Source organism: Paenibacillus hodogayensis, from assembly GCF_039536325.1.
Classification (GTDB): domain Bacteria; phylum Bacillota; class Bacilli; order Paenibacillales; family NBRC-103111; genus Paenibacillus_AB; species Paenibacillus_AB hodogayensis.
The window spans coordinates 880,564-995,906 of sequence record NZ_BAAAYO010000001.1; the positions used below are offsets into that span (position 1 = coordinate 880,564).

General features: G+C 56.9%; 86 protein-coding genes and 2 pseudogenes (1 of these 88 running past the window's edge). 40 read left to right on the forward strand and 48 right to left on the reverse strand.

Annotated elements, in window-relative coordinates; all coding sequences use genetic code 11:
* Window positions 1-56: 56 nt before the first annotated feature.
* Together ABD796_RS03535 and ABD796_RS03540 are read right to left on the reverse strand one after the other, a co-directional pair.
* Window positions 57-1,409, reverse strand: coding sequence for an extracellular solute-binding protein (locus tag ABD796_RS03535; protein ID WP_344902907.1), 1,353 nt, complete (start codon window positions 1,407-1,409; stop codon window positions 57-59).
* Window positions 1,410-1,503: 94 nt separating this feature from the next.
* Window positions 1,504-2,571, reverse strand: coding sequence for a GNAT family N-acetyltransferase (locus tag ABD796_RS03540; RefSeq protein WP_344902910.1), 1,068 nt, complete (start codon window positions 2,569-2,571; stop codon window positions 1,504-1,506).
* Between the two features lie 315 nt (window positions 2,572-2,886).
* Here ABD796_RS03540 and alr point away from each other — a divergent pair, with 315 nt between their 5' ends.
* The 4 genes from alr to ABD796_RS03560 all read left to right on the forward strand — a co-directional run bounded on the left by alr (window position 2,887) and on the right by ABD796_RS03560 (window position 7,521).
* Complete coding sequence (gene alr, locus ABD796_RS03545) at window positions 2,887-4,041, forward strand: alanine racemase (protein WP_344902913.1); 1,155 nt, start codon at window positions 2,887-2,889, stop codon at window positions 4,039-4,041.
* A gap of 201 nt (window positions 4,042-4,242) precedes the next feature.
* Window positions 4,243-5,052, forward strand: a complete 810-nt coding sequence (locus tag ABD796_RS03550) for an ABC transporter ATP-binding protein (protein ID WP_344902916.1) — start codon at window positions 4,243-4,245, stop codon at window positions 5,050-5,052.
* Window positions 5,049-6,422, forward strand: a complete 1,374-nt coding sequence (locus ABD796_RS03555; protein WP_344902919.1) for an ABC transporter permease — start codon at window positions 5,049-5,051, stop codon at window positions 6,420-6,422. The genes ABD796_RS03550 and ABD796_RS03555 overlap by 4 nt, the downstream gene beginning before the upstream one ends.
* 16 nt (window positions 6,423-6,438) lie before the next feature.
* On the forward strand, window positions 6,439-7,521 hold the full coding sequence (locus tag ABD796_RS03560) for an efflux RND transporter periplasmic adaptor subunit (protein ID WP_344902922.1): 1,083 nt from the start codon (window positions 6,439-6,441) through the stop codon (window positions 7,519-7,521).
* A 66-nt stretch (window positions 7,522-7,587) separates the two neighbouring features.
* Here ABD796_RS03560 and ABD796_RS03565 read toward each other — a convergent pair whose 3' ends face one another.
* The 4 genes from ABD796_RS03565 to ABD796_RS03580 all read right to left on the reverse strand — a co-directional run bounded on the left by ABD796_RS03565 (window position 7,588) and on the right by ABD796_RS03580 (window position 13,787).
* Window positions 7,588-7,914: an AzlD domain-containing protein gene (locus ABD796_RS03565; protein ID WP_344902925.1), complete on the reverse strand. Its 327-nt coding sequence runs from the start codon at window positions 7,912-7,914 to the stop codon at window positions 7,588-7,590.
* Window positions 7,905-8,639 carry an AzlC family ABC transporter permease gene (locus ABD796_RS03570; protein ID WP_344902928.1) on the reverse strand — a complete coding sequence of 245 codons (735 nt, stop codon included), beginning with the start codon at window positions 8,637-8,639 and terminating at the stop codon, window positions 7,905-7,907. The genes ABD796_RS03565 and ABD796_RS03570 overlap by 10 nt, the downstream gene beginning before the upstream one ends.
* 262 nt (window positions 8,640-8,901) lie before the next feature.
* A complete protein-coding gene (locus tag ABD796_RS03575) occupies window positions 8,902-11,379 on the reverse strand; it encodes an O-antigen ligase family protein (protein WP_344902931.1) in 2,478 nt (825 codons plus the stop codon).
* 182 nt (window positions 11,380-11,561) lie between these two features.
* Window positions 11,562-13,787, reverse strand: a complete 2,226-nt coding sequence (locus ABD796_RS03580; protein ID WP_344902934.1) for an MMPL family transporter — start codon at window positions 13,785-13,787, stop codon at window positions 11,562-11,564.
* Window positions 13,788-14,048: 261 nt separating this feature from the next.
* On the opposite strand from ABD796_RS03580, the gene ABD796_RS03585 reads away from it, so the two are divergent.
* From ABD796_RS03585 to mraY, 5 genes are all read left to right on the forward strand, one after another.
* Window positions 14,049-14,687, forward strand: a complete 639-nt coding sequence (locus ABD796_RS03585) for a TetR/AcrR family transcriptional regulator (RefSeq protein ID WP_344902937.1) — start codon at window positions 14,049-14,051, stop codon at window positions 14,685-14,687.
* Between the two features lie 32 nt (window positions 14,688-14,719).
* A complete protein-coding gene (locus ABD796_RS03590; RefSeq protein ID WP_344902940.1) occupies window positions 14,720-15,649 on the forward strand; it encodes an ABC transporter ATP-binding protein in 930 nt (309 codons plus the stop codon).
* Window positions 15,633-16,409 (forward strand): ABC transporter permease, encoded by a 777-nt coding sequence (locus ABD796_RS03595; protein ID WP_344902943.1) that lies wholly within the window; start codon window positions 15,633-15,635, stop codon window positions 16,407-16,409. Before ABD796_RS03590 ends, ABD796_RS03595 begins: the two co-directional genes overlap by 17 nt.
* Window positions 16,410-16,521: 112 nt before the next feature.
* On the forward strand, window positions 16,522-17,169 hold the full coding sequence (locus ABD796_RS03600) for a nitroreductase family protein (RefSeq protein WP_344902946.1): 648 nt from the start codon (window positions 16,522-16,524) through the stop codon (window positions 17,167-17,169).
* Window positions 17,170-17,501: 332 nt separating this feature from the next.
* On the forward strand, window positions 17,502-18,455 hold the full coding sequence (mraY, locus tag ABD796_RS03605; protein ID WP_344902949.1) for a phospho-N-acetylmuramoyl-pentapeptide-transferase: 954 nt from the start codon (window positions 17,502-17,504) through the stop codon (window positions 18,453-18,455).
* 605 nt (window positions 18,456-19,060) lie between these two features.
* On the opposite strand, the gene ABD796_RS03610 is transcribed toward mraY, so the two are convergent.
* The 9 genes from ABD796_RS03610 to ABD796_RS03650 form a co-directional block, all read right to left on the reverse strand.
* Window positions 19,061-21,244, reverse strand: a complete 2,184-nt coding sequence (locus ABD796_RS03610) for a DNA topoisomerase III (RefSeq protein WP_344904202.1) — start codon at window positions 21,242-21,244, stop codon at window positions 19,061-19,063.
* Window positions 21,245-21,786: 542 nt separating this feature from the next.
* Window positions 21,787-22,953, reverse strand: coding sequence for a hypothetical protein (locus ABD796_RS03615; protein ID WP_344902952.1), 1,167 nt, complete (start codon window positions 22,951-22,953; stop codon window positions 21,787-21,789).
* A gap of 94 nt (window positions 22,954-23,047) precedes the next feature.
* A complete protein-coding gene (locus ABD796_RS03620) occupies window positions 23,048-23,356 on the reverse strand; it encodes a hypothetical protein (protein WP_344902955.1) in 309 nt (102 codons plus the stop codon).
* Window positions 23,357-23,764: 408 nt separating this feature from the next.
* Window positions 23,765-29,251 carry a golvesin C-terminal-like domain-containing protein gene (locus tag ABD796_RS03625; RefSeq protein ID WP_344902958.1) on the reverse strand — a complete coding sequence of 1,829 codons (5,487 nt, stop codon included), beginning with the start codon at window positions 29,249-29,251 and terminating at the stop codon, window positions 23,765-23,767.
* 16 nt (window positions 29,252-29,267) lie between these two features.
* Window positions 29,268-31,283, reverse strand: a complete 2,016-nt coding sequence (locus ABD796_RS03630) for a Sip1-related alpha-galactosidase (protein ID WP_344902961.1) — start codon at window positions 31,281-31,283, stop codon at window positions 29,268-29,270.
* An 80-nt stretch (window positions 31,284-31,363) separates the two neighbouring features.
* On the reverse strand, window positions 31,364-32,926 hold the full coding sequence (locus tag ABD796_RS03635; RefSeq protein ID WP_344902965.1) for an extracellular solute-binding protein: 1,563 nt from the start codon (window positions 32,924-32,926) through the stop codon (window positions 31,364-31,366).
* A 50-nt stretch (window positions 32,927-32,976) separates the two neighbouring features.
* On the reverse strand, window positions 32,977-33,864 hold the full coding sequence (locus tag ABD796_RS03640) for a carbohydrate ABC transporter permease (RefSeq protein ID WP_344902968.1): 888 nt from the start codon (window positions 33,862-33,864) through the stop codon (window positions 32,977-32,979).
* 8 nt (window positions 33,865-33,872) lie between these two features.
* Window positions 33,873-34,835 (reverse strand): ABC transporter permease, encoded by a 963-nt coding sequence (locus ABD796_RS03645; RefSeq protein WP_344902971.1) that lies wholly within the window; start codon window positions 34,833-34,835, stop codon window positions 33,873-33,875.
* A 170-nt stretch (window positions 34,836-35,005) separates the two neighbouring features.
* Window positions 35,006-36,508 carry an extracellular solute-binding protein gene (locus ABD796_RS03650; RefSeq protein WP_344902974.1) on the reverse strand — a complete coding sequence of 501 codons (1,503 nt, stop codon included), beginning with the start codon at window positions 36,506-36,508 and terminating at the stop codon, window positions 35,006-35,008.
* A 206-nt stretch (window positions 36,509-36,714) separates the two neighbouring features.
* Between ABD796_RS03650 and ABD796_RS03655 the strand changes: the two genes are divergently transcribed.
* Window positions 36,715-38,484 (forward strand): sensor histidine kinase, encoded by a 1,770-nt coding sequence (locus tag ABD796_RS03655; protein WP_344902977.1) that lies wholly within the window; start codon window positions 36,715-36,717, stop codon window positions 38,482-38,484.
* Window positions 38,481-40,100, forward strand: coding sequence for a response regulator transcription factor (locus ABD796_RS03660; protein ID WP_344902980.1), 1,620 nt, complete (start codon window positions 38,481-38,483; stop codon window positions 40,098-40,100). The genes ABD796_RS03655 and ABD796_RS03660 overlap by 4 nt, the downstream gene beginning before the upstream one ends.
* A 135-nt stretch (window positions 40,101-40,235) precedes the next feature.
* On the opposite strand, the gene ABD796_RS03665 is transcribed toward ABD796_RS03660, so the two are convergent.
* Entirely contained in the window at window positions 40,236-40,433 is a 198-nt protein-coding gene (locus tag ABD796_RS03665) for a cold shock domain-containing protein (RefSeq protein WP_344902983.1), read from the reverse strand.
* Window positions 40,434-40,533: 100 nt separating this feature from the next.
* Window positions 40,534-41,241, reverse strand: a complete 708-nt coding sequence (locus ABD796_RS03670) for a class I SAM-dependent methyltransferase (RefSeq protein WP_344902986.1) — start codon at window positions 41,239-41,241, stop codon at window positions 40,534-40,536.
* Window positions 41,242-41,483: 242 nt separating this feature from the next.
* Between ABD796_RS03670 and ABD796_RS03675 the strand changes: the two genes are divergently transcribed.
* Together ABD796_RS03675 and ABD796_RS03680 are read left to right on the forward strand one after the other, a co-directional pair.
* Window positions 41,484-42,146: a diguanylate cyclase domain-containing protein gene (locus tag ABD796_RS03675; RefSeq protein ID WP_344902989.1), complete on the forward strand. Its 663-nt coding sequence runs from the start codon at window positions 41,484-41,486 to the stop codon at window positions 42,144-42,146.
* Between the two features lie 121 nt (window positions 42,147-42,267).
* Entirely contained in the window at window positions 42,268-42,501 is a 234-nt protein-coding gene (locus tag ABD796_RS03680) for a hypothetical protein (RefSeq protein ID WP_344902994.1), read from the forward strand.
* A gap of 234 nt (window positions 42,502-42,735) precedes the next feature.
* Here ABD796_RS03680 and ABD796_RS03685 read toward each other — a convergent pair whose 3' ends face one another.
* The gene (locus tag ABD796_RS03685) at window positions 42,736-44,067 is read right to left on the reverse strand and encodes a hemolysin family protein (RefSeq protein WP_344902998.1); all 1,332 of its coding nucleotides are present in this window, start codon (window positions 44,065-44,067) and stop codon (window positions 42,736-42,738) included.
* Between the two features lie 423 nt (window positions 44,068-44,490).
* Between ABD796_RS03685 and ABD796_RS03690 the strand changes: the two genes are divergently transcribed.
* The 3 genes from ABD796_RS03690 to pepF (ABD796_RS03700) all read left to right on the forward strand — a co-directional run bounded on the left by ABD796_RS03690 (window position 44,491) and on the right by pepF (ABD796_RS03700) (window position 48,708).
* Window positions 44,491-44,673 carry a hypothetical protein gene (locus tag ABD796_RS03690; protein WP_344903001.1) on the forward strand — a complete coding sequence of 61 codons (183 nt, stop codon included), beginning with the start codon at window positions 44,491-44,493 and terminating at the stop codon, window positions 44,671-44,673.
* 260 nt (window positions 44,674-44,933) lie between these two features.
* The gene (gene pepF, locus ABD796_RS03695) at window positions 44,934-46,724 is read left to right on the forward strand and encodes an oligoendopeptidase F (protein WP_344903004.1); all 1,791 of its coding nucleotides are present in this window, start codon (window positions 44,934-44,936) and stop codon (window positions 46,722-46,724) included.
* 193 nt (window positions 46,725-46,917) lie between these two features.
* A complete protein-coding gene (gene pepF, locus ABD796_RS03700) occupies window positions 46,918-48,708 on the forward strand; it encodes an oligoendopeptidase F (protein WP_344903009.1) in 1,791 nt (596 codons plus the stop codon).
* A 44-nt stretch (window positions 48,709-48,752) separates the two neighbouring features.
* On the opposite strand, the gene nagA is transcribed toward pepF (ABD796_RS03700), so the two are convergent.
* The 3 genes from nagA to ABD796_RS03715 all read right to left on the reverse strand — a co-directional run bounded on the left by nagA (window position 48,753) and on the right by ABD796_RS03715 (window position 52,256).
* Window positions 48,753-49,916 (reverse strand): N-acetylglucosamine-6-phosphate deacetylase, encoded by a 1,164-nt coding sequence (nagA, locus tag ABD796_RS03705; protein WP_344903013.1) that lies wholly within the window; start codon window positions 49,914-49,916, stop codon window positions 48,753-48,755.
* A gap of 135 nt (window positions 49,917-50,051) precedes the next feature.
* A complete protein-coding gene (locus tag ABD796_RS03710; protein WP_344903017.1) occupies window positions 50,052-50,945 on the reverse strand; it encodes an ABC transporter ATP-binding protein in 894 nt (297 codons plus the stop codon).
* Window positions 50,946-51,203: 258 nt separating this feature from the next.
* Window positions 51,204-52,256: an alpha/beta hydrolase family protein gene (locus tag ABD796_RS03715; protein ID WP_344903020.1), complete on the reverse strand. Its 1,053-nt coding sequence runs from the start codon at window positions 52,254-52,256 to the stop codon at window positions 51,204-51,206.
* Window positions 52,257-52,528: 272 nt separating this feature from the next.
* On the opposite strand from ABD796_RS03715, the gene ABD796_RS03720 reads away from it, so the two are divergent.
* From ABD796_RS03720 to ABD796_RS03770, 11 genes are all read left to right on the forward strand, one after another.
* Window positions 52,529-53,650, forward strand: coding sequence for an ABC transporter ATP-binding protein (locus tag ABD796_RS03720; protein ID WP_344903023.1), 1,122 nt, complete (start codon window positions 52,529-52,531; stop codon window positions 53,648-53,650).
* A 20-nt stretch (window positions 53,651-53,670) separates the two neighbouring features.
* Window positions 53,671-56,694 (forward strand): extracellular solute-binding protein, encoded by a 3,024-nt coding sequence (locus tag ABD796_RS03725; RefSeq protein ID WP_344903026.1) that lies wholly within the window; start codon window positions 53,671-53,673, stop codon window positions 56,692-56,694.
* Between the two features lie 19 nt (window positions 56,695-56,713).
* Entirely contained in the window at window positions 56,714-57,658 is a 945-nt protein-coding gene (locus ABD796_RS03730; RefSeq protein WP_344904204.1) for a carbohydrate ABC transporter permease, read from the forward strand.
* Complete coding sequence (locus ABD796_RS03735; protein ID WP_344903032.1) at window positions 57,658-58,572, forward strand: carbohydrate ABC transporter permease; 915 nt, start codon at window positions 57,658-57,660, stop codon at window positions 58,570-58,572. The genes ABD796_RS03730 and ABD796_RS03735 overlap by 1 nt, the downstream gene beginning before the upstream one ends.
* Before the next feature lie 27 nt (window positions 58,573-58,599).
* Window positions 58,600-60,750, forward strand: a complete 2,151-nt coding sequence (locus ABD796_RS03740) for a YIP1 family protein (protein ID WP_344903036.1) — start codon at window positions 58,600-58,602, stop codon at window positions 60,748-60,750.
* Window positions 60,747-63,020, forward strand: coding sequence for a DUF5696 domain-containing protein (locus ABD796_RS03745; RefSeq protein WP_344903039.1), 2,274 nt, complete (start codon window positions 60,747-60,749; stop codon window positions 63,018-63,020). The genes ABD796_RS03740 and ABD796_RS03745 overlap by 4 nt, the downstream gene beginning before the upstream one ends.
* Complete coding sequence (locus ABD796_RS03750; protein WP_344903043.1) at window positions 63,017-63,892, forward strand: carbohydrate ABC transporter permease; 876 nt, start codon at window positions 63,017-63,019, stop codon at window positions 63,890-63,892. Before ABD796_RS03745 ends, ABD796_RS03750 begins: the two co-directional genes overlap by 4 nt.
* An 80-nt stretch (window positions 63,893-63,972) precedes the next feature.
* The gene (locus ABD796_RS03755; RefSeq protein WP_379118000.1) at window positions 63,973-64,941 is read left to right on the forward strand and encodes a carbohydrate ABC transporter permease; all 969 of its coding nucleotides are present in this window, start codon (window positions 63,973-63,975) and stop codon (window positions 64,939-64,941) included.
* A gap of 99 nt (window positions 64,942-65,040) precedes the next feature.
* The gene (locus tag ABD796_RS03760) at window positions 65,041-65,751 is read left to right on the forward strand and encodes a response regulator (protein WP_344903046.1); all 711 of its coding nucleotides are present in this window, start codon (window positions 65,041-65,043) and stop codon (window positions 65,749-65,751) included.
* The gene (locus ABD796_RS03765; protein WP_344903049.1) at window positions 65,748-67,121 is read left to right on the forward strand and encodes a sensor histidine kinase; all 1,374 of its coding nucleotides are present in this window, start codon (window positions 65,748-65,750) and stop codon (window positions 67,119-67,121) included. Before ABD796_RS03760 ends, ABD796_RS03765 begins: the two co-directional genes overlap by 4 nt.
* A 132-nt stretch (window positions 67,122-67,253) precedes the next feature.
* Window positions 67,254-68,012, forward strand: a complete 759-nt coding sequence (locus ABD796_RS03770; protein ID WP_344903052.1) for an HAD family hydrolase — start codon at window positions 67,254-67,256, stop codon at window positions 68,010-68,012.
* A gap of 721 nt (window positions 68,013-68,733) precedes the next feature.
* Here ABD796_RS03770 and ABD796_RS03775 read toward each other — a convergent pair.
* Together ABD796_RS03775 and ABD796_RS03780 are read right to left on the reverse strand one after the other, a co-directional pair.
* The gene (locus ABD796_RS03775; RefSeq protein WP_344903055.1) at window positions 68,734-69,576 is read right to left on the reverse strand and encodes a DUF92 domain-containing protein; all 843 of its coding nucleotides are present in this window, start codon (window positions 69,574-69,576) and stop codon (window positions 68,734-68,736) included.
* Window positions 69,577-70,000: 424 nt separating this feature from the next.
* Window positions 70,001-70,840, reverse strand: coding sequence for an alpha/beta fold hydrolase (locus ABD796_RS03780; protein WP_344903058.1), 840 nt, complete (start codon window positions 70,838-70,840; stop codon window positions 70,001-70,003).
* A gap of 390 nt (window positions 70,841-71,230) precedes the next feature.
* Here ABD796_RS03780 and ABD796_RS03785 point away from each other — a divergent pair, with 390 nt between their 5' ends.
* The gene (locus ABD796_RS03785) at window positions 71,231-72,388 is read left to right on the forward strand and encodes an HD domain-containing phosphohydrolase (RefSeq protein ID WP_344904210.1); all 1,158 of its coding nucleotides are present in this window, start codon (window positions 71,231-71,233) and stop codon (window positions 72,386-72,388) included.
* 484 nt (window positions 72,389-72,872) lie between these two features.
* On the opposite strand, the gene ABD796_RS03790 is transcribed toward ABD796_RS03785, so the two are convergent.
* From ABD796_RS03790 to ABD796_RS03820, 7 genes are all read right to left on the reverse strand, one after another.
* Window positions 72,873-73,742: a carbohydrate ABC transporter permease gene (locus ABD796_RS03790; RefSeq protein WP_344903061.1), complete on the reverse strand. Its 870-nt coding sequence runs from the start codon at window positions 73,740-73,742 to the stop codon at window positions 72,873-72,875.
* An 18-nt stretch (window positions 73,743-73,760) separates the two neighbouring features.
* A complete protein-coding gene (locus ABD796_RS03795; RefSeq protein ID WP_344903064.1) occupies window positions 73,761-74,663 on the reverse strand; it encodes an ABC transporter permease in 903 nt (300 codons plus the stop codon).
* Between the two features lie 102 nt (window positions 74,664-74,765).
* The gene (locus ABD796_RS03800) at window positions 74,766-76,337 is read right to left on the reverse strand and encodes a type 2 periplasmic-binding domain-containing protein (protein ID WP_344903067.1); all 1,572 of its coding nucleotides are present in this window, start codon (window positions 76,335-76,337) and stop codon (window positions 74,766-74,768) included.
* Between the two features lie 339 nt (window positions 76,338-76,676).
* Window positions 76,677-79,001: a helix-turn-helix domain-containing protein gene (locus ABD796_RS03805; protein ID WP_344903069.1), complete on the reverse strand. Its 2,325-nt coding sequence runs from the start codon at window positions 78,999-79,001 to the stop codon at window positions 76,677-76,679.
* A gap of 290 nt (window positions 79,002-79,291) precedes the next feature.
* Complete coding sequence (locus tag ABD796_RS03810) at window positions 79,292-79,930, reverse strand: fumarylacetoacetate hydrolase family protein (RefSeq protein ID WP_344903071.1); 639 nt, start codon at window positions 79,928-79,930, stop codon at window positions 79,292-79,294.
* A gap of 54 nt (window positions 79,931-79,984) precedes the next feature.
* Window positions 79,985-81,460: a CapA family protein gene (locus ABD796_RS03815; protein WP_344903074.1), complete on the reverse strand. Its 1,476-nt coding sequence runs from the start codon at window positions 81,458-81,460 to the stop codon at window positions 79,985-79,987.
* Window positions 81,461-81,680: 220 nt separating this feature from the next.
* Window positions 81,681-83,528: a DEAD/DEAH box helicase gene (locus tag ABD796_RS03820; RefSeq protein ID WP_344903077.1), complete on the reverse strand. Its 1,848-nt coding sequence runs from the start codon at window positions 83,526-83,528 to the stop codon at window positions 81,681-81,683.
* Window positions 83,529-83,770: 242 nt separating this feature from the next.
* On the opposite strand from ABD796_RS03820, the gene ABD796_RS03825 reads away from it, so the two are divergent.
* The 7 genes from ABD796_RS03825 to ABD796_RS03855 all read left to right on the forward strand — a co-directional run bounded on the left by ABD796_RS03825 (window position 83,771) and on the right by ABD796_RS03855 (window position 91,364).
* A complete protein-coding gene (locus tag ABD796_RS03825) occupies window positions 83,771-84,418 on the forward strand; it encodes a nitroreductase family protein (RefSeq protein ID WP_344903080.1) in 648 nt (215 codons plus the stop codon).
* A 71-nt stretch (window positions 84,419-84,489) separates the two neighbouring features.
* Window positions 84,490-84,939: a MarR family winged helix-turn-helix transcriptional regulator gene (locus tag ABD796_RS03830; protein WP_344903083.1), complete on the forward strand. Its 450-nt coding sequence runs from the start codon at window positions 84,490-84,492 to the stop codon at window positions 84,937-84,939.
* A gap of 55 nt (window positions 84,940-84,994) precedes the next feature.
* Window positions 84,995-85,777, forward strand: coding sequence for a pirin family protein (locus ABD796_RS03835; protein WP_344903085.1), 783 nt, complete (start codon window positions 84,995-84,997; stop codon window positions 85,775-85,777).
* Between the two features lie 358 nt (window positions 85,778-86,135).
* Window positions 86,136-86,873 (forward strand): YwaF family protein, encoded by a 738-nt coding sequence (locus ABD796_RS03840; RefSeq protein ID WP_344903087.1) that lies wholly within the window; start codon window positions 86,136-86,138, stop codon window positions 86,871-86,873.
* Window positions 86,874-86,982: 109 nt separating this feature from the next.
* Window positions 86,983-88,056: a winged helix DNA-binding domain-containing protein gene (locus tag ABD796_RS03845; RefSeq protein ID WP_344903090.1), complete on the forward strand. Its 1,074-nt coding sequence runs from the start codon at window positions 86,983-86,985 to the stop codon at window positions 88,054-88,056.
* Window positions 88,057-88,293: 237 nt separating this feature from the next.
* Window positions 88,294-88,659, forward strand: a complete 366-nt coding sequence (locus tag ABD796_RS03850; protein WP_344903092.1) for an ArsR/SmtB family transcription factor — start codon at window positions 88,294-88,296, stop codon at window positions 88,657-88,659.
* Window positions 88,660-88,853: 194 nt separating this feature from the next.
* Window positions 88,854-91,364, forward strand: a complete 2,511-nt coding sequence (locus tag ABD796_RS03855; protein WP_344903095.1) for a heavy metal translocating P-type ATPase — start codon at window positions 88,854-88,856, stop codon at window positions 91,362-91,364.
* Window positions 91,365-91,477: 113 nt separating this feature from the next.
* Here ABD796_RS03855 and ABD796_RS03860 read toward each other — a convergent pair whose 3' ends face one another.
* The 12 genes and pseudogenes from ABD796_RS03860 to ABD796_RS03915 form a co-directional block, all read right to left on the reverse strand.
* Window positions 91,478-92,422, reverse strand: a complete 945-nt coding sequence (locus ABD796_RS03860; protein WP_344903098.1) for a sugar phosphate isomerase/epimerase family protein — start codon at window positions 92,420-92,422, stop codon at window positions 91,478-91,480.
* Between the two features lie 32 nt (window positions 92,423-92,454).
* Window positions 92,455-93,501: a zinc-dependent alcohol dehydrogenase gene (locus ABD796_RS03865; RefSeq protein WP_344903101.1), complete on the reverse strand. Its 1,047-nt coding sequence runs from the start codon at window positions 93,499-93,501 to the stop codon at window positions 92,455-92,457.
* 49 nt (window positions 93,502-93,550) lie between these two features.
* Window positions 93,551-95,029, reverse strand: a complete 1,479-nt coding sequence (locus ABD796_RS03870) for a CoA-acylating methylmalonate-semialdehyde dehydrogenase (protein ID WP_344903104.1) — start codon at window positions 95,027-95,029, stop codon at window positions 93,551-93,553.
* Between the two features lie 24 nt (window positions 95,030-95,053).
* Window positions 95,054-96,085 carry a zinc-dependent alcohol dehydrogenase gene (locus tag ABD796_RS03875; RefSeq protein WP_344903107.1) on the reverse strand — a complete coding sequence of 344 codons (1,032 nt, stop codon included), beginning with the start codon at window positions 96,083-96,085 and terminating at the stop codon, window positions 95,054-95,056.
* A 30-nt stretch (window positions 96,086-96,115) separates the two neighbouring features.
* Window positions 96,116-96,772, reverse strand: a complete 657-nt coding sequence (locus ABD796_RS03880; protein ID WP_344903110.1) for an orotidine 5'-phosphate decarboxylase / HUMPS family protein — start codon at window positions 96,770-96,772, stop codon at window positions 96,116-96,118.
* A gap of 36 nt (window positions 96,773-96,808) precedes the next feature.
* Entirely contained in the window at window positions 96,809-97,714 is a 906-nt protein-coding gene (locus ABD796_RS03885; protein WP_344903113.1) for a carbohydrate ABC transporter permease, read from the reverse strand.
* Window positions 97,715-97,775: 61 nt separating this feature from the next.
* Window positions 97,776-99,116, reverse strand: coding sequence for an ABC transporter substrate-binding protein (locus ABD796_RS03890; RefSeq protein ID WP_344903116.1), 1,341 nt, complete (start codon window positions 99,114-99,116; stop codon window positions 97,776-97,778).
* A gap of 130 nt (window positions 99,117-99,246) precedes the next feature.
* On the reverse strand, window positions 99,247-100,077 hold the full coding sequence (locus ABD796_RS03895) for a carbohydrate ABC transporter permease (RefSeq protein ID WP_344903118.1): 831 nt from the start codon (window positions 100,075-100,077) through the stop codon (window positions 99,247-99,249).
* Between the two features lie 180 nt (window positions 100,078-100,257).
* Window positions 100,258-101,451: an ROK family transcriptional regulator gene (locus ABD796_RS03900; protein ID WP_344903121.1), complete on the reverse strand. Its 1,194-nt coding sequence runs from the start codon at window positions 101,449-101,451 to the stop codon at window positions 100,258-100,260.
* A gap of 216 nt (window positions 101,452-101,667) precedes the next feature.
* Window positions 101,668-102,084, reverse strand: coding sequence for a hypothetical protein (locus tag ABD796_RS03905; protein WP_344903124.1), 417 nt, complete (start codon window positions 102,082-102,084; stop codon window positions 101,668-101,670).
* A 225-nt stretch (window positions 102,085-102,309) separates the two neighbouring features.
* The gene (locus ABD796_RS03910; protein ID WP_344903127.1) at window positions 102,310-103,611 is read right to left on the reverse strand and encodes a helix-turn-helix domain-containing protein; all 1,302 of its coding nucleotides are present in this window, start codon (window positions 103,609-103,611) and stop codon (window positions 102,310-102,312) included.
* 737 nt (window positions 103,612-104,348) lie between these two features.
* Window positions 104,349-104,877, reverse strand: a pseudogene (locus ABD796_RS03915) (cupin domain-containing protein); the annotation flags it as partial.
* Window positions 104,878-105,136: 259 nt separating this feature from the next.
* On the opposite strand from ABD796_RS03915, the gene ABD796_RS03920 reads away from it, so the two are divergent.
* Both ABD796_RS03920 and ABD796_RS03925 read left to right on the forward strand, forming a co-directional pair.
* Entirely contained in the window at window positions 105,137-106,153 is a 1,017-nt protein-coding gene (locus tag ABD796_RS03920) for a LacI family DNA-binding transcriptional regulator (protein ID WP_344903130.1), read from the forward strand.
* Between the two features lie 131 nt (window positions 106,154-106,284).
* Window positions 106,285-107,121 carry a phytanoyl-CoA dioxygenase family protein gene (locus tag ABD796_RS03925; RefSeq protein ID WP_344903133.1) on the forward strand — a complete coding sequence of 279 codons (837 nt, stop codon included), beginning with the start codon at window positions 106,285-106,287 and terminating at the stop codon, window positions 107,119-107,121.
* A 32-nt stretch (window positions 107,122-107,153) separates the two neighbouring features.
* Here the strand turns inward: ABD796_RS03925 and ABD796_RS03930 are convergent, their stop codons facing one another.
* From ABD796_RS03930 to ABD796_RS03940, 3 genes are read right to left on the reverse strand one after another with little or no spacing between them, the layout of a single operon-like run.
* On the reverse strand, window positions 107,154-108,626 hold the full coding sequence (locus tag ABD796_RS03930) for a serine hydrolase domain-containing protein (protein ID WP_344903135.1): 1,473 nt from the start codon (window positions 108,624-108,626) through the stop codon (window positions 107,154-107,156).
* 47 nt (window positions 108,627-108,673) lie between these two features.
* Entirely contained in the window at window positions 108,674-109,783 is a 1,110-nt protein-coding gene (locus ABD796_RS03935) for a HAMP domain-containing sensor histidine kinase (protein ID WP_344903137.1), read from the reverse strand.
* Window positions 109,768-110,448 (reverse strand): response regulator transcription factor, encoded by a 681-nt coding sequence (locus tag ABD796_RS03940; protein WP_344903140.1) that lies wholly within the window; start codon window positions 110,446-110,448, stop codon window positions 109,768-109,770. Before ABD796_RS03940 ends, ABD796_RS03935 begins: the two co-directional genes overlap by 16 nt.
* A 163-nt stretch (window positions 110,449-110,611) precedes the next feature.
* On the opposite strand from ABD796_RS03940, the gene ABD796_RS03945 reads away from it, so the two are divergent.
* The 3 genes and pseudogenes from ABD796_RS03945 to ABD796_RS03955 form a co-directional block, all read left to right on the forward strand.
* Window positions 110,612-111,169: a MarR family winged helix-turn-helix transcriptional regulator gene (locus tag ABD796_RS03945; RefSeq protein ID WP_344903143.1), complete on the forward strand. Its 558-nt coding sequence runs from the start codon at window positions 110,612-110,614 to the stop codon at window positions 111,167-111,169.
* A 4-nt stretch (window positions 111,170-111,173) separates the two neighbouring features.
* The gene (locus ABD796_RS03950) at window positions 111,174-112,142 is read left to right on the forward strand and encodes an alpha/beta fold hydrolase (RefSeq protein WP_344903145.1); all 969 of its coding nucleotides are present in this window, start codon (window positions 111,174-111,176) and stop codon (window positions 112,140-112,142) included.
* Between the two features lie 21 nt (window positions 112,143-112,163).
* Window positions 112,164-112,639: pseudogene (locus ABD796_RS03955) on the forward strand (TerD family protein); the annotation flags it as partial.
* A gap of 258 nt (window positions 112,640-112,897) precedes the next feature.
* Here ABD796_RS03955 and ABD796_RS03960 read toward each other — a convergent pair.
* The 3 genes from ABD796_RS03960 to ABD796_RS03970 all read right to left on the reverse strand — a co-directional run.
* On the reverse strand, window positions 112,898-113,029 hold the full coding sequence (locus tag ABD796_RS03960) for a hypothetical protein (protein ID WP_344903148.1): 132 nt from the start codon (window positions 113,027-113,029) through the stop codon (window positions 112,898-112,900).
* A gap of 53 nt (window positions 113,030-113,082) precedes the next feature.
* A complete protein-coding gene (locus tag ABD796_RS03965; RefSeq protein ID WP_344903151.1) occupies window positions 113,083-114,393 on the reverse strand; it encodes an extracellular solute-binding protein in 1,311 nt (436 codons plus the stop codon).
* A gap of 196 nt (window positions 114,394-114,589) precedes the next feature.
* Window positions 114,590-115,343, reverse strand: the final stretch of a protein-coding gene (locus ABD796_RS03970; RefSeq protein WP_344903154.1) for a DUF4838 domain-containing protein. 1,763 nt of this gene lie beyond the right edge of the window; the window shows 754 of its 2,517 coding nt (coding positions 1,764-2,517); its start codon lies off the right edge, out of view — the gene reads right to left on this strand; its stop codon occupies window positions 114,590-114,592.

Below are 115,343 nucleotides of genomic sequence, written 5' to 3' on the forward strand. Positions count from 1 at the left end.
ATCGGGATGCTCCTTGTCATGCGAACCCCGCTGGGACATCCCCTCGTTATACGCAATCAAAATCGCTCCGCAATGGTTGAAGCATCCTCCAAGCCGAGCCAAAACAAGCCCATTTCCGCCATTAAGTCCGACTGATCCAGATGCTCGTCAAACAGCTCGTACAAAAAGAAGTTGTTGTCGATCAGATCGTCCCCGATATTGAGCGCCCGCATATAGTCGGGCGGGTGCGTGGCGCGGTTTACGGCCTCTCTGACGGACAGGAAAGGCGTCTTGCCGCTCATCTCCTGCTGCACCTCTTCCTGTAAAGCCATCCTCACGAATTCCATGGACAGGTTCGGGTCGGCGCAATGGTTGGGCACCATCAGCAGGTTCGCCTGCATCAGCGTCGATTTCGTATCCCCGAACGGCAGCGGCGCGATTTTCGGCGCGAAACCGATCCCTCGCTCCTGCCAGGTGGACATTTCGAACAACGTCGTCAGCGTCATCGCCGCTTTTCCGAAAATAAACGGATTGATCAAATTTTTGTTGTCGGTATACACGGTTGCGATCCGTTTCCGGTGAAGCCAGTCTTGGAGTCTGTCGAGCGCTTTCGCGATCATGCTGCGGTTGTCCGCTCCGTTTGGCTTCATTCCGTTTTGCAAGGCGAATACGAGCCATCGGTTAAGGGACGGAAACATGCTGAAGCCAAAGCAATCGATACGCCCGGCGGAATAAGAGGTCAACCGCTGCGCCGCCTCGGCGAAATCGTCGACATTCCAATCCGCACGGGGAGCGGGCACGCCGGCTGCGGCGAACAGCTCGGGGTTGTAGGCGAGACATAACGGCGAGAACGTCACCGGAACGGCCGTCACGGGCGATCCCGAACAGAACGGACGGCGCAGCGCCGGGTATAACGCTCCTATCGTTTCGCCAACGGCTGGCCCAAGGTCGGCGAACAATCGTTTGTCATCGAATTGCGACAACTGGCTTTCGCCGACGAGCACAATGTCCGGGGAAAACCCGAGCCGGTTGCTTTCCAGCAGCGAGTGAGCGAACGTATCGTTCGGCAGGTTGAGCACGTGGATGTCCACATGCGGATATTTGTGCTTGAACGCATCGCACAACAGGGGCAAGCCGTAATCGACGAAGTACGCGGGGAACGGCGCAACGATCCGGAGCTTCTTCCGGTCCCCGTCCTGGATGGCCACATCGGCCGGAACCATCGTGCCGAGTCCGACCTTCTTGACGACCAAACCTTCCTTATGCAGCTCGTCGAGCGCTTTGCGCACGGAATTGCGGCTTAAGCCATAATGCTTGCACAGCTCGTTCTCCGGTATCAAATACTCTCCGGGTTTGATTAAACCGGTTAATATTTGCTCTTTCAACGTTTTGTACAATCTCACATATAGAAAATCGCTCGCTCTGCGCATAGTCGGGGCATGTATCTCCTTTTTTCAATATACTCATCATTCCGTCAAGCTCCTGCAACAAAAGGCCGTCCACTCTCGCGTATCCCCGTCTTCGTCATTCGTCCGAGCCGTCCCTGTCCTCCCCGTATTTGGCCGCGAACGTTTCCGCCAGCTCGATCGCCAGCTCCTTGTTCGCAACCAAACGGTCCAGCTCTTCCTGCTCCATATCCACGATCGCCGCTCCGGAAAAAATAGCGAGGAAATGAACGTACCGAATCGGCTTCGTAAAGCCGATCGCCCTCGAAAACTCCGCCATCTCCCGGGCAAGCCGCGAAAGCGTCACACGGATTCCATTCTGCGCAAACACGCGCTCGTATTCCTCTTCCGGCAGTTCCCGGGGCAAGTCCGGATCGGCTTCGCCGTTCCCCGCCGCCGCGAAGTACAGAGCTTCTTTCTCCTCTATGCCGGCAATATAACTCTCCGACTCAACGGAGCTTAACAAATCCTCATACATCCCGATCCGGTCATATTCCGTTTGGAAGCATCGTTCTTTTCCGATCCAAGCGGCGTAAAGCTGCGAACCCAGCACCCGTTCCATCGCCTGCTGCGGCGTCGCCCCTTCCCGGAGCAGCCCCTTCGCATACTCGTTTATTTCCTGGGAAGCGTCCCAATCGGCGTAAAACTTCGCTTCCTCCTCCGGAGTCATCTCTTTGGCCGCTTCCGGGGGAACGAGCCATTTCGCGTACAGGAAGCGGTCGTCTCCGTCGATTACCCGTCGCTCGTGCATCGTATAACCCGCGCTCTCGTAGAGCCGCCGTGCCGCCGTCTGTTCCTCCGTCGTATCCAGATGCAGCATCGCGCAGCCTTGCTCCCGCGCCCGCTCCTCCAGCTTGTTCAGTAGAAGACGGCCGCAGCCCCCTCTTTGCCGGTCCGGGGTGACGAGCATCCGTTTAATTTCCGCCGTGTCTTCCGACGTTTTGTGGAAAGCACCCGTTGCGATCAGTTCTCCATCCGCCTCACCGACCCAAAACTCGCCGCCTGCCGCCAAATAATTCCCTTCAATATCGCGCAGATCGGCTTCCCTGGAACCGTCTCCCTTGCAGACGCCCGCTTCGCGCAAGGCAAGCTCATGCAGGTTCAGCACCGAATCGCGGTCCGTTTGTCGGTATGGTCGTAATTCCATTCGCGGTTCCTCCTTGCCCGTAGTTAAGTATGTTCTTGAAGATTCATGGAAACAACTAGGCCTAAAATCAAATGATACCTCCATTCTACTCCAAATGGAAGCGATTCGCTTGCTGCGAAAACCGCTCGGAAGTATCCATATTGTGGCGAGTGACAATGGCGGACGTTTCTTTTTGTTCGCTGCAACAATGACAGCCCTCCCGCCTTCGCCTATACTGGAAAAGCTGAACCATACGAACGGTTTGAACATGCGGAGCGCAGCGGGCAAAAAGGGAACATCGCAATCAAACCGGCACGGAGCGGAGTGTAGTGTACTATGAACGAAGACATGAACGGCCTGGAGCCGGCTATCGGTTACCGTCCTACTTGGGCGGAAGTTTATTTGGAAGCGATTGCGTGTAATACGAGGCTGTTCAAATCGAACCTCGGCGAACAAACGCTCATGATGGCCGTCGTCAAAGCGAACGGTTACGGTCATGGGGCCCCGGAGACGGCCAAAGCCGCCTTAAACGCCGGCGCGGACCGGCTGGGCGTCGCGATCGTAGACGAAGCGATCCAGCTTCGCCGCGCCGGTATCGGGCATCCGGTGCTTGTGCTCGGATACACGCCGCCCGAATCCGTACGCGCTGCAGTCGAAAACGACATCGACATAACCGTTTTTACCGACGAAGTGCTAGCCGAGGCCAAGCATTGGGCGGAAACCTTGAACAAGCCCGTCCGGTTTCACTTGAAAGTCGACACCGGCATGAACCGCATCGGCATCTCGAATCCCGAAGAAGCGCTGCGGTTTGCCCGTCAAATCAACACGTCCCGCTACACGGTCCTGGAGGGGTTATTCACCCATTTCGCCGATGCGGACGGACCCGATCCCGGGTATACGCACGAACAATTCGAGGCGTTCCTGAGCATCATTCGCCTGTTGGAGGCAGACGGAATCCACGTTCCGATCAAACATTGCTGCAACAGCGCGGGCGCGATGCGATACCCGCATATGCATCTCGACATGGTCCGCATCGGGATAGCGCTCTACGGGCTGCATCCGTCCGAGCATACACGGCTGCCGGCTTACCCGCTTCTCCCCGCCCTCGGCTTAAAAACAAAAATTGCTTATTTGAAACATACCTTGCCCGGCCAACCCGTCGGGTACGGCTGCACGTTCGTCCCTTCGCGCGACAGCCGGATCGCTACCATACCGATCGGCTATGCGGACGGCTTGTCCCGGCTGCTGTCGGGCAAAGGAACCGCGCTCGTCCATGGAGTACGGACCCCTTACGTCGGCAAGGTGTGCATGGATCAAATGATGCTGGACGTCACGGACATCCCGGATGTCCAGGTTCATGACGAGGTCGTGCTGTATGGATGTACCGGAAACGAGTGCGTCACGGTTGACGAGATCGCTTCCCTGATCGGAACGATCAACTACGAGGTGGTTTGCGCTCTCGGCAGCCGCGTCCCCCGGATCTACTTATAGGCAGCTTCCCCTCCCGACTCTATCATTTTCGTTGTCCTTTCCCCTATCGTTCCTCACAATTCTTAAGAAAAACTTCACTTTTTCTTGAAAAACTGTTAAGTACAATCGTGTATGATAGAGCATGTCGAGGAGCCGTCTGCGGACGGCTTTTGTGTCATGCATGCAGGAACAACAGCAAAAGCCACAATTCGGAGGGGTATCGTGCTAGTCGTGCAACAGCTTTCCCATTCGTTCCTGAACGGAACGGAACCGACGCGGGTGCTCATCGGCATCGACTTTCGCGTCGAGCGCGGCGAGATCGTCGCGCTGCTCGGCAGCTCCGGCTCGGGCAAGTCGACGCTGCTTAACCTGATGGCCGGTTTGATGAAGCCGACCGAAGGGAGCATTCTGATCGCCGACCGGAAGATCGAGAAGATGAACGAGAACGAGCTTGCCGTGTTTCGGCGCACGCATATCGGCTTTATTTTTCAATCGTACGAGTTGATTCCCCACCTGACGGTGCGCGAGAACGTCGAGCTGCCGCTCGTCTTCCAGGGCCTCAAAGCCAAGCTGCGCCGGGAACGGGCCCTTACGCTGCTTACGCGCGTCGGATTGGCCGGCAAAACCGAGCTGTTCCCTTCGCAGCTTTCCGGCGGCCAGCAGCAGCGGGTCAGCATCGCCCGCTCGCTCATTACGGAGCCTGCGGTCGTCTTCGCGGACGAGCCTACAGGCAATTTGGATACGGCTACCGAATCGGAGATTATCGATCTGCTGCTTGAGCTGAACGTCAATCTGGGCATCACGTTCGTCATCGTCACCCACGAGCACGAGGTGGCCAAGCGGACGAAGCGGATTATTCAACTGCGGGACGGCCGACTTGTGGAACCGGGATCGGACCCGGAACCTCTTGCCGCTGAAACGGATGTCGCAGGAGCGGATGCCATGGGGACGGTCGCCGCCGGGCATGCCGGACAGAACGAAGAAGCGGACAGCGGCGCGGACCGGCGATTGCGGGAGGGTGAGAAACGATGAGATTCCGCGATTATATCGCGCTAGGCTGGGATCAGCTGCGCCGCCGCAAAGTCGTTACGCTGCTCTGCGTGATGGGGATCGCCATCGGCTCGGCCTCGATCGTGGTGGCGCTCGCTTTCGGGGAATCGATCTCCCACTACAGCACGAAGCAGATGAGCTACTATTTGAAAACGGATGAAATTACGATCATGAACCAGAACGGGGGATCGGCCGACGGCTCGAATGGAGAATTGAACGAATTCGGCCTGACGAAGCAGAAGCTGAACATGATCAAGGAGCTCCCCCATGTCAAATCGGCGGCAAGCTTTGCGGACGTCGGCTCCATGCCGTTTATCGTCGACGATACGAAAACCGGCATGGTGAGCATCGTAGCCACCGAGCTTAGCACCTTGCCCGATTTCGGCCACGAATTTCAGCAAGGGGTTCCGATCGATCAGGACAACGTTATCGTGCTCAGCTATACGGCGACGGTAGGGCTGCGCGACTGGCAGACGTCGTTGACCGATGGGGGCCGCCGGCAGCAGAGCCAGCTCGAGCAGGATATTATCCAGGGCCGCGAGAAGGCGCCGATCGTCCCTTACCCGCTGTACCGCAAGCAAATTCGGCTGCAAAAGACGATCAACCTGCCGGACGGCACCGTCAAGACGCTGGAGTTTCCGGTTCGGGTCGTCGCTATCGGGAAACGCGAGGAAGGCATGTCGGACCGCGGGGTCTTTTTCTCGCAAAAGCAAGCTTACATATCGCCGGGACTGGCCCAGCAAATTCGCGACGCGGAGGCGGCCGTTACCGGCAAAAACCAAAGAACGGGCAATGCCGAAAACCAGTTCGATACCGTACAGGTGAAAATCGATAATGCCGCCAACGTCGAGAAAACCGACAAGCTGATCCAATCGCTCAAGCTGCGGACGTCGAACAACCTGAGCCGTCAGGAAAGCATGAGCAAGGAATTCGCTATCGTGCGGATCATCTTCGGAGGGGCCGGTCTGTTCATCCTGTTCGTGGCCTCCATCTCGATTGTTGTCGCGATGACGATGTCGACGCACCAGCGGCGGCGGCAAATCGGCATTATGAAGGTGCTGGGAGCGAATCTGAAGCAGATCCGCAATATGTTTGTCGTGGAATCCGCGCTGCTCGGCGTCATGGGAGGGCTGGCCGGCATTTTGTTCGCGTATTGGGTCATCTGGGGCATTAACGTCATCCTGGTCCAAACGAACCCGGCCGGCTCGGCGGAGGCGGAGATTATGTTCATCAGCCTGTGGATTTTGCCGCTCGGGATGTTCTTCGCCATCATGACCGGGGTCATGTCGGGCATCTTCCCGGCAATCAAGGCTTCCAGAACAGACGCGCTAACCGCGATCAAACGAGAGTAGCAAAGGAGCAGCCATCATGAGTAAAAAGAAAATATGGCTATACGGGGTCGTTGCCGTCGCAGTGATCGGCATCAGCGGCCTACTCTATACTCAAAGCCAATCCCGTCCCCAAAAGCCTCCTCCCCCTGCGGCAGGCAGCACGTTGAGCTTCAAGGCGACGCGGGAAAACTTGGCGAACACCGTCGAAGTCAAAGGCAAATCCTCCTATATCAAGGAGACGGTCGTGTACGCTCCCTTCACGGCGAACGTGGAGCAATGGGCGGTCAGCGACGGCGCTCAGGTCGAGCAAGGAAGCCCGCTGTTCAAGATGGAGGACAAGGCGCTGCGCGACGACATCGCCCAGCAGACGGCCAATATCCGCAAAACCGAGCTGGAAGCGAAGCTGCGCACCGTCGAGCAGGCCGCTCAAGCGAAGGCGGGGGAAACGATATCGGCGAGCGAAGGCGAGGCGCTGCAGCGTTTTGCCAAAAATGCCTCCAAAGAAGTGCAGCAGGAGCTGGATCAACTGAACCGGACGCTCGCGGCTACCGATCTGGAGTCGAAGCGGAAAAAGCTGGACAAAGCCCAGATCAACGCGCCGGACAAGGGCATCTTCCTGTTAAGCGGCCAAACGAAGCCGCAGAAGCTGGCGGAAGGCGAAGCGGTCGGCAAAATCGTCGACGTCTCCGGTTTGCAAATGACGACCTCCGTGGGCGAATACGACGTATTTCGCATCCAGCCCGGCATGCCGGTACAGGTGACGATCAACGCCCTGAAGCAGACGAAGCTGACCGGAAAGGTCGAGAAAGTGTCCAAATTCCCGAAAGCCGTCGCCGCCAACGATACCGGCCCGGCCCAATTCGAAGTCGTCATCTCGCTGGACACGCACGACAATTTGGTCGCCGGTCTCACCCTGACCGCTCTGATCGAGACGGACAACAAGCAGGATGTGCTGACTGTGTCGACGATCGCCGTGCAGCGCGACAAGGAGGGCTACTACGTGCTGCTTCAGACGCCTCAAGGGTCCGAGCGGCGGGCTATCAAGGTCGGACTGGAAACCGCCGACAAGACCGAGGTGCTGGAAGGGCTTCAGGAAGGCGACACCGTCGTTCTGCAATAAAGCTTTGGCCCTGTAGGTAGTTTCAAAAATGCCTTCCGAGAAAGCTCTTCGGAAGGCATTTCAGCATTAAAAAACGAAACGCAGCACCATAATCGAAATGATCCCGACCACGACTGTTCCCAGCAAGCTGCGCGTGAATACAGCCGTGAGCCATGTTGGCAATGCTGCCAGCAACTCGATTTTATTACGGGCAAGGGAAAGCTCCCCGTCTGCAACCAACAACTCCTCCCCCACTAAAGCGGCCAAGACGGCAATCGGAACGTAATGCAGCCACCGCATGGCCCAATCCGGTATTCGCATGCGGCTAAGAACCATAAGCGGTATCACTCTGGGAATGAGGGTTGCCAGGGATGCTCCTATAATAATCAATAGAATAGACCATCTTACTTCCATTTTTCCACCACCGTTCCTATGGTCGCCGCAATGATAGTGGCCCCGATAACCGCCATGCTTCCGGATACGACAAGATTCAGTCCTACAAAAGCAACAACGGCGCTAATTGCAACTACCAGATCCTTACGGATTTTTCTTCGGCTGGCCATCTGTAGAACAAGAAGCCCGATAAACATCGCGGGCAATGCAAAATCCAAACCAAACTTTTCGGGATTCGTAATCCATTTGCCAAAAAAAGCTCCTGCTAAAGTGGCCAAGATCCAATTCAGATATGCGGTTATATTAAGTCCATGCATCCATCTTTCACTGATAAGCGTTTTGTTTGCCGGTTGGTTCATTGCAACACCGAATGTCTCGTCCGTGAGCAAAGAGCCTATTCCCATAGCTTTGATGGGAGGAAGATGACGAAAATAAGGCGACAACGCTGCGCTGAGCAACAGATGGCGAAGATTCACAATCCAAACGGTGGCAATGATAGCAGCCGCCGATCCATTAGCCGCAATCATCCCCGCCACGATAAATTGAGCGGAGCCGGCATAAATAAGCGCAGACATTAAAGTGATTTCGGCTACGCTTAATCCGGATGTTTTTCCAACAACTCCAGCAGCAAATCCTATGCTCAAGTAACCCAACAACGTGGGAACGCAGTCTTTCACGCCCTGGAAAAAGCTTTCTCCGGGCTCCTCCACTCTGCTCTCCTTTATGTGAACATTCTCCTCTTGCATCGCATTCGATCCTCCGTTTTTATGGTAATCCTTTTTGTCACTTTTTTATGAAAAAGAAAATAACCGGCATATGCGGCCGGTCTGATTGACTACGAGGTCCACTTCTCATCCGCCGATGACCAGAACTCATCCTCAGGCGGGCAGGGAATAACCTCTCCCCGAAATTGTATCATCATTACAGATGGAAGTGTTATCAAAAATGATGACTTATCGATACAATGCCGGAGTGAGGTTGATACCTGCATTACCCGGAGCCTAATTCTTACAAGACAAAGGATACAATCGATTCGATCTCGTTTTTCTCCTCCGGATATTTGGCCGTAAACCGCTCATATAAAGACTCGTCAGGCTTGCCCGCTTTTTTCAGCGCCGCCAAATACCAGCGCGTTCCGGACTTGCTTATTTCGGCATCCAGCCGTTCGTCAGCGGTCGCAGCCAGCAATTCAGCCGCTTTTCCCGCATCCCCGGAAATATAATAGATTTGTCCGAGCGTAAGCGAGAAACCGGGCGTGATGTCAAATGGACTTCCTGCCATTTGTCCCTTCGGCAACGACTCCAGCTTCTTCTGGCGGGCCAGCACTTCCTGATGAAGCTCGATACCGGCTGTCCAATGCGAATCCGCGACCTTTTTCATACCGGACTGCCTTGCCTTCTCGCCCAGCTGCAAATGCAGCATAGCCGCCCGTTCGTACATTCCGATCACCCACGGGAACCGCCGCAATCCGTCTTCCATCAGGGCCAACGCTTCCTCCTGTTTATTCCCCAGCATGTAATGATTATAACCCGCTTCAAATACGCTGCGGTCGTAAGGCTCGGTTTTTTTGATGGAATCGAGCCACTTGGTCCCTTCCTTGTAATACGCTTCATTCTGGGTCTGCTTGTATACTTGCTCCATGAAGTTGACTCGCGTCAAGGCGTAGTACAGGTTGTTCGGCTGCAGCTCAAGCGCCTTGTCCAGCGGGACAAGCACCTCGTTCAGCGATTTCCCTTCCCCTGCTAGTTGTAGAGCGCGGGCGTACTGCCTGTCCGCACTCCAATGAATGAACGAGGTGATCAGAAACAGCACCGACACGATCCCGAGAAATAAGGGAAACACATATTTGCTCTTCACCCATTTGAATGTTTCGCCTCTTGGTCGAAGCGGTGCGCTGAAACCGGATGCGAGCCCGCCCAAGCTGAGGAAAACGATTGCCGATACGAAGACGTAGCTCATCTCGAAGTCCATTAGACTATGCAATAAAATGGCCACGACGACGGCATAAAACAGCAAATCGCGTTCTCCGTCCGCCTCCGATCGGCCGGCAAAATACCGCTTTGCGAACAAAACCAGGATCGAGCCGATGAAAGCCAGCAAAATGAGGACTCCGACGATGCCCGTCTCCACCATATACTGCAGCAGGAAGCTATGCACCTGACTGACCGTGTACGGATTATTCGCATACTGGGGATACAGGACGGCCCACGCATTGCCGCCCGCTCCGAACAACGGGTAATCCTGCAGCGCCTTGAACGTATCGCGGTACATCGTGAATCGCTCCAAGACACTATGCTGTTGCAAGTTGATGCTTTGTATGCGCGAAGACAGCGCTTCTGGAAGTACATTCACGACAAACGACTTACTGGCGACAAGGAACACTCCCAGCGCCAAGCCAAAGACGATCAAGACCGGGATGTACAGATTGGAAAATTTGGCGCGGGAGAGCCGGCTCAATCCCTTGTCCAGCCAAGGCATCCCAAATCGATGCAGCAGGACAATGACCAAAGCCGCGAGAGTAGACGCTGCAAGTAATGTGCTCCAACCGGCAAACGATAAAGAATCAAAGAAGGAGAGCGTATCCTTCACCTTGAAATCCGGCCCGCGTCGTGCCGCCATCGTGTCCAGCACCTTCGATGCGATATCGCGGATCTTGTCGGTAATGAGAAGGGAAGCCACTCCCCCGATGACCAGATACAGAAAAAAACGAATTTGTTTCGCAAACGCCATAAAAGGCAAAAAGGCAAGCAAAATAAACGGCAGCATGACCAAACCGCCGCGGGACAATGTCAAGAAAAACGACAGCAGTACCGGCACGAGCATCACCGCATGAATGGCCGTGACGTACCATCTCCGGGAGGAAATAATCAAGTGCAAGCAGCACAGCAATGGTATGATCAAAAAACCGGCGAACGCATTCGCATATTGGAAAACCGAGGTCAGGCGCAGCTCTTCCCCTTGTTTCATGACCGCATCATAAAAATAAACGTTTCCGAACACGTTGAGCAGGCAAAACACGACGACAGCGTAAGCGGAGCACACGATGCCGTAGCGGATAGCCGCATGTCCGAACCGATTCCTGGCAAGCCATAGGCCCATGAGGAAAAATACGGCATACATCACATGGAACAGCAGCAGGTTTTCGGCATGGTGCCGAGTAACGGCTGACAATAGCGATAGCAAATAGCCGAGCGGTACGCCCCATACGGCTACGGCGTAAAGATCGCGCTGTTCTTTCCACTGCCACCGGCTATATAGGTAAACGACGAGCAGCAATAAAACGACCGCGGCCCAAACCATCGACGTATAAATAGGGCCCTCGTATTTGGCACTGGAGCCGTAAAACAACGCAGTCTGAAAAGGAGCTATCATTAAAAAGGCCAAAACGAATCCGGTTATGCACCAATACAAAATCGAATGATGCTCCTGCTGCTCGGCTCGTTCGCGGCCGAGCCGGTACACATTTTTGTTCTGAACAGTAACCATTGGCCTCTCCCTATATACCAATTTTTGTATTTTTTAAACTATCATACCATGGCTGAATGAAACGAACCAATCATGTACTCGTATAATGACGTTCGTTGTTAAACATTGGTTACACTTCGATCAAAAAAATAAAGCCTTGCCGTGTTAATCGGCCAAGGCTTAAGAATCGTATTTTTATTTTTTTATGAAGCCCCGCTCTTCTCCTTCCGACCGTCGCGCACCGAGCCTGGCCAGAACGCCGCGCGGCCCAAAACCGTCGTCAGCGCCGGCACCAGAAACGGGCGCACGATGAACGTGTCGAGCAGCACGCCGATGGCGGTAATGACGCCGAATTGCAGCAGCACTTGAATCGGCAGCGTCGCCAGTACGGCGAACGTCCCGGCCAGAATCAGCCCGGCCGACGTAATGACGCCGCCGGTTTCGCTGACGCCCTGGCGAATCGCCTCCTTAAGCGGCATCTCCCGGCTTTTCTTCCAGATGCTCGAGATCATGAAGATATTGTAATCCTCGCCGAGCGCCACCAGGAAGACGAAGGCGTACAGCGGAATCGCTCCAGCGACCGCATCCGCGCCCATCATGTAATGAAGCACGATCCAGCCGAGTCCGAGCGCCGAACCGAACGAAAGCACGACGGTGCCGATCAAATAGAGCATGGCGACGACCGAGCGCAAATAAGCGAGCAGGAGCAGGGCGATCAGCCCGATCACGACCGGGATCACGAGCAGTTCGTCGCGGTCGCCGGCATGCTTCGTGTCGTATTGGGCGGCTGTCTGCCCGCCGATCCAGACGCGATCGCCGGCATCGGACACCCCTGACGCCCGCAGCGCCGCCTCGACCTCGGTCCGCAGCCCGGGTATATGGTCCATCGCTTCGTTATCGTAAGGGTTGACGTTCAGCTGCACGTCGACCGCGACGATATTCGGATTGGCTTTGCCTTTCTGCGGAGCCGATGCGGCATCCACGAACGGCAGCCGGGACAAAGTCCCCTGCACGTCGGCCCCCCTTCCCTCGGTATCGGCCATTACTTTCACCGGGGCGAGACTGCCCGGAGAGTACGACTCCCCGATCAGTTGGAAGCCTTCTCGGGACGGCATGTCTTTCGGAAAGGACGATAGCAAGTCATACGTGTATTTGACGCCGGGCGCGAAAGAAGCGGCGCCTCCCAGCACGAGGACGGTCACGACGATAACGGCCCATGGTCGGGCAATGACCAGATGCGCAAACCGGTCTCCGACCGTTTTCCGCGTTCTCGGCTGCGGGACGGGTACGCCCTTCTTCTCCGCCCGCTGCCGGATCATCTCCGGCGTCCGCGGGATGAGCGGAAAAAACGAAGCACGGCCGAGCACAGCGAGCATGGCCGGCACGAACGTCAGGCTCGCGATCGCCATAATCAGGATGGCGAGGCTAAACGGCACCGCAAACCGCTTCAGCACCCCGTAATCGGCGAGCAGCAGCGCGGCAAGCGACAGCACGACGGTAAAGCCGCTCATCGCGATCGCTCCGGACGCGCCGGATATCGCCCGCTTCAGCGCGGCCCGCTTGTCGCTTTCAACGGTCAGCATCTGCCGGTAGCGGGCGATCAGGAACAGGCAATAATCGGTTCCCGCCCCGAACAGGAGCACGGTCATGATCGAGATGGCCTGGGAATCGACCTCGATCCAGCCGCGCTGCGCCATAAAGCCGAGTATCGGACCGGTAACGGCATAGGCGAAGCCGACCCCGATCAGCGGGATAATCGCCAATATCGGCGAACGGTAAATGGCGAGCAGCAGCACAAGCACAAGCAGCACGGTGCCGATCAACAGCGAGACGTCGGCTTTTTTGAACAACGCGCTGGCGTCGACGGAGATACCCGCCGGACCGGATACCCGGGCGATCAGCTGTCCGGACGCCAGCTCTTCTCCGAACGGATCGTGTCCGGTCAACGCCTTCACCTGGTCCCGGATGGTGGCAAAGTTCTCCTTCAGCTGAGCGGAATCCGCTTCGCCGGAGAACACGATCGGCGTGACAAGCGTTTTCTTATTCTCGGACAGCTGCGCCTTCAAAGCGGGCAGCGGCATCTGGTGATACGGGGGAAGCGCCGTCTGGGCCGGCAAAGGCTTGGCGGTATAAGCTTCGGCCAGCTTCTGCACGATCTGCAGATCGCTGTCCGCAAGCCCTCCCTCGCGATGCCAGACGAGCAGCGCCGGAACCCCGTCGGCGTTCGGGAATTCCCGTTTCGCCACTTCGTCGGCCTGCACGGACGGGAACGACTCCGGCAGGTTGGCAGCGTTGTTGTTCACTTGCGAATTCACGGCGGGCCAAACGGCGCTAAGCGCCCCGGCGATCACGACCCACAGCAGGAGCGTCACCCATTTGCCGCGGGGGCCCGTTACCCCTCTTCCGTATTTCTCCAGCAATTTGCCCATCGTACTGCCTCCTCGGGTTGCAGCGAATCCAGCAATCGGATACCATCAATAGTATAGGCTTATTATATATACCGAACGGTTAATATTGCAACACCGTTTCCAATATATTCACAGCTGCCACCTACACCTACACCATGTCGCAATGCGTGAGCGAATTCTCCCCCGCAAGCGGAAGCCTCAACCGGCCGCTCTTGCAAGCGGTGCGAGGCCGCACGATCGCATATGGCGTACGGGAAATTTCCGACAAAGGAGCATACCCCCTTGAAGCCGTCCCGACCGACTGCACGAAGAAAACCCGGACGTCCCAAGATTGGCGAGCCCTCTAACGTAAAAGAAACATTGCTGCGCACCGCGTCCGCGCTTTTTATGCAATTCGGCTACGATAGCGTCTCGCTGGACCAGATCGGCAAAGCCGCCGGCGTCACGAAAGCGTCGATCTACTACTATTTCCCGAATAAATCGGAGCTGTTCACGGCCGCCGTCGTTCAGATGATGGCCAATATCGCCGGGCTGACGAAGCGGCTGCTTGACGCCCCCGGCTCGTTCCGCGAACGGCTGATCGCCGTTACGTCCGCGCATATGCAGACGTCGCACGTCGATTTCGAAAGCTTGCTGCGTGAAGCCGGCAGCTCGCTGTCCCCCGGCCAAATCGCCGATATCCGGGAAGCCGAGCGTTCGATCCATCTTGTACTGGCCGACGTTTTCCGCGAGCAGATCGGTCTCGGCACGATCCGCCCCGGCGACCCGCTGCTGTACGCCTATGCGTTTTCTTCGATCATGATGCTCGGCGGGCGCCGCGACACGGGGGCGGAAGCGGAGAGGACGCCTTCTCCTTTCGCGCATCTGGGCCCTGGCGATATCGTCGACCTGTTTTGGTACGGAGTCGGACATATGGTATAATCTCCCTACCCACAACTACGGGAGGATGAATCATGTCGCAGCAATCGGTTGTGCAGTTGCGCAACGTTACGAAACGGATAGGCGGCAAGACCATCGTCGATTCGCTGTCGTTCGACGTTCCGAAAGGCGAGGTATTCGGCTTTCTCGGTCCGAACGGCGCCGGCAAGACGACGACGATCCGCATGATGGTCGGGCTTATTTCCATGAGCGCCGGAGAGGTGCTCGTGAACGGCTTAAGCGTAAACAAACAGTTTGAACAAGCAATGCGGCACGTCGGGGCGATTGTGGAAAACCCGGAGCTGTACAAATTTTTGACCGGTTATCAGAATCTAATCCACTTCGCGCGCATGATTCCCGGCGTTACGCGCGAACGTATTGACGAGGTCGTCGCGCTGGTGAAGCTGGAAAACCGCATTCACGACAAAGTCAAGACGTATTCGCTCGGCATGCGCCAGCGTCTCGGCGTCGCCCAGGCAATCTTGCACAAGCCGGACGTGCTCATACTGGACGAGCCGACCAACGGTCTCGATCCGGAAGGCATCCGCGAGCTTCGCGATTATTTGCGTCAGCTGTCCAAGGAGGAAGGAACGGCAATTATCGTCTCCAGCCATCTGCTGTCGGAGATGGAGCTGATGTGCGACCGGGTCGCCGTCATCCAGAACGGCAAGCTCGTCGACGTCAGACCGGTCAAGGATATGGTCGCTCCCGCTTCCGGAGCGCTCGAAGTCGCCTTCGTCGCAGAGCCTGCGGAGCGGGCGGCGCAGGTCGTCGCGCAAGCTTTGCCGGAAGCGTCGGTCTCTTTGCAGCCGGGCGGCTTTACGGCGTTTGTCGGCTACGAGGATATTCCCGGGCTGATCCGCGCGCTCGTCCTTGCCGACATCCGCGTCTACGGAGTCAAAGCCGCCTCCAAAACGTTGGAAGACCAATTCCTGGAGATGACGCGAGGTGGTCAAATTGTCTAATCTGCTGAGCCTCGTCCAGAACGAGAATATGAAAATATACCGCCGCCCGCGGACATGGATCATGGCGGGTATCGTCCTGGTCGCCACGATCGCTCTCGGCCTGCTGCTCCGTTCCTTCTCCGAGGTGAATGAGGTGAACGTCTGGAGCTTTATGAGCACCGCGTCTTCCATGACGTTCTTCGCCTTTATCTTCACCGTGGTAATCGCGGCGGACAGCGTGGCGGGAGAATTTACATGGGGAACGATCAAGCTCCTGCTGATCCGGCCGGTAGGGCGCTCCAAGGTGCTGCTGTCCAAATATATCGCGGTGCTGCTGTTCATGCTGGCGCTTCTGGCGCTGCTTATCGTGTCCTCCTTTATCGTCGGCCTGCTCTTGTTCGGAGCATCCGGCTCCAATGGGGGAGAAGAGCTGCTCGCGCTGCTGCGCAGTTATGGCTTCCGGCTTGTCGGTCTGGTGATGAACGTCACGTTCGCCTTCATGATCTCCACCGTGTTCCGCTCCAGCGCCTTGGCCATTTCGCTGGCTTTCGTGATTATGTTTGCCTCCAATACGGCGATGGCCGCCCTGATTGCTCTGAAAAAGCAATGGGCCAAATACATTCTGTTCGCCAATACCGATTTGAGCATGTACTACAATGGCGGCGTTCCGCCCTTCAAAGGGATGACGCTCGGATTTTCCGTTACGGTGCTGATCGTTTATTACGTGCTCTTTATCGGGCTCACATGGATCATTTTCCGTAAAAGGGACGTTGCAGGGTGACAGGCACGCTGCGATCGGATATAATGAAGAAAGGTTTTAGTACCTGGTCTTAACCACAGGAGCTTTCCTTTTCTTCATTTATACCGACTATGAGATAAAGGCGGAACAGCCCATGAATTATGAAGCGTTCAAGCAAATTGTGCTCGACCGGCGCAGCGTCCGCAAGTTTACGGATCGCGACGTCTCCGTCGAGGATGTCAAAGAATTGATAGAATGTGCTCGGTACGCGCCAAGCGATACGAACTCGCAGACGTGGGAATTCATCGCCATCATGAACCGGGACAAAATCAAGGCGATCGAGCAGATGACTTGGGATGAGCTGCACAAGCGCGGCGAGGAAGCGGAACGGAACGGGCTCGCCCGGGAAGCGCGGCTGCTCGTCAAGTCGTTCGGCCCTTATGCGACGGCGTTCTCTGATGCGCCCGTGCTTCTCGTTCTGCTGGCGACGCCGTACAACTCCAAGTTTCGCGAGCGTATTTTCGACCCGATCGCGCTTGTGGACGATGCGGTATGGGCCGAGGAAGGCATCAAGAGCAGTTGCTTGGCTGCGCAAAACCTGATGCTCGCCGCCCACGCCAAAGGCTTGGCGACTTGTCCGATGACCGGCCCCGTGCTGCTTGCGCAGCATCGATTGCGCGAATACTTGTCGATCGACGAAAGCCGGCAAATCAACATGGTGATCGCCCTCGGCCACCCGTCGGAGCAGCCCGGTCGGCTCGCGCGCAAAGAAGTGGACGATATTCTCACCATCGTGCAATAAAGGGGTACGCGTCTGCCGCATCCATCATGACCGAAACAACAAAAGCTGCCTGAAGTCGTCACGCTTCATGGCAGCTTTTGTTTGGCGCGGAGTCGCATATCGGGTTGATCGGCTTGATCGGCTTGATACGATCGCGCATTTGGAAGGCTTCTGGCATATTTGTCCATCTCGGCGAATTATACTAGTACAAAGCCGGATTCTTTAAAACGCACCGTACCCTCGGGGAACCGTTCCTTGCGCGCATAGGACGGAACCTGCCGGGGACGCAAACCGAACTCCAATTATGTATCCGTACAAAAGCAGGACGTTATTTGGAAAGGAGTCCTCCCTAAATGGACATGACCATGCTTGGCATCTCCGCCGTATCTTTCGCCGCCGTCGCTCTGCTCACCCCGGTGCTGATCCGGGGCTTGCGCACGCTCAATCTGACTCAGCCGATCCGCGCGGAGATGCCCGCCGATCACCAGGCCAAAAAAGGTACGCCACTCATGGCGGGGCTTATCTTCCTGATCGGCGTGCTGATGGTCGGCTTGCTCTCGCCGAGCCCGCTTACGCTGTATTTGTGCGCCGTGTTTGTCTTGTTCGGCATCGTGGGTTTCCTCGACGATTACAAGAAAGCGGCGTTTCAGGACCCGCGCGGAGCAAGCGGCAAGATGAAGCTGGCCTTGCAGTTTCTGTTCACGTTCGCTTTGATTGCCGTTCTGTTCCAGCTTCTCCCGGTCAGTACGGATATCGTCCTGTTCCGCGACGTCCGGCTGGAGCTGCTGCCCGTTGTGTATCTCGCGGTCATGTCGCTGTTCATAGTCGGCTCGGCCAATGCGATCAACTTCACCGACGGCTTGGACGGCCTGCTTATCGTCGTCGCCATCCCGACGTACTTTTTCTTCTTCGTCATCTCCGACCATCCCGAGGTGCGGCTGTTCTGCCTGACGATGATCGCTTGCCTGCTCGGTCTGCTTATCTATAACATTTATCCGGCAAAAGCGTTCATGGGCGACACCGGATCGCTCGCAATCGGCGGTTCTCTGGCGTTCCTCGCGATGATCGAGAAGGTGGAGCTGCTCATTCCGCTGTTGTTTCTGGTCTATTTCGCCGAGCAGCTTTCGGTCATTCTGCAAGTGTGGTACTACAAACGAACGAAGCTGCGCATTTTCCGGATGGCTCCTATTCATTACCACTACAGCCTGAAATACGGCTGGTCGGAAAACCGTATCGTCATCCTGTTCGGTCTCGTCTCCTGGGGCTGCTGCCTCATCTGCTTGCTTTTGTGGAAGCTGCTGTATTGACGAACGAAGGACGGCCGGGTTGAAACCGGCCGGGCCTGGTCAGTGCCGGCAAGATCCGGCCCCAAGCCATTCGCCGGCCCTCCGCTAGTGCTCGAAAGAGCACTATTCTCGCGGATCGGGCCTTTTTGGCGTGGGTTAATGCCAGAAAGAGCACTAAGTCGGCGCAGATTGGCCCTGATCGGCCGTTTCCGGTAGGGTCCAGACTCCGCTAGTGCTCGAAAGAACATTATTCCCGCGGATCGGGCCTTTTTGGCGCGGGTTAATGCCAGAAAGAGCACTAAGTCGGCGCAAATGGCCCTGGACGGCCGTTTCCGGTCGGGTCCAGGCTCCGCTAGTGCTCGAAAGAACACTATTCTCGCGGATCGGGCCTTTTTGGCGCGGGATAACGCCAGAAAGAGCACTAAGTCGGCGCAAATTGGCCCTGGACGGCCGTTTCCGGTCGGGTCCAGGTTCCGCCAGTGCTCGAAAGAGCATTATTCCCGCAGATCGGACCCTTTTGGCGCGGGTTAATGCCAGAAAGAGCACTAGCTAGCAGCGAGAAGAGGCCGCTCGAATCAACGGCCTCCTTTGCAAGCTTGGTTCTTCTTAAATGGCCATCCCAGCCTCTATTGCTGCCCGCGCTCCATAGCAGCCTTCAGCGCATCGCCGAGGCTTGAGCCGAGCGATACGTTGTCGCTAAACTGCTGCGCCAACTGGGCTTGCTGACGGCGACCGGCTTTGCCCCCGCCCCCTTGTCCGTCCAACTTCTCGATGACGTTACACGGACGGCATTGAAAATATTTGCCGGCTTTGCCGTCGTGCATTTCCATTTTTTTGCGGCACTGCGGGCAACGCCGGTTGGTCAATGCCGGTTCGGCGGCGCGGCGGAATCCGCATTCGCGGTTCGGGCAAACGAGCATTTTGCCGCGCTTGCCGTTCGTCTCCATCATCTTCTGCCCGCAATCGGGGCATTTCGTATGGGTCAAGTTATGCGGCTTGTATTCGATCTCACTTGCCTTCACCTCGGCGACCAGCCGTTCGGTTCGGCTGCGGATGTCGGCGATGAACGCCTTCGGATCGCCTTTGCCCTTGGCGATCCGCTCCAGCTCTTGCTCCCAGCGAGCGGTCAAGTCCGGAGAGCGAAGGTCGGCGGCGACGATCTCGATCAGTTGCTTTCCTTTGCCGGTCGGGACGAGCCGGTTTTGCTGGCGTTCGATCGTATCGGTATGTAGCAGCTTCTCGATAATGTCGGCCCGAGTCGCCGGCGTGCCCAGGTTGTGCTTCTCCATCCTCGACAGCAGCGTCGCTTCGGAATGGCGCGCCGGCGGCTTGGTCTGATGATCGCCGATGCGGCAGCCTTTGACGCCGAGCGTTTGGCCGTTTGCCAGCGCCGGCAGCGACTGCGCAGGAGTCAGCCGGTCGCGGCCTTCCGTCTTGTCGTCCCCGGACCGTCCGTCATCCTCCGCATCGTCCTCGTCAAGGTCGTCAGCGAGCGCCTGCGCCCCGCCGTATACATCCTTCCAGCCCGCTTCCTTCTGTACGAAGCCTTTGGCATAAAAGCAGTCATCCCCGACACGTATCGCGAGACTCGTCTCGTCGTACCGGCTGGGCCCGTAAAACAGCGAGATAAACCGTCTCACGATCAGATCGTACAGCCTACGCTCCTCCGGGCTCAAATTTCCGAGCTGTACGAACTGTTCGGTCGGGATGATGGCGTGATGGTCGGTGACCTTCGCATCGTCGACGATCCGCTTCGTCACGTTGAGCGGCTTGCGCAGCAGCGCGCGTGCCAAAGATACATACGGTCCGGTCGCGACGCTTTCCAGCCGGCTTTTAAATGTCGACACCATGTCCGACGTCAAGTAGCGCGAATCCGTACGCGGGTACGTCACCAGCTTATGCTGCTCATACAGCCGCTGCAGCACGTTGGACGTCTGCTTGGCCGAGAAGCCGAGCCGCTTGTTCGCGTCCCGCTGCAGCTCGGTCAAATCGTACGCCAGCGGCTGCGGCTCCGCTCGCTCGACCGTACGCACTTGTTCGACCTTCCCACTCTTCCCCTTCACCCGCGCTGCCAGTGCTTCGGCCTCGGCCTTGTCGGACAGGCGGCCGTCATGACGGTCGTCCTTGCGCCACAAGCCGGTAAAACCGCCGAAATCGGCCGTTACGGTGCAATATGGCACCGGTCGGAAGCCGGCGATTTCCCGCTCTCGATCCATCAGCATCGACAGCGTAGGCGTTTGCACCCGTCCGGCCGCCAATTGCGCGTTGTACTTGCTCGTCAGCGCACGGGTCACATTCAACCCGACCAACCAGTCCGCCTCGGCCCGGCAGACAGCGGACGCATACAGCCGGTCGTATTCCCGGCCCGGCTTCAACTTGTCGAAGCCTTCGCGGATCGCCTTGTCCGTCTGCGACGAAATCCACAGCCGCTTGAACGGCTTGTTCCAACGGACCAATTCCATAATCCAGCGAGCAACCAGTTCGCCTTCCCGCCCGGCGTCAGTCGCGATGACCAGATCGCCGATATCGGAGCGCTTGCACAGCTGCGCGACCGCCTTGTACTGGTGAGACGTCTCGCGGATCACCTTGAGGTTCATTTTCGCGGGAACGATCGGCAAATCTTCGAGCTTCCACGTTTTATACTTGGGATCGTAATCCTCGGGCTCGGCCAGCTCGACCAGATGACCCAGCGCCCACGTGACTACATAGTGGGGACCTTCGTACCAGCTTTTTTGCTTCGTATTCGCCCCCAGCACGCGGGCGATTTCTTTGGCTACGCTCGGCTTTTCGGCCAAAACGAGGCTTTTCATCGGCTTCATCCCTTTCATTCTTGTTTCTATCCGCTTCAAAAAAACAAAGGTCCCGTTTCCGGGACCTTGTGCGCCTCCGCTGCGAGCGGCTTTATCACGCCATACGCTACTTGAGAAAATAGAAAGTGCGGTTTACCGGCATCTGAGCTTCCCGTCACTCCGCGCTAAGTGCACCGACGACGCAATATAAGCGTCAATCTTAGCCAATATCCCCGCACGAACGAGCTTCGGAGTAAACAACTTGCGCTTCCAAAAGGAAGCAGCCTATGATTTTTAACCTCGATTAGAATAAATCGTATTTCGATGCTGCATCTAATATTTTATCACTTTCACCCGCGAACGCAAAATAGCTGAACGATACGACCGACCGCTGTCTCCAATGGGCACGAAAGTAGTTATTTCTTCTCGAGAACGAATGTGAAACGCTATCCACCTTCCATTTCGCGAATCCGCGCCAAGCTTTCATGCTTGTCGGCGTGGAGCGGGCGGCAGGCTCTCAACGGCAGCATGCCAATCCATTCGGTCCGGCATGCGTTCGGGTACTACCCGAACGGTCTTAGAAGATGAAATCCGTACAGCTCCATCTCCTTGTCCGGCGTATCCGGTTCGTGGCATTCGACAAAGTCGGCATCGTCCGCAAATTCGGAGTAGACGGTTTCATGGGCAAAGCACCAGCTTTTCTGCGACTTGCTATAAAATCTGGTGAATCCGTCCTCGCTCCAGCGATCCAGCGACGCCTGATTGAGCGGCATACTGTAGCGGTCAACCCTCGACCACTGATAGCGACTATGGAGCCGGGAATGCTGCTGCGGCTCGTTTCTGGGAAGCTTCGCCCGGTACTTCGGATCCTTCAGCTCCCGAACGCTCTTGCCCTTAAGCGCCTCCAAATCCGGCTTGTACGCTTCGGTCTGCTCCGCTTTCTTGAACTGGGGAGGCAGCTGTGCATCCTCCTCCATTTTCCCTTTATCTACCAGCTTACGCTTCTTCTCCTCCGTCTCGTCTTCCGTGGCCGGCGTCCACATCGATAGATCCGGATCGAGAAGCTCCCCATTCGTTTTTTGGTAATGAATCTTTTCGGCCTCCACCATAAGGCCGAGCAGCTTTTCAAAAAGAATGTCGTCCATCTGCTTGGCTTCGGACTGCTTGAACTCCGTCATCAGCTCGAACATATGCTCGTACAGCTCCGAGCGAGGCGTCATCTGCCCCGACTCGAGCCGGTTGCCGTCAAAGCCGCGGTTGGGGTCCTCCACCCGATTGCCGGAGTTCGGTCCGGCCGTAATATCCGAACCGAGGCTCTTGAACGAATTCGCCCCCGCGTTCGACGTCAAATCGAGCTGCTGCTTCGCGGTAGCAAGCTGGTTGGGAGTCAACGCCCGATAAAAGTCCTCCATCATGCTTTTCGGCACCTTATGATGCCCGGTGTTCATGCCGGGATTGTTTTTGGCGAATTGGGTCAGCGCTTCGTTCAGTTTTCCGGTAGCCCAGCTGCGGCTGCCCTTGCTGTCTTCATCCTGCTCGTTGTCGTTACCTCTTTGCACATAAGCCCCGTCGCGCTGGAGCATCCGCTGAACCGCCCGATTGCCTACCGTGCGGTGAAGATGCTGAATCCAGGACGGGGATGCACGGCCGGAAGCGGCCGGGGAAGACTTCGCCCCGGGGCTTTCCCATGCCGTTCCGGGACGCGGGTGGCGCGCAGATTGTCGTTTCACCGATCTTGTTCTCCTTTAGCCGTTTGGTCCAAAGCAATTCTGCCGAAACAAAGCTGCAAAGATGATGTCAAGACCGTGATGAGCTTTCGCTTTCCTAGCCTTCTGCCACGTCGGCGCCCAGGTCGCCGGCGACTTCCAGCATCTTGGGAATGACGGCATCGTCCGTTCCCGACACGTACAAATCTCCCTGATAGTGGCGAAACGGAATTTCCTTGCCGCCTACGCTCCACAGGAAAAAGTCCCCTTCAATGGACATCGTGGCAGCGCCCTTCACCGTATAAACCCGGGTATAGGCGAAATCCGCCTTGTCCGAAAAATAAAGCTTGCATTCCTCCAGCGTCAACGTTCGCTCTGCGCCTTCCTCCTCCCGCATCGTTCTTGTAATCCGGTACCGTCTGCTCATTCCTCCGCCTCCATGGGGCTTGATATGGGATTGCCAAATTTGTTTTATTTTACTTCACCGGCCGCCCGGGATCAACTGTCGTCTTCCGGCTAGCCCTCGATCGGCACGCAACACGTGCAATCGTTCAAACGGCGAGATATCAATCGTTTAGCCGTAGGGTTGCGGAAGTCTGGGCACCTCCGGAGCGTCAGTTTAGAAGCCAATGGCTGCTAACGCCCGCCGATAGAAGGACCGTCCGGCCCCGGTCCCGAAATCCGTGCATTGAAAGAAGCCTCCGCTCCCCTTCAAAAAAGAAGGGTCAGGGAGGCTTCCTGCATGCCGGTATGCGGAATCTCGACAGGCTTCGTCCGGCTCTCGCGCGGTGTCAACCGCGGGAGCCGGGGCTCGCGGTCGGAACGCGAGCTTCACTCATTCGACGGGAGCGTCGTCAAATTTGACCGCATCCGCACGCGTATACACCTCAAACAAGGGCGGATTCGACGTCGGCGTCGTCCGAAGCAGGCGTACGTACTCGGAGCCGTCCCCGGCAAAATCGAAGGCGCCGAGATTCACCCAACCGGATGTGCCCGAGGCGGCATCGACCGTCACGACGGTTTGACCCGTCCCGTGCTTGATCTCCACCTGTACGGACTCGTCTCCTCCAGACATGCGCACGATGTTGTAGAACGATGCCGTATACCGGCCGGGCGGCAACGTAGCCTTCCAGGTCGCCGTCGCTCCCTGCGTATCCGTATAGCGGGAGCGAACGCTCGGGCTGTAACCGGTAAGTCCGCTCAGCTTCCACGGTCCCGATTCCGCATAGGCCGCCTGATTCGTGCTGTCGACAATGACCGTCAGCGGACGAATCCGGATGGTCAGCGTCGGCGACTGCACGACGTTCGCGCCGTCCGCGACGCTGGCCGTGACGTTCACCTCATCTGTCGATTCGTCCACGCCGATAACCGTCAGCTTGCCGTTTACGTCAATGGACGCGAGATCCGGTCGATCGACCGTATAGGTCACATTCGGACCGTTTACGGAGGCGCTCAGCTCGGTATCCCAGACGGCGACGGCGCGCAACTGCGCGGACTGCGACCGCATCAGCTCGAGGCGGTCGGACGTCAGACGGACCTGCACGAGCGACGGCGAATAGCCGTCCGGCACCCACATGAAGGCGTCCGCGGCAACGACGGAGCCGGCGGAGGCACGGTTCGTCATCTCGACGTACCCGGAGCGGCCCGCGGCAAACGGGTGCTTGCCGAGCAGCGTCCAGTCCCCGTTCGTCGTCTTCTCGTTGATCGCGTAGGTTTGCTCTCCGCCGTCGTAATGAACGGTGACGGCGGCATCGGACGCCCACTCGCTGCGGCCGACGGGCAATTTGTAATACACATTGTACAGTCCTCCGTCAGGCAGCTCGGGCTTCCAGCGCATACGGCTCGTCGGCTGGCCCCCCGCTTTGGCGGTGACGTAGTTGTCTCCGTAATAATCGTTCGCCGCTGTCGCCCGCGACCAGCTTCCGTCCGATTCGCTGTCCGCATTGTCGACGATAACCGACGGACGCGTGCCCGGCTGCGCAGGCTGGGAAGGAGGCACGGAGACGTAGCGCGGCAAGTACAGCGTCCGGGCTTGCGTCCTTCTCCCGTCAGACTCGACGTAATATGTGAACGGGACGGACGGATCGTTCACCGGAATCGACCATTCCATCGGATAGACGTCGTCCGCGCTCGCCGCGTAGGTCGTCCCCCCGTCGAATGAATAGTGCAGCGTGGCGGGACGCGTCGTCTTGGCCTGAACATAGGCGCGGTAGGCGCTTTCGTCCGGTTTGACGAGCAGCATGCCCTTGACCGCATCGATCGGGCTGTACCGGTCGAAAAAGTAGCTTTTGTCCGACGTATCCCGCGAATCCGGCGTCCGATGCAGCGGAACGTCGATATTCATACCCTCCACAATGATCGCGGCCATGCCTTGCGCCGTCAACGTCACTTCAATTTTCCCGTTCGTCATGACGGCTTGTTCCGGCGCTCCGTTATCGCGAATGACCGTGACCGGATACGTGCCGTTCGGGTCAAAGCCGATCAGCTGCGCGTTCAAGGCAACGGAGGTCGTCACCGCCTGGTGCGATTCATTCGACAAGCCGATATAGAACCGGCTGCCGCTTTCCGCCGTAATCCAGTTCAACTGCTTGCTGCCCGGATCGATAATGCCCTTGGGCATCCACAGCCACGCATCGGAATGGCCGTAGAACGTACCCGGCTCGCTGCCGTACACGTGGTATTTGAACCACAGAAAGTCCGATTCGAATACGGAAGGAAACGAGATGCGCCCGGCCGATTTGACCATCTGCTCCGTGACAAGGTAGTCCATCGTCTGTCCCAATTGCGCCGGTACATGATGGTAATAGATCGACGTTCCTTCGGTCGGCCCGAGCAAAGGGAATTCCGGCTGCTGCTGGCTTTCGATCAGCCCGCGGTAATAGTACCCGGGGTAATTCGTATATCTGCCAATGACCGCATTGTGCGCAATGTCCTGCAGTAGACGGTCCCCGGTATAGGCGGCAAGCCGCAGCAGAAACGGCGCTTCCTGCGCGTTCATCCGGTAAGCCGCCGACGTGTCACCCGCCTCGTAGATCAGACCGTTCGGCGAGACGCGCCAGGCGTCCGTCTGTACATTGGCGCCGGGCGCATCTTCGGGCAGACGGCTGCGGCCGTACGGGAATTTGTAGCGGTCGTCCCATAGGAAGGCAATCTCGTAACGAAACGGAGACGGCTGAGGAATGGACACCGTCCCCTGCGGCACGGGACGCGCGACGAACATTGAGGCGTACCGCTTCCCTTCTTTGTAAGCCGCCGCCAAATACTTCGGCTCCTTCGTTTCCTCGTACAGCTCCAGGATTTCGACCCACAGCTTGCCGTAATTGTAGAAGAAATCCCGGCCGTTCATAGCCGCCGTGCTCGGCGTGTCGATCTCTTTCTCGATGTAGGCGTCGGCAGCCGCCATCGCTTCGTTTAAGTAGCGGACGTCGCCCGTCATCCGGTACGTCATCAACGGCTGAATGACCGGGCCGCGCACGAATGGATCCGGGTTGCGGAAGCGGTATTCCTCCTGTCCGACCGCGTACAGGCCGGCGTTCAATCCCCGCGTCATGTCGTAGAAGGCAGCGACCGACGTCACGTCGAACGGCACCGACGCCATTTTCCACAGCGACGTATCGCCGTAAACCGGCGCCATTGTCGGGGACCAGCCCCGTTCGTTGCGGGAAACGCCGTGCTCCAGCATGGGCAGCGCCCGATTCTCGTACAGCTCGTCGTCCCCGGTCATATAGTAGGCGCCGAGCATCACCGGGCCGGCCGCCGTACGGATCGCGTCCGGATTTTCAATATCCATAAAGCCTTTGGCCCGGCTCCACCAGCCGCTGAGCGACGGGACGAAGTCCACGGAGTCGTCTCCCTCCGGATCGATCTTCAGCAGATCGATCATGTTGTACATGGCATCGTTCAGCGAGCCCGCTGCGACATTCTCTCGATAAGCCGAGTAGCCGTAATCCGTACGCAAAATATCCGTGTAGGCGTCATATACAGCCCCCTTCTGGGCATACACGCCGACGGAGGCTCGGTACGTCGTTCCGCCGTTCAGCTGCGAGTACGTGCCGTACTGAGGCGCATACCAGATTGGCTGGACCGCTCCTTCATTATTGATCAGACTCATCCCGAGACGCTGGTTGCCCGCCGTACCGGCCGGCTCGAACACAAGCGGCAGCTGTGCGGACGGTATGTACAGCCCGTACGTGAACGGGTCGCCGGCAGGGGTCTTCTTCTCGACCAGACTCATCGGCGCCGTCAGCTCCCACAAGCCGGTCGATTCGACCGTCCCGGCCATTTTGGCATGGTTGCGCGCCCCGCTCAGCACTTCGCTTACGTCGGACAAGCTTTCGGCCGTGAACGACTGGTAGCCGACGACGTACTGACCGGAGGCGACAGGCGTAAGCGCATATTCGATGAGAGGCCGGGCTCCTGCCAGCGACCAGGTAACGGTCAGCGCATAACGGTCGCTGTGGGACGTATCCGCCAGCACCACGGTTTGCGCGTCCGGCATGCTGAAGCTGTCGAACGCGGTCCAATCGGCATCCATCGTTTCGTAATAGTCCGCTCTGTCTCCCGACGCGCCGCCGAGAACGACCCATTGCTCCTCCAGCCGCTCGTTCTCGTTGTTCATCGGCCTCCAAACTCCGTCTTCCCGATGGTAGACGTCCCGCACGACCGTGCGGCCTCCATTCCAAGCCGCCTCCAGAAATGTCACTTTGTAATCCTCGTTCTCAATCGTGCCTTTCTCGGTGTAGATCACATTCGTCAGCGCCCGGCTGCGCAGCGGCCCTAAGGGGGGCGGCAGACGCTCGATCGTGCCTTCGAATTTGACGGCGCTGGCCCGCGTGTAGATTCCCGATCCGCTGCCCGTGGTCCGCGTCAGCCGCACGTATTCGTTGCCGTCCCCGGTAAAGTCGTACGTGCCGAGGTCGATCCAGCCCTCGCCGGCAGGCGTCAGATTCAGGTAGCGCGTCTCAGTCGAGCCGCCGTGCACGATATCCAATCTGACCTGCGGGTCGGCATTGTCCGGCCAATTCACCTTGTAGAACGATACGGCCGCCCGGCCCGCGGTCATTCGCGGCTTCCACGTCGTAGTCGCTCCCGCGGTTGACGTATAGCGGGTGTTGTTCTTGTTGTAGCCCTTCACCGACGAAGACGTGAACCAGGAGCCGGTTTCGGAATAGCCGCCGTCGCCGTATTGGAGAACGATCGAATTGCTGGGCTTGCGAGTCACTTGCAATGTATACGTTTTCAAAATAGTGCCGTCCGCACTCTCCACCTCGACGTCAATCTCGTTCGCGCCGACAGTAAGAGCAATGTCCGGCGATGGAGAGCCGGCGGCCACGGCGGTGCCGTTGACCTTCACCACGCTCCCGGGCGTCGAGGCCTCCGCCGTGACCCGGACGGACGCCGTGCGCAGCTCCACTTCACTCGCATAGCTCGTCACCTGCGGATCGAACGAGGGGCTGAGCGTACCTTCGCTGAGCGTCAGCCGGGCGAGCGACGCCTCGGGCGGACGGACGGCGGTTACGGTATACGTGCGTGTCTCCGTGCCGTCTGCGGACAGAACGACGATGTCGATCGCCGCTTGCTCGCCGGGAGCCAGTGCTAAGGCGGGCGCGGGCGCGCCGTTTCCGACCGGCGCTCCCCTCACACGCAGCGTAGCCGCCGGGTCGTACGTCAAGGCAGTCACCGTTACCGCGGCCGTCCCCGGAGTCAATTGGTACGTGTATGCCGTCACCGCCGGAGAAAAGGCGGGCGCAGGCTCGCCCCCGTTCACGCTCAAGCTTTGCAACGAGGCGTCCGAGCCTGCCTGCACCCTCTCGAATTTGACGGCGTCCGCGTGGATGAACGTATTCGCCGCCGTCGTCAGCTTGGTCAGCTTGACGTATTCGCCGCCCGAGCCGTCGAACGAAAACGTGCCGAGCTCGACCCAGCCCGACGTTCCCTGCGTGGCGTCAATGTCCCGAAGGTCGGATACCCCTCTATGGAATACCTCGATCCTCATATGCGGGTCGTCCGTGGGCGTCGGCCTTTTTACTTTGAATAGGGAAACTTTGTACGCCCCCTGAAGAGAACCGGCCGCAGGTGTCCATGTCGCAAAAGCTCCGTATCCGCCGGTCACTCGGGTCGAACTGTCGTTGTAGCCTTTCACGCTGCTGCTGCCCCAGCCTGCGCTTTCTTCATAGCCGGGATCGCCGTTGTCGATCAGAATCGCATTTTCCGCCGCTTCGGCCAATCCTCTCCGCGCGCCGCCGGGTACCGATAATGCCGCGAATGCCGTCATCAGCGCGAGCAGCAAAGCAAGACACCTGCGAATCGTCCCATAGTTCACCAGAACGCCCCCTCGATTATTGACGTCGTATGCGTACCGCCAAGTCCGTTTGCCCTGCGGGCAGATCAAAACGCCAGAAGCCATCCCCGATTTCGATCGCCTCCGCCGCTTCGGTTTCCGGCCGTCCGGCCCCGCTCCAGATGGCGAACGGACCGCTTTCCCTCAATCTGACGATCAGCTCCCGCTCAGTCGCCGAGATCGTCTCGACGGCGGCAGCCGACAAAAACTTGTCCGTCCGCCCGATCGCCGACCAGCCTTCGCGAATCGGCGTCAGTTGGAACAGCCGGTTGCCGTAGCCCGGCAGATCGAAGGCGAACGGCGCTTCGAGTCGAACGGCGCGCTGCGCGAGCCAGTCGAACAAGACAAGCCCTTCTCCCGGTACCGTCCATTCTCCGCGATCCGACAGCAGGTTCCCGGCATCCGCGTAATGCGCCGGACGAATGCTCCCCTTCAGCGGAACCTCCGGCTCCGACAAGTTGTAGGCGACGATCGCCACAGCCCCGCCTGCAAGCGGCGCGGACACGACATACGGGCTTGCGCCCTCCAGCGGATTGTCGAACAAGCATTCCCGGATCGGCGCCGCCGGCGCGAGAGGACGAAGCAGCTCTCCGTTCCCGTAACAGAGCGGAAGCACGTTGGCCGCATCGAACGAGGCCGGATTGTCGGACAAGTAGACGGGACCGCCCGACATCGCCTTGGAGATCGCCATCATCTGCCCGCTGTCCTTGTCGCCGGAGTGGAACATGTCGTGATCGCCCCATACCGTTTGCCCGAGCCACGGCATATTGCCGTACGAATTGTGCAGGTGCCGACGCGCCCGGCCAAGATCGCCGACCGCGTAATCTTCGCTGCAGCGCGTCACCGCGCTCAACCTCGTATTGAATGCGCACACGGCGTTGTGCGCCATGCAGTTGATCAAGCCCTTCATATGGCGGGCGCTTGCCGTTTCCAGCGCTTGGGCATTGTGCGCCGCCCTTTCGGTTCCGTTGTCCATGCCGCTGTTCATCTCTACGTTCTTCGCCTGGTTGTCGACCTTGATAAAATCGAAGCCCGCCTCCCGTACGGAGCCGATCATCGCCTCATAGAAAGCCAGCGAGTCGGCGAAGGCGTTTTTCGGCTGCAGCGCTCCGCTCGCGACTGGCTCCAAATGGCGGTTCAGCTCGCCAAGCTCGTTATCCGGGCTAATGCCGCCCCAATAGCCGTTGAAGTTGAGCCACAGCCCCATCCAGCGAATACCGTCCTTCGAACGCCGAGCGAGCAGTCCCTCCCAGCCTTCGGGGAATTTGTCCGCGTCCGGCCGAAAGCTGATCAGCCGGCGCCGGGCATCCGCGTGCAGATGGCCGTCGTCGACAAGCACATAGCGAATCGGCAGTCCAGACGCTTCGATCCGGTCGAACGCCTGCTGCAGCATCGTGCCGTCAATGTCGAACTTGTACTCCTCCCACGTGCACCAGCCCAAGTAGCGGAACGGCTCGGGATACGACTTCTCCTCCCGCAGACGCGTGGAGCCGTTCAGCCGGTTGTCGGCTGCGGCCGTCTCCCAGACGCGGCGGCATGCGCCGTAAGGGTCTTGATCCTCCGCCCAGGCGCAAAGCGGAATCTCGATTCCTTCAACCTTTGTGGTGCCTAATGTGCCGACTGCGAGCAGAAGCTTGCCGTCTTCTCCGGCAAACCATGCGAACGTGCGCTTGCCGACTGCCGCCAGCACTGCCAAATAACGCCCGTTATGCAGCTGAAGCAACAGAAAATGCCCACCCACCGCCAGGTCGGCGAAATTCGTGATCGCAAGCGGCTGAATGCGATTGCAGCCATCCGGCCAAGATTGGGTATGACCGGGAATCGGGTCATATTTCTGGTATGGCGCAAAATACGAGGCCGCCGCAAACGGCGGAACCTCCACCTCGTACGTCAAAATCACGCCCCGATTGTCGGGCGTCCATGTTTCCGCGGGCTGTGTCATAAACCCGGCCGAGCCTTGCTCTGCCGAAAACGTCAGCCGCCTTGTCTTCGTATCGCTTGCGTTGCTTCCCACCTTGTTTTCCTCCTCGCCCTCAGTCGGCCCGCAGCCGCGGTGCTGGCGTTGACACGCCGGCCCCGCGGCTGCAAGGACGTTTATTTCTTCGCGCTTTCGATCTTCTTGATGAAATCGTTCATTTGCTTCACGTAATCTTCGCCGCCGGCTTTATACCAGCCGGAAAGCAGATCGTCGAATTTGGCTACCGGCGTCTGGCCCAGAATGATCTTCATGACGGTTTGATCCCATGCCTTCTGGTAATCCATCAGCTCCGGCTTCTTCGCCGCATCCGGCGTAAAGTCGAGGTCTTTGCCGCGCACGACGGTATCGACCGACTTTTTGAGCCACGGCATAATCATATCGCGGATCTTCTGGTCGGTACCTACGGCAATGAAGAAATCGGTGTCGTTGGCGCGGCGCATCGTGTTTTTGCGGACGAAGCTGGTCGGCGGGTTCGGGATCGCCACTTTCTGCCCGTTTTCCACTTTGTAGTCCGAGCCCTCGAAGCCTTCGCTGACCGTAGGCCACAATTCGTCCGACAAGTACGCGTCGAGGAAATCGACGGCTTGCTGCGGATTTTTGGCCGATTTGGTCAACGCCCAGAAGCCCCACAGCCCGGACGCATAGCCGCCGCCCTTCACTTGCCCCTTCTCGTCCTTCACGAACACGTACGTCAGCTCGACATTCGGGTTCAGCTTGCGCATTTCATCGGTGTGCCAGGTGTAGTGGCCGGCAAAGCCCGGGAATACGCCCGTGATGCCTTTCCAGAAGCGCTCCCGCGCCTTGGTCGCATCGTTCGTCGCAGCGTCGGGGTCCAGCAGTCCCTCCTTGTACAGGTCGTTCGTAAAGGCAAGCGCTTTCTTATAGGCGTCCGACGAAGGGTCGTATTTGGGATCGATATAGTCATACTTGCCTCCTGCCGTCTTCTGCCACCCGGTCAGCCCGAACGGACCTGTCAACACGGGATCGAGCACTTTGCGGCCGTTGACGTTTGCGGCCAGGCCGAACGTATCGTTTTTACCGTTTTTGTCCGGGTCCTCCTTCGTAAATTTACGCAGCATATCGGTAAACTGGTCGATCGTCATTTCGGCGTTGTCGGGCAGCGTAATGCCGACGTTGTTCAACCAGTCCTTGCGCACCCAGAACTGGTCGTTACGGGTTACCGAGGTACGCGGAATCCCGTACATTTTGTCGTCCTGCTTCACCTTGAGCGCATCCCACGACGTATCGTACGTGTGCTTCTGCAAATTTTTGGCATTCTTGATGTAATCGTTCACCGGCAGCAGAATGCCGTCCTTCATGGCGTTCAGAAAGCTCGGGTCGTTCGTGCTCGGGAAGAAGACAAGGTCCGGGTAGTCGCCAGACGCCAGCATCAGCTGCAGCCGCTCGTTATAACCGGTCAGAGGCGGAATTTCGAAGGTTACCTTCGTATTCGTCTTCTTCTCCAGCAGCTCGACCATCTTCTTGTCGGTTTCCGACAAGTTCGCCTGATCGTAGTTCCCCATAATCTTCAACGACACCGGCTGTGCCGGCGTTGCGGGCGACGATCCGCCCTTGTCGTTGCTGTCGCTTGCGTTCGGCCCGCTCTTGCCGCAGGCCGTGCTCGTCAGCAGCAGCGCGGCGGCGAGCAGTGCGAGCATCCCCTTTTGTTTTCCCGACATGTGATTTCCTCCATCGTAAATGGTTTATAGCAAAGGGCGATGCCCTTCGACTATCCTTTGACCGATCCCAGCATGATACCTTTGACAAAATACTTTTGGATGAACGGATAGACGAGCAGGATCGGCAGCATGACAATCGTCAGCGTCGCATACTTGAGCGTCTCCGACGTCACCTGATCGCTTCCCAGCTCCGCGGCATTGCCGCCGGCCGCAATCTGTTTGGCGCTGGCGCCCTCGATAATTTCGCGAAGAAACAGCATCAGCGGCCATTTGTCCACGCTGCGGATGTAGATGACGCCGTTGAAAAAGTTGTTCCAGTACCCGACAGCCGCGAACAACCCCAGGGTGGCGATAATCGGCATCGAGAGCGGTACCAGAATGCGGAACAAAATATACGGATCGGATGCGCCGTCGATGCGCGCCGCCTCCTCCAGCTCCTCGGGCAGTCCCTCATAATAATTTTTCATCAGGATCAGGCTGAAACCCGAGAACAAAGAGGGCAATACGAGAGCGGCGAGCGAATCGAGCAAGCCGAGCGAACGCATCAAGTAGTAGTTGGGGATGAGTCCGCCGCTGAACAGCATAGAGAAGATAACCAGCGTCATCAGCGTGCGCCTTCCCTTCAGCTCCTTCTTGGACAGTGGATACGCCGTAACGATATACATCAGCAGCCCGAGAAAGACGCCGACGACGGTGACGATGATCGTATTCCGGTAGCTCGTCCACAATACCGGATGCCCCACAATCTCCTTGTAGGCGCTGAGATCGAAATCGTGCGGCCACAGCATCAGCGGGTTGGCCACGTACGCGGTATACGAGCTGAACGAGACGGCCAGGACGTTGACGAACGGATACAGCATCAGGACGCACACCAAGACGATCAAGGCGTAATTGACTGTATCGAAAGCATTGAAGCGAAGTCGCAAGTTCTTTTTCATATCGGCACCTACCATACTTGTTTTCCGAACAGCCGCGCCAGACGGTTCGCTCCGAGGATCAGCACGAAGCCGACCAGAGCCTTGAACAGACCGACCGTAGAGGCGAACGAGAGGCGGCCGTCAATGAGACCGATCCGGTACGTATACGTTTCGAATACGTCGCCTACGTCGTAGGTCAGCGGGTTGTACAGCAAAAAGATTTGCTCGAAGCCGTTGTCCAGAATATGACCGACCTGCAAAACCAGCAGCACGATGATCGTCGAGGCGATGCCGGGCAGCGTAATGTGGCGAATTTGCTGGAAGCGGTTGGCACCGTCCATCTTCGCGGATTCGTAAAGTGTCGGGTCGATGGAGGTCATCGCCGCCAGGTAGATAATCGTTCCCCAGCCAACTCCCTTCCATACTTCGGCCGTGACGATAATCGTACGAAAAAATTCGGGCTTCAGCAGGAACGGAATCGGCTCGTGTCCGAACGATTTCAGAATCTCGTTGACGATGCCGGTCGACGGCGACAGGAAGTTCATCACGATGCTCGCCAGCACGACCCATGAAATAAAGTGCGGCAGGTACAATATCGTTTGAGATACCCGCTTGAAGACGATATGCCGCACCTCGTTCAGCATCACTGCCAGGACGATCGGCGCGGGAAACTCGAATACGATCTGATAAAAGCTGAGCACCAGCGAGTTGCGCAGTACCTTGTAAAAATCGGGGGCGTGCAGCAGGTAGGCGAAGTTCTCCAGCCCGACCCATTCGCTGCCGCCGATGCCGCGCACCAGACTGAAATCCTGAAACGCAATGACGATTCCGAACATCGGAATGTATTTGAAGATCAGCAGATAAAGAAAGCCGGGAATCAGAAACAGGTACAGCCATTTGTGGCGGACCATATGTCGGTAAAGCTCCCCCCGCGTCTTCTCCCCCTTCGTGACCGCTTGGGCCGGCGGCGTCTCTTGAACGGTCCATTGCATGGCGTATCTTTCCTTTCCTCTTGAGCATATCGTCATTATAGTCATGGCGAACGAGCGGCAACATCCAAATTCTCACGAAATGATTTGTTATTTCACCATGTGCCAACCAAACAAAAAAACCCCGTCCTTCCCCAAGGGGAATGACGGAGCACGCGCGATTCTCCGCGCCTCTATCGAATCATGCCTAGGCTTTTCAACTGCCGCTCGGCGGCCTGACGATAGGCCTCGTACCGGTATTCCGTATCGAGCGTGGCGAGAAACTCGCCGTAGCTGTCCAGCGGACGTTTGCCGTAGATGAATTTGTACAGTTCTTCCTTGATATATCGTTCCGCATCGGCGGCCGAATAGTCGTCGGGCGGATCGATGAACGAATCGAGCACCTCCAGACGCGGCTGCCGCATAGCAAACGAGAAGTAAGGCTCCTGCTTCGGAAACTTCGTCTTCAAATACGTCAACTCGTCTCGCCCAACTAACTGGTACAAGTACGCATATTTCATTTGCGACATTTGCGCGGTCGGGACGATTTGGTTCCCCGCGACCGTGTAATGCTTGCCCTCAAGTCCGTACATGACGAGCCGGCTTCCTTCGGGGGAAGTCACGTACCGGAGCAGCCGGATGATTTTGTCCAGCTTTGCGGGGGCTCGCTGCAGCGTCTTCGGCATGACGAGCACGCTTGCGGCCCCCGGATCGTAGAAGCTATAGCTGGCCCCGCCCGGCCCCTGCGGGCTCGGCAGTTGGACCCAGCGGGCATTCGGATTGAGCGGCTGCCATTCCTTGACCTTGTTGTCGTTCATCATATTCGGCCAGTTGTAGTAAAATAAACCGACTTGTCCTTGAAAAGCTTTCATCTCGTGCTGGGCGGTTTTGTTGGAGAGCAGATCGGGATCGACGACGCCGGCCTCGATCAGCGATTGGATATAAGCGAGTGCGGGAACCATGCCCGGATCGGTCAAGGAATTGACCAGTTGCCCGTTCTTGCGATAAAAGTGCCCGGGGTACGTCGTACCGAACGCGCCGAATATCGGGCCGAGCGCCTGATCGGGATTGCCGCCGAAGCCGTACGTATCGTTCTTGCCGTTGCCGTCGGGGTCTCCGAACGTGAACGCCCGGGCTGTCCGGGCCAGCTCGTCGAGAGTGGCCGGCGGCTGAAGCCCCAGCTTGTCCAGCCAGTCCTCGCGCACCCAATACGTGAACTGGAAGGCGTTATCGCCGATGGCAAGGCCGTACAGCTTGCCGCCGTTCTCCGGCAGCTCCACTTTCCCGCCGCCGGCGAAATCGATGGCCGGCTGGAGCAGATCGACGTAAGGGGACAGATCGAGCAGCTGATTTTGTTTGACCAGCCGGGCTAGCGTACGCCGGTCTACATAAAACAGATCCGGCGGATTGCCCTCCGCCAGTCTCATGCTCAATTGAGTCTTGCACGCGTCGCCGAGGCAAGGAACGATGCGCAGATCGATATTGAGCTTGGCATCGATCGTTTTCTTGATGTCGTCTTCGAGCGCATCGGGCAGCTCGCTTCCCAGCACGAGCGCTTCGATGACCGGCGCGTCGCCGGTAGCGAACGGGGGCTCATCCGTCGGACGGATCGTCCTCTCGGTACAGGCGGTGCCGGACAGAACGAGAACGGCGGCTACGACGGCGAACCTGCATCTTCCGGCGAATAATCGGCGCATGAAGCTCCACTCCTCCCGCTAGTAGGACCTGTCGTTTTCTTTTCTTCTTATTATAAACCGATGGACGCGGTCCGACTATCGGAGGCGGGTTTCGGTATTTCACGATTTCTTTTGCTTTATCGCTTTTTTATGCCCCTTCCTACCCAGTCCGGCAGCTTTGCTCTTATAATGAAAAGACACACACCTTCCGGAAGGATGGCACCGGCATGAGACGCCCTTTTCCAGACAGCAATCCGCTTCGCTTCAAGCTTTCGACCAAAATGTTTCTCATTACCTTCGGGCTGGTCGAATCGATAATTCTGCTGCTCGGCTTCTCCTATTACCGGTACTCGGCCAATACGCTTCAGCACGCCCAGACAGAGTACGCGAAGCAGATGGTGCAAAAATCCGATCAATATTTGCAGCTGACACTGGCCCATATACGCAGCTTCTTTCTCTCGGTGGCGAACGACAACCGGCTCCGTACGGGGACGGAGTCGGAAATCCGCCATTGGCTGAACGACAATCTGATTTATTTTATGCCGAATGCCAGCAACATTCATGTCATTGCGGACGAGAGTACCATTATCAGTACGGATGCGGGGGGATGGAAGCTCGCGGAAAGCAGCTATCTGATGCAGCAGTTGGCCCTCGTTATTCATCCGGGGGAGCTGTACTGGATCGGTCCTTACTTCTCCCCCGTCTCGGGCTATACGTTCTCCGTCGTCATGACGGCGGCGGACGGGCAAGGGGAGCCGCGCCAGCTGATGGTGGACCTGAATCTGCAAAGCTTGTACACGGCGCTCATTCCCAACGGCAGCTCCCAGCAGCAAGGCTCGCTGCTGCTGCTCGACGCCAAAAACCGTCCGATCTTCGCCAATCCGCCTTATGCGAACTATTCGGTGTTTTCCAAAAGCTTCCGTCTGAACGATATACCGGAGTCGCTGTTCGCCTCGAACTGGAAGCAGTACGAGTTGATGGACGACAGCCGACAGCTGTTCCTGACCCGCAGCCGGACGAACTTCGTGGGCTGGCAGGTCGTCTGGATTATGGACCTGCAAACGCTGCTCAGTCCGCTGCGCAAGCTGCTGGACTATACCGGCCTTCTGATCGGGCTGTCGCTCGTACTGTCGCTCGGTATAGCGATGCTCATCTCGGTGCTGGTCAGCCGACCGATCCGCCGCATCGCCGCGACGATGGTAGAGGTGAGCGACGGCAATCTGGACGTGTCGATCCCCATCAAGCGTACGGACGAGCTCGGCTTGCTTGCCCGGCATTTTAACCTGATGATCGGACGGCTTCGCGGGCTGATCGATGATCTTCGACGTACGGAGGAGGAGCGGAACAAAGCGGACTTCATTGCGCTGCAGGCGCAAATCAAGCCGCACTTTCTGTTCAATACGCTGAATACGATCAGCATGGTCGCCAGGCAAGGGGCGCTGGATAAAGTCGATGAGCTAATCTCCGCGCTGACCGACCAACTGCAATACAGCCTGGATTCGTCCCCCGCCCCCGCCACTCTCCGCGAGGAGCTGCGCTCGCTGGAAAGCTATGTAGAGCTGATGGGCGCCCGGTATGGGGACGCCTTCTCGATTGAGACGGATATCGATCCGGCCGTGCTGGAGCGGCTGCTGCCGAAATTTACACTTCAGCCGATCGTGGAGAACGCGATCTTCCACGGACTCGTGCCGTCGGGCCGACAAGGCACTCTGTTCATCGGAGCGGCCGATCAGGGCGAGCAGTGGGAGCTGATGGTGGAGGACGACGGCATCGGCATGTCCGAAGCGCGGCTGCAGCTGCTGCTGGACAGCTTGGGCGGGACGAGGCAGGCCGAACGAATCGGCATGCTCAATGTACACCGGCGGCTGCGCCTGATGTTCGGCGAACACTACGCGTGCCGGATCGACAGCTCGCCCGGCAACGGAACGCGCCTCATCATGACCTTGCCTGCCGTTCGCAAAGCGGGCACAATTCCCATACAGGAGGACGGACGATGAGAAAAATATTGCTGGTGGACGACGAATCCGCCGCCCGCGACCATATTCGCAATTGCTTCCCCTGGCTGGCTTACGGCTGCGAGATCATTGGCGAAGCCGGCAACGGCGAGGAAGCGCTGGAGCAATGCCGGAGGCTGAACCCGGACATCGCCCTGATCGATATTACCATGCCGGTGATGGATGGAATGGAGCTGCTGGACCGGCTTGAGCGCGATTTTCCGCATATTCGCAGCATCGTGCTGACCGCCCACCGCGACTTCGCCTACGCCCAGCAAGCCATGCTGCACCGTGCCTGCGGATATGTGCTGAAAGCTCCGATCAGCATGGTGGAAATGAAGAAAGCGCTCGACCGGGCGTTCGCGGATTTGGACCGCGACCGGGATTACGACAGGAGCGAGAAATCGCATGCGCAAATGCTGAGAAGCTATCAATATCCGCTGCGGCGCAAGTTTTTCGCCGATATCCGCAACGGAGTGCTGGACGATGATGAGGAGATCGTTCGCGAGGGAAGCAAGCTGGACATCCACCTTACGGCGCCGGAGCATGGGCTCGTCGTCTGCGCCGCGGATAAAATGAACGAATACGTCATGAGGTATCCGGAGCGGGACCGTTCGTTGATCGAATTCAGCATGCTAGAGATCGTTCGCGAGACGCTGAACGATTCGGAACGGTATCCGTTCGAGCTGTTGCCGCTCGAGTTCGGACGGTTTGCCCTCCTGTTCGGCTGCGACAGCGCGGATGCGGAGCCGTACGCGGCGCGGGTGAGCCGCGTCTGCCGCACGATAGCCGTTCCTTTGGAGAACTATTTGCATATGCATCTGTCCGCAACGTTCAGCCGGCCGCTTCGATCGTTGTCTGCCCTTCGCCCGGCGTTCGCGGAGACGATGCGGTTTGCCTCCCTCCGCTTCTATCAGGATCGCCCTACGCCGATCGACGCCGGCGGGTTGCTGCTGTTCCAGCCCGTGCCGGAGAAGCAGTGGGAGACTTGCCGGCTGGAGCTAGCCGACACCCTGCGGGAACAAGACGCGGAGCTTCTGCAACGGTTTGACAAATGGCTTCGGGAAGTCCATTATTTGCTGCGCCGGTTCCAGCCCCGCCCGGATGAGGCGCTTGGCCTGCTCGCCGGGCTGGAACCGGTCGTTGGGGAGCAGTTCCCCGTCCTGCCGGGCCATTCTGCGGACTGGCCGCCGTTCCGTTCGTTCGCCTGCCTGGGCGATGCGCTGGCGGCCTTGCAGCAGCACGTGTACGAGCGGGTCCGCCTTCACTCGAACGTACGCGAGCTTCGCCCGGAAATATCGGCCGCCATCCAGTACATCCGCAGTAACCTGCATGCCGAGCTGACACTCGACACGATCGCTCATTCGGTGCAGCTCAGCGCTTCTTATTTTGGTCATCTGTTCAAGAAGGAAATGGGAGTAACGCTCGTCGATTACATCGTCGAGCAGCGGATCGAGCAGGCCAAAAAATGGCTGGCGGACGGCAAATACCGAAACTACGAGCTTGCGGAAAAAATCGGCTTCTCCAACTATTCGTATTTCTGCACGCTGTTCAAAAAACAAACCGGCATGACGCCGAACGAGTTCAAGAATGTTCACAAGACGAGAACAATCATTTGAACGAAACCGTATGCCAAAAAGACAACATGAAGGCCAGCAGCTTCAACGATAAAAAAGGGTTCCGCAGCGCTCCTAGCGGAGAGCGGCGAAACCCCGATTCTTGATGACCGTACCGTGTAGCGGCCGGCTGGCGATTTACAGCTTGTATACGTTGGCGGCTTGCGGACCGCGCTCCCCGTCTACTTTATCGAATTCCACTTCCTGGCCCTCGTCCAGCGACTTGAAGCCGTCTCCCTGAATGGCCGAGAAGTGAACGAACAAGTCTTCTCCATCATCCGAGCGAATAAATCCGTAGCCTTTTTCCGCGTTGAACCATTTGACTGTACCTTTCAATGCAACAACCTCCATTATACTGTTAACGTTTAACGGCCGTTTGCACGGCTCCACGGCTAGTATACGCAAACAGGCGCACATTTATTCGGCACGTCCGCATTCATTTTTTGTCAATGACCAGCATGTCGGTCGAGCCTGGAATGAAAGGCAGCGCGGATTTGCGCAGCTCGCATGATGCGCCGAGCGTTTCGAGATGTCGCATCAAACGCTCCAGTCCCGGATACGGCTCCCAGCGCAGCGACAATAGCGGGTAAATCCGGACTTCCCCGCCCGGCCGGCATACCCGGAGCAGCTCGGTTACGGCGTCCCGGTGAAAAGCCTCGTCGAATTGATCCCCGTACAGAAATAAGAAGTGGCTGCACAAGACGAGCGAGAAGCGGTCGTCGGCAAACGATAAATTCGGCAATGCGTCGGGCACGTAGCTTTCCCGCGCCTCCGGCCGGTTGAAGTCCTGTATAAATAAATCGAGCGAGCGCAGCCTTCCGGCTTTGTGCCGGGCGCTGTCGCCGTAATAGCTCCAATCGAAGCGTTCGGCGAGCCGCTCCAATTTGTTAGTGGATGTTTCGATCTCGGCGTAGCCTTCCTCGCCGATCTGTAAAGCGGTCATGGCGTATCTCGGATCGGCACACCTTACGTCTGCGCCTTTAGCTTTAGCCTCCGCAGCGAAAGACGATGCTCCTGCGGCGACGTCCAGAATGGCTCCCCGTTCCAACGTCCCGGCGTCCAAACCGAACATCCGCTCATATTCGGCATAGCCCCTGCAAGTCATGGCTACCCCGATTTGTTCATAATGCTGCTGTTCTCCCATTCTTCTCCACTCTCCTCGGCTATTCTCCACTCGTCTGCACTCTGCTCGCCAGCCGTTGCTGCGGCCGCCGCTCAACCCGACCTCGCCGGGTATGGTCAAGATTATAGTATCGGGAAGTGCGGAAAGCAACACTTATTTTTCCGGATTTCTCCAACTTTGCATTTGCGCATTTCTTTAACATATATAATAATATGTATTACAATTATATATTTATAAATTATAATGCATTGGAGCGATACGAAATGAGCAAACATACGGATGCGTTAACCGGCCTGCCTAATCACAAAGCGCTGGAAAAAGCTTTGCAGGAGCGGATTGAACGCGATGAGCCGGTAGCGCTCGCACTGATCGACGTCGATCATTTTCACGAGGTGAACCACCTGCTGGGCAGCGAAGCGGGGGATGAGGTGCTGAAGCGGATCGCCGAAATGCTGTCCGAAGAGGGCGGGGCTTCTGCGTTCCGGGTGTCGGGAGACGAGTTCGCGATTGCGCTCGACGGCGTGTCGCTGGAACAGGCCTTTCTCGGTATGGAGAAGCTGCGTCTAAGGGTGGAAACCGATCAGGGAAGCTTCGCTTTGCCGGACGGACAGACGCTCACGCTAACGATCGGCGTCGCCCAGTACCCTCGCGACGGCAAGACCGAAGGCGCGCTGAGACGTGCGGCCAGCGCCGCCCTCGTCTCGGCCAAGGAAACCGGACGCAACCAGGTTGCGCTGCCTCCCAACGAAGAGATGGTCATGAAATCGTGCTACTATCCGTCGACGAACGTACGCCGCCTGAAATCGCTCGCCGAGCAGCTGAACAAGAAAGAATCCGCCTTGCTGCGCGAAGCGCTGGACGACTTGCTGCGCAAGTACGACCGCGGCGAAATCGCCCGCAAGTCCAGACAAAGCTCAGATTCGTAAACCTCCTCCGCGTCATCCCGCTGCTCGCAAGGTGCACACGGGGTTCCCGGTATTGCTTTCGGCGCCCCGATGCGCTATGATGCAACCATTGGCGACAACGACTGGATTGGAGAACATAGCTATGATCAAAAAACTGCAAATTTTTAAAAGAGACAAATGGAACATGATCAACGCCGAGGTGCACGGTGCGCGCATCGTCGTCCGTGTCATTTCCGATCAATGGGGCGAAGACAACTTCGAATTTCTGAGCCGTCCGGCTTTGATGCATTGGGCGGAAGGCACGTTTACGCAGGATCGGTTCGACGGAACCGAGGAAGAACGGCAGCAAATCCTCGCCGCCTTCAAGGAAGTCTAGCTTTCCCCTGCTTGTCCGGCACGGCATGACACGAACGCCCCGGCGCGCTTTTGGCGCAACGGGGCGTTTTTACGCTCTATCGGTTTGCGTCGGAAGAGGGGCTGGCCTTAGTTGGCGTAAGCGTTCAAAAGCCGGGTTAGCCTTGGCAGCCTCCGGGTCCCACCGACCGAGTTTCCGGGCAATCCATGCAATCAGCCTGCCTGCCGCGTCTCGGACCGTCCGGAGCCGAGCCGTTCAGGAAACCTCCTGCCTGTCAGGAAGCGTATACCGCTCCGGCACTTGCACGAGCAGGCGGGCGATCCGCATCCGGTCGACCTCTTCGATCGTGTACTCGAAGCCGCCGTGACGGAACCGCTGTTCCGGGCGGGGCGGCATCTCCACCTGGGAGCAGAACCAGCCTCCGATCGTGTCGTAATCGTCCGTTTCGATGGCGGTGCCGAAATACCGGTTTACTTCCTCTATCAGGAGCAACCCGTCCACGGAGTAAACGGACGGACATTTTTCCTCGATGCGGGGGCGATCCTCGTCGAACTCGTCGAGAATTTCGCCGACGATCTCCTCCATAATGTCTTCGATGGTAACCAGGCCGGATGTGCCGCCATATTCGTCGATCAGCAGCGCCATCTCCGTCCGCTCGTTCTGCATGCGACCGAGCAGAACGCTGACCGGCATCGAATCCGGCACTGTCATCAAGGGCCGCGTAATCGCCGCGATTTGACCGGCTCCTTCGCGATGCTTGAGCATTTCTTTAATATGAACGAAGCCGATGACGTTGTCTTTGTCCGGATCGCACACCGGATACCGGGTCCGCCGTTCGTCGACGGCGATCCGTCTGTTTTCCTCGTATGACAATTGGGCGTACAAGCAAGCCATCTCGGTGCGGGGGATCATGATATCTCTGGCGTTTTTTTCGCGGAATTGGAATATATGTTCAACCAGGCTCAGTTCGGTATGGCCGATCAGCCCGTTTCGATGGCTTTCCTTCACCAAATGGCGTATTTCCTCTCCGGTATGGACCGATTCCGGAGCTTCCTCCGGCTCCATCCCCGACTTCCGCAGCATCCAGTCGGATACTCCGCTCAGCAGCCGGATAAATGGCTGCATCACCCTATAGAACAGCATCAACGGCGCGGCCGTTCCGAGCGCGATCCGCTCCGGCTTGCGGATGGCGTACGTCTTCGGGAACTGCTCGCCAATCGTAATGTGCAGAGCCGTTATGAGGGTGAATGCGATGACGAATGCGACGGCATGCATGACCGGGGCCGGCAATCCCATGAGGGTCATCACAGGCTCCAGCAGACGGACGATCGCCGGCTCGCCGACCCAGCCGAGACCAAGCGACGTAAGCGTAATGCCGAGCTGGCAAGCCGACAAATAAGCGTTTAGATCGGCCAGGATAACGCGGGCGCGGGCGGCTTGCCGATTGCCCCCCTGCGCCAGGCTGTCGATCCGGCTGGCGCGGATTTTGACGATCGCGAATTCGGCCGCCACGAAAAATCCGTTGGCAAGCACAAGCGCTACGATCAGCGCCGCGCTCCACCCTATCGGTATCGGGTCACCTTCCACTCCTGCTCCTGTCGCCTGCTTGAGGCGGACAGGTACACCTCCTTGACGGCCGTTTGGGCTTCTCTTACACTCCTCGCCTCTATTCTTACTTTATTCGCCGACGATGCCGTTATGCCTGGACTCGCTTTTCCCGATCACGGAAGGCTTGCCGGTGTTCCGCTAACCGTCCGCCCCCCGCTTGCCGGTTCTGTCGCGCTCCTCCGCTCCGTATACTTGCCTATCGCCTTTGTCGGCTTGGCTATGCGCGAGTTGTTTTCTGCAGACTTCGAACGGACTTCTCCAAGGGCCTTGCCGGGGCTTCATCAGCCGGTTCGGCGAGCGGTTTCCGCCATAAGGCCCCCAGAGCAAATTTCGCGGCAAGCAGGGAATTCGCGGCTGTCTGGAGAATACAAGAGAACAGCACAAGCTATGAGGTGAACTGCGTTGAACGACACCGGCTCGATCGTCTTGTTTACGATTCTCGCTTTCTCGCTGGCCGTCATTCTGATCATGACGAAAGATACGATCCAGCCGCAAATGAGACGGATGCTCGCTCTGGTGACGATCGTCCTGGTGGGCTGCTCCTTCTTTATGATCGTATTCAGCTTTTTGCGCGCCGGCAGTTAGCGAGGAAGGAATCGCGGGGTGCTGCCAAACTTTTCATAACAGCCCGCCGGAACGGCCATAATAGGGAGAGTCGACTTTGCTCCGCAAAGCTCGGTCCATGCTTTCGAAGCGAACTTTGCTTTGCAAAGTTCTGAGGAGGTTTTTCCCCCACCATGAAGCTGATTCCGCTGCTTGCTTCCGTATGCCTGGCCGCTATGGCGGCAGCGCCCGCGTACGCCAATGACGACGCCAAACCGTCAAAAACCGATAGGAGGGTACCTATGAGTCAATTGTTGAAACGTACCGAAGTTCCGGCCGAAAACCGCTGGAAGCTGGAACATATGTTCGCCGATCAGCAAGCTTGGGATAACGAATACGCCGAGTTGAAAAAGCAGCTCAAGGACATCGCCGCATTCGAAGGTAAGCTGAACGCGGCAAAGCCGATCCTGGACTGCTTCACCCTGGAGGACGACATTTCCCTGCATATCGAACGGCTGTACGTGTATGCGAATATGCGCCATCACGAAGATATGGCCGATCCCGCCTACCAGGCGTTATCCGAAAAAGCGAAAAAGCTGAATGTCGAGGTCAGCGAAGCGCTGTCCTATATTACCCCGGAAATATTGAGCCTTCCGGATAAGAAATTGCAAGAGCTGGTGGCCGATCCGCTGCTCGTCAAGTATAAAAAAACGCTGGAGGATATGCTCCGCCAAAAACCTCATACGCTGTCCAAAGCCGAGGAGGCGCTGCTCGCCCAGGTCGGCAACCTGTCACAGGCTCCGGAAACGATTTTCGGCATGCTCAACAACGCCGACATGAAATTTCCGAAGGTAAAAGACGAAAACGGCAAGGAAATCGAGCTGACCCACGGCCGTTATATCCAATTTTTGGAAAGCGAAAATCGCGAGGTGCGCAAAAACGCCTTCGAAGCGATGTACGGCACGTACGGCAAGCTGCGCAACACGCTGGCTGCGACGCTCGGCGCCAACTTGACGAAAAATATCTTTTACTCCAAAGCGAGAAAATATCCTTCGACTCTAGAATCGTCGCTCTATGGCGACAAAATTCCGGTTGACGTTTACAACAGCCTGATCTCGACCATTCATGAAAGCTTGCCGCTGCTCCACCGGTATATGGACTTGCGCAAAAAGCTGCTGAACGTCGACGAGCTGCATATGTACGACCTGTTCGCCCCTCTGGTCGACGAATACAAGATGGACATTACATACGAAGAAGCGAAGAAAACGGTTTTGGAGAGCCTGAAGCCGCTCGGCGAGCCGTACGGCAATATTCTCAAGGAAGGTTTCGACGGAGGCTGGATCGACGTCTACGAGAACGAAGGCAAGCGGAGCGGGGCGTACCAATGGGGAGCATTCGGCACTCATCCTTTCGTGCTGCTCAATCATAAGGATAACCTGAACAGCATGTTTACGCTCACGCACGAAATGGGTCACGCCTTGCACTCTTATTTGTCCGACTCGCACCAGGAGTACCGCGACGCCCAATATACGATATTCTTGGCCGAGGTTGCCTCTACGCTCAACGAGGCGCTGCTGATGAACTACCTGCTGGAGAAGTCGACCGATCCGAAGCAAAAAATGTTCTTGCTCACTTACTACGCCGACCAGTTCCGGACCACCGTCTTCCGGCAGACGATGTTCGCGGAATTCGAGAAAATCATTTACGACAAGGCGGAGAAGGGCGAGTCGCTGACGCACCAGGATCTGTGCAGCATTTATTACGACCTGAACTTGCAATATCACGGCTCCTCCATGACCGTGGACAAAGATATCGAGATGGAATGGGCGCGCATTCCTCATTTCTACAATAGCTTCTATGTGTTCAAATATGCGACCGGCTTCTCGGCGGCTACCAGCTTCGCCAAGCAGATTCTCGACAATGGCGAGCCGGCCGTCGACCGCTACCTCGGCTTCCTGCAAAGCGGCGGCAGCGACTATTCGATCGAGATTTTGAAACGGGCCGGCGTCGATATGTCCACGCCTCAGCCCGTTCGTGAAGCCATGAGCGTGTTCGAGAGCCTGATCGAGCAAATGGAAGAACTGACGAAGTAATCGGCGGAGGGCGATCGCCTCCGCTTCAACCGAACGGCTGGCCGACATGGACGCCCGCCCGGACCGGCATACGGGTCCCGGCACCACAGGGATGACCGTGAGCCGCTGCATGCAAAGTCCCCGGCTGCGAATGGCCGGGGCTTTTCTTTTCCGCTTTTTCTATAAAATCCCGTCTTTCAAGGAGGCCTATACGATGGAAGCAGTATGGAAACGTTCCGAGGTGCCTGCCGGCTACCGCTGGCGGCTAGAGGATTTGTTCGCCGATCAGGCGGCGTGGGACAGACAGTACGACGAGGTGAAGCGGCTTCTCGGCGATATCGGCCGACTAGAGGGCAAGCTGAAGGACGCCGAAGCGATCCGGCAATGCTTCGAGCTGGAGGATGAGCTGTCGCTGCGGACAGAGCAGTTGTATGTGTACGCCAGCAACCGCCATAACGAAAACACGGCCGATCCGGTGTTCCAAGCGCTGCTCGACAAAGCGAAGAAGCTGGCTGTCGAAGCGAACGGCGCGATGTCGTTCATTACCCCGGATATTCTGGAGCTGCCCGAAGAGCAGCTGGAGGCGCTGTTGAACGAGCCGAGTCTGATCCGCTACCGGAAGACGCTGACCGACATGCTCCGGCAGAAGCCGCATATTTTGTCCAAGCCGGAGGAAGCGCTGCTTGCGCGGGTCGGCAACGTCTCCCAGGCGCCCGGTACCATATTCGGCATGCTGAACAATGCGGATATGAAGTTCCCTTTGGTCCAAAACGAGGACGGCGCCAAGGTCGAGCTGACGCACGGCCGCTACATCCAATTTCTCGAAAGCCGCGACCGCGACGTGCGCAAAGGCGCTTTCGAAGCGATGTACGCCACGTACGGCAAGCTGCGCAATACGCTGGCCGCCACGCTCGGCGCCAATGTGACGAAAAACCAGTTTTATGCGAAAGCGCGCAAATACGGCTCCGCCCTCGAAGCGTCGCTGTACGACGACAAAATTCCGGTAAGCGTCTACGACAGCTTGATCTCCACGATCCACGAAAGCTTGCCGTTGCTGCACCGGTACATGAACCTGCGCAAGAAGCTGCTGAACGTCGACGAGCTGCATATGTACGACCTGTTCGCCCCACTCGTGGACGAATACAAGATGGACATCGCTTACGAGGAGGCGAAGCAGACCGTACTCGCCAGCATTAGGCCGCTCGGAGACGAGTACGGCGCTATTTTCGCCCAAGGGCTGGATGGCGGCTGGATCGATGTGTACGAGAACGAGGGCAAGCGCAACGGCGCCTATTGTTCGGGGGCTTACGGCACCCATCCGTTCGTACTGTTGAATCATAAGGACAATCTGAGCAGCATGTTCACCCTGTCCCACGAAATGGGCCACGCGCTGCATTCGTACTTGTCCGATGCCGTCCAAGATTACCGCAACGCCCAGTATACGATTTTCCTCGCCGAGGTCGCCTCGACGCTGAACGAAGCGCTGCTGATGGACGATTTGCTCCGCCGCGCAACCGACCCGCAGCAGAAAATGTACCTGCTCTGCTACTACGCCGACAAATTCCGCACGACCGTCTTCCGTCAGACGATGTTCGCGGAGTTCGAGCGGCTGATCTACAGCAAGGCGGAGCAGGGCGAATCGCTGACGCACGAGGATTTATGCCGGATTTACTACGATTTGAACGTGCAATACCACGGGCCGGCGATGACCGTCGACCGCGATATCGAGATGGAGTGGGCGCGCATCCCGCATTTTTACCGCAGCTTCTACGTGTTCAAATACGCGACCGGTTTTTCCGCAGCCACCAGCTTCGCGAAGCAAATTTTGGATGAAGGCGCTCCTGCCGTCGAACGGTATCTCGGCTTCCTGCAGAGCGGCGGCAGCGACTATTCGATCGAGATATTGAAGCGGGCCGGCGTCGACATGTCGTCTCCCGAGCCGATCCGGCAGGCGATGAGCGTATTCGAGGACCTGCTCGGGCAAATGGAGCGGATGACGTCGTAACGTCAGCGCGCATGGCCACGCAAACGGCAAAAGGATCGTTCGCCTTAGGCGGACGATCCTGCACGGTAAACCTCTTTTCCTTTCACATACGTCGACAGCAGCTCCAAACCCGGCGTCAGCAGCAGGAAATCGGCTTGCTTGCCCGGCGCCAGCGTGCCTCTCTGCCGATCCAGCCGAGCTTGGCGGGCGGGTACGGACGTCAATGAGGGAAGCAGCTTCTCGAGCGGGTAACCGGTGAAGCGCAGTGCGTTTTTCAGCGCCTGCAGCATCGTCAGCGAGCTGCCGGCCAACGAAGATCCGTGCTTCAGCGTAATTTGGCCTGACGCAACGACGACCTCCCCGTATTCCCCATCCGGCAAGCCCGCTGGACCGACCGCATCGGTGATCAAGCATATTTTCTCCGGATTTTTCATTTCGAACATCAGCTTGACGGCGGCCGGATGCACATGAATGCCGTCGCAGATCAGTTCCGTCGTCAGACCGCCGAGCAGCAGCCCCGCTCCGGCCAGTCCGGGCTCCCGGTGATGCAGCGGACTCATCCCGTTGAAATGGTGCGTCGTATGGCTCACGCCCGCTCGCATCGCCGCCTCGATCTGCTCGTAAGTGGCGTTCGAATGGCCGGCGGAGACGGTAATGCGCTTGCCCGCGAGCTGGCTTACCGCCGCCATGCCGCCTTCGATTTCCGGGGCGATCGTAACGAGCCGGATATGCCCGTCGGCCGCTGCGCACCATTCCTCGATTTCCGCAGCCGTAGGCAGCTTCAGATGCTCCCTGTCCTGCGCTCCCCGCCGCTTCTCGTCCAGGTAAGGGCCCTCCAGATGAATGCCGGCCAGCTCGGCTCCCGACGTCTTGCCGATATGCGCGGCGGCGTTGCGCAGCGCCTGCACGATCCGTTCTTCCGAAGCCGTCGTCGTCGTCGCCAAAAACGCAGTCGTGCCGTGACCGGCATGATACCGGCTCATGCCGTCCAGCGACTCGAACGTGCCGTCCATCATGCTGAAGCCATTGCCGCCGTGCACATGGACATCGATAAAGCCGGGGAGCATCGTCGTTCCTTCGCAGTCGCGCACTCGCGCATGGGCCGGGACCGGCAGCAGCTCGTCCCCGACGGCCCGAATCGTTCCTTCCTCGGTAACGATCATGCGTCCTCCGGCAATGACACGCTGCCCTGTATAAAGCTTCGCATTGATCCATATTGTTTCCGCCATACGCCCCGCCCTTTTTCTTCGCTTTTTGCATTCAATCGTATGATATCACGCTCTACCATCGGCGTACACAGCTATTTCGCGGCACAAAAAAAGAAGGGATCGCTCCCTTCTTGCTGCAAATCGTATCGCTGAATGCTAGCGCGCTCCGACCTTTTCCTTGACCGGCTCGGCTTCCGGCTTTGCCGTCTGATGCGCGACCGGCGTATGCGTATACCGTACGACGTTGTCCGGGCTTTCCTCCGCCTCGCCGGCCAAGCCGTAAGGCAGGCAGAGCGGGGCGCCGGAGCGCGGATCCGGGATGACGTCGGCGCGGATGCCGAATACTTCGCGCAGCATGGCCGGATGCACGACCTCGGACGGGCTGCCCTCGTATATGACGTCGCCGTTCTTGATCGCCACGATATGATGGGCGTACTGCGTAGCATGATTCAGGTCGTGGACGACCATGACGATCGTCCGGCCTTCCTCGCGGTTAAGCCGTTCGAGCAGCTTCAACACTTCCAATTGATGGGCCATGTCGAGGAACGTCGTCGGCTCGTCGAGGAACAAGATGTCTGTTCCTTGCGCAAGCGCCATGGCAATCCAAGCCCGCTGGCGTTGACCGCCGGACATTTGTTCGATCGGCCGCTCGGAGAATTCGGTCATGCCCGTCACTTGAAGCGACCAGCCGACCATTTCCTTATCTTCTTTGCTGAGGGAACCGAAGCCCTTCTGATGCGGAAACCGTCCGAACGAGACAAGCTCGCTGACGGTCAAGCCTTCCGGCGCCACCGGGTTTTGCGGCAGAATGGCCAGCTGCTTCGCCACTTCCTTCGTCTGCATCTGGTGAATGGACTTGCCGTCCAGGAAAACGCCGCCCTTCTGCGGCTTCATGATCCGGGCCATCGTCTTCAGAATCGTCGATTTCCCCGAGCCGTTGGCCCCTACGAGCGCCGTCACCTTTCCGGCCGGGATGGACAGATCCAATTGATTGACGATTACTTTTTCACCATATGCGATATGAAGCTTTTCAGCGAATAAACGAGCCATCCTGCCCCACTCCTTTTACATGTATGCTACAGGCCGTTCCAGCCATTATAAGAAAAGCTTCGAATCGAAGCCTTCCGAAATCGCACAAAATCGTGATAACGATTCTCATTCTTTTTATCATAACAAATGATAATGGTTATCACTGTCAATGTCAATACCATTTTTGGCAAAATGAGCGGCGCGGCGCAAAAAAAACAGCTTAGTCCGGTCGCGAGCGACAGAACAAAGCTGCTTTCCCCTCTTCTCCTTTATTGCCGCTCAGCGAACAGTCGCCCGGCCCTGCACCGGCCCGATTCCGGTGTCCAGCGTATAGCCGCATTCCGTTGCGCACGTTACGTCGAACTTGCCGGCATCCAGATCGTAATCGACCACGGCGACCTTATCCGGGGAATCGAGCACGATGCTGAACGGTTTCGTGAACACGTACCCGCCCACGGTCAACCGTCCCTGCGCCGGCAGACGGACGGGCGTCCGGTGAGCCTGGCGGTTGTCCTCGCTTTCCCGCCTTACTCGTTCCATCATCTCTGCGGTAGCGCGGCCCCAATGATCCTTCGTTCCGACTCCAGGCAGCTCGTAATAGCGGACGAGCGACTGCTTGCCCAGCTCCGCCGCTTTGGCCGCGAACAGGCGCGAATGCTCGGCCGGCACGCGCTCGTCGGTTTCCCCGTGAGCCAAATAAATCGGAGTATGCAGGTTGCCGGCCAAAGCGAGCCCGCTGCGCGAACGGTAAGCCATCGGATCATCCTCGGGGCTGCGACCGATCCAGACGTCCAACTCGTCGCGGAACTCGCCGACGGCATCATCCTTATACCACAAAGCATAGTCGGACATGCCGCACAAGGCGGTACAAGCCGCGAAATAGTCGGGAAACTTGCCCACGATAGCCATCGCGTTGCCGCCTCCGCCGCTTCCCGCCTCGAAGTAGACGACCTCCGGATCCAGGATATATTCGGCGTAGTGTGCGCGGGCGTACTCCACCGCATCGATGACGTCGTACAGCTCCCAGCCGTTGCAGTCCGGCGCCCCCTCGGAATGGGCGCGGCCGCGCATATCGACCTCGACCTTCAAATAATCGTTGCCTTCCCGCGGCTCGTTCATCTGCTCGAACTTCGGAATGCTCATATGCCAGCCATGCGTTCCGGCCACAATGTAGGACGGTTTGGACGGCTTGATGATGCGCGCGGCCAGCGTAACGCCGGGCGTCCGTGTCGATTCGTAGTACACAAAATCGCAATATGGCGAAGTTTGCGGCTCCTTCTCGCCGGTTCTGCCAGTCAGGCGGATCTTATCCTCGTATTCCTCGTACGCCATAGAAATACCCCCTTGGAGATCATGCGGATCGTTTCTTTCATCATATACACACAATCGTTGTCAATCCTAGTCCAAAATAAAGCGGAAACCGGGAATTCGGCCATATTCCATAAAAATTCATACCAAATTCATATCATTCTGGCTGGATTAAGATCTGTCTCCCGATTTATGTCGTTTTCTTCACACCAATTTCACAGCCCCTTTTCTATAATGAATATATATTGCCATGTAACCGTTTTCTGCAAGCACATTTATAAGGGGGTAATCGGCTCATGTCCCGGATCTTGTTCAACCATGTGTACAAGCAATACGGCAAAGACAAGCAAAACGTCGTGAAGGATTTCAACCTGGAAATCGAAGACAAAGAGTTCGTCGTGTTCGTCGGTCCTTCGGGCTGTGGCAAATCGACCACCCTTCGCATGATAGCGGGTCTGGAGGATATCAGCAAGGGCGAGATTTACATCAACAACGTTCTCGTCAACGAGCTTCCCCCCAAAGACCGCGATATCGCGATGGTGTTCCAGAACTACGCCCTGTACCCGAACATGTCGGTCTACGAGAACATCGCCTTCGGCCTGCGGCTGCGCAAAATGCCGAAGCACGAAATCGACATCGCCGTGAAACGGGCGGCACGCGTGTTGGAAATCGAGGCGTACTTGGACCGCAAGCCGAAGCAGCTGTCCGGCGGTCAGCGGCAGCGTGTCGCGCTTGGCCGGGCGATCGTCCGCAACCCTCAAGTGTTCCTAATGGACGAGCCACTGTCGAACCTGGACGCCAAGCTGCGGGTACAGATGCGCTCCGAGCTGATCCGGCTGCACAAGCAGCTCGAAGTCACGACCATCTACGTAACACACGATCAGACGGAGGCCATGACGATGGCCAACCGGATCGTCGTCATGAAGGACGGCATCATCCAGCAGGTTGATACGCCGGAGGAGATTTACAACAACCCCGCCAACACGTTCGTCGCAAGCTTCATCGGCTCCCCGCCCATGAACTTCATCGACGGCAGACTCGAAGAGCACGGCGGCAAGCTGGAGTTCCACACGAACCGCTTCGCCCTGGAAATTCCCCAAGGAAATGCGAAAGCGCTTATCGCTAAACGGCTGGTCAACAAAGTGGTCACGCTCGGCATCCGGCCGGAGAACATCAGCGTCGACCAAATCGTCTTCGAAGCGTTTCCGAACGCCGTCATGAGCGGCATTCACAAATTCAACGAACTGATGGGCGCCGACCGCTTTCTTCACCTCGACGTCGGAAGCTCGAACCTGCTTGTCGTCCGCACAAGCCCCCGCAATTTCTACAATGACGAGATGAAAATTTCGGTTGCCGTCGACATGCACAAGGCGCTGTTCTTCGACCGGGATAGCGGAGAACGGCTTATCGATTCGTAAAGATGAAAGGAGGATCCCCCTTGCAACGTCGCCGCCATAACAACAAACGCGCTGCGGCCGCCGTCGTGCTCGCCGCTTCGATGCTTGTCGGCGCGAGCATTACCGCTCCCGCTCCGGGTGCGGTCCATGCCGCCGACAGCGCTCCCGCGACTTCGAATGCGAATACGAACGCAGCCAAGCCTGCCGCGTCGTCAGTCAGCGCAGCCAAAGCCGCCAGTAACCTGACAACGAGCTTCGAACCGTTCTATGCTCAGGTATCCGCAGACTGGGTCTCGAAAAACTACGCCAACGGCACCGGAACGGCTCGGGTCGCCGGAGCCGATATTGTTTCGCAATCGTCCGCCCAGCTGGCGCAAGCAAGCTCTTTCCAAGGGAAGGACCGCGTCCTGATCTGGAAAAGCGACCGCGACAATTGGATCGAATACAAAGTCAAAGTCGACCAAACCGGCTTATACGAGTTAAATCTCCAGCACTTCCCTTACGCGTTGACCGACAGCACCGCGGCCGGCAGAAGACCGGTATCGCTCTCCGTCTCGATCGACGGAACGTATCCGTTCCGGGAAGCGCGTGCCGTCACCTTCCGCAAGCAGTTCAAGGACGACTTGCCCGTCAAGAAGGACGAGAAGGGCGACGACGTGCGGCCCCGGTCGCTTACGCTGTCCAATTGGATCGAGGAGCCATTCCGCGATAACGGCGGGGCTTACAGCGAGCCGCTGAAATGGTATTTGACCCAGGGCGAGCATACGATCCGGCTGTCCGGCAGCGAGCCGATCGCCATCGGCCAGCTGACCGTTACGCCGCCGGCCGTCGTTCCCGACTATGCCGCGTATTCGGCGAAGGTTCCGGCCGATTCGGCAAAAAGCGGCGCCACGGTTTCGATTCAGGCGGAAAATATGACGGTCAAGAACGACGCCGCCATTCAGATGGTCGTCGACAAGGACGCCCTCTCTACTCCGCCGGCAGGGGCCCATGAGACGTTCAATACGGTAGGCGGCTCCAGATGGCAAAACGGCGGACAGCGCATCGACTGGACGTTCAAGGTCGAGGAAAGCGGCCGCTACAAAATCGCCATGCGCGCCAAGCAGAATACGATCTCCAACATGACCACGTTCCGTACGATCTCCATTGACGGCAAGGTTCCGTTCAAGGAGCTGCAAACCTACGGAATTCCTTATAACACCGCCTGGCAGGGCATCACGCTCTCGGATGCGGCAGGCAAGCCTTTCGAGATCTATCTGGAGAAAGGCCAGCACACGCTGTCCATGACCGCAACCGTCGCTCCGTTCCAGCCGGTTATCGTCGAATCCGAGGAAGCGACAACCCAGCTCCGCGACCTCACCTCCGAGTTGAAGGCGCTCACGGGCAACGTCGTCGACAAAAACCGGACATGGAAAATCGACGAGGATTTCCCCGAGCTGCCGAAACGGCTCGAAGCCATCCGCGCGCAAATGCAGCTGATGGCCGACGATATGCTCAAGGCGAACGGACGGCGGGAAAATAACGTGCAGACGCTGCTCAACGCGATGCGCGATATTGACAGCTATCTGAGATATCCGAACGAAATTCCGTACCATATGGACGATATATCGTCGCTGCAAGAGAAAGTCGGAGCCATCCGCGAAACGCTGATCAAGGCGCCGTTGCAGCTCGATCAGATCTACATCGTTCCCACGGCGGCCGAGACGCCCAAGCTGACGGCGAATTTTTTCCAGAAGACACAATCGTCTGTAATGAATTTCTTCCGTTCCTTTATCCGCAAGGAAGATTTGAGCAAGCTGGACGATACCGCCCTGAACGTATGGGTCAACCGCGGACGCGACTACGTCAACCTGCTTCAGGAGCTCGCCAACGAGATGTATACGCCGCAAACCGGCGTAAAGGTCAAAGTCAACCTGCTCCCGGACGAAAACCTGTTGATCTATGCGAACGCGGCCGGCATATCGCCAGATATCGCGCTCGGACAGCCGCAGGATAAATCGATCGACTTCGCCATGCGGGGAGCGCTTGAAGATTTGAGCCAGTTTCCGGACTTCAAGCAGATCGCGAATCAATTCGCGCCGGGCGCTCTGCTGCCGTTCTACTACGACAAGGGCTATTATGCGCTCCCGGAAACGCAGTCGTTCAAAGTGCTGTTCTACCGCAAGGACATTCTCGAGAAGTTGAACCTGAAGGTGCCCGACACGTGGGACGACGTCTACAACATGCTGCCGACGCTTCAGCAAAGCGGCTATAACTTCTACGTGCCGCCGACCGACTATATCACGTTCATTTACCAGAACAACGCCGAGTTTTTCAATAAAGACGGCATGAGCACCGCGCTCAGCACGCCGGAGGCGTTCAAAGGCTTCAAGCAATGGACCGATTTGTTCAACATTTACGATCTGGAGCGCAGCGTACCGAGCTTCTATCAGCATTTCCGCAAAGGCGACATGCCGATCGGGATCGCCGACTTCAACTCGTATCTGCAAATATCGGTTGCCGCGCCGGAGTTGACCGGCTGGTGGGGAATGGCTCCGCTGCCCGGCTACAAGCAATCCGACGGCACCGTCGCCCGCTGGTCCTCGGGGGGTCAGACGACCGGATTTATTTACAAGAGCTCGAAGAAGAAGCAGGAAGCGTGGGAATTCCTGAAATGGCTGCTTTCCGCCGACGTGCAGGAGCGTTACGGTTCGGACCTCGAATCGTTCAACGGGATCGCCTTCCGCTGGAATTCCGCCAATATCGAAGCATTCAGCCGGCTCCCGTGGCAGAAGGACGACCTCAAGGTTATCTTCGAGCAGTGGAAATGGTATAAGGAGATGCCGAACCCTCCGGGCGCCTACTTCGTCGCGCGGGAACTGAACAACGCCTGGAACCGGACGGTCGTGGACGGGATGAATTACCGCGAATCGCTGGAGGAAGGCATCATCAATATCGATCGGGAAATGGTTCGGAAGGCGCAGGAGTTTGGCTTCATCACTCCAGATGGAAAAGTAACGCACACGCTTGATTTGCCGCAAGTCACGAAGCCGTGGGAAGGGGTTGACCGCTATGTCCCAAAGTGAAGCCGGAGTGACGGTTCCCATGGGTAAAAGGCAGAAAGCAGATTTCGGTACGCGTATGAATACGTTTTTCAAGCTCATCTGGTCGTACCGGCTTTCTTACTTGTTTATCGCGCCGTTCGTGCTTTGCTTTACCGCCTTTATATTTGTCCCCGTCCTGCTCGCGGTTCTGCTTAGCTTTACGTATTTCAACGCGCTTCAGCCGCCGCATCTGGTCGGCTGGCAGAACTATTTGTATTTGCTCTCGCAGGATTTGATCTTCCTGAAAAACGCTTTGCCGAACACGATCAAGTTCGTGCTGCTGGTAGGTCCGGGAGGCTATATCGCCTCCTTCATTCTGGCCTGGCTCATCTCCCAGCTGCCGAACTACACGCGGACGCTGTACGCGCTGATCATGTACAGCCCGTCGCTCGTAGCCGGCGCGGCAATGACCGCAGTATGGGTGCCGCTCTTGATGGGCGATAGAATCGGTTATATCAACAGCCTGCTGCTCAACATCGGCTTGATCGACAAGCCGATTCTGTGGGTGACCGACCCGAAATTTTTGATGGGCTCAATGGTCGCCGTCACGCTTTGGTCCAGCATGGGCGTAGGCTTCCTCGCCCAGCTAGCAGGCGTGCTGAACGTCAACAAGGAGCTATACGAAGCCGGACGAATCGACGGCATCAAGAGCCGTCTGCAGGAAATCTGGTTCATTACGATTCCGTCGATGAAGCCGCAGATGCTGTTCAGCGCCGTTATGGCGATCGTCGGCACGTTCAAGGCGGGCGAAATCGGGCAGCAATTGTCCGGCACGTTCCCGACTCCCCAGTACTCCGGCCATGTGCTCATGAGTCATATTCAGGATTACGGGGAAATCCGGTTCGAGATGGGCTACGCATCGGCCATTTCGGTATTCCTGCTCGTCATGATGTATATCGCCAACAAGCTTGGTCATAAGTTATTCGGATCTCGAGGTGATGAATGATGGCTAGCCTCGCTAGTAATCCCGTATCCAGCTTTTTCAAAAAAATCCGCACGAAGCGGAAAAATCGTCTGGAGAAGGCGGACTCGTTCCAAAAAGCGTTATATATCTTGCTGACGCTGCTGTCCATCTTCATGCTGATACCGCTCGTCTTCATCTTCGTGCAATCGTTGAAGCCGTATCAGGAGCTGTTCATTACGCCGCCGCGCATCTACGTGGAGGAGCCGACGTTCAACAACTTCCGCGAGCTGTTCGTCTTGTCCAGCTCATCCGTCGTGCCGGTCACGCGCTACTTGTTCAACAGTATCGTCGTCACCATCCTTACCGTCGTCGGCGTCGTCATCGTCAGCGCCTTGTGCGCCTATCCGCTGTCGAAGCACAAGTTTCCGGGACACAAAATCTTGTTCGCCACGATCCTGTTGACGCTTATGTTCGCGCCGGAAACGGTCGGCATTCCGCGTTATCTGGTCGTCTCGAATCTCGGCATCATGAATACGTATTTCGGCCACCTGCTGCCCGCTCTGGCGGCTCCGGTCAGCGTCTTCCTGATGAAGCAGTTCGTCGACCAGGTGCCGAACGAGCTGCTGGAAGCCGCCAAGATGGACGGGGCGCGCGAGTTCACGGTCTTTTACCGGATCGTCATTCCGACGATTATGCCTGCCGTCGCCACCGTCGCCATCCTGACGTTCCAAGGCGCCTGGGGCAACGTGGAGTCGTCCCGTCTGTTCATGCAAGACGAATCGATGAAGACGTTCCCGTTCTTCCTGAGCACGATCACTACCGGGGCGGTCAACTCGGTAGCGCGGCAAGGGGCTGCTGCTGCTGCTGCACTGATCCTGTTCCTGCCGAACTTCATCTTCTTCCTGTTCTACCAGCGTAAAGTAATCGCCACTATGGCGCATTCCGGCATCAAATAAGGACACGACAGATTCGGAGGTCTGACCATGAAACTTGGAAGCAGTCGGCGGATCTTGATGCTACTCGTCCTGATGTTGGCCGTAGCGGCGCTGATGCCGCTGTCCGCCTTTGCGGAAGTGCCATACTGGACGAACTCGAAAGAGAATCAAGGACGCCTGATCTGGACTCAACCGGCCTACACGCCGGAAGGGATATTCGGCAAAGATTTGACGATTCCCGATAAAGATAAACCGGGGACGATGAAAGCGTCGCCGCTGCAAAACCCGAAAGATTTGTTCATCGCGACGAACGATCATATTTACGTCGCCGATACCGGCAACAACCGGATCGTCGAATTCGGTCCGAACGGCGCCTTTGTCCGCTACATCGCCATCGAGGCGAAGGCCGATAATCCGGAGCTGAAGCCGTTCAACAAGCCGGAGGGCGTGTTCGTCACCGACACCCAGGACATTTACGTCGCCGATACCGGCAACAAGCGGGTCGTCCGTCTCGACAAGAACGGTAATTACATTCGACAGTACCTCAAGCCGGATTCCAAATACATTCCGGAAGCGTTCAAGTACGATCCGACGCGGCTTGTCGTCGACAAGCGCGGCTTCCTGTACATCGCCGTATTGGGCGGCTACCAGGGGCTCTTGCAGCTCGACCCGGAAGGCAACTTCCAAAGCTTCTACGGGGCGAACAAAACGATCTTCTCCCCGCTGGACGCAATGAAGCGGCTCGTCTATACGAAGCAGATGTACGCAAACGAAATCAGCAAGCTGCCCGGTGCGATTAGCAGCGTGGCCGTCGACCATGACGGCTTCATGTACACGACCACCTCCGGACAAGGGATCAAAACCGAGCAGATCAAGAAGCTCAGTATCAAGGGTCTGAACCTGCTGGAAAACAAAGCCTTCGGCGAGGTGCGCAGATTCGACATGAAGTTCGCGACGGGCGGTCAAGTGACGTCCCAGCTGATCGATCTGGCCATCGATTCGAACGGCAATATGACGGCGATCGATTCTTCTTACAAATATATTAACCAGTACGACGCCAACGGCAATCTGCTGTTTTTCTGGGCAGGTCCTTCGTCGGCCAACACGACCCAGCTCGGGCTGATGAAAAACCCGGTCGCCGTCGACGCCAACTCCCGCAACGATCTGTTCCTGCTCGACGGTCAGGAGGGCGTCATTCAATTGTTCCGCCTGTCCGAGTTCGGAGCGAAGGTGAACGAAGCGAACAAGCTGACGCTGCAAGGACGTTACGAGGAGAGCGAAAGCCATTGGCGCGAGGTGCTGCGCCTGAACGCCAACTTCTCCCCCGCTATTCTCGGCCTGGCGAAATCGGCCTACAAGCAAGGCAATTATCAGGAGGCGCTGGAGCTGTTCAAGCGCGGAGACGACCATAAAGGCTACTCCGACGCTTACTGGCAAATTCGTCTGCAATGGTTCCAAAGCCATTTCTCGGTACTGGCCACTTCGCTGGTCGTCGCAGTCATCCTGCTCCTGATCGGCGAGAGAGCGACGCGCCGGACGAAATGGCGGCTCGCATGGAAAAACCGCAGACGTTCGAAAAACTCGTTCATCGTTCAGTTCAAGCATATGTTCTACATGCTGAAACATCCGCTCGACGGCTTTTCCGCCCTCCGCTTCGAACAGAAGGGCGGCTACGTAGGCGCATTGATTTTGCTCGTCGTCGCCTACATCACGCTCGTCGTCATGAGGATGTTCACCAGCTTCTCGTTCAATTTGGTCGACGTTCACCGGATCAACCTGCTTTCGCTGTTGTTCCAGTACGGCATCATTTGGATCGGCTGGGTCGTCTCCAACTACCTGGTCAGCTCGATTTACCGCGGCGAAGGCCGCTTCAAGGACGTCTTCGTGGGCAGCGCCTACGCGCTGATCCCGCTCGTGCTGATCGGCATCCCGCTGACGGTGATTTCCACGGTCATGACCTTGTCCGAGAAAGCGATATTCGACTTCCTGCAAAATGTGCTGTATGTGTGGACCGCGTTTATGATTTTCTGGAAAATTCAATCGCTGCAAAACTACTCCGTCGGCGAAACGATCGTCAACATTTTCCTGACGCTCGTCGCCTTCATGACACTCGCCGTCCTGGCACTCGTCGTGCTCGGCCTCAGCAGCGACTTGAAAGACTTCTTGTATGAGGTGTATCAGGAGGTGAGACTGCGATGAAGCAATGGCTCAAACGAATACCGGTATCCGCATGGATCTGGACGGTGCTTATCGTCGCTCTGCTCCTGTTCGTCGTAACGAGACTCGATATCAGTTCCCTGGACCGCGGGGCCGTCACGGCGGCTCCGCAAGCGAACGTCGGGGCGGTCAAAGTGGCAAAAGGGCTCGAAGAGCTGCCGCAGGAAGCGGATTTTAAAACCGTCGCCCAATCCGGTCAGCTCGAACTGAAGCTGGACGCCAAGACCGGTCACTTCAACGTCGTAGACAAACGGAACGGCAATGTGTGGCATTCGTATCCGGACCCGCAGCAGTGGTTGACCGAAGGACAGGAAGGGACGTGGCGGAACCATCTGCGCTCCCCCGTCATGCTGCGCTATATCGACCTGACCGGCAAAGTCACCCAGCCGAAGGAAACGAACCTGCTTGAAGAGCAGGGCAAAATAACGGACATTACCAACATCGACGGAGGCTTCAAGCTGACGTTCGAGATGCCCGCCAAGCAATTTACGATCCCGATCGAAGTCAAGCTGGAAGGCGACTCCATCGTGACGAAAATCATCGATTCCGGCGTCAAGGAAGGCTCCCTCAGCTTGATCTGGATCCGGCTGTACCCGTTCTTCGGAGCGGAGCATTCGGAGGGCCAGGACGGCTACCTGTTCGTACCGGACGGCTCCGGAGCGCTCATTCCTTACAGCCAGAATAGCACGAACGTCAACCGGATTTACCAAGAGCCGGTGTACGGATTGGACCTTTCGTTCAAAGCGAATGACGATCCTCAGTCGCGCAATCCGATCACGATGCCGGTATTCGGCGCCAAATCGGGAGACAAAGGCTTCCTGTCCATTATCGAGGACGGCGCCGAGCTGTCCGATGTCGTCGCTTCGCCTTCCGGCGTATTTAGCGGCTACAACTGGATTACGGCTCAGCAAAACTACCGCTCTACGTATAAACAGGTGACGAACGAAGCGAAAGGCCGCTTCTTCACAACGTACAACAAAACCGATCGCTTCAAAGGCGACCGCGCCGTCCGCTATGTGCTGCTCGACAAGGCGAAAGCGAACTATGTCGGCATGGCCGAGCGCTATCGGCAATATATGATCGATAAGTACAAGATGCAGACGATCAAGCCGAAAAACTCCACCAAGCTGCCGATGACGGTCAGCATCGTCGGAGCGGAGCGCGAGAAGGGGCTCATTACGGACCGTTATCTGAAAACGACGGAAACGTCGGACGCGATGAAAATCGTACAGCGTCTGTATGGCCTCGGCATCGACAATATGGTCGTCAATTACATGGGCTGGGCCAATGGCGGCTATAGCGATTTCGGCTCCCCGGCGCCGGTGGACAGCCGCATCGGCGGCACGGACGGCATGAAGAAATTTATCCAGTTCGCCGATACGCTGCAAATTCCGGTGTATCTGCATACGAATTACACGCAGAACACGTCCAAAATCGGCGGCTTCAACCGCAGGCAGAACGGCCTGCGCGACCTGGGCGGCACGGTGCTGGAAAACTACGTCAGCCTCGGCTATATGGAAAAAGTGATCGAAGAGGATATCCGCTACTTCCAGAAGCTCGGCGCTGCCGGCGTTACGCTAGGGGTCGATTCCCCAAGCGGCAGCTACAAATCCGGTCTCGGCCGGACCGTCAACAGCGACTACAACTCGAACTATCCGCTCGGCCGCGAGGAGAGCCGCAAGAAGCAGCAGGAGCTGCTCCAGAAGTTCAAGGAGGCCTCCCTCGACGTTCGGGGAACGCAATCCAGCAGCTTTGCTTTCCCGTACGTCAGCGCGATCGATCAGCTGATCGACGATTATTCGTACGACTCGTTCTCGGATACGGCGATTCCGTTCGCCCAGATCGCTCTGCACGGACTCGTCAATTATTCGTCGTCCTATGCGAACAACCGTCAGGAGTACCAGAAGCAGTTTTTGCGCGATCTGGAATACGGTTCGGCTCCGGCATTCATCTTCACGTACGAAAGCGCCGAAGAGTTCAAGAACGCCGATACGCTTCACCTGTACAGCCCGGACTTCCGCGATTGGGAATCGCAAGCCGTTCAGGAATACCAAAGAATGAACCAGGCGCTCGGCGACGTTCAGGACAAATTCATTGTCAACCATCGTACGCTGGCATCCGAAGTGAAAGAAACGACGTACTCGAACGGCAAGCGTATTATCGTCAACTACGGCAATTCGGCTTATACGGCCGGCGGCATTACGGTTAAACCGTTGGATTACTTGATCGTGAAAGGAGGAGCTGCACCGTGACGACGAAAAAAAGCAGGCTGTCGGGCCAAACGATCCGCAAGCTGGAAGGCTCCTTGTTCATAGCTCCATGGGCGATCGGTTTTCTGGCGTTCATGCTTTTCCCGCTCGGCTACTCGCTCTACATGAGCTTTCACCAGGTGCGGATACTCGGCACCGGTATCGAGATTACCCCGGTCGGCCTGAAGCATTACAAGTACATCATGCTGGAAAACGGAGCGATCCTGTATAATCAGCTGTTCCCGTTTTTGCGCCAATCGGTCATCATGCTGCCGATCATCCTGATCTTCTCCTTGCTCGTGGCCATTATGCTGAACCAGAACTTCAAAGGCCGCGGCTTGTTCCGCTCCATCTTCTTCCTGCCCGTCATCTTCACGACCGGGCAGGTCGTCAGGGAGTTTATGACTCAGGGCGAAGGCGATCTCGGCTTCATCCAGCGGTATAACATCACGTCGCTGGTCTCGCAAAACTTATCGGCGACGTGGGCGACTCCGATCGTTGCCGTCATGGGCTCGTTCGTGCTCATTCTGTGGTACTCCGGCGTACAGATACTGATCTTCCTTGCCGGACGGCAGACGATCGGAACGTCGGTATACGAAGCGGCGCGGATCGATGGCGCAACGCCTTGGGAAGTGTTCTGGAAAATTACGCTTCCGGGGATGACGCCGTTCATTATGCTCAATCTCATCTACACGACAGTCGACCTGTTCACGTTCCCGACCAACCCGATTCTGACACAGGTAAGCAGCAGCAACTACGGGCAATCGAGCGCGCTCGCCTGGATTTATTTCATCATCATCCTCGTGTTCCTGGGGATTGTCATGTGGGTGTTCCAGCGCGTGCAGAAAGCGGCGGGTCTGGGCGCCGGCCGCTGATGGCAAGACCGGCTCCGCCTCTAACGGAGCCGGGATGACGTCACGCTTGCGAAGCCAGCGACGTTTAAGGAGGATAACTTGTGACCCGACTCATAACGGCTTTGAAAACAAGGCGCACCGGCGGGTTCGACTGGAGATTGGGTTTGACCAAAACCCGTCATGTGGTATTGGGCAAGGAAGCGGACAAAGGACTGATCTTCCGCGCCTTCATCTACTTGATCCTGATCGATGTGGCCTACATCTACTTGAATCCGATTTTGTTCATGATTACGACGATGGTGAAAAATTCGTCCGACCTGCTCGACCCGTCCGTAAGCTGGGTGCCACGGGCAATCTACACGGGCGTTCTGCAGGACGCCTGGACGAAGCTGAAATATCCGAGTGCGTTTACGATCAGTCTCGTACTGTCGCTGACCATATCGGTTTTGCAGACCGTTTCGTGCGCGGTTGCGGGCTATGCGTTCGCCCGGCTCGAATTTCCGTTCAAGCGGACATTGTTTTTCTGCCTGCTGCTGACGTTTATCGTTCCGACGCAGGTTGTCATTTTGCCGAACCTGATCGCCGCGAGCCAGCTCGGTCTGATGAAAACATATATTCCGATCGTGCTTCCGGCCCTGTTCGGCCACGGCTTGAAGGGCGCCTTGTTCGTCATCATTTACCGCCAGTTTTTCTCCACCCAGCCGAAGGAGCTGGAGGAAGCGGCGAAGATCGACGGCGCCAACGTGTTCCGCATTTTCTACAAAGTCATGCTTCCTTTGGCCAAACCGGCCATCCTGGTCGTCTTCCTGTTCTCGTTCGTCTGGACCTGGAACGACTATTACTTGCCGAGCATGTACCTGAACGGGGTTAAGGATGTGCCGCTGTCGATGGGCATCTCGCAAATTTCCGCGGTGCTTACGCAGCAGGCAGCCGAGTTCGGTCCGTCGATCTTCGACGAGCCGCTCAAGATGGCTTCCTCGTTCCTGATCATCATGCCGCCGCTTATTTTGTACATGTTCACACAGCGCTGGTTCGTTGAAGGCGTAGAGCGCACGGGCTTGGTCGAATAGTTGCAAAACGCGTTATAGCCGCGGCGGGAGGAGTTTATCCTCCCGCCGTTGAATTTTTATAGAAGCACAACTCACACATCTTATCAGGAGGAAACCCCGGTGCATATCCTGATTGTCGAAGACGAACCGAAAATCCGCGACGTGCTGATCGCGTACTTCGAGAAGGAAGGCTGGAAAACCGACCATACGTCCAACGGGATGGAAGCGGTGCAAAAGTTCGACTACAGCCAGCACGATCTGATCGTGCTCGATCTGATGCTCGAGGGCTTGTCCGGCGAAGAAGTGTGCTCGCGCATCCGCGAGAAGTCGAACGTTCCGATTATTATGGTAACGTCCAAATCGCGCGAGATCGATGCCATCAACGGGTTGAACCTGGGGGCCGACGATTATATCGTTAAGCCGTTCCGCGCCAAAGAATTGATCGCGCGCATTTACGCCCTGTTCCGCCGGATCGCTCCGGTCAAACGCGCACAAGACGAGGAGCATATTATCCAGTTCTATGGCGGCAAGCTGGTTGTCGATACGGAAGCCCGGGAGGTAATGGCCGACGGCCGTCTCGCTCCTTTGACCGCAACGGAGTTCAAGCTGCTCTCGGTACTGATGCGCAAGCCGGGCAAAGTGTACAGCCGCGCCGATCTATCTTATACGGTGCAAGGCTACCGCTTTCAGGGAGACGGCCGCGCCATTGACGCCCACGTCAAAAATTTGCGCAAAAAAATTGAGCCCGATCCGGGCAATCCGCTCTATATCGTGACCGTTGTAGGAACTGGTTACAAATTCTCCATGCAGCCGGACGAGCCGGAAGCATGAACAAGCTGCTCTCCCTCTCCCGCAAAATGAGCTCGATCGTGTTCATCAGCCTGATGCTGTATTCGCTTGTGTTCGTTTTTCTCATTTCGCTGATCAACAACACGAACTGGCAATCTCTGTTCTCCCGCTTTAATGCGACCCAGATGGAAAAAAACGGTTACCTGGTCATGGACGACATGCGCCGCGAGGGCATCGGTCGCGGACCGCTCAACGAGGAGCAGCGGCTGTGGATGCAGCGGCGGGCTGCGTTGTACGGCATTTTGCTTCGCTACGAAAGCAAGGATCGCAAGGAAGTGTGGTTCGACATGTTCACTCGGGCGAACGTGAGCTCCGAAAACTCCCTGTCCATGCTGTATACGTCCGGCGGCGAAACGCTAGGCACCTTGAAGATGGAATATATTCTGAGCAACACCGAGCTGGAGCCCGCATATGCGGAGTTTATGAAATCTCTGCAATTCCGCTCGAAACTGTTGCTGATCGGAGTTGTCGCAGCCTCCATCCTGTTCAGCCTGTTCATCGCCAGAATGCTGTCCAGACGGCTGAACGAGGTGTACCTGATCGCAAACGAGATCAGCAAAGGCAAGCGCGACGTCACGCTGCCGATCAAAGGTCCGGAGGAAGTGCGCAGGCTCGCCGCGACGTTAAATGAAATGACTCGGGAGCTGAAAAAACAAGAGGATTGGCGTCACAACCTGATGGAGGACTTGACGCATGAGCTGCGGACCCCGCTGACGACGCTGCTGACACAGATCGAAGCGATTATCGACGGCGTATACGAAGCCGACCCCGAGCGTCTTCAGGACATTTACGACGAGCTGATCCGCCTGTCGCGTCTCGTCAACGATCTGGAGCGGCTGTCGGAAGCGGAAAGCGCCCGCTTCTCGCTGAACGTGCGCCGCACGAATATGGTCGAGCTGTCCCGCACTGTTTATTCCAACTTCCTCCCGCTCGCCCGCAGCAAAGGCATCAAACTGACATTCGAGCCGGCCTTCGTCCCTTGCCACGCCGAGGTTGACCGGGACAAAATCGTTCAGGTGCTGTCCAATATCGTCTCGAATGCGATCAAGTACACGCCCGAAGGCGGCAAGGTGAACATCCGCGTATCCTACAACGTCGAATGGACCGTGATCTGCTGCGAGGACAACGGCATCGGCGTCAGCGCGCAGGACCTGCCTTATATATTCAACCGGCTGTACCGCGCCGACAAATCCCGTTCCCGTTTCAGCGGCGGCGTCGGACTCGGACTCAGCATCGCCAAGGCGCTCGTCGAAGCGCACAACGGGACGATTGAAGCGGCCAGCGAGCTGGGCGTCGGTTCCAGCTTCACGATTACGATGCCGATTCATTTCAACATGGGCGACCCCGAATAGTTGACGTCATATTAAATGACATAAAAACTGCATTCTCCTCTTTTAAAATAGATCCCTATTGTTAAAACCACATTTTCATGTTATCATTCATGACATAATTGATTTTAACCTATAACCAAGGGGGTCTTGCAGATGAGTTGGAAAATGATCGCTATCGATTTGGACGGTACGCTTCTGGATCGGAACGGGACGATCTCGGAGGAAAACGCGAAGTGGGTCCGGGAAGCGCAGCGCTCCGGTTTGCATGTCGTTCTCGTAAGCGGTCGCCACCGTCTGCGAATTGTCCCGGTTATGGAGATGCTGGGGCTGCAGGTGCCGATCATTTCTACGAACGGCTGCGAAATCTGGTCCGCCGACGGTCATCTGCTCGACCGCTGCGTCCTCCCTTGGAAAGACGTGACGACCCTCCACCTGATCGCTTTTCAACACCAAATACATTACCGATCTTATTGCGTCGAAGGCGTATTCGATTCCAATGAGCATAACCACCTGGCGCAGATGGACTACAGCTGGCTGAAGGTGCTGCTGAAGTCGGACCATTCCGCAAGTCTGTCCGCCGCTTACGAGCGGCTGCTCGCTACGGAGCGGTTGGAACTGATCGCCTATGGGGCACCCGGCCTGCCGAAGCAGATCGACATTCAGCCGAAGGGGACGGGGAAAGCGCAGGCGCTCGACAAGCTGTGCCGGACGCTTGGTGTCCGCCAGGAGGAGGTCGTTGCCTTCGGCGATGATCGCAACGATCTCGAGATGCTTCGCTGGGCCGGCCTCGGCATCGCCATGGCCCACGCTCCCGACGATGTGCGGGCGGTTGCCGATACGATCGTTCCGAACGGCCTTGGCTCGGGCGTCGGCCATACGCTGTCGCGCATCATGCGCCATGCGTCCGCTTGAAGCTTTTCGGTAACTGAGGCTTTGTAGTAGCTGAAGTTTGCGGTAGCCGAAACTTTGCGGTAACACGAAATGGCGATGCGTTCCCTAACTGCCAGAGAGCCTGGCCCCGCTTATCAGGTCCGATCGATCGCGCGAACTTGGATAAGCCGTCGGCGGTGGGTGCTCAATGGCGTCTGCCTTCGCGACTGCGCCTCGTCCAAAAGAGCACTAGCGCCGGGTGCAGGGGCACCAATTGGACGGTTTTCGGCCCGGTTGCCCGTGGTTGTGCTCGAAAGAGCACTATTCCCCGGGTTCGGGCCTTTTTGTCGAGGTTTAATGTTCGAAAGAGCACTAGCCCTGGGTGCAGGGGCGCGAATGGGCGGTTTTCGGCTCGGTTGCTCGTGGTTATTGCTCGAAAGAGCACTATTCCCCGGGTTCGGGCCTTTTTGTCGAGGTTTAATGCTCGAAAGAGCACTAGCGACGGGTGCAGGGGTGCGAATGGGCGGTTTTCGGCCCGGTTGCCCGTGGTTATTGCTCGAAAGAGCACTATTCCCCGGGTTCGGGCCTTTTTGTCGAGGTTTAATGTTCGAAAGAGCACTAGCTACCTCGGTACAGGGGCTCGAATGGGCGGTTTTCGGCTCGGTTGCCCGTGGTGAACCCGTTTAGACTGACGGCCCTCCTTAACCAAACAATAAGAGCGCCATTGCCGGCGCTCTTATTGTTTTGGCCGCTAAAGGCCGCTTCACCCAAGCCACATCCACGCCTGAGCCAAAATGGCGGCGACGACTGCGCCGGCCAAAGAGCCGGCCACGTTCACCGCATCGTTGTTCCAGCCGGCATAGCCGCGCACCCGGACAGCGGGAAGGCCGCAATGGCTCCTCGCTTCTATATCGCGTTGACAGGCCGGGCATCGGTACATTTGCTGCACGGTCGCCCCAAGCAGCGAGTCGGTTAACGAGCCGACCGTGCCGCCGATCAGCCCAATTCCGGCCCATAGCAGAAGGCGCATTCCCGGATCGCTAATGCCGGACGGCTCGTCCTGCCCCGGAACCAGCAGCAACAACAGCCATGCCGTCACGCCGATAAACAAGCCTCCTGCCAGCGAAGCCGCCAGCCCGAGACCGGACACAGCCCCAGACGTCCCGGCGGGCACCCTTCTGCCAGTCGTAATCGACCGCGGGGGCGATTGACTGAGTCCTCCGATTTCCGTCGCCCACGTATCGGCGTTCACCGCCGCCATTACCCCGAGGAACGCGTACCACCATAAAGGATCCGGCCATAAGGAATGGCCGAGGCACAAGACCAGGGCAACCGCTCCGTTCGCCGCCACCTGTCCCGCATCGCGCCGGCCGGTCTTTTCGTAGCCGCTCTCCGCCTTCTCCTTCCGTCTGCGCTTCCACTTGGACAACAAAGTCGAGGATACGAAAAAAGCAATCAGCGTCCCAAACCATACCGCGCTGCCGACTCCGTACATCACCGTTCCCAGCGCCACCGCTGCGGCGAAGCCAGAGCCCGACAACGACTTGCGCGCATACGCCGCCCCGGCAATGATCACGCTGCCGGCCAAGCCGATCCACCATTCCATGCAACAGGTCCTCCCGCTCTCCGATTCGTTCCGTGCCATTGACCTTATCATACACGGACAAGCGCTGGAGTCAAGCTGGGGAGCTTTAGTAAGGGTTCAAGGGTTCAGCAAGGGATTTAGCAAAAAATCAGCAAAAACCCAGCGAGGGATCCAGCAAGGATTCAGCATGGCTTCAGCAAGTATCCAGTAAAGATTCAGCAAGAGATCTAGCAAGAATTCTCTAAGGATTCAGCATGGTTCAGCATGGCTTCAGCAAGGATTCAGCATCGATTCAGCAAGGGTTCAGTAAGATTCAGCATGGCTTCAGCAAGTATCAAGTAAAGATCCAGCAAGGGCACAGTAAGAATCAGCAAGTGTCCAATAAAGGTCCACCAAGGGATCCAGCAAGGGAACCACCAATAATCCACCAAGGTTCAATAAACGTTCAGTTAGGGTCCGATGGCAGCGCGGTCGCGGTCGCTCTGCCTAAGAAAGTACCCAGCAACTCGTTGAAGCGTTCCGGGCAATCCATCGGAGGAATATGCGCACAATCGGACAGCTGTTCCTGACGGGCGCCAGGGATATCTTGCATAAACCGTCCAGCCGCCGCGTGAGCATCGGGATAATCGAATTCCCCGGCGACGACGAGCGTCGGCACGGCGATCTCGCCCAACCGGCCGATCGGGGCGGGCACCAGCATTTGCGGCATCTCGAATTCGGCGAAGCGGCTCAAGCTTTGGCGCGACAGCTCCTGGAACTTTCGGCGGACCGCTTCGTCCACGCGATCGGAAGGCTGCATCGGCCCATCCAACCACATCTGCGTCCAAGCTTGCAGCATCGCGGGCATATCGCCGGCTTGGGCAGCCTCGTAGAAAAGGGCGTTGTCGCGCTGCAACGGCTCCGATTCCGGCAAGCCGAACAGTCCGGCGGCGACAAGCGACAGCGTGGCGACCCGTTCCGGGTAGGCTAGCGCGAATTCGACGGCCACATAGCCTCCGGCTGAAAGACCGACCACGTGCGCGCGGTCGATCTCCAGAGCGTCCAGCAAGCTGCGCAAATCGTCATAGGAACGGTAGGGAGTAATGCCCAGATCGGACTTACCCATTCCTCGCCAGTCGTATCGTACGACCCGGTACTGCTTCGACAGCGTCTCGAACGTCGCGTCCCATACGCCTGCCGTCATAAACGCCCCATGCATCAGCACGACCGCTTCGCCTTCTCCGGCGCTTTCATAATACAGTTTCGTCCCCTCCACCAGCACATATCCTCTCTCTACCACTCTCATCAATATCCCTCCACCGCTTTGTTCTAGTACATCATGGCGCGTGGCGTGCTACGGCTTATTCGTTTACGGGCCATGTATCCGAGACCCTGCGTCCGAGACCCTGTATCCGGGGCCCTGTACCCGAGCCCGCAAGGCCATAAGCGTGACGGCTGCTTGGCGCCAGTGTGCAACGGTTCGTTCCAACTTTGTACTAGTCAGGTTCTATCATAACCGAATCTCCTGACAATTGCGGTCAGGGGAAAACGGTCCTGAAACGGGCCAAATTCACTTTTTATTCGCGGCCAGGCAGGAAGAACGAAAGCGCGCAGGGAATACAATCAATTGACGAAATGACATGGGCATAAAGACTCACCATGTATGTACGGATGAGGAGTGAACAACGTGCACGAGATGTACGATTTTGAACAACCCCGCTTGAAAAAAGATTTGGAGCCGGAGGAACTGCTCGGCGTCATCCTTGACTATGCGGCCAAAATCGCCAACGAACGGAACTTGGACAATGTGCTGATGCTGATGGCCGACATGGGCAAGCAGATCGTCGTCTCCGACCGGTGCACCGTGTGGCTGCTCGACACCCAGAAGGGCGAGTTGTGGTCCAAGGTGGCGCATGGCATCTCGGAGCTGCGCATTCCGCTGGAGGCCGGACTCGCCGGGCACTGCGTACGGACAGGCGAACCGATCTTCATCGACGATGCATACACGAACTTGGTGTTCCGCGACGTGCTGGCCAGCGGAGCGCTGCATACCGACCAGTTGACCGGATACCGCACAAAAGCATTGCTCGTCATCCCGTTTCGCAACAACGAGGGGCAGATCATGGGCTGCTACCAAGCGGTCAACAAAATGACCGAAAGCGAAGTGTTCTCCGAGCGCGATCTGCGAAATTTGTCGCTGGCCGCCTCCTACTCCGGCAAATCGATCGAATCCGCTTTGCTGGCGCAGGAAATCGAGGAGACGCAGCGGGAAATTATTTTCACCATGGGCGAGATCGGGGAAAGCCGCTCCAAAGAAACCGGCAACCACGTCAAGCGGGTGGCCGAATATTCGTACCTGCTGGCGCTGGGGCTCGGTATCCCTCAAGCCGAAGCGGATATATTGAAGATGGCTTCGCCGATGCACGATATCGGCAAGGTGGCGATTCCGGATTCGGTGCTGGAAAAGCCGGGCAAACTGACCGACGAGGAATTCGATATCATGAAAACCCATACGGAAATCGGCTACAATCTGTTGAAAAATTCCAATCGGCGCATCCTGAAGACGGCGGCCATCGTAGCGGAGCAGCATCACGAGAAGTGGAACGGAAAAGGCTATCCGCGTGGCTTGAAGGGCGAGGAAATCCATATACACGGACGCATCACGGCGATCGCCGACGTCTTCGACGCGCTGGCCAGCGACAGGGTGTACAAGAAAGCGTGGGAGCTCGACCGTATCCTGAACCTGTTCAAGGAAGAACGGGGCGAGCATTTCGATCCTGCGGTGGTGGACGTGTTTTTCGAACAGCTGCCTAACATCCTAAAAATACGCGACCGGTTTTCCGACCCGCTGTGACTTTGGCGATTATACGACTGCCTCCCAAACGGCTGCCTCCCAAGAAGTCGACGCCGATCTCCGGCTGATCTTCGTACGAGAAAGGTTCCGAGCCGGTTCGGCAATATTCCGAAGGCATCCGCGAACAACATCGTGAATACCTCCGATACAAAGCCTTCTGCAAAAAAAGGAAAGGCGAATAAGAAAAGCTTCCGATCGAAGCCTTTTCGATGAAGCGCATCCGAGTTTTAGAGGTTGCTTTTCTTGGTAAAGAAAGTTGCACTTCGCTTTACCGCTTTAGCGAAGTTAAACTTCCGTTGTCTTTAACGTTAAAAAAGACGCTCGCATTCCCGCTCCCCGGCGGTATCGACAGCGTCTTTTGTTCTGACCGGTAGCGTCCCTCCACTTACCCGCTCCGGGGAACTCCCTCTCCGACACCGCCGTCCAGTAGAATACGGATGAGCCGGACAAGGAGCCGCTTGAGCTTTATGACGGATGAGCCGGGCTACTCCTTAAGCGATCCGACCATGGCGCCTTTGACGAAATATTTTTGCAGGAACGGATAAACGATCAGAATAGGCAAGGTGGCGAACAGCGTAATGCCCGCCTTCAGCATCTCGGGCGTCAGCAGCGTCGACACGTCGGTCGTATTGGCCACATTGTTCGCCTGCTCCTCGACGATCAAATTGCGCAGCAGCACCTGGAGCGGCATCAGCTCTTTGCTGCGAATGTAGATCATCGCACCGAAATACGAGTTCCATTGGCCAACGGCGTGAAACAGGGCGATCGTGGCGATCACCGGCGCCGACAGCGGAATGGCGATACGGCCGAAGCTGCCCCATTCCGTGCAGCCGTCGATCTTGGAGGCGTCGAACATTTCACTGGATATTCCCTGGAAGAACGTCTTCATAATGATGACGTTGAACGCATTCAAAGCGCCGGGAATCATAAGCGCCCACAACGTATTTTCCATACCCAGGCTGCGAATCAGCAAGTAGTTGGGAATAAGCGGCGCGGAGAACACAAAGGTGACGATAATGCCGCGAAGCACCCATTTTCGTCCATGCATCGTTGCCCGCGACAGCGGATAGGCGAGCGAAGCCGTAAAGGCGAGCGCGATCAGCGTGCCAACCACCGTTATAACGACGCTGTTGCGCATCGAAGTCCAAATGTTGCCCATCGTCACGATCGTTTTGTACACTTCGATATTGAAACCTCTTGGCCAGAACGTTACCAGCTTCGCTTCGGCATAAAACTGCGAGCTGAACGAAACGGCGGCCAAATGAATAAGCGGCGCGATCATGGTCAGGCATAGAACGACGAAACCTGTGCCGTTGATCAACGGAAACCATTCCAGTCTTTTGCGAACCGGCATCGGACTACCTCCCCTCCCTCAATAGATGCTCTCTCCGGTCGTCTTGCGGCTCAGCGTATTCAGGCCGACCACCAGCAGCAGCCCGACCAGCGATTTGAAAATGCCGATGGCGGTCGTCAGACTGAACTGCGCCCCCAGCAAGCCGACGCGGTACACGTACGTATCCATCACTTCCCCGACGTCGCGCACGAGCGGATTGAGCATAATGAGCACCTGCTCGACGTTGGAATCGAGCACATGGCCGACGCGCAGCAGGAACAGCACGATAATCGCCGGCATGAGCGAGGGCAGCGTAATCGACCACATTTGCCGGAAACGCCCGGCGCCGTCGACCATCGCCGCTTCGTACAAGCTCGGATTGATTCCGGACAAGGCGGCCAAATAAATAATCATGCCCCATCCCATTTCCTTCCATATGCCAACCGAGACGATAATCCCCCGGAAATATTCGGGCTGAGTCAAAAAATCGGTTTTCGATACGCCAAACCAGCCTACAATCGTATTCAAGAAGCCGTCTATCGACAGCAGATTGATAAAGATGCCGCCGACGATGACCCATGACAAAAAGTGCGGAAGATACAGCAGCGTCTGAACCTGCTTTTTGAACCATGTTTTGCGAATCTCATTAAGCAGCAGCGCCAGCACGAGCGGCGCCGGAAACCCGAATACGATCGAATACAAACTGAGCACCAGCGTATTGCGAAGGATGTTGTAAAATTCGGCATACGTAAACATATTGGCAAAATGCTTGAAGCCAACCCACGGGCTGTCCAGAATGCCGGAAAAAATGCTGTAATCCTGGAAGGCGATCACATTGCCGAACATCGGCACATAGCGGAATACGACGAAATGCAAAATGCCAGGCAGCGCAAGCAGCCAGAGCAGCAGCCAGTCGCGGGACATCATTTTCTTCAGTAACATGCTCACCCTCCCTTTCCGTTGCGCGTAAGAAACTTCCCTTTCTTATCGGCAGAAGCCGGCCGGGCCGACGGGTACGAGTCCCGCCGGCGACCGGCGCCGCCGTTATTTTTTATAAAACTTGTTGTACCAGTCGGTCGCTTCCTTGATGGCCGCATCGCCGCCGCGGCGTTTCCATTCGGCTACGAATTTGTCGAAGGCACTGTCGGCGTCTTCCTTGCCGGTAACGACCTTGGCGAACATATCGAGGAACAGCGTGCCGGCTCCGGTGCCAATCGCCAGCTCCGGATGCGTCTTGAGGCTTTCCAGCGTCGGCAAATGCAGAGCGTCGTTCTTGATTACGTTTTTCTTGGCGGTTTGAATGCCCGCCTTGATCGCGTCCGTATTCGGCGACACGTCAAGCACCTTGTCGAGCATCCGTCCGTCGCCGCGCGGGTTGATCGACAGCTGGTAAAAGACCGAAGCGTCGTTATCCTTGTTAACCGCTTCGTTCATATCCCACTTCGGCTTGCCGTTCTCGATCTTGTAGTTGTAATCCTTGATGCCCATTGCGAAAAAATCGTCGGCTTCGTCCGACCAGGCCCAGTTGAGGAATTTGATGGCATCCTCGGCTTTTTTGTTCTTGCTCGGCACCGTCCATACATAATAAATCTGGTCGCCTTGCGCCGCGATGCCTTTGCCTTTGGCCGTCTCCGGCCCTTCGAGCAGCGACAGCTTGACGTTCTTTTCCACGAAATTGGCCGTGTTCCAGTCCGTGTTGTAGTTGGTCACGTCGTGTATCCAGACGCCGCCCTTGCCCTGCTTGATGCCGGCCACCCAGTCGACCCCTTTATTGGTGAACAGGTTCGGATTGATATAGCCGTTATCGTACAGCGACTTCCAGAATTTGATCGCGTCCTTCGTCTCCGGCTGAATCATGCCCGGCTGCAATTGGCCGTTTTTCATATACCACATGTTCGGATCGTAGCCGAAGTTGGAGAAGAACAGGTTCGAATAGATCAAGTTTTCGCGCACGTACATGCCGTATTCGTCGTTGGCGTCGCCGTTGCCGTTCATATCCTGTTTTTTGACTGCCTCGAAAAATTTCAAATAATCGTCCGGCGTTTTCGGCTGCTGCATGCCCAGCTTATCGAGCCAGTCCTGGCGAATGTAGACGACCCGCGTCGCCGGCAAGGCGGCCAGAGCCGGGATGCCGTAGATTTTGCCGTCCTTGCTTACTTTCGGGCTGTTCCAGGCATCTGCGGGAATTTTTTTCTTCAGGTTGGGCCCGTATTTATCGATCAGCTCGGTCAGATCCTGGAACACGCCTTTGTCGAGCGCCCCCGGATGCATCGTCGAGTTGATGCTGTCCGTCCGAATCATGTCCGGCAAACTGCCCGAAGCGAACCGTACGGTCATCTGCTGGGTGAAATCGTCGCCGTGACCCAGAAACTCGAACTTCAGATTAAAGTTGGACAGCTTGGACAGCTCTTTCACGTAACGGTCGTCATCCTTTGCCTGCATCGCGTACTTGGCGTTCGCGTGGGAGAGGAGAATGCTCAAACTCGGCGGCGCCGACGCCGCGCCGCTTCCTGCGGGTGCCGGCGGTTCTTCCTTGCTGCCGCAGCCGGACAGCACGGCGGCCGATACGAGCGAAAGCGCGAATACAGATGCGACGGTCTTTTTGGCTTTGTTCATGGAACACGCTCCTTTTATATATGTGCGGGTTTTCAGCCGCTTGCTTGCCGCAGCTGTCCGCCCTCGGAGGTAAGCCCCCTGCAAGTTCTATCATGTAACCGCTTGCATGATCGTGCAATGCTCCTTTGTTTGGATCGATCGCCACAAATAATGATAAAGGTTAGCCAAAAAAAAGATAATGCCTCAGCAGTCCGCGGCGCTTGACCATTGCCCCCGGCAAAGCCCATGGTGCATGTCCATCTTGGTTTCAGGGACCTTGCGATTCCGACCGAGTCTATCTTCGGAACGATCGTTTCCATCCGCATGGCCGATAAAAGGAAAAGCCCCCGGAAGCGAGGCTTATCCCGGGGCATGGCGCTGCCCTTTGCGGAATTCTCCGGGAGGCAAGCCGCTCCATTGCTTGAATACGCGATTAAAGTTTTGCACGCTGGCGTAGCCGATCTTGTCCGCGATGTCTTTGATCGGCATATCGGTATGCACGAGCCATTCCCGCGCTTTGCCCATACGCAACTCCATCACGAAATCGCTGAAGTTGACGCCCGATTCGTCTTTGAACAGCTTGCTTAAATACGACACGGACAAAGCGAACCGGTCGGCCACCTTTTGCAGCGACAACTCCTCGTCCACATGCTGCTGCACGTAGTTCATCACTTCGCGGATCGTCTTCGTCTGCCTGGACACCGATTCCGCCGCCAGATGCGCTTTGACCGCCGGGAACAGCTCGTCGGCCAGCCAGCGTTCCAGCTCCGGCAGCGACCGCAGGCCGTGCAGCTTGCGGTACATATCGATTCCCGCGGCCTGGCGAATATCGCAGCCGGATTGCTGCAGCATGTAGTCCAGCTCGCCCAGCATGTAGGAGAACAGCCCCATCGCCGTCTCCGGCTGGATTTGCGCCTGACGCAGCTCCACCACGAGCCCGGCGAGCAGTTTGCGCGAATCGTCCATATTGCCATGGAGCACGTAATGCACGATGCGCTTCTGCGTCTCCCCGGTTTCCCGGCTCAGACGCATCAGCCCTTCGTCGGCCTGATCGGCGGTGATCGTCCGGTCCTCTCCGACGATGAATCGATGTCCGAGCAGCGCGATCGCTTCCTCGTAGCCTTTGCCAATCGCGGTAAACGCCTGAAGCGGGCTGCCGATCGCGATGCTGATCGCAAAGTTGAAATAGTCGCGCACATGCCGCCTCGCCTCGTCGGCGCGCTTTCTCAACGACTCCTTCGCCTCCGCGCTGTCGGCATCCATGCCGACGAGCAGGACGACCTGCCCCGTCTTCGGCGTAAAGCCGGCGCAGAACGGCACTCCGTGGAACGTCTCTTCCAGCATTTTGAGCAGCGCATAGTGAATCAGGGCACGGTCCTTCTCGCGGTATGTGCTGTCGAACGTCGGAATATCGTCCGCCTCGGCGACGCAAACGAAGACGAATTCGCCATCCAGCGTCATATTGGCATGCTCGGCCGCGACGGACAGCTCCCGTTCGGACATCTCGCCGCGCAGCAGCTGATGGAAAATGCCCTGCCGCAAGTACGGGAACTGCTCGCTCAATCGGTGATGCAGCTGTCGGTTCGCATCGGCAAGCTGCTCCACATAATCGCCCAGATCGGCTAGCCCGTCACGCCGGCTTGGGCGTTCCGGCCGTTGTCTCGGCAGTAGCCGGTCGGTCAGCCGTTTGATCGGCACGTACATGCGGCGGGTACCGACAGCCGCCAGCGCGGCCCAGAACAGCACGAGCAGGCCGACGACGATCCAGGTGGTCAGCTGAATCCGGTTCGACTGCGCGGTCAGCTCCTTCATCGGCGTAATCGCGATATACGTCCAGCCGTTCGTATCCGACTCCTCCGTCTGTACTTTGTAGCCTTCAGCTCCGATCTTTACCAGCCCGGATAGTCCGGACAGCCCTACCGCAGCCGATGCTCCCGCTTTTCCCTTATCAGCCGGAAGAATGACGTCGTTCAGCATCCTGCCCATCTCGCCGCGTTTCGAGCTGATGACGATGCGTCCGTTCTCGTCCGCCACGACGACCCGCGTGCCGTAGCCGTGCTCCATCGAGCCGACGAACTGCAGGATGTCCTCGGGATTGACGTGCAGGATCAGCACGCCGTCCGTATAAGACGACTGGATCGGAACCGGCCGGAACAGCAGCATATCCTCCTGGTCGTCGAATGTGCCCGCCGGCACGACGACCGGCTCGTTCTCCTTCGGGTTCATCTTGTCCAATATCGTCAAAGCGCGCAGCTGGTCAAGCTGCTGGGCCGTAAATTTGTTGGAATAGGCGAAGTTGTTGAACCGTTTATACATGATCGTCACGTCGAAGCGCACCGGAGAGGTGCTGCGTATGCGCCGGATCGTCTCGTTCATCTCCAGGGAAGCGGTCAAATTGTCGATGCCCGGCCCTTCCCGGACCGACTTTTCCACGGCCAGGTTGGTGGCGATGTAGATGCTGTTCGTATGAATGCTGTTCATAAATTGGTTCAACTGCACCTGCATCCGGTTCAGCATATAGCGGTGATTTTGATCGACCTCGCTCTGGATGCTGGTCGAGGCGATATACGAGGCGATCAGCCCGACCGTCAGCACGGGCATAATGCTGAGCAGCAGCGAATAGACCAGCAGCTTGCGTTGAAAAGACCAGCTCTTGAACATTCTCGACGCCCATCCGTTCCTCATGCCCCCACCTCTTCCTCGCCACGTTTGCTTGTCATTCATTAAAGCGTTTTCACAAATAAGAATATTTATTCGACTTGTACTTAACTTGTATTATACCTTCCGGGACAGGGAGAAGAAAAGCGCCCGGGCGAAACTTTTTTTGATGATGACAAAAGCTTCGGGTCGAAGCCTTTTCGATGAAGGATATCCGAGCTTACGAGGTTGCTTGTCTTGTTACAAAAAGTTCAAAAAAACGGTGGGTCGACTGCCGACCCCACCGTTTTCTTGAACACTCCTTCACAGCTGCGCCATCAAACGAGACGAATAATCCCTTCGCCCCATACGTCGCCGCCGTACTGCAGCTGAAATGCATCCCCGTCGGCAACCGCTCCTACCCCCGCTGGGGTCCCGGTAAACAATACGTCCCCTGGTCCGATGCCGAAATGCTCGGCGGAAAAGTCGACCAGCGTCTGCAGATCGAAGATCATCTCGCTTGCCTTGCCCTGCTGGGCGACCGCGCCGTTCTTGAGCAGCCGGAATTCCGTCGAGACCAGCTCCCCGACCCCGGGAAACGGACGGAATCCGGTGACCGGAGCGGACCGCAGGAAGCCTTTGGCGGCCAGCCACGGATAGCCCTTCTTCTTCAGCTCGCTCTGCACGTCGCGCAGCGTAAAATCGATGCCCAGCGCCATACCGTCCACCACCTCGTCGACCCGGATGCCCTTCTCGTACGGGCGGCCGATGCGGATCACGATCTCCGCCTCGTAATGCACCTCGCCCCTGCTTCCCGGCAGCTCGATCTCGCGTCCGTCGAACGGAACGAGCGCATGGGTGGGCTTGGAGAACAGCATCGGCTGTTCGGGAATCGCATTGCCAAGCTCTGCGGCGTGCAACCCGTAATTTCTTCCAACGCAATAAACGTTGCGTATTTCGCTAAAGCTTCTGCTCATGCCGCTATCCCCTGTCCACGTGTATTGGTGTCCGTTGAACCCTGTAATGTGATGCTACTTCGCGCGCAAAATGCCGTCGCGGTCCAGCTCCGTATCGAACGAAATGCCGTTCAGCCGCCTGAACAGCCGGGCTCCGGCTTCCTCGTCCATCGGCTCCGGATTAGCCAGCTTGCTCAGCACCGGAACCGCCTTGAGCAGGCAGCCGCCTTCCTTAGAGCAGGATGCTTGCAGGATGATCGTTTCCCACGTAACCGGATTCGAATTCATCGTAAAAATAAAGTTGCCGAGGCTGTAGGCGATCCATTTGTCCTTGTACTTCTCGAATCCTTGCAGCACATGCGGGTGTCCGCCTACCACAAGATCGGCGCCTGCATCGATATATTCCCGGGCAAATTCCTTCTGGTATTTCTCCGGCTGGTCCTGCTGCTCGACGCCCCAATGGGCGACCACGACGACGAGATCGGCTTGCTTCTTGGCCTCTGCGATCGCTTCCAGCGGCACCTTCAGAGCATACGTATCGGCTACGCCGGGCCGGTTATTGCCGGCCTTCCATTCCGGCAGCGGCACAACCTTGCTCAGACCGAGGAAGGCGATCTTGATCCCCTTCTTCTCGACGACAAGCGGCTTGAACGCCTGGGAAGTGTTGCGGCCGGCGCCGAACCAGCCGATGCCTTGCTTGTCGAGGTGGTCGAACGTATCGAGCAGCCCGACGGTGCCGTAATCGAGAATATGGTTATTCGCCAGGTTGACCAGATCGAAGCCCGCTTCCTTGAAGGCGGGCAGCGCCTTCGGGGAGGACCGGTAGGCGTATTCCTTGATCTGCTTCGTGCCTCTTTCCGTAATCGGCGTCTCCAGGTTGGCGATCGTCAAATCGGCCTTTTCCAAGTAGGAGCTCACTTGGCGGTACGGATAATCGAAGCCGTTCGCGTTCAGGGCGGCCGCCACATTGTCTGCAAAAATAACGTCCCCGACAAACGTCAACAGCACTTTGCTCGGGTCGTCCGCCTCCTTGCTCCATTCGGCAGACCCCAACCACGACGCGGCCGGAGCCGAACCGCCGCCGGAGCTTCCCGGCTGACCGCCGACGGGGGCGCTCCCGCCAGGGCTTCCGCCCGCTGTGCCGGACGGGGCTTTGCCGCCGCCGGAAGCATCAGGCTGACCGTTGGCCGTCCCCGGCGGATTGCCGGAGCCGTTGTTGTCCGCGTCGTTGCGGTCGTCCGGCTTCCCGGGCTGCGTCTTCGGCGGGTCGGCAGGCGGCGTGGCGTTTCCCGCGGTGCCTTTGGCTCCGTTCTTGCCGTCTTCTCCGTTTTTCCCCGCAGGAGGATCGGCAGTCTGTCCGGTCCCCTGCTTCGCGTCCGGGGCCGCAGGCTTCGCCGCCTTGTCCCCGGAGCCGTTGTATGAGAGCCACAGTATGACCGCCAGCGCGAAAAACGCGACGACGAACGCCGACGTCACGAGCCGCCGCTTCGTTCTGCGCGCCGAATGGCTGCGCTTGCGCCGATAGGCTTCCTTCCGCGAAGTTTGCTCCATTTGGTCTCCTTTGCCACTTTTCTATGAACCTATTATAACAGAATTTTCTGCAAGCATTCCGTTCAACTTCTTTTTTAGCGGAAATGGGTCGGCGGACCTGCCTATTCGCTTCGGTGCGCCCTTCCGTGCAGGGAATGCGAACGGCCGCAGGCGGCGCATCGATGGCGCCCCTGCGGCCGTTCGGTTCGATCTATGGAGGTTGGCCCGCAACCGGCTGCCTTTAGCGGCGGCGGCCGGTGCCGGGGCCGCGTTTGCCCGCGCTGCGCGAGGAGCCGCCCTTGCGAGGCGGGGAACTCTCCCAGGCACCGTGGCTGTCGCCCTTTCCGGTCGAGCCGGAGCGTGCTCCGCGTTTCCCGTTTGCCCAGCGGCCTTCCGGCTTGGCGTCTCCCGAACGGGTACCCCGTTTTCTCGTCTCCCAATTGCCCGGCGTCTGCGCTTCGGGGCTTTTGCCGCCGCGTCCGGCGGACAGCCGTCCTTCCACTCTTGGCGCTTCCGCACGCTCCGGCCGGTTATCCCGGCTGAAGCGGCCGGACGGCTTGCCGCCTGCGCTTGCAGCGGGGACGGCAGCCTCCGAACGCCGCCCCGGCTTGTCCGGCTGCTGTCCGCGCTGTCGCCCGGCTCCTCCGGACGCGTGCGCCTTAACGGCCGGACGGCTCCATCCTCCCGTTTCCGGCTCGGCTGATAGGTCGGCAGCCGGTCGGCCGGCAGGCTTCGAACGGAAGTTTGTTTTCGCCGTCGAGGCAGCCTCCGTCCGTTTCGGCTTTCCTGCCGCGGAAGTGGACATCTGCCTGCCCGCATCCGCCTTGCCCGAGCTTCGACGGTTTCCGCCCCCCGACAAGTCTGCCCGTTCGGCGCCAGCCGGCGCGCGGCCGCTTTTCCTTTCCGGGCCGGAACGCCCGCCCGACCCGCCTCTTGGCTTCACTGCGGACGGCGCGGAGGCCGACTGCGGTCGCGAGCCATGGAGCGGAATCCGCTCCAGCACGCTGCCGATCGCCCGCTCGATTTCCCGCAGCTCGCCTTCGTCCTTCGGCGCGATCAGCGTCACGGCCGTTCCCTGCTGCCCCGCCCTGCCGGTACGGCCGATCCGGTGAATGTAGCTCTCCGGATCTTGCGGGACGTCGTAATTGTATACGTGCGTCACTCCCTCGACATCGAGCCCGCGGGCCGCAACGTCGGTCGCTACAAGAAATTGCAGCTTCGCCTCCCGGAAACGCTTCATGACCTGCTCCCGCTTCGCCTGGGTCAAATCCCCGTGCAGCTCGTCGACGATCAGCCCTTCGGCGGCAAGATACTCCGTCAGCTTTTTGGCCCGAATCTTCGTGCGGCAAAAAATAACGGCCAGGAACGGCGGGTTTTCCAGCATCAGCTTCAGCAGCGTATCCCGTTTCGCCCGATCGGTCGTATACACGACGTACTGCCGGATTTCGTCGAGCGTAATGCGCCTGCCCTGTATCCGGATGTCCTGCGGTCGCTTCATATAACGTTCGGACAGCACCCGGACGGATTCCGGGAACGTGGCCGAGAACAGCATCGTCTGCCGGTCTTCGGGCACCTGCCGAATCACTTCCTCGACCTCGGGCAGGAAGCCCATATGCAGCATCTGGTCGGCTTCGTCCAGCACGAGCGCGGACAGCCGGGACAAGTCGATCGTGCCCCGTCTCACATGATCCAGCAGCCGCCCCGGCGTGGCGATGATCAGATCCGGCGTCGCCCCAAGCTTATGAATCTGGGCAATGACGTCCTGACCGCCATATACCGACATGACGGACGAGCCGGTCGCTTCGGCCAGCCTGGACGCTTCCCCGGCGATCTGGATGGCCAGCTCGCGAGTGGGTGTCAGCACGAGCGAGCGGATGCGGTCGCTGCGGGGTGAGGCGTCCTGCAGCAGGGGCAGCAAAAAGGCGAGCGTCTTGCCGGTTCCCGTCTGGGCCTGCACGATCACATCGCGGCCGTTCATGGCGAACGGTATCGCTTCGGCCTGAACCGGTGTCGGCGAGACGAGTCCGGTTTGTTGCAGCGCATCGCAAAGCTCGGGGCGGACGCCGAGCGAGGTAAAGGTGGTAGTCAACGTGTTTCCTCTTTTCCTGGCGGCCGGTGTCGGCCGCATCGTTTTCAATAGGATGGTAATAGTATAGGGGAAAGGACAACTTCCGTCCAATCGTCGGGACAAGAGCAATCGCTCTCGCTGCGTCTTGCGAGATTTCTCCCTGGTTTTTTCGCACCAAAGTGTTGACAAAGCTCCCGATGCGTATTATCTTTAAATTAAGATAAATAAAACAAAGATAAATCGTACATCAAGGAGCGGTTGCTATGGAAGATTTTACTACACTGGTCAAATCCCGGCGCTCAGCCACCAAATTCATACAAGGCGTTTCTTTGACCGACAAACAGCTGGAGGACATCTTCGCGCCGCTCAAGTTCGCCCCTTCCGCCTTCAATCTGCAGCATGCCCGCTACCTCGTCGTGCGCGAGCCTGCCGCCAAGCAGCGCATTTACGAGGCTGCCAATAAGCAATATAAAGTGTTGACCGCTTCGGCCGTCGTCGTCGTATTGGGCGATACGCAAGCTTACCGCCAGGTCGGCCGATTGAATGAAGGCTTTCTCCACTTGGGGGTCATCGATCAGCGGGAATATGACGAAACGGTGCAGTCGGTTACCGATTTCTACGAGCAGCGGGGAGAAACGTTCATGCGCGAGGAAGCGATCCGCAACGCAAGCCTGTCGGCCATGCTGTTCATGCTGTCCGCCAAGGATCAGGGCTGGGACAGCTGCCCGATGATCGGCTTCGATCCGGAGGCGCTGAAGGAGACGCTGGCCATTCCGGCGTCGCTGGTGCCGGTTATGCTCGTCACGCTCGGCAAGGAGGATACGTCGTCGCAGCGTCCGCGCGGTTACCGGAAGCCGACCGGCGAATTCCTCGATTACGAAGCCGTTTCCGCCGCAGCGCACGTCCTTTAACCGGCAAAACGCATAAAACGAGGGGCTGCAGCCCCACGTATCCCTATATACATTCGAAAGGAGCAAACGCCATGAGCCAGGACCGCAACCTGTCGCTGCAATTATTCATCGTCCTGTCGCGGGCGAGCCAATGGGTAAACGCCCATGCTGACCGGCACATTCGCAAGCAAAACCTCAACCGTACGGAATTTGGCGTACTTGAGCTATTGTACCATAGAGGTAGACAGCCCTTGCAGCAAATCGGCGATAAAATATTGATGACCAGCGGCAATATTACGTACGTCGTCGACAAGCTGGTACAGAAGGAATTCGTCGTTCGCGTCGGCGATCCGAGCGACCGGCGTGTATGGTACGCGGAAATCACGCAGAAGGGAACCGACTTTATCGAAGCGGTATTCCCGGAGCATACCGAGGTAATCGAAGCCGCGGTCAGCGGCCTGACGCCGGAAGAGCAGGAGATCGCTGCCGGATTGCTCAAAAAGCTGGGCCGAAGCGCCCAGGAAAGCTTCAAAGCGAAGTAGCGGCCGCACAGACATGCCGGACGCTCCCATACACATTTCGAAGGAGGCGCAAGCCATGACGATTGTACGTTATTCCCCAGACCAGCAAGGAAAAGGCGCATTTGACGGAGGAAACATTACCGAGCAGAAGCCGATCGGCTTTCCCGGAGAAGGCGGAGCGGTAAAACGCGTCGGGCCGCTGTTTTATTGGGCCTGGGCGTTCGCCCCGGTAGAAGGCTATATCCCCCGCCACCCGCATCAGGCGTTCGAAATTTTGACCTACGTCGTCCAGGGAACGGGCGTGCACGGCGATTCGCTCGGCACCGACAGCCGGATCGGTCCGGGAGGCGTTCAGGTGATGCAGACTGGCTCGGGAGTATCCCATGAGGAGCGGTTTGTCGGACCGGATATGGAAGGGTTCCAAATTTGGTTCGAGCCGGATCTTCGCCGGTCCAGATTGCAGCCGCCGACGTACCGGCAGTTCGAGCACGAACAGTTTCCAATCGAGCGGAGCCGCGGAGTCGTCGTCAAGCAAGTGATCGGCGGAAGCGCTCCGGTCGAGCTCGTGACCGACGCCGCGATGTGGGATGTGACGCTCTCGCCCGGCAGCGTATATCGATATGAACTTGCCGCAGGCCGCTCCCTGTCGGTGCTGGCGATCCGCGGAAACGGCACGGCGGCGTACGCGGAGGAAGGTGCCGCTTCCTCCGTACGTTTGGCGCACACCGACTTCGCGGTCATAGCGGCCGAGGCCGACCGTACCGTAGAGCTCTCGGCCGACAACGCCGGAGAAGAACTGCGGCTGATCGCGATCGAGGTGCCCACCGCAGTCGATTATCCGCTGTACAACAAACGTTAATCGCACGTGCAAGCAACCGCAAGCGCTCCCTGCCGTTTTCCGGACGGCCAGAAGGGAGCGCTTGGTTTGTTTGCGGACGTTTTTTTGCGGATGCTTGCTTGCGGTTGCTTGCCTGCGGTTGCTTGCCTGCGGTTGCTTGTTTTGGGGTTGCTTGTTTGGGGTTGCTTGCTTGCTGTTGCTTGTTTGCTGACGCTTGAATTCGGGCTCCACCCGCTCCGGAAGCGCGAGCTGTCTTGACCTTGCGCCCGGAGGCACTTATGATCAAGATATTTAGATTCCAGTGACCCCAAACCTGTCCGTCGCAGCCCGGGAGCGCGGCCAAGCCGACCGGGACGGGTTCGCCCAAGGAGGTTGCCCGATGAGTTCATGGCTGGATGCGGACGCTCCGGAACGTTTTGCCGCTTTCTCCCCGTCGCATCTCGGCGCCCTGGCGGCATTCGCCCTTCTTGTCGCCCTCTTGTTTGCAGGACGCCGCTGGATGCGGACGGAACGAAGAAGCCGGATCGTCCGGTATACGCTGGCTGCCGTATTGACGATATGCGAGCTAACGCTAAATGTCTGGTACGTCGCGGAGGGCGTGTACGATCCTAAAGACACGCTGCCGTTCGAGCTGTGCAGCATCTCCCTCTACTTATGCGTCTTCATGCTGCTATTCCGGAGCGCCCGGCTGTTCCGCATCGTGTACTTCATCGGCATCGGAGGCGCTGCTCAAGCGCTGCTGACGCCGGTGCTCGGCTACGACTTCCCTCATTTCCGGTTTATCGAATTTTTTGCCGCCCATGCCGCAATCATTTTGTCCATTCTGTACATGGTGTGGGTAGAACGGCTGCAGCCGGCCTGGCGAAACGTATGGATTACGTTCGGCCTGCTGAACTCGGCGCTCGTGCTTATATTCCTGATCAATGGCGCAACCGGCGGCAACTATATGTTCGTCTCCCGCAAGCCCGAAACCGCGTCGCTCCTTGACTTCCTCGGACCGTATCCGTGGTATTTGCTGTCCATGGAGGCCGTCGCCCTGGCGATGTTCTCACTGCTGTATGCGCCTTTCGCCTTGCGGAGCCGCTTGGCGGCAAAGAAACGCAGCGGAGCAGGCTGACTGTCCCTGGGATCGAACCGGCGACCCTTTCCTTTTTTAATACCATGACCGTCTAAGACGTACGCCGCACCTATTGCCAAATACGACCGCAATCCGGAGGACTTGACTCATGCTCGATCGACGTGCGCTCAATCGCGCCCTGCTCGTCCGGCAGCTGCTGCTGGAGCGCTCCGATAAAACGGCCGCCGAAGCGTTGGAGCATTTGGCCGGCCTGCAGGCCCAAGCGCCCAATCCGCCTTATATCGCTTTATGGGCCCGTCTGCACGATTTTCGCCACGAGCAATTATCCCGTCTGATCCTGGAACGCCAGGCGGTGCGCATCGCGCTGATGCGTTCGACGATCCATCTGGTTACGGCGGACGATTGCCTGAAGCTGCGCTCGACGTTGGCGCCCGTGCAGCTTCGCGGCTTGCAGAGCAACTACGGCAAACGGCTGGCCGGGCTGGATCTGGACGCCGTTGCGGCGGCGGGACGCGCCCTCTTGGAGGAGCAGCCGCTTACCTTCAGCGAGCTCGGCAAGAGGCTGGCAGCGGAGTGGCCGGAACGCGACCCGGCCGCTCTGGCTATCGCCGTCCGTTGTCTCGTTCCGCTCGTTCAAGTGCCGCCGCGCGGCATATGGGGAGCGAGCGGACAAGCGGCCCATACGTCGGCCGAAGCGTGGCTGGGGGCCGATCCAGCTCCTCCCTCGCAGGACGCGCTGGACGAGCTGGTCCTGCGTTATTTGGGCGCCTTCGGTCCCGCCTCCGTCAAGGATGCGCAAGTATGGTCCGGCCTTACCCGGCTCGGCGATACGATGGAGCGGCTTCGCCCTCGCCTCCTTGCCTTTCGCGACGAAAGCGGTACCGAACTGTTCGACTTGCCGGACGCGCCGCGGCCCGGCGCCGATACGCCCGTGTCCGCGCGCTTCTTGGGCGAATTCGACAACATGCTGCTGTCCTACGCCGACCGGACCCGGATCATGACGGAGGAGCATAAACGGCAAGTGTTTACCGAGAACGGCATCATCCGTTCCGTTATTCTCGTCGACGGATTCGTAGCCGGGCTGTGGAGAATCGAGCGGCAGCGCGGCCATGCGACGCTGATCGTCGAGCCGTTCGGGCCGCTCACCGTGGTTGACGCCGCAGAGCTGCGCGACGAAGGGAGCCGGCTGCTGCAATTTGCCGCCGCCGATGCCCGCACCTGAGAGATCCGCTTCGTCCCCTCGTCTTGACCGAAAACGGCGCGAACGAAACAGTCCGGGCAACGAGCATTGTCCGCTCAACCGCCGGTTGAATCGCCCAGTCCGTGCCGGGCAGTCCTGCGCTCAACCAGCCGTCGATTGGCCAAGCCTGCCGGTTATGGTACGTTGATTGCATCAGGTGGACGCAGGCCGGAGGTTCCTATATAATAGGGGCAACACGGGAGCAGAGGCGGTGTCGGCATGGACAAAACGGTACAAGAGCAATGCGACGAAACGTGCGCGGGCACTACGGACGCGGTCGCCGTCAAAACGGCCATGATCCCCGAGCAGACGGCGAGCGAGCTGGCCGAGCTGTTCAAAGCGTTGGGCGACCCGACGCGGGTTCGGCTCATCCATGCGCTGCTCCAGCAGCAGGAGCTGTGCGTTCACGATTTGTCCGCCGCGCTCGATATGGGTCAGTCGGCCGTGTCCCACCAGCTGCGATATTTGCGCAACCTGCGGATCGTCAAGCGCCGCAAAGCCGGCAAGACGGTCTACTATTCGCTGGACGACAGCCATATCGAACAAATTTTCGTGCAGACGCTGCAGCACTTGAAGCATGAATAGAATAGCCCCTCTCGGGGAAACGTAAAAACCTCCAATGCCGTTCCAAAAAGCGGCTGCGGAGGTTTTGTTTGGCATGCAAAAAAGGGCGATTCAAATATGAATAACTGCTCATATATTTATTGACAAAAACGACATCCTGGGAATATGATGAAGAAGACATATGAATATGTAATCATGTATTGGAGGACATCTTCATGACTCACAACCCGGGCAAAAAAATAAAACAAACCGGTCCGCATAGCGACTCGCACCATCATGATCATTCTCACAGCCATGATCATTCGCACGGACATGATCATTCTCACAACCACAATCACAAACACGACCATAATCATTCACATGAGCATGACCACAACCATGATCACAAGCACGGTCACGATCATTCGCACTCACACGGAGACGCTTGCTGCGGCGGTCCAAGCGGGCCCGAGCCCGACGATCAGCCGGTTCTCAGCCCCCCTTCGTGCAGCTGCTGTTCTCACGGAAGCGACGACCGCTCCTCCTCCGAATCAGAGACGGCTGCTGCCGGCGGACTGTTCGGAGCGGCGGCGGGATCGATCGGCTTCGCCGGAGCCGCCGGCACGATCAGCGTCTTCCGCATCGGCGGGATGGATTGCGCGGACTGCGCCCGCGGGCTGGAGAAGCGCGTCGGCGCGATCCGCGACGTCGCTCGGGTCAACGTCAATTTCGGCGCGGCCAAAATGACGGTCGAGCACAGCGCTGCCGGCACGATCGATTCGATCGTCAAAACGGTGGAACAGGCCGGCTATTCAGCTTATGCGCAAACCGGCCGAACGGACTCCGCCGCGCCGCCGGAAGTCTCGTTCTGGCGCCGCAACCGCAAAGCGGCCGGCACGGCCGCTTCCGGTCTGCTGTTCGCCGCTGGCTGGCTGCTGTCGCTCCTTGGCGCAGGGCCGGAGCTGCTGCCCACCGTTCTGTACGGGGCAGCCATCGCGGCTGGCGGCTATCGGATCGCGAAAAGCGGCCTGTACGGCCTGAAATCCGGCACGATCGGCATGGATCTGCTGATGACGATCGCAGCGGTCGGCGCGGCGGCGATCGGGGAGTGGGCCGAAGGGGCCGCGGTCGTCACGCTGTTCTCGCTCGGGGAGACGCTGGAGGCGCTCACGATGGACCGGACGCGGCGCTCGATTCGCGGCCTGATGGAGCTGGCCCCTCGCGAAGCACGCCTGCGCCGGGACGGCACGGAGGTGACGGTGCCGGTGGACGACATCCGGGTTGGCGATATAATGCTCGTGCGGCCAGGGGAAAAGCTGGCCATGGACGGCACGATCGTCGCCGGACGATCGGCGGTCAACGAAGCGCCGATTACCGGAGAATCTCTTCCCGTGGAGAAAAACGCCGGAGACGACGTCTTCGCAGGCACGATCAACGAATACGGCGCGCTAGACGTGCGCGTGACGAAGCTCGCCAGCGACAATACGCTGGCCCGCATCGTGCATATGGTCGAGGAGGCGCAGGCGCAGAAGGCGCCGTCCCAGCGGTTTGTCGACCGGTTCGCAGCGGTGTACACGCCTGCCGTGATCGTTATCGCCGCCGGTATCGCGGTCATCCCTCCGCTGCTGTTCGACGGAGCGTTCTCCGAATGGTTTTACAAAGCGCTGATGATGCTCGTCGTCTCCTGTCCGTGCGCGCTGGTCATCTCCACGCCGGTTACGATCGTCTCCGCGATCGGCCGAGCGGCCCGCACCGGCATCCTGATCAAAGGCGGGGCTCATCTGGAGCGGCTCGGGGCGATTACCGCGGTCGCCTTCGACAAGACCGGTACGCTCACCGAAGGCAAGCCCCGGGTTACCGGCGTCGTCCCGCTTCACGGCGATCGTTCGCCGGATGAGCTGCTGGCGCTGGCCGCAGCGGTAGAGCGGTATTCCGAGCATCCTCTGGCGAAGGCCATCGTGCAGAAGGCCGAGGAGGACGGATTGGTAGTGCCGGCAAGCGGCGAATTTCAATCCGTGCCCGGGGGCGGAGCCATCGCCATGGTCGACGGAGCGGCGTTCCGCATCGGCAGTCCGCGCTGGGTTCGCCAGGAGCTCGGACTTCCGGCCGACTACGCCGACGACCGGATCGTCCCGCAGCAGGAAGCCGGCCAGACCGTAATGCTGCTCGCCTCGGAGGGACGGATCGAAGGCTTGCTGACGGTAGCGGACACGGTGCGGACGGACAGCGCCGATACGCTGCGCAAGCTGCGCGAGAGCGGGATCGGCACGATGGTTATGCTGACCGGCGACAACGCCGGCACGGCGCGCAGCGTAGCCGAGCGGCTCGGAGGCATCGATTATCGCGCCGAGCTGCTGCCGCAGGATAAGGTGACCGCCATCCGCGAGTTGCTGGAACGTCACGGCGGGGTGGCGATGGTCGGAGACGGCGTGAACGATACGCCGGCGCTCGCCTCCGCCACGGTCGGTATCGCCATGGGAGCGGCCGGCGCCGATACCGCGCTGGAGACGGCCGACGTCGCGCTGATGGGAGACGACCTCGGCAAGCTGCCGACCGCGATCCGTCTTAGCCGAAAGGCGCTCCGCGTCATCAAGCAGAACATCGCCTTCTCGCTGCTCGTCAAAGCCGTCTTCCTCATCCTGATCGCCCTCGGCCATTCCTCGCTATGGCTGGCCGTGCTGGCCGACACCGGCAGCTCGCTCATCGTTATCGCCAACGGCATGCGGCTGCTGCGCGCTCCGGAGTGAAGCTGTGAAGCGGGGGTAGCCCGCAGCCAGCCGACGACAAATAGCCGCCATGAGCACGACCGCTGCCGGATCATCCGGCGCGGCCGCTCATGGCGGCTATTCTTGCTGAAAGATCAAAGACTTTGCATAAGGACGGCTTCTCTTTCCCGGAAATACCGGACCGAATCCTGTACGAGCCGGTCCAGCGTCTGCGGATCGGGCTTGCCGTACATGGCCGGATAAGGAGCGCCGCCGGGACCGAGCGGCTCGAAGGTCGCGTATTTGCGCTCCCCGCCGAAACCGATCAGGTGCAAACTCATAATGATGGCGTCCACATCCATTGAGCCGTGGCCCATAGCGCCGCGGTTGCTGTCCGCCAAGTGCAGGTTGACCAGTTGATCGCCCGCTTCGAGAATGGCTTCGCCGATGTGCGCTTCTTCCGACTGCATATGGTACACGTCGCCATTGATATGAGCGATACCCGGATGGTTGAGCGCGGCGATGTAGCGCTGCGCATCTCCGACAGTGCGCACGAGACTGACTTCTGCGGAGCGGATCGGTTCAATGGCACCCTTGATACCATATTCCGTGAACAGATCCGCCACAAGCCCGAGCGCCTCGACGCTGCGCTCGAATTCCGTGTCGTCGTACTTGTCCGGACGTCCTACCGCGCTGGGCACGACGAGCATATATTCGGCGCCGACCGCGGCGGCGAATTCCAGCGTGCGCTTCGTGTAGTCGATCGCGGCTTGTCTGTGAATGGCGCGGTTGCTGGAGAAGTCGCTATCGCTCGAATACATGCCGCAAATCCCCGATACTTGCATCTCGTAGGCTTTCAGCAGCTTCAATACTTCCTGCGGCCGGTACCCGAGATCGGGACCATAATGGTTGCCGTGCAGCTCGATATAGGACAGGCCTGCCTGATGCAGCCTCTTGATGGACGTTTCCAGCGGCTCAATGCCGAAGCCCCAGTTGCTCCAGGACAAGTTCAGGCTCGTTTCCGCCTGAGGGTTCTGCTTCCTCCACTCCTGGAAACGTTGACGAATCCGCTCATTTTTCTCTTCGAAACGCTGCTTCAAACGGTTCTCCTCCTCCAGAGGCTGCGCCCTTCTTATCCGTTCGGCAATAGGACCGATTTGGCATGGTTCAGGGCGTGCATCTCGTCGAATGCTTCTTGCCAGTCGTCCATGTGGTACACTTTCGTCATCGGCATCGGATCGATCTGATTCCGGTCCATCAGCTTCAGGACGTTCTCCCATTGATAATACTTATGGCTGAACGAGCCTTGCAGCGTAGCCGCCTTCTGAATGAGCGGGTCCAGCGAGAAGCCCACCGGAGCCGGTCCCCAGCCGACCTTCGTAATCTGCCCGCCGTGGCGGACCATCTCTAGGCTTTGCTGCAACGTGGCGCTGATGCCGACGCAATCCACGACCAGATCGGCGCCGAAGCCGTCGCCTACCGACATGACCTTGGCTACCGCATCCTCTTCCTCCACGATAATGACCTCATCCGCTCCGAACTGACGGGCCAGCTCCAGACGCTTGCTGTCCCGCTTCGTGCCGACAATGGTCAGATGGCCGGGCGAGGACAGTTTGGCAACTTGCAGACACATCAGGCCGATCGGACCCGGGCCGATGACGACGACATGGTCGCCGGGCTGAATCCGCGAATGGTGGGCAACCGCATTGTACGCCACGCTGGCCGGTTCGGTCAAGGCCGCTTTTTCGTAAGAGATGCTATCCGGCACATGGTGGCAGATGCCTTCGCGGGTTTTGACGTATTGCGCCATGCCGCCGTCGGCCGTAGCGCCGAACGCCAGCCGGCGGGGGCAAAGATCGAATTGCCCCGAGCGGCAGTAGACGCAGGCATCGCATACGTAGATGGGCGTTTCGCTGACGATGCGGTCGCCCTTCTTGAACAGCTTGACTTCGGGACCGACGTCGACGACGAAGCCCGAATATTCATGGCCCAGCACGAGACGATCCTTGACGTAGAAGCCGTTGGTGCCGTGATAAATGTGCAGGTCGCTTCCGCAGACGCCGACCGCCTGGACTTGCATCAGAATATCTTTCGGTCCGAGTTCGTTCGGGACCGGAATTTCCTCGATACGTACTTTCTTGCTACCTTTTTCATACTGCACCAATGCTTTCATGTTCATAGCGCGATACCACCTAGAGGTAATTTGGAGTTAAGAAAGAGTGACGTTTTTACCATCTTGCGGTAACCATCTTTTTGCGCGTATAAAATTCCACGCCGTCCGTGCCGTTGGCATGCAAATCCCCGTAGAAGGAATTTTTCCAGCCGGAGAACGGGAAGAAGGCCATCGGCGCAGGCACGCCTACGTTCACGCCAAGCATCCCGGCGTCCACGCGCTCTCTGAATTGCCGGACATGGCTGCCGTTTTGCGTATAAATGCAGGCTCCGTTGGCGAAATCGGAGCGGTTCATCACTTCGATCGCTTCATCCAGCGACTCGACGCGCATGATGGACAGCACCGGAGCGAAAATCTCGTCGCGCCAGATCTTCATATTCGTCTGCACATGGTCGAAAATCGTCGGGCCGAGGAAGTAGCCGCTCTCCGCCGTTTGCGGATCGCTGCGGCCGTCCCGGATCAAGCTCGCGCCTTCTTCCACTCCGCTCTCGATGTAGCCGAGCGCGCGTTCCTTGTGCGATCCGCGGATCAGCGGACCGAGGAATACGTCCGGCTCCAGACCGTCGCCGATGCGGATGCGGTCGCTCGCCGTCTTGATTTCCTCGATCAGCCGATCGGCAACGTCGCCTACCGCGACGACAACGGAGCAAGCCATGCAGCGCTCGCCTGCCGAACCGAAGGAGGCATTGACGATTTGCCGAACCGCCAGCTCCAGATCGGCGTCAGGCATGACGATGCTGTGGTTTTTGGCTCCGGCCAGCGCTTGGACGCGTTTGCCGTTGGCCGAGGCGGTTTTATGCACATATTCGGCGACAGGCTGCGAACCGACGAAGGAAATCGCCCGGATGTCCGGATGGTTCAGCAAGCCGTTGACGACGTCGCGCGCGCCATGGACGATATTGAATACGCCGTCCGGCAATCCGGCTTCCTTCAACAGCTCGGCCAACCGGTTGGCGAGCAGCGGCGTTCTTTCCGAAGGCTTCAACACGAACGTATTGCCGCAGGCGATCGCAAGCGGGAACATCCAGCAAGGCACCATCATCGGGAAGTTGAACGGCGTAATGCCGCCGATCACGCCGATCGGGTAACGGTACATGCCCGATTCCATGCGGCTCGCAATATCCGGAAGCTGCTTGCCCATCATGAGCGAAGGCGCGCCTGCGGCAAATTCGACGCATTCGATGCCGCGCAGCACTTCCCCGTAAGCTTCCTCGTAGTTTTTGCCGTTCTCGGTCGTGATCAGACGGGCCAGTTCCTCCCAATGCTCCACTAGCAGCTGCTGGTAGCGGAACAGCACTCTCGCCCGTTTCGGCACCGGCGTCTGGCTCCAGGTCAAGAAAGCGGCGGATGCGGCGTTCACTGCCGTATCCACGTCCTCCTTGGTCGAGAGCGGCACGTAAGCCAGGATGCTTCCGTTCGCAGGCTGGTAGACCGCTTCGGTCTCGGCTGCCTCCGAGGCGGGCACCCATTGCCCGTTTATGAAATTGTTCAAGGTTTGGATTGCTTCCGTCTTCGTCTCTATCTGTTGCCCCATCTCTCTCACCTCTATCAATTTGAATTATGGATGAATGATTACTTTAATCGCGTCCGCCTTTTTATCGAGCAGCACTTCAAAGCCGCTTTCGATTTGATCCAGCGGGAATTCGTGAGTAATCAAAGGTTTGACGTCGATCCGGCCGTCGGCGATCATGTTCAGCACGGTAGGTCCTTCGAAGGAAAAGCCGGTGCAGCCTACGATCGTAACCTCGCTGAAGAGCAGCGGTTGAATCGGAATCGTCACCTGGTCGGCGGCAAAGCCGAGAGCCATAACCGTACCTTGCATTTTGGCCGCGCGTACCGCCGTGTCGTACGTAGCCGGCAGACCGACCATCTCCAGCACGATATCGGCGCCATAGCCGCCCGTTTCTTCCTTGATCACCGCGATCGCATCTTCCTTGATCGGGTTGATCGTCCGGTCCGCCCCGAATCGGGCCGCCAGCGCAAGCTTGGAATCGGACGTGTCGACCGCGATAATTTTGCCTGCGCCTCTCAGCTTGGCCAATTGCACGGCAATCAGGCCAATCGCGCCTGTTCCGATAATGACGAAGGTGTCGCCGAGCTTGCTGTTCGAACGGTTCAGCACGTGCACCGCATTGCCGACGAAGTCCAGCGTCGCGCCTTCATCGAAGCTGACGTTGTCGGGAAGCTTGTAAATTTGCCGGGTAGGCACCGTAATATATTCGCGCATCGCTCCGTGCGTCAGATGCTTACGGGAAGAACCGATCGTAACGCCGTTCTCGCAAAGGTTTTTCCAGCCTCTTTCGCAAGCGTAGCAATACCCGCAAGACAACTGGGGATCGATGGCTACGCGGTCGCCCGCCTTCCAATCCGTCACGTTAGGACCGACGGCTTCGATCTGACCCGCAGACTCATGACCCATAATCAGCCCCGGTTGACGGCGTTGTCCCCCATCGGCTTCCATCCCGTGAACGTCCGAGCCGCAAATGCCGACCGCATGGATGCGGATCAGCACTTCCCCTGGTCCGGGCTGCGGAACCGGATGATCTTCAATGTTGAAACGATAAGGTGCGCGAATCACTGCTGCTTTCATAGGTGTCATTCTCCTCTGTTGTATATATAGTTAATTGGCGGTGGCTTTAACGGCGGCAATAAATGCCGTGAGCTTCTCCAATGCATTCTCCGAACTAAGAATCGGTTCTCCCTGTACAATAAAGGAAGCTCCTGCGGCAAGAGACTCCAAGGCGTCCTCGATTCCGAATGTGGATACCCCGACCGGGATGGAGACGGCTTCGACGATTTCTTTCACGTAGTCGGAGCATTTGCGTTCCGGGTAATATTTCGTCTCGTCCATGCCAAGATGCTTGAGCAAGTAGTCCACGCCAAGGGCTTCCATCGCTTTGGCTTTCTGCGCAAGCTCCTCCGGAGGAACGGAGAACAGGTCGGCGCATACTTGGATGCCGTGCTCTTTACCGGCTCTTACCGCTTCCTTGATGCTTCCTTCGTTCATTTGGGCCAGAACCGTCGCGACTTTGGCGCCTTGTCTCGCCGCTTCCGCGAAATATTTGTAGACGCCGTCCTGGGCTTTGAAATCGGCAACGACAGGCACGTCGCCGCTGAACTTCACCATCTTCTCGATCACGCCGATTCCTTCATAATAAAGAAGGGGAGTGCCCGCTTCGATCCAGTCCGCGCCCGCCTTCAGGGCGATCCCTGTGTATTGCTGCGCTTTCTCGGCGTTCAACGTGTCAATCGCAATTTGTACCCATGGTTTCTTCATCGGAATCTCCATCCTCTTGTTTGTTTTTGTTTGTAGTTAAGACTTCTGAATCTGACGCAAGAAATAAACGCTAACCAACAAAATAATCACCAGCATGACATTGGATAGCGCCGCCGCGTAACCGGTTTTCAAAAATTCAAAAGCTTGGTGATAAATGTAAATATTAAGCGTCTCTGTCTTGTTGCCGGGGCCGCCGCCCGTCATGATGTAGATCGTATCGAACCGTTTGATGGCGTCCATCATCCGGAACAAGAGAGCCATGTAGATGTAAGGCTTCAGCAATGGCAGCGTGACGTACCAGAACATCTGGAACCGGTTCGCGCCGTCCAGCTCAGCCGACTCGTACGGATCGGCTGGCAGCGTCTGCAGGCCGGCCAGCAAAATCATCGTCAGGAACGGCGTGGACAGCCACACGTCCGACAATATAATCGACGGCATCGCCCAGCCCGGATCGCCGAGCCAGTTCGGACCGGTTATGCCGATCTTGCCCAGGTAGTAGTTGATCATTCCGAGCTCGGGATTGAACAGCATCCGCCAGACGAGGCCGACTACGATCGGCGTGGTCATCATCGGCAGCAGGTACAGCGAGCGCAGCACCTTCACGCCCTTGAACGTGCGGTTCAGCAGCAGCGCGATGACGAGCCCCACCAGCAGCTGAATGCCGACCGTGCCGACCACCTGATACAGCGTGTTGAGCAGCGCATTCCAGAAAAACGTGTCCTGCAAAATTTCCTTGTAGTTTCCGAAGCCTACGAACGTTTTGGTAGGCTTGGACATATTCCAATCGAACATGCCCGTGTAAAGACTATGCAAGAGCGGCCCCATGCTGAGCACAAGCAAGATGATGAAGGCAGGGGCAATCAGCAGCAGCAAGACCATGCCGTCTCGCGACTGATTGCCGCCCCACTTCTTGGACCGAGGGAGCTGCGTCGGGTTTGCCATGAGGTACCTCCTTCAAAGATGAGGGAAGGGCAAGCCTTCCCCCCGTGCGAAAATATCAACCTTACTTTTTGCCGGTAATCTTCTTGATGCGATCGTTCGCTTCTTTCAAAGCCGCTTCCGTCGAGGCTTGGCCGGTTGCCGCTTTCGCGATGGCTACGGACAAGGCGTCGCGGATTTCGTTGCCTTCCGGAATGAGCGGCGTGTAGCCGAAGTCCGCGTGGTTAAGCGCTACCTTGTTCGCTTCGGCCCACTCGGCGTTGAAGTTTTTCTTGAACATCTCGGAGTCCAGAACCGATGTGCGCGTCGCGTCGGAACGAATCTTCTTGTCGGCCATATCCTGCATAACTTCCTTGCTCGTCGCCCATTTCATAAATTCCCAAGAAACGTCCTTCTTCTTCGTATCCTTAGGCAGGAAAATCCCCCAAGTCGGTCCAACCGTATACTCGTCGCCCGTACCTTCCAGCACGCTGTATCCGACATTGCCGGCCACGGTCGATTTTTCCTTGTTTTCTACCTCTGGCATAAACGTATTGACATCGATCATCATCGCCGCTTTGCCTTGCTGGAACGCGAGCAGAGATTCGTTGAAGCCATAGCTATGGATGCCCTTAGGCGCGTAGTTGTTGACCAGATCGATCCACGTATTCGTTGCGTCGATCGCTTCCTTCTTGTCGAGTACGGCATAAGGCGCTTCGGCTTGCGCAAGCCAGTTGCCGCCGAGCATTTTCCAAACCATGATCCAGGAGAAGCTGTTCGCGTTGCCCTCTCTGGTAGCCCGAACGACGATACCCGCTTGGTCCTTGTCCTTCTTGGTCAGCTTCGCGGCGTATTCCTTCAGCTCGGTGAGGTTCTTGGGCGGAGTCGTCAGGCCGGCTTCCTTGAACATGTTTTTGTTGTAGTACAAAATGTTCGCTTCGCCATTGCCTGGCAGTCCGTAAATTTTGCCTTCCTGGGACAAGTTTTTGGCCAGCTTCGGAATAAAGTCGCCGTAGTCGAAAGACTTGTCCGTCTTCGCCGGATCGTCGAGGTAGCTGTTGATCGGTTCGACCCAGCCGCCGGAAATCATCGAAGGCAAGCTCTTGTTGTTGCCCCACACGACATCGTATTCGCCCGTTTTGTTCGACAGCGAAATCTCGAGCTTTTGGAAATACGATTTTTCGGGCAAGGAGTCGAAGTTGACCTTGATGCCGGTTTTTTGTTCGAACTCCGACGTTTTGGACACGAGAGCGTCCCAAGCAGGCGTTTTCAATATAAGTACGTTGATGCTTTGACCCGCGTAAGGCTTGTCTGATTTTCCCGCCCCCGGTGCCGGATCTGCCTGATTCGTGCTTCCGTTGCTGCAACCCGCCGCAACGATCGAAATAGCTGACAACAATATCGCCGATGCTTTCCATTTTTTCATGTGTGTGCAACCTCCCCATTTTTAGCTGCTGCTAGAAACCGCTATTCGTCAATCCACAACCGCCGCGAAAACCGCTTGCCTCCCGCACCACCTCCCCGAATGAGGAACTTTGCCGAGCGGATACGCTTTGTTATTTAACCGCGCCGCCGGTAAGTCCTTTGACGAGACCTTTCTGGAAGATGAAGGAGACGACGAGTACGGGCAAGGTGACGAATACCCCGACGGCGGCCAGCTCGCCCCAGTTGATGCCTTCGAACGTGATGAAGCCTTGCACCATAACCGGAGCGGTTCGCGTTCCTCTGCCGGAGATGATCAGCGCGTACAAAAATTCGTTCCAGGAGTTGATAAAGGTGAAGATCGCACAGGTTGCGATACCGGGAAGCACAAGCGGCAAGTTGATCTTCGTCAGCACCTTGACTCTTCCGCATCCGTCAAGCAAGGCCGCCTCTTCGATTTCCTCCGGGATGCCTTTAAAAAAGCTCGACATCATCCAGGTGACGAAGGGAAGCGTTATCAGCAGATACGTCAAGGCTAAGCCCAAATACGAATCCAATGCGCCGACCGTGCGAAGCATAATGTAGAGCGGCAGGATAAACATAATCGGTGAAGCCATGCGAACGAGAATGATCCATAGTCCCATAACTTTGCCGGCCATCGATTTGGAGCGAGCCAGCGAGTATCCGGACAAAACGCCGAAGTACAACGAGATAGCTGTGGTCATCACACTGACGACGACGCTGTTATAATAGCTTTTCATAAATGCAGCGTCGGTAAAAACGCTTACAAAGTTCTTAAATGTCGGCGTGAATATCCACTTCGGCGGCAGCGAAAAAGCGATGACCTGCGGCTTGATGGACGTTAAAAACAACCAGATCAACGGAAGCAAGCTTCCAATGACGATGACGGCCGTGACGACATTCAAGGTGTAGTTGCGAAAGCGATTTCCTTGTCTTAATTCCATTCACCTTGTCCCCTTCTAGTCATTATTTCAGTAAGTACTTATTACTATAAAAGAAACCCGAGAATGAGTCAATATATTTTATAAAAGTATTTAACAAAATAGATTTTAAAAATAGCCTTTGTTTCCGCAACAAGCGTTAACAAGGCTATTATGTCCGAAAAGAACGGTTTTACTCGAAGCTTATAAGTTCAAAGTCGGTTCTTTGAAAAACTGATCGATCACCAGAAAACAGCTCCCCAGCGGATAAAGATCCTGCTCGAGTCTGCCGACGATGAGGTTCATCTCGCCCGACATATGCTTAAAGATGTTTTTCTTCAAATGATCGCGAATCAGGTTCGTATACAGCTCGCTGTCCGGACCGCCGATGACAACCGTCGTCAAGCCGAACAGCTTCACCACGTTGGCGATGCCGATCCCCATATAGTTGCCGACCTCGTCCAGCACGTCCGTCGCCGTCTGCTCGCCGGCCAGCGATCGGGCATAGATGTCCCGGATGCCGCGTATATGCTCCAGGTCTTCCCCGTCGCCTATCAGCGCTTTATACCGTTTGATGACGTTCGGTTCCCCGGCGATCAGCTCAAGGCATCCCCGGCTGCCGCAAGTGCACGGTTCGCCGTTGACATCGATGGTCATATGGCCGAGCAAATGCGCGTTGCCGTTGACTCCGCCGTAGAAGGAGCCGTTGATCTGCATCGCGAGACCGATCCCCGAGCGGATGCCCGGACGAATGCCGACGTAGGCGAAATCCTCCTCCAGGTCGGGCAGGAACAACCGCTTCTCGGCCAGCGCCATCATATGAATGTCGTTCTGCACGTATACCGGCAGTCCGAACCGTTCTTTGATCAATTGCTTGAAATCGACGTCCTTCCAATCCGGAATCCGGATAATTTCAACGGAAATTCCTTGATTGGCCTTCAAATAGCCGAGCATGCCGATGCCGATGCCGATAAATTGTTCTTTGGCGATGCCCGATTCTGCGATCATCCCGTCCAGCTCTTGAAACATCAGCTCAATAATCTGATTTCGGGAAAAATGCCGTTCCACCGTGATGCCCCGCTTATGGACGACTTCCCCTTTCAAATTGGAAATCGCCATTCGGATAGGCGGAAACTCGAAATCGATGCCGATCGTATAGTAGGAGTTGGCGTTCAGCGACAGTAGAGTCGGCAGACGGCCTCCGGTATACTCGGCGTAACCCGACTTGAAGACGATATTTTTCTCCGTCAGCTCTTTGACGATATTTACGATCGTGGGCCTGCTTAATTTGGTTTTTTTAACCACATCCTCGATCGTAATCGATTCTGCGGAAATGATGCTATTCAAAACCAGGTACGTATTGGCTTGCTTTAATATCTTCGTATTGTTTCCTGCCATTTCTTCACAGATCCTTTTTTGGGTATTAGAGTAAGCTTATATTATCACAACCTGATCATTTTACAAAATAACTTTACAAAATATTTTTCTCTTGACGGAATACCGGCAGCATCAATAAGCCTCCGGCCCACAATTCTCTGTGGTTCCGGAGGCTATTGGCGCTGCCTGTATGCCGAGCGGTCCGTGCTCGACCGGTATTCGCTTTAGGCTCGCCCATTAAACCGTCAGCAAGCCCATATACAGCCATTCCGACGGATTGGCCGGATGGCGGCCTAGCGCGACCCGGTCCCCCTGACGCGGAATTTGAATTTTCGAGACCAGCGTCTCGAGCGATTGCCGGGCCGTATTGCCGCCCTCGTCCGTCACGTCGAGCACAAGCGTGACGACGGGATCGAAATTGATCAGCTTCCCCGTATCCGTTACGGTGACGACAATCCCGGTCGCGGCATGCGGAACGGCGCCGCTGGCCGCCAATTGGGCCTGCTTGGCGGAATCGAGGCTCTGGTTGATCAGCTCGCGATGCTCCTTCGAAACCGTTCCTTTCATGAACAGTCCCGTCAAACCTTTATTCATCATTTTATCGGCTTTTTCCAGCGCAGCCTGCGGATCTTTGCTTTTTCCGAACCATCCCATACGATCTTCACGCCTCTCCGTAAAAATACGATCCCGGTATAGTTCAAGTGTAAACGATCGGCGATCGGCCGGACAATAGGTTCGGCCGGATACAAACAATGCGGCGGTAAAGCGGTTTCGAGTACCCCTCGGGCATCTTTTTTTTGGGAATGACCGGTATTTTCGCAAATAAAACGCCGCTTTCGCCTGCCGGAAACGGCCCAGGACAGCCGTTTTTTTGCACGTTCAGCCCGGGCTGCCCGTTCCGCCCCCGTTGCGACTGCGCAGCAAATACGTCAGCTTGCGGTAATACAGCGCCGCTTCCTTGTACCGCCGCCCTTCTTCCGCTACGACGGCCAGCGATTCGTACAGCTGCTCCAGCCGCAGCGCGTGGCCGGTCGATTCGAAGTACGGCAAGCACGTCATCGACTGCGCCCAGAACGTCTCCGTGTCTCCCTGCGCCAACGCCTGCCGGCTTTCGTAGAAGGAGAGCGCCATCCGCTGGTCCTCCCCGAAGCAGCACTTCCGCAGGCGCTCGACGCCTTCGGCCAGCAGGGGACCGTTGTTTTGCGCCAACGCCGCCTCGCACCGGTAAATAACGACAACCGGCTCCATCAGCAGCCTTGTTTCCTCCGGCTCCCGGGCGATCAGCTCCTCGAAGCGGACGATTTCGTCCAGAGCCCGGTCGATTTCCCCCGTCATCGTCAGCATGACGATCCGGTTGTTCATGATGGCCGTCATCGTGTCGCCCGGCTGCTCTACGTAGACGAGATTCGCCTCGGCCATCGAGAGCGCCCGCAGCGCTTCCTGCACAAGGCCCATGGCGAAGCAATAGCCGCTGTAAGCGACATAGAGGCCGGACAACCGATGGAACAGCCGGTCGTCGACGATCTGCTGCATCGTCTGCTCGAATACGCGTTTGGCCTGTTCGAACTGCTTCAGGTGGATGCAGGCCTCCATCGTAATATGCTGCAGGTTAAGCCAGATGTCCGTTCCCGTCTCCACAAGCCCGCTCAGGCGGGACGCGTCGTCCAGCGCTTCGGCGAAGCGGTTTTTGGAGCGGAAATGCTGCACCTTATACAACAACAGCGCTTTTTTCAAAGGCAAAGGCAGGTTGGCCGCTTCGGGGATTGCCACTTTCTCCAAATAGTGATTCAAATAGGTGCGGTGCAAATAGTCGTAAGCGCTTGGATCGTTCGCCTGCTGGTAATAGACGGCTTTCATCAGCGAGGTGGTCAGCTCGACGACAAGCGCGTCGTCGCGATCCTCCAGCGCGTCCACGACGCTCTCCGGCACCGTCGGCCCGGACAGCTTCCGGAATACCTGCTCCGCCCGCTCGAGCGTAGACTCGTCCGCTGCCGCAACGCCGGTCAAGTACGAGGCGGTTACGCCCAGACGGACGGCGATCGGTCCGGCCAGATCGTCGGCAATCGGATAGCGCCCGGCCAAAATGTTAGCGAAATGCGCCTGCGTGACTAGCCCTTCCACAAGCTCCTTTCGCGAAAGCTGCTTCTTCTTGCACAGCAGCTCGATACGTCCCTTGAGCAAGCGGCATCTCCTCCCTTTTCTGCCTTCCATTGTATCCGCTTGTCCGACGGCGAGCCAGTGCGGACAGCACTATCCTTTCGTTTCCCGGCAAAAAAAAGGCGCAACAAAACGGCAAGAGCCGCCTTCGTCCGAACGACGAAAAGCGGTCTTGCCGAGCAGGACGGCAGCGGCCGAAAGCCGGTCTCAGCGGAAATACGCGTACGGCTGGGACGGAACGTATCCCGGCGGCCAAGGCTGGGGCGCATAGGCCGGCTGAGCGAACGGCTCCTGGGGCTGACCGGCCGCCGTCTGCCGGGTCCATTCCTCGACAGGCTGGCCGAAGAAGGGCTGGGTCGCCGCTTCGGCCGCGCCGAAGCCGGGGAACGGCTGCCGATTCGGATCTCCGGGGAAGGGGGCGTATGACGGCGGCTGGGCGAACGGCCCGTTGCCATACGGCGCATAAGGTAATTGGGCAAAGGCGGGATAGGCGCTCGTGTATGCCTGAAAAGCCTTTTGCGCGGCCGACGGGTCTTCGCCGTAAGGGACGTATTGCGGCTGACGCTCCGTTTCGCCGGCGTAGCCGTAGGCGGGATAAGGCTGGCCGGCCGACGCTCCGGCGTAAATCTCTTCGGGCGTCTGAAAGGCCTCCGTTTGCTCCGGCTCTTCCGATTCCGGCACGAACCATTCGCGCGCCTGGGAATTCGGTTTAGCGGCTTTTTTGCCTGCCATATTGCCGATGGTCGCGTTCTCGACCAGCTTGCAGTCCGCAGGCGGTCCGATGAACACCGATTTTTTGATCGGCGCCAGCGTCTGCTTCACTTCCGCCTCGTTCAGACAATACGTATGCGCCAGCACGCTTGCAGGCGTCAGCCGCAGCAGATCCGAGCCGAGAATGACTTCGGGCGTCGGCGCGTTGAAGATGGCCAGCAGATGCGTATCGTCGACCGAAGCCATCTCATAGTGCCACCATCCTTGCGGCACGTTGGCCACCTGCCCCGGCTTGATCGGAAAGTGCAGCAGCTCGTTCGTGAACGGGTTGATCAGCGAGACGACCGCCGCGCCCGAGATGCAGTAGACCAGCTCTGCGGCATTTTGATGGTAATGCGGCTCGACTACATTGCTTTTGCTGAGGTAAATGTCGAGCAGGGACGTACTGTCCAGCGTATTCAACTGATCGATCGAAAGCACGTTGATGTAATTGCGCGCATCCTTCTTGAACAGCGTATTGTTGTTCATATCGTAAGAAAACTGCACGGAAGGAGACTTATAATCGATATACAAAGTCACTTTCGGGGTCCCGCCCTTCGTCTTGGGTATTGGCCTTATGGAAATATGCTATGTGAACGCCCATGGGCGGGTGCGCCCAATTTTTTGGAAAAGAGGAAAAATGGCGGAAGTTCGCCGCCGCATCGATCCTTCGCTCCTCAATCGCTCTTGAAAACGTATCCCCTGTTTTCGGGTAGCGAGCGGAACCAGGCTTTGTGTACTTGACTTTGTACGCCGGCCCCGATATCGTGAAAGTACGTCTATTCAAGGGAGATCGGTCATGGTTACAAGAGACGATGTGGCCCGACACGCAGGCGTTTCCGTCGCGGTCGTGTCTTATGTCATCAACAATAAAGCCGTCGTGAAGGAAGCGACCCGGCAGAAGGTGCTCCAGTCGATCCGCGAGCTCGGGTACAATCCGAACTTGACGGCCCGCAGCCTGAAGACACGCAAAATGAACCAGTTCGGGGTGCTGTTCAATAATATCGGCAACTCGTTCGAGACGGGGATCAGTCTCGGGCTGGAGCAGAAGGCGCGCGGGCATGGGCAGTCGCTTATTTTCCAAACCTATGCCCGACAGGAAGAAGACAGCCTGAAGACGATTTTTATGGGGCGCACGGATGCGATTATTTTGTTCGGCCAAAGCCTGAAGGCGGAAACGGCCGACCATTTCGCCGGCATCGGCGTTCCCCTCTTCTCGATCATGACGCCGGAGCTGCGTCACGCTTCCGTTCCGTACGCGGATATCGACTGGCTCGCGGCGTACCGCGCGCTTGCGGAGCATCTGTTGAGTCTCGGCCATACGCGGATCGGCTTTATGGGCACCCGCCTGAGGGAGACGCATTACGAGGTCCGCTTCCGTCAATTCCGTGAGGCGCTGCTCGCATACGGCATCGAATTTCGCGACGAATGGTTGCTGCGCGGCCCCTTCGGAACGCTGGAATCGGCTTACGAGACGATGTCCGCCCGCCTGGAGGCGAGTCGCGACCTGCCGTTTACCGCCATCGTCTGCGTTAACGATCTGATGGCCATCGGCGTGCTGTCCGCCTGCCGGGACCGGGGCTTGTCGGTGCCGGAGCAGTTGTCTGTCGCTTCCAGCGAGGACATCCTGATGGCCAACCATACGTCGCCGTCTTTGACGACCATCCATTACCCCCGGAGGGACATCGGCCATGCGGCCATCGAAGCGATCGTGAGCCATCTGAACGAGGGCACGCCTTTAACCGGCTTTATGGCGAAACATGAGCTGGTCGTCAGGCAATCTACGGGACAAGCGCGGGATACCGGAACGAGCTGAAAATAACTATTGCATTTTTGTTTTACACGAGTAAAATAGAAGATGTAATCATCGTCTGGAGGGTTTTGGATTTACGCCCTCCGCATTTTTTAAATAAAATTTTACTCGTGTAAAATCAGGAGGAATGTACGATGAACGACTTGAACTTGGACGTCCCGGCGCTGAGCCGGCAATTTGCGGAAGACGGCTACTTGCTGCTGCGCAGCGCGTTGTCCGACGGTAAGGTCGCCGAGCTGAACGCGGCCATCGACCGGATCATCGCCGCAGAGCCGGAGTCGCTCGCCTATAACGTATACAACAGCGTCGAGTGCGACGCGTCGATTTTGTCGCTAATCGATCATCCGTCGCTGCTGCCGCTGATCGTCAACCTGCTTGGCTACAACATTCAGCTGCACATCTCCCATCTGACCGTGCGCAAGCCGAATCCGAACGACGAGAAGACCGCGACGAGCAGCTTCATCAACTGGCACCAAGACGGTCCCCATCCAAAGTTTCCGCAGATCAGCGGACTGACCGCCCCGTATTACGTGAAAATTTGCTACATTCTGAGCGACATGTCGGAGCCGGATCGCGGCAACACGAAGATCATCCCCGGCAGCCACCGGAAGCCCGATTTCCATCCGGTGCAGACCGACGTGAACGTGCCGCTGGAGGGCGAGCTGCAAGTATGCGGCAAGCCGGGAGACGTGTTCATTTTCCCGCAAAATTTGTGGCACGCCGGCTCGCATAACCGTTCGTCCTTCACGCGCCGCCAGCTGTTTATCGGCTACAGCCCGATCTGGATTCGTCCGATCGACTACCACCGGGCATCGCCTGCCCTGCTCGAAGCGGCCGATCCGATTCGCCGGCAGCTGCTCGGCGATATCAGCGACAATTGCTTCAAATATTACGTGCCGGAGGAATCCATGGTGCCTCTGAAACAGTTCTGGCTGGGAGGAAACGCCGCACAGACGGCTTACGCCCACTGACGCCCAAAAGGCATCATCTGCAGGGGCCTTAACTATGGCTCCTGCCTTTTGAGCTTGTTCCATGATCGGTTATACAACCGGTAACGGAATGCCAGATTCGTTATATTTACCAGCGACAGTATAGCTAGCCATACGATCAGAGACGGCATGGTGGTCCATAGTCCAAACCAGGGTACGACTCGCCCGGCGCCAATAAAAGTAGTTAGCGGTGACAGGAATAGAAGAATCAACACAGGGAGCAGTCTCCCGACCGATGAAATAATCAATTTCACGGTTGTGATGTCCTTCTTCCTCCTCTGGATACGGAAGATCGAATAGGCTCCCCAAAGGGACGTTCCAATGACCAGAACCACCATAGCCGTCTCCATATGTCTGCCGGTCAAGACAGAAGTTTCAGCCTTCTCTCCTTTTAGAATCCGTGAAATCCCTTCAACAAAAGAGGAATAATTGACAAACGCATGTAACCCGGAGTCGAACATCACCGCGATGCCAAACTGCTGATCCAAATAGATCGTTTCCTCCGCCTTATACGTCCAGAAAATTCCGCTATGGGAAATCGTGCGTCCCCCATGTTCATCCTCCTCTGCAAGCCACCCCATTCCATACGGGCCGCGTGGCCCAACTGCATGGTATTGCTCCATAAGCTCCGGAGCGAGAAGACGGGCATGATATTGGGCAAGCATCCATTTTGCCATGTCTTCTGCAGTTGAAACAATTCCGGCCGGACCATCAATAAACCAAGAGGGCTCCGCCTTTCTTATCGGATGACCAAACCAGAGATAATGCCCTTGCGGAATGGCGGGATTCTCGTTGATTTGCCGTGTGGTACTGACGTTGAAGGTGTGGCTCATCCCCAAGGGATCGAATATATGCTGTTTCAGATAAGCGGAGAAACGCTGTCCGCTGACTTTCTCCACAAGAAGCGCCAAATACTGGTAGTTGGGATTGTGGTACGCATAGGCTTCTCCGGGATCATGGGCGAGCTTTACCGTGTTCAACGATCTGTTAACCTCTTGCAACGATTGATATTGCGGGTCTCTTGTCATGTCGGGATTCACTTTATCCGTAAGACCGCTTGTCTGATTAAGCAAATGCCGAACCGTCATATCGTGAACGCGTTCGTCCTCAGGGGATAGGTCTGGAAAAAAGGAAGTATACGGCGCATCAAGGTCGATTAGTCCTTCTTCCGCCATCTGCAGGACAGCCAGTGCTGTAAACGATTTACTTAATGAAGCAATCGGAAAGGGGGTACTGCCTCTTATAGCGCGGCCATCGGAGCTTACACCGTAACCTTGCGCATAGAATATCTCTTCCTTATTGGCTATAGCAAGAGTTGCGCCCTTAATACTGTTGGCTTTCATGTTTTTTAGAACGTAGTCATCAATTTCCTTGCGGATTTCAGTCTCGTTTCGAACTTCGATAGCGGAAACGGGTATAGCAAAAATGGAAAATACCATCGACAAGCAGCTCAAGCAGAGGACTAATTTCTTTTGCACAGCGATCATTGCAGCACTCCTTATCCCTATGATAAGGAAATACTAATGCATCATTTTCAACTTTTTATCAACCCTGCAGAAAAACGGGCCGTTACTTTTCCGCCGCCATCGGATTCGTTCTCTACATGCAGACTCCCCTCATGTTTGTCGCACAGCACTTTGCAAATATAAAGTCCCAGCCCATGGTGTTCATTCGCATCCCACGCCTCTCCCCGGTAAAAAGGAAGCACGGCCTTTTGAAGTGCGGCATCCGAAAATCCGGCCCCATCATCCGTAACGGTTATGGAAAAGACACCCTTGTCGACGCTATAATGAATACTTACATGACTGGAAGCATAACGCACTCCATTCGCCATGACATTCTCAAAAATCTGCGTCACCACATGGATATCGACAATGATTTTTGGGGAATCCCCCGTTCTGGACGAGTCGAACGTCTTGCCGTTTCGACTTGTGATTTGTCGCGCGCTGTCATCCAGCAAGGAGGTCAGATGATCCACTTCAACCTCTTGGCGATGGATCGGCATATCCTCCAGCCTTTGAATCGAGTTCATGGCTTCCGTGTAGCTTTCAAGACGCACAATATGGACTTTCATCGTTTGAATCGTGTCCAGAAGTTTTTCCTCGGATACGCGGTTTTCAGGGAGATAGGTGGTAAGAAACTCGGAATATCCTTTCAGGACCGATAGCGGCGTCCTCAGGTCATGGGCAAAAATAGCATTCAGTTGTTTGCGCTCCTCGACCGAACGCCACAGCACTTTATAGTTTTGCTCCAATTGACCGCGCATTTTTTCAAACACGCCGCATAGCTCGCCCATCTCATCCTGCGCATCGTAAGTAATATGAAACCCCAAATCGTTCTTCGCGATTTTCTCCGATGCCTTCCTCAGTAGGTCAATCGGCTTCTTCAGTTTCCATCGATAAAAGAGGCTCGCCATCAGCACTATACCTACGGCAACAGTTACTAGTACCAGCGCAACGAGGGAAAGCGACACCCAGTCATTTACGGAAGAACGGTCGGCAAAATGCAGCCGTATGCTTTCCGCCCATCTAAACTCCAGAACGATGACGGTTAAAACGGCAATGAGCGTAAGCGAGCATAAAAGGATGAAAGATTGCGGTAAGGTCATCCGCTTCAGTTGCAGCCAGCCTAAGATTTTCGCCATTTGTATCCGACTCCCCAGACCGTTTCAACCTTATTTTCGCAGCCATGCTCTTTCAATTTCAAACGAATACGCCTGATATGTTCCGCGATCACAGCGCTGTCGCCCTCGACGTCAAACCCCCATACTTTTTCATAAATGCGTTCCTTATCAAACACCATTCCAGGATGAGTGGACAACAGCTCTATAATATCGAACTCCTTTTTTGCCAAGGAAATGGGAACATCATGGATGTAAAGAGCACGAGCCGAATAATCAATAACCAAATCTTCACTAAACTTGATCGACGCTTTATTGTGGCTCCGCATTTCCCTGCGTAAATGCGCCTCTACCCTTGCGCCCAGTTCATGAATACTGAACGGCTTCAGAATATAATCGTCTCCCCCGGCCTGAAAACCGGATATTTTATCCGTATCCTCCACGCGAGCGGTTAGAAATAAAATGGGGCAGGACACAAAACGCCGGATTTTTTGGCATAACTCAAGACCGTTCAGTTCAGGCATATTGATATCCAGCAAAACAAGGTCCGGTTGGTTTTGATTTTCAATCCGCCGCAGCGCCTCAAAGCCGTTCTCCGCGGTCACTACCAAATAGCCGTTCATTTCAAAGTAATCCGTCAGCAGTTTCCGAAGATCGGCTTCATCATCGATGATCAGAATTTTTTTCATATAGGTTCCCTGCTTCCTTCTCTCAAATCCTCTATAGGAAGCATAACAAAAAACGCGCGGCATCCCAAGCGCGGTGAATTTCAAACAAATATAGACATGATATTGACTAAATCGTGAAATCAGATAAAATAGACAATATATTGTCTACTTGGAGGCTGGGGTTATGGATACTTACAAAGAGATATTTTTAATGCAACAAGCTTTTGCAACCCTTTTTTCTCTGACAAATAAGCTTCAGATTCAAGGCGATAAATCCATTGGGCATGTTACGACAAGACAGTTTATGGCCATGACAGCAGTTGCTCATCTGGCTGAGAATGAAACAACACTCAACAATATTGCAAGAAAGTTAGGGACCAGCAAGCAAAGTGTGAAACAACTCATTACCATTCTTGAAAATAAAGGGTTCTTACTTTCTGTACCCAGTCAACAGGATAAACGTGCGATCAACGTTAAAATTACGGAATCCGGAAAACAGGTATTGCTGCAAGCCTCTGAAAATGGACTATTTTTCTTGGAACATCTTTTCAAAGATTTCACAATGGAAGAAATGGAGAGCTTATGGAGCTTGTTAAAGAAGCTGTACCGTTATGACGGTAATGAGCAAGATGGCTTTGAAGAAGACAGCGTGTTGGAAGTGGACGAGAACGATCAGGAGACGCAAACGAGAGTCATAAAGGAATTTGAAAGACGAAGGAATCAATCGAAGAATAGAGGATAGGAAAATGAAGAATACATCTAAACGTTCGATTTATAGGGAAGAATATGTGCCTATCAATGGGATCGACCAGTATTTGTTTCATGCTGGTACAAAAACTGACAATCCGGTTCTATTATATTTGCATGGCGGGCCTGGCAGCGTCGAATCCCTATTCGCACATCTCTTTCAAGGTAAATTGGAAGAAATATTCACTATCGTTCATTGGGACCAACGCGGTGCCGGAAAAACGCTGGTTAGAAATAAAGAGGATTATCCCACAATGGACTTGATGCTTAAGGATTTGTTTGAAGTGATTCAATATCTAAAGAAAACATATAATCAGCAAAAGATCGTTTTACTTGGCCGTTCCTGGGGCAGTGTACTAGGGAGTACGTTTATCAAGCAATATCCGGAAGAAGTCGCTTATTATATTGGAGTCGCGCAAGTAATTTCCATGCTTGAAAATGAGCGTGTCGCTTATGAGAAATTAAAGGAATTAATCGTACAGGCTAACGATAAAAAATCACTGAAGAAGCTTGAATATATAGGGGATTACCCTGGCGATAAGTTCCTATTAGATCGGGAGTTCCTAAAAAAATGCAGCAAAGTACGCAAGCTTCAAGGGAAATTCAATTTAGCTGGTAAAAATGATCTTTCCATTTGGTTAAAAGTATGTAAAAGCCCTATCTTTAAGCTCTCGGATATTTGGGCATTTTTAAATGCATTTAAGGCAAACCAAAACGTACTGGAACAATTTCTAGGAGGCTTTGACTTAAACGCTGAATCCACAGATTATAAAGTTCCCGTTTACTATATTTTAGGCGGGGATGACTGGCAAGCCCCCTACATTATCGCCCAAACCTACTTTGCTCGAATCCATGCTCCTACTAAACGTTTATTTTTAATTCCTAATGCCGGGCATAGGATCATGCTTGATCAAACAGACTTGTTTTACGGTGCATTACTAGAAGTCCACGACACCTGGCACACTTGAATTTTTGGAACCCCTGACCTCAAAGCAAAAAAAGATCTCGACTTATACTGTTTCTATGTAACCAAAGATGATGTGGTTGGTAAAATATACTACCGTAATCTTGGTTCGATCGATAAAACACCCTACATACAACTTGATGGCGATGCACGAGTTCATGGAAAGGAAACCATTCAAATTCATCGACCGGAAGAACTAAAATACGTTATGTTTGCAGCTTATAGCGCAGTCAGTAATGGTTTCGGTAGTTTCAAAAAGATGAAGGCCCGTGCAGTTGTAGATAACCATCAAGGTCAAGTTGTAGCAGCTCCTCTCCACCAGAAGAACAGCTTTGCGTACTGGGTAGCTATTGCACAAATCGACTTCACCAGTGAATACCAGATGCAGGTCAATCATGTTGAAAAATATTCACGCAGCGGAGTTGAGCGCAGCCCGCTCCTCTATCAAGACGGTACCTTTAAATGGATGTGGGACCCGTTGAGTTTAAAAAGTTATTTTAGCCACGACAAAACGGATACATCCGTAGGCTGAACACGGCATAGCCAGAAGACAACTCGGAAATCCCTATTCCTGCAGCTGCTGACCGTCAAACCGGTTTTTCCTCATACTTGTGCCCAGTATGATCAAGGCGACATAGAGTACGATGGCTATCGAATCTATAAACGTACCCGCGAGCTTCGAAGCGTCAAACAATACTGTGACGCCAAGAATGACCATGAAATCCGTGCAAACAAAACAACCACGCCTAGCCAAGCAGCCTAAAAATCGAATCGTAAACCTGAGAAGAAAATGTACAGACCATCGTCAAACTGACGATGGTCTCCCGGATGCTCTTGCACAAGGTCACGGCTGAACAGTACGACGATCGCTTGCTCGAAATCATGTCTCAAACGGCTTCCCCCCGACTAGCAGGGGGAATGTGCCGCCCCGATAGGAATACGAATCATCTGTCCAGTTCCTGAATCGCTTTCGTCAGCTTCTCGTCCGCCTCCCGTAGCGCCGTATTGATGTCTTTCCCGGTCGTCATCACTTCCTGGAACGCTTTCGATACGAGTACGGCAGGGTTCGTCTCGGTCGGGAATTTGTACTTGAACGGTTGAATAATGGCCAGCTTCGGCTTTGTCATCGCGACGACGTTTTTGGACTGATATTCGGCGGAGTCTTGGCCGAACGCCTGCTGCACTTTGTCATCCTTCAATACAGACACCCTCGCGTATCGGGACAGATCGTTCTGGACTTCGTTCGACAGTAGCGTTTCGATGACTTGGAACGCCGCCTCTTTATTCGGGCTCGCATTCGTGATCGAGAAAACAAGCGAATCGACCCGCTGCCCGGTTCCCGGCGCTTTCGGATTGACCGGATAGGTGACGACGTCCCAGTTGAAGTTTTTCACCGTTTTCAAGCTTTGCAGAGTGGCTGAATGTCCGGCAAGCATCCCCACCTCCCCTTTCAGAAACGATTGCGTCGCCTGCGTCGGAGGGTCGCTAGGCAGCAAATTCGTCGCGCCGGGAATTTTGTACAGGCCGGACCATAGCTCGAACAGTTGCTTCCACCCTTCCGTTTGCAAAGCGCCCTTCTTGCCGGCAAAATCGATAAACGGCAGGCCGGCCTGGTACGCGCCACGGTACAGTTCCCCCGGGTACAACCCCCAGTATTGCACGCCTCCTTCGGTTCTCGTCATTTTCGCGGCGATCGTGCGCGTGCCATCCCAGGTCATGCCGTCTTTCGGGTACGGGACGCCCATTTTGTCGAACAAATCTTTGTTGTAGAACAAGGCGAACGAGTTGTTGTAAATCGGAAGCCCGATCAAATAGTTCAGTCCGCTGGCCGTCTTGATCGACTCAAGAAATTCTGGGCGAATCCGGTTCAAATCGAACTTTGCACTTTTGATCACATCGTCCATATTCAGCTCGACCTTCATATCAAGCAATTGGGTCAAAGCGAGCGGATAGTCGACGCTGATGTCGGGGGTTTCTTTGGTTGTAATCATACTGGCCAAAGATACTTTGGACGAATCGACCCATTGCGCCGTAATGTGCGGATACTTTTTCTTGACCGGCTCGATGATAAAACGTTTGAACTCGTCCTCGGTTAGGTGTCGTTGGGCGATTTTGACCGTTACCGGCTTCGGGCTCTCATTCTTCGGCGGCTCCGTCTTCACCTGCTGTGCGGATTCTTCGTTTCCGCCGCAAGCTCCGAGCAGAAACAATAAGGATAATGCTGCCGCTGTCGTATAAATCGCAGATTGTCTCAATATGAGTCACCTCATAAACTGAATGTAGGATTTTTGGAAATCGATTACTGATTGTACAAAACAGAGCTTCGGCCTTATATCGGTGAAAACGTCTCGTTCGCATCACACAGCCGTCCCCGAATTCGCGGGGCTCGGACCAGCCTTCGCCGATCGCACCAGCGGGTGCGGTCGGGAAGGTCTTTTATTCGGAAGGTCCTCAATCCAGCTTATAAATGGCGACGTCGTCAATGTAAACTTGTTCGCCGGGGGCGAAATTCCAAAGCGTAATAACGGCCTGGGCGTATTGCACCGTCTTCCCCCCATAGCTCGGCTTCACTTCAAAGATGTGAAGAGCGGTCGTCCATTGCCCGCTCGAATATTGCACAGCGACCCGGTTCGATTGCGTCGCCGCTAAGGTTGCCCCACCGGAAGCTTTTAGATTGAACATCCATTGCAACGAGCCTTTTGTTTGTGTCCCTCCGGGAGTGTAATAATGGAAGACGGCTCCGTATTTGCCTGGCCCGAGCGGTACGTTTTGCAGAACGGGCCCTCCAGGATTGACCCCGCTGGCGAGCAGGCTATAGCCGCCGTTCCGGGACGCGGCGTTCGTCCGCTGAATCACACCGGAAGCCGTGTTTTCCACCCAGAAATACCATGGCGGAGCGGTCGTCGCCCCCGACTCAAACGACGGATTTTGCGCCAAATTCGTCACACCTCGTACTTGCGCGAGCAGAAGCGCGGCCATATCGACAACGCCGGGCACCGGGCTTCCGGTCGCCAGTTGCTCCAGCCGCAGCCTGACAGCACCGCCCGAAGGTTCCGCCAGCACCCAATCGCTCAAAGCGTTGAACGCCCCGCTCTTCATGCCGGACCAGATGCCGTCCCACTCCGGCGGCTTATGGGGCTGCATCAGCACCGGATCGGTCTCGAACTGCCAGAGCAGATCTTTTTGCTTCTGAGCCCATTCCACC

Bases quoted from the DNA above. Each gene is read 5' to 3' on its own strand.
- ABD796_RS03535 (WP_344902907.1), bottom strand. From the start codon at position 1,409: ATGCGCAGAGCGAGCGATTTTCTATATGTGAGATTGTACAAAACGTTG.
- ABD796_RS03540 (WP_344902910.1), bottom strand. From the start codon at position 2,571: ATGGAATTACGACCATACCGACAAACGGACCGCGATTCGGTGCTGAAC.
- alr (WP_344902913.1), top strand. From the start codon at position 2,887: ATGAACGAAGACATGAACGGCCTGGAGCCGGCTATCGGTTACCGTCCT.
- ABD796_RS03555 (WP_344902919.1), top strand. From the start codon at position 5,049: ATGAGATTCCGCGATTATATCGCGCTAGGCTGGGATCAGCTGCGCCGC.
- ABD796_RS03560 (WP_344902922.1), top strand. From the start codon at position 6,439: ATGAGTAAAAAGAAAATATGGCTATACGGGGTCGTTGCCGTCGCAGTG.
- ABD796_RS03565 (WP_344902925.1), bottom strand. From the start codon at position 7,914: ATGGAAGTAAGATGGTCTATTCTATTGATTATTATAGGAGCATCCCTG.
- ABD796_RS03570 (WP_344902928.1), bottom strand. From the start codon at position 8,639: ATGCAAGAGGAGAATGTTCACATAAAGGAGAGCAGAGTGGAGGAGCCC.
- ABD796_RS03575 (WP_344902931.1), bottom strand. From the start codon at position 11,379: ATGGTTACTGTTCAGAACAAAAATGTGTACCGGCTCGGCCGCGAACGA.
- ABD796_RS03580 (WP_344902934.1), bottom strand. From the start codon at position 13,787: ATGGGCAAATTGCTGGAGAAATACGGAAGAGGGGTAACGGGCCCCCGC.
- ABD796_RS03590 (WP_344902940.1), top strand. From the start codon at position 14,720: ATGTCGCAGCAATCGGTTGTGCAGTTGCGCAACGTTACGAAACGGATA.
- ABD796_RS03600 (WP_344902946.1), top strand. From the start codon at position 16,522: ATGAATTATGAAGCGTTCAAGCAAATTGTGCTCGACCGGCGCAGCGTC.
- mraY (WP_344902949.1), top strand. From the start codon at position 17,502: ATGGACATGACCATGCTTGGCATCTCCGCCGTATCTTTCGCCGCCGTC.
- ABD796_RS03610 (WP_344904202.1), bottom strand. From the start codon at position 21,244: ATGAAAAGCCTCGTTTTGGCCGAAAAGCCGAGCGTAGCCAAAGAAATC.
- ABD796_RS03620 (WP_344902955.1), bottom strand. From the start codon at position 23,356: ATGAGCAGACGGTACCGGATTACAAGAACGATGCGGGAGGAGGAAGGC.
- ABD796_RS03635 (WP_344902965.1), bottom strand. From the start codon at position 32,926: ATGTCGGGAAAACAAAAGGGGATGCTCGCACTGCTCGCCGCCGCGCTG.
- ABD796_RS03640 (WP_344902968.1), bottom strand. From the start codon at position 33,864: ATGAAAAAGAACTTGCGACTTCGCTTCAATGCTTTCGATACAGTCAAT.
- ABD796_RS03645 (WP_344902971.1), bottom strand. From the start codon at position 34,835: ATGCAATGGACCGTTCAAGAGACGCCGCCGGCCCAAGCGGTCACGAAG.
- ABD796_RS03650 (WP_344902974.1), bottom strand. From the start codon at position 36,508: ATGCGCCGATTATTCGCCGGAAGATGCAGGTTCGCCGTCGTAGCCGCC.
- ABD796_RS03655 (WP_344902977.1), top strand. From the start codon at position 36,715: ATGAGACGCCCTTTTCCAGACAGCAATCCGCTTCGCTTCAAGCTTTCG.
- ABD796_RS03660 (WP_344902980.1), top strand. From the start codon at position 38,481: ATGAGAAAAATATTGCTGGTGGACGACGAATCCGCCGCCCGCGACCAT.
- ABD796_RS03670 (WP_344902986.1), bottom strand. From the start codon at position 41,241: ATGGGAGAACAGCAGCATTATGAACAAATCGGGGTAGCCATGACTTGC.
- ABD796_RS03675 (WP_344902989.1), top strand. From the start codon at position 41,484: ATGAGCAAACATACGGATGCGTTAACCGGCCTGCCTAATCACAAAGCG.
- ABD796_RS03680 (WP_344902994.1), top strand. From the start codon at position 42,268: ATGATCAAAAAACTGCAAATTTTTAAAAGAGACAAATGGAACATGATC.
- pepF (WP_344903004.1), top strand. From the start codon at position 44,934: ATGAGTCAATTGTTGAAACGTACCGAAGTTCCGGCCGAAAACCGCTGG.
- pepF (WP_344903009.1), top strand. From the start codon at position 46,918: ATGGAAGCAGTATGGAAACGTTCCGAGGTGCCTGCCGGCTACCGCTGG.
- nagA (WP_344903013.1), bottom strand. From the start codon at position 49,916: ATGGCGGAAACAATATGGATCAATGCGAAGCTTTATACAGGGCAGCGT.
- ABD796_RS03710 (WP_344903017.1), bottom strand. From the start codon at position 50,945: ATGGCTCGTTTATTCGCTGAAAAGCTTCATATCGCATATGGTGAAAAA.
- ABD796_RS03715 (WP_344903020.1), bottom strand. From the start codon at position 52,256: ATGGCGTACGAGGAATACGAGGATAAGATCCGCCTGACTGGCAGAACC.
- ABD796_RS03720 (WP_344903023.1), top strand. From the start codon at position 52,529: ATGTCCCGGATCTTGTTCAACCATGTGTACAAGCAATACGGCAAAGAC.
- ABD796_RS03730 (WP_344904204.1), top strand. From the start codon at position 56,714: ATGGGTAAAAGGCAGAAAGCAGATTTCGGTACGCGTATGAATACGTTT.
- ABD796_RS03735 (WP_344903032.1), top strand. From the start codon at position 57,658: ATGGCTAGCCTCGCTAGTAATCCCGTATCCAGCTTTTTCAAAAAAATC.
- ABD796_RS03740 (WP_344903036.1), top strand. From the start codon at position 58,600: ATGAAACTTGGAAGCAGTCGGCGGATCTTGATGCTACTCGTCCTGATG.
- ABD796_RS03745 (WP_344903039.1), top strand. From the start codon at position 60,747: ATGAAGCAATGGCTCAAACGAATACCGGTATCCGCATGGATCTGGACG.
- ABD796_RS03765 (WP_344903049.1), top strand. From the start codon at position 65,748: ATGAACAAGCTGCTCTCCCTCTCCCGCAAAATGAGCTCGATCGTGTTC.
- ABD796_RS03770 (WP_344903052.1), top strand. From the start codon at position 67,254: ATGAGTTGGAAAATGATCGCTATCGATTTGGACGGTACGCTTCTGGAT.
- ABD796_RS03775 (WP_344903055.1), bottom strand. From the start codon at position 69,576: ATGGAATGGTGGATCGGCTTGGCCGGCAGCGTGATCATTGCCGGGGCG.
- ABD796_RS03780 (WP_344903058.1), bottom strand. From the start codon at position 70,840: ATGAGAGTGGTAGAGAGAGGATATGTGCTGGTGGAGGGGACGAAACTG.
- ABD796_RS03785 (WP_344904210.1), top strand. From the start codon at position 71,231: ATGTACGATTTTGAACAACCCCGCTTGAAAAAAGATTTGGAGCCGGAG.
- ABD796_RS03790 (WP_344903061.1), bottom strand. From the start codon at position 73,742: ATGCCGGTTCGCAAAAGACTGGAATGGTTTCCGTTGATCAACGGCACA.
- ABD796_RS03795 (WP_344903064.1), bottom strand. From the start codon at position 74,663: ATGTTACTGAAGAAAATGATGTCCCGCGACTGGCTGCTGCTCTGGCTG.
- ABD796_RS03800 (WP_344903067.1), bottom strand. From the start codon at position 76,337: ATGAACAAAGCCAAAAAGACCGTCGCATCTGTATTCGCGCTTTCGCTC.
- ABD796_RS03805 (WP_344903069.1), bottom strand. From the start codon at position 79,001: ATGAGGAACGGATGGGCGTCGAGAATGTTCAAGAGCTGGTCTTTTCAA.
- ABD796_RS03810 (WP_344903071.1), bottom strand. From the start codon at position 79,930: ATGAGCAGAAGCTTTAGCGAAATACGCAACGTTTATTGCGTTGGAAGA.
- ABD796_RS03815 (WP_344903074.1), bottom strand. From the start codon at position 81,460: ATGGAGCAAACTTCGCGGAAGGAAGCCTATCGGCGCAAGCGCAGCCAT.
- ABD796_RS03825 (WP_344903080.1), top strand. From the start codon at position 83,771: ATGGAAGATTTTACTACACTGGTCAAATCCCGGCGCTCAGCCACCAAA.
- ABD796_RS03830 (WP_344903083.1), top strand. From the start codon at position 84,490: ATGAGCCAGGACCGCAACCTGTCGCTGCAATTATTCATCGTCCTGTCG.
- ABD796_RS03835 (WP_344903085.1), top strand. From the start codon at position 84,995: ATGACGATTGTACGTTATTCCCCAGACCAGCAAGGAAAAGGCGCATTT.
- ABD796_RS03840 (WP_344903087.1), top strand. From the start codon at position 86,136: ATGAGTTCATGGCTGGATGCGGACGCTCCGGAACGTTTTGCCGCTTTC.
- ABD796_RS03845 (WP_344903090.1), top strand. From the start codon at position 86,983: ATGCTCGATCGACGTGCGCTCAATCGCGCCCTGCTCGTCCGGCAGCTG.
- ABD796_RS03850 (WP_344903092.1), top strand. From the start codon at position 88,294: ATGGACAAAACGGTACAAGAGCAATGCGACGAAACGTGCGCGGGCACT.
- ABD796_RS03855 (WP_344903095.1), top strand. From the start codon at position 88,854: ATGACTCACAACCCGGGCAAAAAAATAAAACAAACCGGTCCGCATAGC.
- ABD796_RS03865 (WP_344903101.1), bottom strand. From the start codon at position 93,501: ATGAACATGAAAGCATTGGTGCAGTATGAAAAAGGTAGCAAGAAAGTA.
- ABD796_RS03870 (WP_344903104.1), bottom strand. From the start codon at position 95,029: ATGGGGCAACAGATAGAGACGAAGACGGAAGCAATCCAAACCTTGAAC.
- ABD796_RS03875 (WP_344903107.1), bottom strand. From the start codon at position 96,085: ATGAAAGCAGCAGTGATTCGCGCACCTTATCGTTTCAACATTGAAGAT.
- ABD796_RS03880 (WP_344903110.1), bottom strand. From the start codon at position 96,772: ATGAAGAAACCATGGGTACAAATTGCGATTGACACGTTGAACGCCGAG.
- ABD796_RS03885 (WP_344903113.1), bottom strand. From the start codon at position 97,714: ATGGCAAACCCGACGCAGCTCCCTCGGTCCAAGAAGTGGGGCGGCAAT.
- ABD796_RS03890 (WP_344903116.1), bottom strand. From the start codon at position 99,116: ATGAAAAAATGGAAAGCATCGGCGATATTGTTGTCAGCTATTTCGATC.
- ABD796_RS03895 (WP_344903118.1), bottom strand. From the start codon at position 100,077: ATGGAATTAAGACAAGGAAATCGCTTTCGCAACTACACCTTGAATGTC.
- ABD796_RS03900 (WP_344903121.1), bottom strand. From the start codon at position 101,451: ATGGCAGGAAACAATACGAAGATATTAAAGCAAGCCAATACGTACCTG.
- ABD796_RS03905 (WP_344903124.1), bottom strand. From the start codon at position 102,084: ATGGGATGGTTCGGAAAAAGCAAAGATCCGCAGGCTGCGCTGGAAAAA.
- ABD796_RS03920 (WP_344903130.1), top strand. From the start codon at position 105,137: ATGGTTACAAGAGACGATGTGGCCCGACACGCAGGCGTTTCCGTCGCG.
- ABD796_RS03925 (WP_344903133.1), top strand. From the start codon at position 106,285: ATGAACGACTTGAACTTGGACGTCCCGGCGCTGAGCCGGCAATTTGCG.
- ABD796_RS03930 (WP_344903135.1), bottom strand. From the start codon at position 108,626: ATGATCGCTGTGCAAAAGAAATTAGTCCTCTGCTTGAGCTGCTTGTCG.
- ABD796_RS03935 (WP_344903137.1), bottom strand. From the start codon at position 109,783: ATGGCGAAAATCTTAGGCTGGCTGCAACTGAAGCGGATGACCTTACCG.
- ABD796_RS03940 (WP_344903140.1), bottom strand. From the start codon at position 110,448: ATGAAAAAAATTCTGATCATCGATGATGAAGCCGATCTTCGGAAACTG.
- ABD796_RS03945 (WP_344903143.1), top strand. From the start codon at position 110,612: ATGGATACTTACAAAGAGATATTTTTAATGCAACAAGCTTTTGCAACC.
- ABD796_RS03950 (WP_344903145.1), top strand. From the start codon at position 111,174: ATGAAGAATACATCTAAACGTTCGATTTATAGGGAAGAATATGTGCCT.